This window comes from Bradyrhizobium sp. Bra64 (genome assembly GCF_024519875.1).
Classification (GTDB): Bacteria; Pseudomonadota; Alphaproteobacteria; order Rhizobiales; family Xanthobacteraceae; genus Bradyrhizobium; species Bradyrhizobium japonicum_G.
Genome location: NZ_JALJRD010000002.1, coordinates 57,672 through 171,674, shown reverse-complemented (window position 1 = coordinate 171,674; position 114,003 = coordinate 57,672). Strand labels below are relative to the sequence as shown.

The 114,003-nt window shown below is 64.6% G+C and carries 111 protein-coding genes (2 of these 111 running past the window's edge); 51 read left to right on the top strand and 60 right to left on the bottom strand.

Features of this window, described 5'->3' with window-relative positions:
* A protein-coding gene (locus NR187_RS08475) for an AAA family ATPase (protein WP_256806254.1) crosses the window boundary here: on the bottom strand, positions 1–394 show its start. The gene continues 5,843 nt to the left of window position 1, outside the view; the window shows 394 of its 6,237 coding nt (coding positions 1–394); its start codon is at positions 392–394; the stop codon falls past the left edge of the window.
* 686 nt (positions 395–1,080) lie between these two features.
* Between NR187_RS08475 and NR187_RS08470 the strand changes: the two genes are divergently transcribed.
* The 5 genes from NR187_RS08470 to NR187_RS08450 are packed head-to-tail and all read left to right on the top strand — an operon-like array spanning position 1,081 to position 6,217.
* Positions 1,081–2,031, top strand: a complete 951-nt coding sequence (locus NR187_RS08470; RefSeq protein ID WP_211383139.1) for a PDR/VanB family oxidoreductase — start codon at positions 1,081–1,083, stop codon at positions 2,029–2,031.
* A gap of 17 nt (positions 2,032–2,048) precedes the next feature.
* A complete protein-coding gene (locus tag NR187_RS08465; RefSeq protein ID WP_211383140.1) occupies positions 2,049–3,389 on the top strand; it encodes a Rieske 2Fe-2S domain-containing protein in 1,341 nt (446 codons plus the stop codon).
* On the top strand, positions 3,386–3,862 hold the full coding sequence (locus tag NR187_RS08460) for an aromatic-ring-hydroxylating dioxygenase subunit beta (RefSeq protein WP_211383141.1): 477 nt from the start codon (positions 3,386–3,388) through the stop codon (positions 3,860–3,862). Before NR187_RS08465 ends, NR187_RS08460 begins: the two co-directional genes overlap by 4 nt.
* Before the next feature lie 7 nt (positions 3,863–3,869).
* A complete protein-coding gene (locus NR187_RS08455; RefSeq protein ID WP_211383142.1) occupies positions 3,870–5,486 on the top strand; it encodes an ATP-dependent acyl-CoA ligase in 1,617 nt (538 codons plus the stop codon).
* A gap of 2 nt (positions 5,487–5,488) precedes the next feature.
* Positions 5,489–6,217, top strand: a complete 729-nt coding sequence (locus tag NR187_RS08450; protein ID WP_211383143.1) for an SDR family NAD(P)-dependent oxidoreductase — start codon at positions 5,489–5,491, stop codon at positions 6,215–6,217.
* 11 nt (positions 6,218–6,228) lie between these two features.
* Here the strand turns inward: NR187_RS08450 and NR187_RS08445 are convergent, their stop codons facing one another.
* From NR187_RS08445 to NR187_RS08430, 4 genes are all read right to left on the bottom strand, one after another.
* Positions 6,229–6,711: a MarR family winged helix-turn-helix transcriptional regulator gene (locus tag NR187_RS08445; RefSeq protein WP_211383144.1), complete on the bottom strand. Its 483-nt coding sequence runs from the start codon at positions 6,709–6,711 to the stop codon at positions 6,229–6,231.
* The gene (locus NR187_RS08440; RefSeq protein ID WP_211383145.1) at positions 6,711–7,205 is read right to left on the bottom strand and encodes a MarR family winged helix-turn-helix transcriptional regulator; all 495 of its coding nucleotides are present in this window, start codon (positions 7,203–7,205) and stop codon (positions 6,711–6,713) included. Before NR187_RS08440 ends, NR187_RS08445 begins: the two co-directional genes overlap by 1 nt.
* 154 nt (positions 7,206–7,359) lie before the next feature.
* A complete protein-coding gene (locus NR187_RS08435) occupies positions 7,360–8,925 on the bottom strand; it encodes an indolepyruvate oxidoreductase subunit beta family protein (protein ID WP_211383146.1) in 1,566 nt (521 codons plus the stop codon).
* On the bottom strand, positions 8,922–11,081 hold the full coding sequence (locus NR187_RS08430; protein WP_211383147.1) for an indolepyruvate ferredoxin oxidoreductase subunit alpha: 2,160 nt from the start codon (positions 11,079–11,081) through the stop codon (positions 8,922–8,924). The genes NR187_RS08435 and NR187_RS08430 overlap by 4 nt, the downstream gene beginning before the upstream one ends.
* A 124-nt stretch (positions 11,082–11,205) precedes the next feature.
* On the opposite strand from NR187_RS08430, the gene NR187_RS08425 reads away from it, so the two are divergent.
* The 5 genes from NR187_RS08425 (at position 11,206) to NR187_RS08405 (ending at position 15,518) form a co-directional block, all read left to right on the top strand.
* Positions 11,206–12,234, top strand: a complete 1,029-nt coding sequence (locus NR187_RS08425) for a carbon-nitrogen hydrolase family protein (protein ID WP_256806253.1) — start codon at positions 11,206–11,208, stop codon at positions 12,232–12,234.
* Between the two features lie 84 nt (positions 12,235–12,318).
* Complete coding sequence (locus NR187_RS08420) at positions 12,319–13,425, top strand: cupin domain-containing protein (protein ID WP_211383149.1); 1,107 nt, start codon at positions 12,319–12,321, stop codon at positions 13,423–13,425.
* A gap of 43 nt (positions 13,426–13,468) precedes the next feature.
* Positions 13,469–14,377: a fumarylacetoacetate hydrolase family protein gene (locus NR187_RS08415; RefSeq protein ID WP_256806252.1), complete on the top strand. Its 909-nt coding sequence runs from the start codon at positions 13,469–13,471 to the stop codon at positions 14,375–14,377.
* Positions 14,377–14,814: a thioesterase family protein gene (locus NR187_RS08410; RefSeq protein ID WP_256806251.1), complete on the top strand. Its 438-nt coding sequence runs from the start codon at positions 14,377–14,379 to the stop codon at positions 14,812–14,814. The genes NR187_RS08415 and NR187_RS08410 overlap by 1 nt, the downstream gene beginning before the upstream one ends.
* The gene (locus NR187_RS08405) at positions 14,811–15,518 is read left to right on the top strand and encodes a hypothetical protein (RefSeq protein WP_211383151.1); all 708 of its coding nucleotides are present in this window, start codon (positions 14,811–14,813) and stop codon (positions 15,516–15,518) included. The genes NR187_RS08410 and NR187_RS08405 overlap by 4 nt, the downstream gene beginning before the upstream one ends.
* A gap of 38 nt (positions 15,519–15,556) precedes the next feature.
* Here NR187_RS08405 and NR187_RS08400 read toward each other — a convergent pair whose 3' ends face one another.
* The 10 genes from NR187_RS08400 to NR187_RS08360 form a co-directional block, all read right to left on the bottom strand.
* Complete coding sequence (locus tag NR187_RS08400) at positions 15,557–15,823, bottom strand: hypothetical protein (RefSeq protein WP_211383152.1); 267 nt, start codon at positions 15,821–15,823, stop codon at positions 15,557–15,559.
* Between the two features lie 246 nt (positions 15,824–16,069).
* A complete protein-coding gene (locus NR187_RS08395; RefSeq protein ID WP_211383153.1) occupies positions 16,070–16,246 on the bottom strand; it encodes a hypothetical protein in 177 nt (58 codons plus the stop codon).
* Positions 16,247–16,642: 396 nt separating this feature from the next.
* Positions 16,643–16,744 (bottom strand): DUF3606 domain-containing protein, encoded by a 102-nt coding sequence (locus tag NR187_RS34975; RefSeq protein ID WP_372703053.1) that lies wholly within the window; start codon positions 16,742–16,744, stop codon positions 16,643–16,645.
* Positions 16,710–16,985 carry a hypothetical protein gene (locus NR187_RS08390; protein ID WP_249128957.1) on the bottom strand — a complete coding sequence of 92 codons (276 nt, stop codon included), beginning with the start codon at positions 16,983–16,985 and terminating at the stop codon, positions 16,710–16,712. Before NR187_RS08390 ends, NR187_RS34975 begins: the two co-directional genes overlap by 35 nt.
* A 46-nt stretch (positions 16,986–17,031) precedes the next feature.
* Complete coding sequence (locus NR187_RS08385) at positions 17,032–17,514, bottom strand: cupin domain-containing protein (RefSeq protein ID WP_211383155.1); 483 nt, start codon at positions 17,512–17,514, stop codon at positions 17,032–17,034.
* A 273-nt stretch (positions 17,515–17,787) separates the two neighbouring features.
* On the bottom strand, positions 17,788–18,651 hold the full coding sequence (locus NR187_RS08380; RefSeq protein WP_211383156.1) for an outer membrane protein: 864 nt from the start codon (positions 18,649–18,651) through the stop codon (positions 17,788–17,790).
* Positions 18,652–19,069: 418 nt separating this feature from the next.
* On the bottom strand, positions 19,070–19,783 hold the full coding sequence (locus tag NR187_RS08375) for an ABC transporter ATP-binding protein (protein ID WP_211383157.1): 714 nt from the start codon (positions 19,781–19,783) through the stop codon (positions 19,070–19,072).
* A complete protein-coding gene (locus tag NR187_RS08370) occupies positions 19,780–21,549 on the bottom strand; it encodes an ATP-binding cassette domain-containing protein (protein WP_256806250.1) in 1,770 nt (589 codons plus the stop codon). Before NR187_RS08370 ends, NR187_RS08375 begins: the two co-directional genes overlap by 4 nt.
* Entirely contained in the window at positions 21,546–22,589 is a 1,044-nt protein-coding gene (locus NR187_RS08365; RefSeq protein WP_211383159.1) for a branched-chain amino acid ABC transporter permease, read from the bottom strand. Before NR187_RS08365 ends, NR187_RS08370 begins: the two co-directional genes overlap by 4 nt.
* Before the next feature lie 45 nt (positions 22,590–22,634).
* Entirely contained in the window at positions 22,635–23,783 is a 1,149-nt protein-coding gene (locus tag NR187_RS08360; RefSeq protein WP_256806249.1) for an ABC transporter substrate-binding protein, read from the bottom strand.
* A 519-nt stretch (positions 23,784–24,302) separates the two neighbouring features.
* Here NR187_RS08360 and NR187_RS08355 point away from each other — a divergent pair.
* The 7 genes from NR187_RS08355 to NR187_RS08325 are packed head-to-tail and all read left to right on the top strand — an operon-like array spanning position 24,303 to position 31,675.
* The gene (locus tag NR187_RS08355) at positions 24,303–25,085 is read left to right on the top strand and encodes an aspartate/glutamate racemase family protein (RefSeq protein ID WP_256806248.1); all 783 of its coding nucleotides are present in this window, start codon (positions 24,303–24,305) and stop codon (positions 25,083–25,085) included.
* A 33-nt stretch (positions 25,086–25,118) separates the two neighbouring features.
* The gene (locus NR187_RS08350; protein ID WP_315986383.1) at positions 25,119–25,547 is read left to right on the top strand and encodes an organic hydroperoxide resistance protein; all 429 of its coding nucleotides are present in this window, start codon (positions 25,119–25,121) and stop codon (positions 25,545–25,547) included.
* Positions 25,548–25,559: 12 nt separating this feature from the next.
* The gene (locus NR187_RS08345) at positions 25,560–26,738 is read left to right on the top strand and encodes a thiolase family protein (protein ID WP_256806247.1); all 1,179 of its coding nucleotides are present in this window, start codon (positions 25,560–25,562) and stop codon (positions 26,736–26,738) included.
* Positions 26,735–27,976, top strand: a complete 1,242-nt coding sequence (locus NR187_RS08340; RefSeq protein WP_256806246.1) for an SDR family NAD(P)-dependent oxidoreductase — start codon at positions 26,735–26,737, stop codon at positions 27,974–27,976. The genes NR187_RS08345 and NR187_RS08340 overlap by 4 nt, the downstream gene beginning before the upstream one ends.
* Before the next feature lie 34 nt (positions 27,977–28,010).
* Entirely contained in the window at positions 28,011–28,793 is a 783-nt protein-coding gene (locus tag NR187_RS08335) for a cyclase family protein (RefSeq protein WP_211383164.1), read from the top strand.
* A 57-nt stretch (positions 28,794–28,850) separates the two neighbouring features.
* Positions 28,851–30,008, top strand: a complete 1,158-nt coding sequence (locus NR187_RS08330; protein WP_256806245.1) for an ABC transporter substrate-binding protein — start codon at positions 28,851–28,853, stop codon at positions 30,006–30,008.
* A 35-nt stretch (positions 30,009–30,043) separates the two neighbouring features.
* On the top strand, positions 30,044–31,675 hold the full coding sequence (locus tag NR187_RS08325; protein ID WP_256806244.1) for an ATP-dependent acyl-CoA ligase: 1,632 nt from the start codon (positions 30,044–30,046) through the stop codon (positions 31,673–31,675).
* 114 nt (positions 31,676–31,789) lie between these two features.
* Here the strand turns inward: NR187_RS08325 and NR187_RS08320 are convergent, their stop codons facing one another.
* Complete coding sequence (locus NR187_RS08320; protein WP_211383167.1) at positions 31,790–32,296, bottom strand: MarR family winged helix-turn-helix transcriptional regulator; 507 nt, start codon at positions 32,294–32,296, stop codon at positions 31,790–31,792.
* A 290-nt stretch (positions 32,297–32,586) separates the two neighbouring features.
* On the opposite strand from NR187_RS08320, the gene NR187_RS08315 reads away from it, so the two are divergent.
* The 3 genes from NR187_RS08315 to NR187_RS08305 are packed head-to-tail and all read left to right on the top strand — an operon-like array spanning position 32,587 to position 36,561.
* A complete protein-coding gene (locus NR187_RS08315; RefSeq protein ID WP_211383168.1) occupies positions 32,587–34,908 on the top strand; it encodes a bifunctional salicylyl-CoA 5-hydroxylase/oxidoreductase in 2,322 nt (773 codons plus the stop codon).
* 16 nt (positions 34,909–34,924) lie between these two features.
* Entirely contained in the window at positions 34,925–36,103 is a 1,179-nt protein-coding gene (locus NR187_RS08310) for an acyl-CoA dehydrogenase family protein (RefSeq protein ID WP_211383169.1), read from the top strand.
* 17 nt (positions 36,104–36,120) lie between these two features.
* Positions 36,121–36,561 (top strand): RidA family protein, encoded by a 441-nt coding sequence (locus tag NR187_RS08305; RefSeq protein WP_211383170.1) that lies wholly within the window; start codon positions 36,121–36,123, stop codon positions 36,559–36,561.
* Between the two features lie 433 nt (positions 36,562–36,994).
* Here the strand turns inward: NR187_RS08305 and NR187_RS08300 are convergent, their stop codons facing one another.
* The 21 genes from NR187_RS08300 to NR187_RS08200 form a co-directional block, all read right to left on the bottom strand.
* Positions 36,995–37,621, bottom strand: a complete 627-nt coding sequence (locus NR187_RS08300; protein ID WP_211383171.1) for an NAD(P)H-dependent oxidoreductase — start codon at positions 37,619–37,621, stop codon at positions 36,995–36,997.
* A gap of 3 nt (positions 37,622–37,624) precedes the next feature.
* Positions 37,625–39,199: an isochorismatase family protein gene (locus NR187_RS08295; RefSeq protein ID WP_211383172.1), complete on the bottom strand. Its 1,575-nt coding sequence runs from the start codon at positions 39,197–39,199 to the stop codon at positions 37,625–37,627.
* Positions 39,200–39,274: 75 nt separating this feature from the next.
* Positions 39,275–40,123, bottom strand: coding sequence for an N-acyl homoserine lactonase family protein (locus NR187_RS08290; RefSeq protein ID WP_211383173.1), 849 nt, complete (start codon positions 40,121–40,123; stop codon positions 39,275–39,277).
* A 31-nt stretch (positions 40,124–40,154) separates the two neighbouring features.
* On the bottom strand, positions 40,155–41,039 hold the full coding sequence (locus NR187_RS08285; protein ID WP_211383174.1) for an amidohydrolase family protein: 885 nt from the start codon (positions 41,037–41,039) through the stop codon (positions 40,155–40,157).
* The gene (locus NR187_RS08280; RefSeq protein ID WP_211383175.1) at positions 41,036–42,157 is read right to left on the bottom strand and encodes a VWA domain-containing protein; all 1,122 of its coding nucleotides are present in this window, start codon (positions 42,155–42,157) and stop codon (positions 41,036–41,038) included. Before NR187_RS08280 ends, NR187_RS08285 begins: the two co-directional genes overlap by 4 nt.
* The gene (locus NR187_RS08275; protein WP_211383176.1) at positions 42,154–43,035 is read right to left on the bottom strand and encodes a MoxR family ATPase; all 882 of its coding nucleotides are present in this window, start codon (positions 43,033–43,035) and stop codon (positions 42,154–42,156) included. Before NR187_RS08275 ends, NR187_RS08280 begins: the two co-directional genes overlap by 4 nt.
* A 10-nt stretch (positions 43,036–43,045) precedes the next feature.
* Positions 43,046–44,068, bottom strand: coding sequence for a xanthine dehydrogenase family protein molybdopterin-binding subunit (locus tag NR187_RS08270; RefSeq protein ID WP_211383177.1), 1,023 nt, complete (start codon positions 44,066–44,068; stop codon positions 43,046–43,048).
* On the bottom strand, positions 44,069–45,658 hold the full coding sequence (locus NR187_RS08265; RefSeq protein ID WP_256806243.1) for a xanthine dehydrogenase family protein molybdopterin-binding subunit: 1,590 nt from the start codon (positions 45,656–45,658) through the stop codon (positions 44,069–44,071).
* Positions 45,659–45,671: 13 nt separating this feature from the next.
* Positions 45,672–46,148 (bottom strand): (2Fe-2S)-binding protein, encoded by a 477-nt coding sequence (locus tag NR187_RS08260; RefSeq protein ID WP_256806242.1) that lies wholly within the window; start codon positions 46,146–46,148, stop codon positions 45,672–45,674.
* Positions 46,149–46,154: 6 nt separating this feature from the next.
* Positions 46,155–46,973 (bottom strand): xanthine dehydrogenase family protein subunit M, encoded by an 819-nt coding sequence (locus NR187_RS08255; RefSeq protein WP_211383180.1) that lies wholly within the window; start codon positions 46,971–46,973, stop codon positions 46,155–46,157.
* A gap of 1 nt (position 46,974) precedes the next feature.
* Positions 46,975–47,418: an SRPBCC family protein gene (locus NR187_RS08250; RefSeq protein WP_211383181.1), complete on the bottom strand. Its 444-nt coding sequence runs from the start codon at positions 47,416–47,418 to the stop codon at positions 46,975–46,977.
* Positions 47,419–47,421: 3 nt separating this feature from the next.
* The gene (locus tag NR187_RS08245) at positions 47,422–47,859 is read right to left on the bottom strand and encodes an SRPBCC family protein (protein WP_211383182.1); all 438 of its coding nucleotides are present in this window, start codon (positions 47,857–47,859) and stop codon (positions 47,422–47,424) included.
* Positions 47,860–47,868: 9 nt separating this feature from the next.
* On the bottom strand, positions 47,869–50,775 hold the full coding sequence (locus tag NR187_RS08240) for a flotillin family protein (protein ID WP_211383183.1): 2,907 nt from the start codon (positions 50,773–50,775) through the stop codon (positions 47,869–47,871).
* Positions 50,776–50,801: 26 nt separating this feature from the next.
* Complete coding sequence (locus NR187_RS08235; protein WP_211383184.1) at positions 50,802–51,635, bottom strand: phosphoenolpyruvate hydrolase family protein; 834 nt, start codon at positions 51,633–51,635, stop codon at positions 50,802–50,804.
* 3 nt (positions 51,636–51,638) lie between these two features.
* Positions 51,639–53,855 carry an ABC transporter permease gene (locus NR187_RS08230; RefSeq protein ID WP_256806241.1) on the bottom strand — a complete coding sequence of 739 codons (2,217 nt, stop codon included), beginning with the start codon at positions 53,853–53,855 and terminating at the stop codon, positions 51,639–51,641.
* A complete protein-coding gene (locus tag NR187_RS08225; protein WP_211383186.1) occupies positions 53,848–54,630 on the bottom strand; it encodes an ABC transporter ATP-binding protein in 783 nt (260 codons plus the stop codon). The genes NR187_RS08230 and NR187_RS08225 overlap by 8 nt, the downstream gene beginning before the upstream one ends.
* Entirely contained in the window at positions 54,623–55,711 is a 1,089-nt protein-coding gene (locus NR187_RS08220; protein ID WP_256806240.1) for a branched-chain amino acid ABC transporter permease, read from the bottom strand. Before NR187_RS08220 ends, NR187_RS08225 begins: the two co-directional genes overlap by 8 nt.
* Before the next feature lies 1 nt (position 55,712).
* The gene (locus NR187_RS08215) at positions 55,713–56,723 is read right to left on the bottom strand and encodes a branched-chain amino acid ABC transporter permease (protein ID WP_211383188.1); all 1,011 of its coding nucleotides are present in this window, start codon (positions 56,721–56,723) and stop codon (positions 55,713–55,715) included.
* Positions 56,724–56,924: 201 nt separating this feature from the next.
* Entirely contained in the window at positions 56,925–57,752 is an 828-nt protein-coding gene (locus tag NR187_RS08210; RefSeq protein WP_211383189.1) for an AraC family transcriptional regulator, read from the bottom strand.
* A 129-nt stretch (positions 57,753–57,881) separates the two neighbouring features.
* Positions 57,882–59,132 carry an ABC transporter substrate-binding protein gene (locus NR187_RS08205; RefSeq protein WP_211383190.1) on the bottom strand — a complete coding sequence of 417 codons (1,251 nt, stop codon included), beginning with the start codon at positions 59,130–59,132 and terminating at the stop codon, positions 57,882–57,884.
* A gap of 200 nt (positions 59,133–59,332) precedes the next feature.
* A complete protein-coding gene (locus NR187_RS08200) occupies positions 59,333–60,091 on the bottom strand; it encodes an SDR family NAD(P)-dependent oxidoreductase (protein WP_211383191.1) in 759 nt (252 codons plus the stop codon).
* 168 nt (positions 60,092–60,259) lie between these two features.
* Between NR187_RS08200 and NR187_RS08195 the strand changes: the two genes are divergently transcribed.
* The 8 genes from NR187_RS08195 to NR187_RS08160 all read left to right on the top strand — a co-directional run bounded on the left by NR187_RS08195 (position 60,260) and on the right by NR187_RS08160 (position 68,724).
* Positions 60,260–61,519 carry an extracellular solute-binding protein gene (locus NR187_RS08195; protein ID WP_211383192.1) on the top strand — a complete coding sequence of 420 codons (1,260 nt, stop codon included), beginning with the start codon at positions 60,260–60,262 and terminating at the stop codon, positions 61,517–61,519.
* 2 nt (positions 61,520–61,521) lie between these two features.
* Positions 61,522–62,463 carry a carbohydrate ABC transporter permease gene (locus NR187_RS08190; RefSeq protein WP_211383193.1) on the top strand — a complete coding sequence of 314 codons (942 nt, stop codon included), beginning with the start codon at positions 61,522–61,524 and terminating at the stop codon, positions 62,461–62,463.
* Positions 62,456–63,304, top strand: coding sequence for a carbohydrate ABC transporter permease (locus NR187_RS08185; RefSeq protein WP_211383194.1), 849 nt, complete (start codon positions 62,456–62,458; stop codon positions 63,302–63,304). The genes NR187_RS08190 and NR187_RS08185 overlap by 8 nt, the downstream gene beginning before the upstream one ends.
* Positions 63,305–63,326: 22 nt before the next feature.
* The gene (locus tag NR187_RS08180; protein ID WP_256806239.1) at positions 63,327–64,424 is read left to right on the top strand and encodes a Gfo/Idh/MocA family protein; all 1,098 of its coding nucleotides are present in this window, start codon (positions 63,327–63,329) and stop codon (positions 64,422–64,424) included.
* 10 nt (positions 64,425–64,434) lie between these two features.
* Positions 64,435–65,079 (top strand): ThuA domain-containing protein, encoded by a 645-nt coding sequence (locus tag NR187_RS08175; RefSeq protein ID WP_211383196.1) that lies wholly within the window; start codon positions 64,435–64,437, stop codon positions 65,077–65,079.
* A complete protein-coding gene (locus NR187_RS08170) occupies positions 65,076–66,125 on the top strand; it encodes a LacI family DNA-binding transcriptional regulator (protein ID WP_211383197.1) in 1,050 nt (349 codons plus the stop codon). Before NR187_RS08175 ends, NR187_RS08170 begins: the two co-directional genes overlap by 4 nt.
* A gap of 353 nt (positions 66,126–66,478) precedes the next feature.
* Complete coding sequence (locus NR187_RS08165) at positions 66,479–67,534, top strand: sugar phosphate isomerase/epimerase (protein WP_211383198.1); 1,056 nt, start codon at positions 66,479–66,481, stop codon at positions 67,532–67,534.
* Between the two features lie 14 nt (positions 67,535–67,548).
* Positions 67,549–68,724, top strand: coding sequence for a Gfo/Idh/MocA family protein (locus tag NR187_RS08160; protein WP_211383199.1), 1,176 nt, complete (start codon positions 67,549–67,551; stop codon positions 68,722–68,724).
* 99 nt (positions 68,725–68,823) lie between these two features.
* Here NR187_RS08160 and NR187_RS08155 read toward each other — a convergent pair whose 3' ends face one another.
* The 12 genes from NR187_RS08155 to NR187_RS08100 form a co-directional block, all read right to left on the bottom strand.
* Positions 68,824–69,528, bottom strand: coding sequence for a DUF1275 family protein (locus tag NR187_RS08155; RefSeq protein ID WP_211383200.1), 705 nt, complete (start codon positions 69,526–69,528; stop codon positions 68,824–68,826).
* Positions 69,529–69,538: 10 nt separating this feature from the next.
* Positions 69,539–70,321, bottom strand: coding sequence for a 3-hydroxybutyrate dehydrogenase (locus NR187_RS08150; RefSeq protein ID WP_211383201.1), 783 nt, complete (start codon positions 70,319–70,321; stop codon positions 69,539–69,541).
* Positions 70,322–70,361: 40 nt separating this feature from the next.
* A complete protein-coding gene (locus tag NR187_RS08145) occupies positions 70,362–71,981 on the bottom strand; it encodes an MDR family MFS transporter (RefSeq protein ID WP_256806238.1) in 1,620 nt (539 codons plus the stop codon).
* A gap of 37 nt (positions 71,982–72,018) precedes the next feature.
* On the bottom strand, positions 72,019–73,167 hold the full coding sequence (locus NR187_RS08140) for an HlyD family secretion protein (protein ID WP_211383203.1): 1,149 nt from the start codon (positions 73,165–73,167) through the stop codon (positions 72,019–72,021).
* A 34-nt stretch (positions 73,168–73,201) separates the two neighbouring features.
* Positions 73,202–74,377, bottom strand: coding sequence for a patatin-like phospholipase family protein (locus NR187_RS08135; protein ID WP_211383204.1), 1,176 nt, complete (start codon positions 74,375–74,377; stop codon positions 73,202–73,204).
* 31 nt (positions 74,378–74,408) lie between these two features.
* Positions 74,409–75,209, bottom strand: coding sequence for an acetoacetate decarboxylase (locus NR187_RS08130; protein WP_256806237.1), 801 nt, complete (start codon positions 75,207–75,209; stop codon positions 74,409–74,411).
* 76 nt (positions 75,210–75,285) lie between these two features.
* Positions 75,286–76,491, bottom strand: coding sequence for an NAD(P)/FAD-dependent oxidoreductase (locus NR187_RS08125; RefSeq protein WP_256806236.1), 1,206 nt, complete (start codon positions 76,489–76,491; stop codon positions 75,286–75,288).
* Positions 76,492–77,000: 509 nt separating this feature from the next.
* The gene (locus NR187_RS08120) at positions 77,001–77,951 is read right to left on the bottom strand and encodes an AraC family transcriptional regulator (RefSeq protein ID WP_211383208.1); all 951 of its coding nucleotides are present in this window, start codon (positions 77,949–77,951) and stop codon (positions 77,001–77,003) included.
* 51 nt (positions 77,952–78,002) lie between these two features.
* Positions 78,003–78,950: an AraC family transcriptional regulator gene (locus tag NR187_RS08115; protein ID WP_211383209.1), complete on the bottom strand. Its 948-nt coding sequence runs from the start codon at positions 78,948–78,950 to the stop codon at positions 78,003–78,005.
* Positions 78,951–79,212: 262 nt separating this feature from the next.
* Positions 79,213–81,285, bottom strand: coding sequence for an ATP-binding protein (locus NR187_RS08110; RefSeq protein ID WP_256806235.1), 2,073 nt, complete (start codon positions 81,283–81,285; stop codon positions 79,213–79,215).
* Entirely contained in the window at positions 81,278–81,715 is a 438-nt protein-coding gene (locus NR187_RS08105) for a response regulator transcription factor (RefSeq protein WP_256806234.1), read from the bottom strand. Before NR187_RS08105 ends, NR187_RS08110 begins: the two co-directional genes overlap by 8 nt.
* 39 nt (positions 81,716–81,754) lie before the next feature.
* The gene (locus NR187_RS08100) at positions 81,755–82,417 is read right to left on the bottom strand and encodes a response regulator transcription factor (RefSeq protein WP_256806233.1); all 663 of its coding nucleotides are present in this window, start codon (positions 82,415–82,417) and stop codon (positions 81,755–81,757) included.
* A gap of 443 nt (positions 82,418–82,860) precedes the next feature.
* Between NR187_RS08100 and NR187_RS08095 the strand changes: the two genes are divergently transcribed.
* Both NR187_RS08095 and NR187_RS08085 read left to right on the top strand, forming a co-directional pair.
* Positions 82,861–83,679, top strand: a complete 819-nt coding sequence (locus NR187_RS08095; RefSeq protein ID WP_211383213.1) for a sigma-70 family RNA polymerase sigma factor — start codon at positions 82,861–82,863, stop codon at positions 83,677–83,679.
* A gap of 915 nt (positions 83,680–84,594) precedes the next feature.
* The gene (locus NR187_RS08085; protein WP_306235346.1) at positions 84,595–84,873 is read left to right on the top strand and encodes an AraC family transcriptional regulator; all 279 of its coding nucleotides are present in this window, start codon (positions 84,595–84,597) and stop codon (positions 84,871–84,873) included.
* A 28-nt stretch (positions 84,874–84,901) separates the two neighbouring features.
* Here NR187_RS08085 and NR187_RS08080 read toward each other — a convergent pair whose 3' ends face one another.
* Positions 84,902–85,843 carry a catalase family peroxidase gene (locus NR187_RS08080; RefSeq protein WP_256806232.1) on the bottom strand — a complete coding sequence of 314 codons (942 nt, stop codon included), beginning with the start codon at positions 85,841–85,843 and terminating at the stop codon, positions 84,902–84,904.
* 377 nt (positions 85,844–86,220) lie between these two features.
* A complete protein-coding gene (locus tag NR187_RS08075; RefSeq protein ID WP_256806231.1) occupies positions 86,221–86,346 on the bottom strand; it encodes a hypothetical protein in 126 nt (41 codons plus the stop codon).
* A gap of 94 nt (positions 86,347–86,440) precedes the next feature.
* Between NR187_RS08075 and NR187_RS08070 the strand changes: the two genes are divergently transcribed.
* From NR187_RS08070 to NR187_RS08025, 10 genes are all read left to right on the top strand, one after another.
* Positions 86,441–87,595, top strand: a complete 1,155-nt coding sequence (locus NR187_RS08070; protein ID WP_256806230.1) for a transporter substrate-binding domain-containing protein — start codon at positions 86,441–86,443, stop codon at positions 87,593–87,595.
* A 2-nt stretch (positions 87,596–87,597) separates the two neighbouring features.
* Complete coding sequence (locus tag NR187_RS08065) at positions 87,598–88,263, top strand: ANTAR domain-containing response regulator (protein ID WP_211383217.1); 666 nt, start codon at positions 87,598–87,600, stop codon at positions 88,261–88,263.
* Between the two features lie 10 nt (positions 88,264–88,273).
* Positions 88,274–89,515: an urea ABC transporter substrate-binding protein gene (locus NR187_RS08060; protein WP_256806229.1), complete on the top strand. Its 1,242-nt coding sequence runs from the start codon at positions 88,274–88,276 to the stop codon at positions 89,513–89,515.
* 114 nt (positions 89,516–89,629) lie between these two features.
* The gene (locus NR187_RS08055; protein ID WP_148741855.1) at positions 89,630–90,502 is read left to right on the top strand and encodes a branched-chain amino acid ABC transporter permease; all 873 of its coding nucleotides are present in this window, start codon (positions 89,630–89,632) and stop codon (positions 90,500–90,502) included.
* Positions 90,503–90,517: 15 nt separating this feature from the next.
* Positions 90,518–91,582: a branched-chain amino acid ABC transporter permease gene (locus NR187_RS08050; RefSeq protein ID WP_256806228.1), complete on the top strand. Its 1,065-nt coding sequence runs from the start codon at positions 90,518–90,520 to the stop codon at positions 91,580–91,582.
* The gene (locus NR187_RS08045) at positions 91,582–92,298 is read left to right on the top strand and encodes an ABC transporter ATP-binding protein (protein WP_211383220.1); all 717 of its coding nucleotides are present in this window, start codon (positions 91,582–91,584) and stop codon (positions 92,296–92,298) included. The genes NR187_RS08050 and NR187_RS08045 overlap by 1 nt, the downstream gene beginning before the upstream one ends.
* 1 nt (position 92,299) lies before the next feature.
* The gene (locus NR187_RS08040; protein ID WP_211383546.1) at positions 92,300–93,019 is read left to right on the top strand and encodes an ABC transporter ATP-binding protein; all 720 of its coding nucleotides are present in this window, start codon (positions 92,300–92,302) and stop codon (positions 93,017–93,019) included.
* A gap of 32 nt (positions 93,020–93,051) precedes the next feature.
* Entirely contained in the window at positions 93,052–94,041 is a 990-nt protein-coding gene (locus NR187_RS08035; RefSeq protein ID WP_211383221.1) for an acetamidase/formamidase family protein, read from the top strand.
* Positions 94,042–94,055: 14 nt separating this feature from the next.
* A complete protein-coding gene (locus tag NR187_RS08030; RefSeq protein ID WP_256806227.1) occupies positions 94,056–95,795 on the top strand; it encodes a nitrilase-related carbon-nitrogen hydrolase in 1,740 nt (579 codons plus the stop codon).
* Between the two features lie 21 nt (positions 95,796–95,816).
* A complete protein-coding gene (locus NR187_RS08025) occupies positions 95,817–96,578 on the top strand; it encodes an SDR family NAD(P)-dependent oxidoreductase (RefSeq protein WP_211383223.1) in 762 nt (253 codons plus the stop codon).
* Positions 96,579–96,997: 419 nt separating this feature from the next.
* Here the strand turns inward: NR187_RS08025 and NR187_RS08020 are convergent, their stop codons facing one another.
* The 6 genes from NR187_RS08020 to NR187_RS07995 all read right to left on the bottom strand — a co-directional run bounded on the left by NR187_RS08020 (position 96,998) and on the right by NR187_RS07995 (position 102,636).
* Positions 96,998–97,834 (bottom strand): ABC transporter substrate-binding protein, encoded by an 837-nt coding sequence (locus NR187_RS08020; protein ID WP_211383224.1) that lies wholly within the window; start codon positions 97,832–97,834, stop codon positions 96,998–97,000.
* Between the two features lie 64 nt (positions 97,835–97,898).
* A complete protein-coding gene (locus NR187_RS08015) occupies positions 97,899–98,387 on the bottom strand; it encodes a MaoC family dehydratase (protein ID WP_211383225.1) in 489 nt (162 codons plus the stop codon).
* A 10-nt stretch (positions 98,388–98,397) separates the two neighbouring features.
* A complete protein-coding gene (locus NR187_RS08010; RefSeq protein ID WP_211383226.1) occupies positions 98,398–99,981 on the bottom strand; it encodes an acyl CoA:acetate/3-ketoacid CoA transferase in 1,584 nt (527 codons plus the stop codon).
* 16 nt (positions 99,982–99,997) lie between these two features.
* Positions 99,998–101,140, bottom strand: coding sequence for an acyl-CoA dehydrogenase family protein (locus tag NR187_RS08005; RefSeq protein WP_256806226.1), 1,143 nt, complete (start codon positions 101,138–101,140; stop codon positions 99,998–100,000).
* A 14-nt stretch (positions 101,141–101,154) separates the two neighbouring features.
* Positions 101,155–101,523, bottom strand: coding sequence for a tautomerase family protein (locus NR187_RS08000; protein ID WP_211383228.1), 369 nt, complete (start codon positions 101,521–101,523; stop codon positions 101,155–101,157).
* A gap of 3 nt (positions 101,524–101,526) precedes the next feature.
* Positions 101,527–102,636: a LacI family DNA-binding transcriptional regulator gene (locus NR187_RS07995; RefSeq protein ID WP_211383229.1), complete on the bottom strand. Its 1,110-nt coding sequence runs from the start codon at positions 102,634–102,636 to the stop codon at positions 101,527–101,529.
* A 184-nt stretch (positions 102,637–102,820) separates the two neighbouring features.
* Between NR187_RS07995 and dapA the strand changes: the two genes are divergently transcribed.
* The 11 genes from dapA (at position 102,821) to NR187_RS07940 (ending at position 111,663) form a co-directional block, all read left to right on the top strand.
* Entirely contained in the window at positions 102,821–103,729 is a 909-nt protein-coding gene (gene dapA / locus NR187_RS07990; protein WP_256806560.1) for a 4-hydroxy-tetrahydrodipicolinate synthase, read from the top strand.
* 15 nt (positions 103,730–103,744) lie between these two features.
* Complete coding sequence (locus tag NR187_RS07985; protein WP_211383230.1) at positions 103,745–104,935, top strand: CaiB/BaiF CoA-transferase family protein; 1,191 nt, start codon at positions 103,745–103,747, stop codon at positions 104,933–104,935.
* Positions 104,932–106,095: an acyl-CoA dehydrogenase family protein gene (locus NR187_RS07980; protein ID WP_211383231.1), complete on the top strand. Its 1,164-nt coding sequence runs from the start codon at positions 104,932–104,934 to the stop codon at positions 106,093–106,095. The genes NR187_RS07985 and NR187_RS07980 overlap by 4 nt, the downstream gene beginning before the upstream one ends.
* Positions 106,096–106,104: 9 nt before the next feature.
* Positions 106,105–106,512, top strand: a complete 408-nt coding sequence (locus NR187_RS07975; protein WP_211383232.1) for a MaoC/PaaZ C-terminal domain-containing protein — start codon at positions 106,105–106,107, stop codon at positions 106,510–106,512.
* A gap of 3 nt (positions 106,513–106,515) precedes the next feature.
* Positions 106,516–106,947, top strand: coding sequence for a MaoC/PaaZ C-terminal domain-containing protein (locus tag NR187_RS07970; RefSeq protein ID WP_211383233.1), 432 nt, complete (start codon positions 106,516–106,518; stop codon positions 106,945–106,947).
* Positions 106,944–107,897 (top strand): dihydrodipicolinate synthase family protein, encoded by a 954-nt coding sequence (locus tag NR187_RS07965; protein ID WP_211383234.1) that lies wholly within the window; start codon positions 106,944–106,946, stop codon positions 107,895–107,897. Before NR187_RS07970 ends, NR187_RS07965 begins: the two co-directional genes overlap by 4 nt.
* An 11-nt stretch (positions 107,898–107,908) precedes the next feature.
* Complete coding sequence (locus tag NR187_RS07960) at positions 107,909–108,211, top strand: DUF4286 family protein (RefSeq protein WP_211383235.1); 303 nt, start codon at positions 107,909–107,911, stop codon at positions 108,209–108,211.
* Between the two features lie 123 nt (positions 108,212–108,334).
* The gene (locus NR187_RS07955; RefSeq protein ID WP_211383236.1) at positions 108,335–109,171 is read left to right on the top strand and encodes an ABC transporter substrate-binding protein; all 837 of its coding nucleotides are present in this window, start codon (positions 108,335–108,337) and stop codon (positions 109,169–109,171) included.
* A gap of 16 nt (positions 109,172–109,187) precedes the next feature.
* Complete coding sequence (locus NR187_RS07950) at positions 109,188–109,919, top strand: amino acid ABC transporter permease (RefSeq protein WP_211383237.1); 732 nt, start codon at positions 109,188–109,190, stop codon at positions 109,917–109,919.
* Positions 109,916–110,716 (top strand): amino acid ABC transporter ATP-binding protein, encoded by an 801-nt coding sequence (locus NR187_RS07945; protein ID WP_211383238.1) that lies wholly within the window; start codon positions 109,916–109,918, stop codon positions 110,714–110,716. Before NR187_RS07950 ends, NR187_RS07945 begins: the two co-directional genes overlap by 4 nt.
* Positions 110,717–110,733: 17 nt before the next feature.
* Complete coding sequence (locus NR187_RS07940) at positions 110,734–111,663, top strand: dihydrodipicolinate synthase family protein (RefSeq protein WP_211383239.1); 930 nt, start codon at positions 110,734–110,736, stop codon at positions 111,661–111,663.
* Here the strand turns inward: NR187_RS07940 and NR187_RS07935 are convergent.
* The 3 genes in view from NR187_RS07935 to NR187_RS07925 are tightly spaced (at most 4 nt apart) and all read right to left on the bottom strand, a layout consistent with a single transcriptional unit that may run on beyond the window.
* Complete coding sequence (locus NR187_RS07935; protein WP_211383240.1) at positions 111,660–112,964, bottom strand: LLM class flavin-dependent oxidoreductase; 1,305 nt, start codon at positions 112,962–112,964, stop codon at positions 111,660–111,662. The genes NR187_RS07940 and NR187_RS07935 overlap by 4 nt on opposite strands.
* 4 nt (positions 112,965–112,968) lie before the next feature.
* On the bottom strand, positions 112,969–113,727 hold the full coding sequence (locus NR187_RS07930; RefSeq protein ID WP_211383241.1) for an ABC transporter permease: 759 nt from the start codon (positions 113,725–113,727) through the stop codon (positions 112,969–112,971).
* Positions 113,724–114,003, bottom strand: partial view of an ABC transporter permease gene (locus NR187_RS07925; RefSeq protein ID WP_211383242.1) — the end only. The gene runs 536 nt beyond the window's last position; the window shows 280 of its 816 coding nt (coding positions 537–816); its start codon lies beyond the right edge, outside the window — the gene reads right to left on this strand; it ends in the stop codon at positions 113,724–113,726. Before NR187_RS07925 ends, NR187_RS07930 begins: the two co-directional genes overlap by 4 nt.

The window sequence follows — 114,003 nt, the reverse complement described above, 5'->3', positions numbered from 1 at the left end:
CCAGACCGCGCTGGTGGACCTTGCTCACGGCCGCGGCGATCTGGGTCGCGAGACGCAGGAAGCTCCCCATCTCCATGGGCGTGTGCACCAGCCATGTGAGCGGCTCGCCACCGAGATCTTCAAGAACGAGGATGGTGCGGCCGTGATCCTGCACAAGCTCAAGCGGCTTGGCGGCCCAGGCGCTGTCCAGTTCGTCCTTCAGCGCGAATTCGTGCGCGAGCCGATCAAGACTTTGCGGGGTCGGATGTTCCGCCGCCGGGACGACGGCCAGCACGACCTGCCGCTCGCCGTCGATGCGTTCGCGGGAGGTTCGACACAGCAGAATGCCTTCCTCGTCGCAGAGAACCTGCGGACCGTGGGCCCAGCCAGCGCCCATGAACGATGAAAGGTTCATCTCGGTAGACCATGCCGCCGCCGAGACCAGGTCCGAGCCAGGCCGGCTCGCCCGGTACTTCGGTCATCCCCCTTAGAGCTGCCCTGATGCGGTATGGCGCTCGCCGTTACCGATTCTCTGTTTCCGCGTGCGGGACGCATGAAGGGCAGGACGCACGTGCGACGCTCGATACGATGGGGCGAGCCCCTCTCGCCTTCATTCCGTCGCCTGGTTCGATTGGCTCGGCCGGGCGCCTCGAAAGCGTATCATTTGCCGAGGTCTCGTCAATGTACCGCCTTCGTGCGGCAAGGCGACACACATCCAGTGCGGGCGAGCGGTCCGCGTCTCGTGTTGACTTCATCTCCAATCTATTGAAATCGCGGCGCTATCCATTCACCACGACCGCGATGATGGATTGCAGCGAGAGCGTGAGTCTTTCCGTCGCTTGGACGGCAGCGTGTGCACGACGTGTGCATCTGAAGTTCAAGCAAGTCTGTTGAAGGCGAGCAGGGGCCGCCGTTCTGCAGCGTTCCGACTCCCATCGCCGCCTGTCCAAGGTCGGAGAGCGCCTCGGCGCCGATCTTCCTGCGCCACGACCGGGCGCGTCTCGGGCCGCAATCCGGGTCCCGTCCCCCGCGCGGGCGATTGACAGCGAATTATTACATGTCTAAAAATATGCAAATTCATATAATTCACGAGATGCCTGAATGGACGTGCATCCGCTCAAGCTCAAGGTCAGATCGTATGCCGCGGAGACGCCGTTCATACGGAGCCTTGTGTTTGGCGTGGAGGACGGCGTCGCGCCGCGCTGGCAGGCAGGCGCACATATCCGCGTGGCGCTCCCGAATGGCGGAGACCGGCCGTACTCGCTGATGGCTCTGCCGGGCCTTGCCGAGGGGACGCTCGCGCTCGGCGTGCTGCGCGAGGAGGCCTCGACCGGAGGCTCGCAGTTCATGCACGCGCTGAAGATCGGCGATGTCGTGAAGGCGAGCGCGCCGGCGAACAATTTTCCCCTGCATGAGGGAGCAGCGCCCGCGTTGCTGTTTGCCGGCGGTATCGGCGTCACGCCGATCCTGTCGATGGCGGCGGAGCTCAGGCATCGCGCAAGTCCGTTTCGGCTGCATTACGCGGGCCGCACGCAAGGGCTGCTGTCATTCCTGCCTCATCTCCGGGAGATCTGCGCCGAGGAACTGTCGGTTCACTACGACAGCGACGAATCCCGTCTGGACATTGCGGCGGCGCTCCGCGAGGCGGCGGCAGATTCCCATGTCTACGTCTGCGGTCCGGCGGGATTGATCGATGCGGTGAGGGCCGCCGCGCTTGACGCGGGTCTCCCGGCCGATCGCATCCGCTACGAGCTCTTCAAGGCCGAGCAGCCGTCCTCGTCCGATGTGCCGTTCGAGGTGGAGATCGGATCGACCGGACAGGTCGTCACCGTGGCGGCCGATCAGAGCATCATCCAGGCGCTGGAGGCCGCGGGGCTCGACGTGCTCTACGACTGCCGGCGCGGCGATTGCGGCATCTGCCAGTGCGCCGTGATCTCGGGCACGCCCGATCATCGCGACGTCATTCTCAGCGACGACGAGAAGGCGTCGAACAAGATCATGCAGATCTGCGTATCGCGCGCGAAGTCGGAACGTCTGGTGCTGGATCTATGAGGGAGGCGAAGCTCGCCATGACGAAATACGGAAGCAATGCGCAAGCGATTGCGGCGCTGGTGCGCGAGGCCGAGGTGCACCGTGACGTCTACATCGACCCCGAGATATTCGAGCTCGAGATGGAGCATCTGTTTCCGAACAGCTGGATCTATGTCGGGCATGCGAGCCAGCTGACGAAGCCCGGCGATTTCATCACCGCCAATATCGGCCGGCAGCCGGTGCTGGCGAGCCGCCATACCGACGGCTCCGTCCACGTCTTCTACAACCGCTGCCCGCACAAGGGCGTGAAGATCGCATCGGAGCCTTGCGGCAACACCGGCAAGTTCTTCCGCTGTCCCTATCACGCCTGGTCGTTCAAGACCGACGGTTCGCTGCTCGCGATCCCGCTGAAGAAGGGCTACGAGGGCACGGGCTTCGCCGGCACCCAGGCGAATGGCGGGCTGTCCAAGATCAAGAACGTCGTGGTCTATCGCGACTTCATCTTCGCCCGGCTCTCCGACAGCGGCGTGTCCTTCGAGGACTATTTCGGCGAGAGCCTCTCGACGATCGACAACATGGTCGATCGCTCGCCGGAGGGAAAGCTCGCCGTCGTCGCCACGCCGATCCGCTATATGCACACCTGCAACTGGAAGATGCTGGTCGAGAACCAGACCGACACCTGCCATCCGATGGTCGCGCATGAGAGCTCGGCCGGCACGGCGGTCAAGGTCTGGAAGCGCGAGCAGGGCGATTCCACGGAAACGCCGATGGCGGTGCAGCTCTACGGCCCCTTCATGAGCCCGTACGAGTTCTACGAGCAGAGCGGCATCAGGATCTGGCCGAACGGCCATGGCCACACCGGCGTCGCCAACTCGATCCACTCGAACTACTCCGACGTCGACGGCTATGTCGGCCAGATGGTCGCGGCATACGGCGAGACGCGGGCACACGAGATCCTCGGCGAGGTCAGGCACAACACGGTCTATTTCCCGAACATCATGGTCAAGGGTGCCGTGCAGATCCTGCGCAACTTCATCCCGATTGCGGTCGACAGGACGCTGGTCGAAAGCTGGGTGTATCGTCTCGTCGGCGCGCCGGACAAGCTCTATGAGCGCGCCTTGATGTACAACCGCTTCATCAACGCGCCGACCTCGATCGTCGGACACGACGATCTGGAAATGTACGAGCGGGCCCAGGAGGGCCTCAAGTCGAACGGCAATCAATGGGTCAATCTCCGCCGGCTCTATGAGAGCAGCGAAGAGCAGGACGTCACCGCCGTCATCAACGGAACGTCCGAGCGCCAGATGCGGAACCAGTTTCATGCCTGGGCCAAGTTCATGACCATGGACATGGACAACCGCGTCGAGGCCGCGGAATGATCAGCGAAAAGACGATCACCGACTTCATCTATCGCGAGGCCGATCTGCTCGATACGATGCAGTGGCAGGCCTGGCTCGATCTGTTTCACCCCGAAGGACGCTACTGGATGCCGCTGGAATGGCAGCAGGAGGACCCGGTGCTGCAGCCGTCGCTGATGTACGAGGACCTGTTGCTGCTCAAGGTGCGGGTCGAGCGGCTGTCGGGCGAGCGCACTTTCAGCCAGAAGCCGAAGAGCCGCTGCCACCACCTGCTCCAGGCCCCGCAGATCGTCGCCTGCGATGCTGCGGCCGGCGTGTTCAAGGCGCGGACGTCCTATATCTACACGGAGACGCGCGGCGATATGCTGGAGCGCTATTCGGGATGGGCGTCGCACGACTTCGTCCAGGTCGGCGACGTCCTGAAGATCAAGCTCAAGCGCGTCGATCTCGTCAATTTCGACGCGCCGTTCGGCAACATCCAGCTCTTCATGTGAGGTTGCCTTGACCGCAGCGACCACAGTCTACGCTCGTTTTCACGACACCGCGCTGCGCCGGGGCGAGGCGGGCTTCCTCAACGTGCTGGCGGAGACCGCCGGCATCTACGGCATCACCGCCGGCGAGATATCCTATCGCACCATGCTAGACCGGGTGGAGCGCCGGCGGACGGCGTTCGCGAGCAAGGGCTATGGCGAAGGCCACAGGGTCGGGCTGCTGCTCCAGAACCGGCCGGTGTTCGTCGAGCTGTGGTTTGCGCTCAACGCGCTTGGCGTGTCCGTCGTGCCGATCAATCCGGACCTGCGGATGAGCGAGCTCGAATACATCATCGCGCATTCCGAGATGAACGCGGCATTCGTTCTTGCCGAGCGGCGGGACGAGGTCGAGACCGCGGCCCGCCAGGCCGTTCGGCCAATTCCGGTCGTGACCGACAGCGACGACGTTCCTGCTGCCTTCGGCGGCGCGCAGGCAGCGACCACTGGCGACGGCGCGACCGAATGTGCGCTGCTTTATACGTCCGGGACGACCGGGCAGCCCAAGGGCTGCGTGCTCACCAACGAATACTTCCTGCATTCCGGCAACTGGTATCGCGATGTCGGCGGGCTGATCGACCTCAAGCTGGAGGGCGAGCGCATGATCACGCCGCTGCCGCTGTTTCACATGAACGCCATGGCGGTGTCGCTGATGGCGATGCTGTCGGTCGGCGGCAGCCTGACCATGCTCGATCGCTTCCATCCACGCAGCTGGTGGCAGTCGGTCCTGGACAGCCGCGCCACGTGCCTGCATTATCTCGGCGTCATGCCCTCGATGCTGATGAGCGCGCCGGCATCGGAACAGGACAAGGTCCACACAGTGCGGTTCGGGTTCGGCGCCGGCGTCGACAAGCTCTTGCACGCGCCGTTCGAGCAGCGCTTCGGCTTTCCGCTGATCGAGGCCTGGGCGATGACGGAGACGGGAAGCGGCGGCGTCATCGCCGCCAATGTCGAGCCGCGCAAGATCGGCACCAGCTGTTTCGGCCGCCCCGCCGCCGAGGTCGACATCCGTATCGTCGACGAGACCGGCAACGATACAGCAACGGGAACGCCGGGCGAGCTGCTGGTGCGGCGCGCGGGCGCGGACCCGCGCTACGGGTTCTTCAGGGAATATCTGAAGAACCCGCAGGCGACCGCCGAGGCCTGGGACGGCGGCTGGCTCCATACCGGCGATATCGTGTCGCGCGATGCGGACGGCGACCTTCATTTCGTCGATCGCAAGAAGAACGTGATCCGCCGCTCCGGCGAGAACATCGCCGCGGTCGAGGTCGAATCCGTCCTCAACCGCCATCCGGCGATCCGGCAGGCCGCGGTCGCGGCCACCCCCGATCAGGTGCGCGGCGACGAGGTCGCGGCGGTCATCATTGCCGAGGAGGCCGGCGCCGACCGGCGGCTTGCCGAAGACATCGTGCGCTGGAGCCTGGAGCAGATGGCCTATTACAAGGCGCCGGGCTGGATCTGCTTCGTCGACAGCCTGCCGCTGACCGCAACCGAGAAGATCCAGCGCGGCGGGTTGAAGGATTTTGTCGCTAGGCTGATGCACGATGGCGCCTTCTTCGACCTCCGCGACCTCAAGAAGCGACAGGTTTGATCATGACCCAGATCCGCACCACGCTCATCACCGGCGGCAATTCCGGGATCGGCGAAGCGCTGGCGAAGCAGCTCATCGAAAAAGGACAGCGTGTCGTCTCGGTCGGGCTGCAGACGCCTGCCTGGACCCACGATCTGCTCGCCGCCTATTGCGCCGACCTGACCAGCATCGCGGAGACGCGTGCGATCGCGCAGGAGATCTGCCGGGATCACGCCATCGATTGCCTCGTGCACAATGCCGGCGTCATCCTGCCGAACCTGCTGCCCGACGCGAGGCCGGAAGACATCCTGACGCTGGCGCAACTGCATCTGGGCGCGCCGATGCTGCTGACCCAGGCTGCGCTGGAGGGGATGCGGTCGCGCCGGTTCGGGCGTGTCGTGTTCGTCAGCTCGCGCGCGGCGATGGGGGCGGCGACCCGCTCGGCCTATTCGGCGACCAAGGCCGGCGTGCACGGCATGGCGCGGACCTGGGCGCTGGAGCTGGCCGCGAGCGGCATCACCGTGAACGTCGTCGCACCGGGGCCGATCCTCACCGACAATTTCTGGGGTGTCATTCCCAAAGGCTCGGAGCAGCAGGAGCGGATGGCGCGCAACGTGCCGGTGGGCCGGCTCGGCTCACGCGAGGACGTCGCCCATGCGATCGAATTCTTCCTCGACGAGCGATCCGATTTCGTCACCGGCCAGGTGCTCTATGTCTGCGGCGGCACCAGCCTGGTCGGCCTCGGGCCCTAATTCGCTCCGCGCTAGATCTGGTTCAGGCGGATGTTCTCGACCATCTTCGCCAGCACTCGGGCGCAGACCTCGATGTCGTCGGGCTCGATGCCCGCGATCAGCTTGTCGTAGTTGTTCGCCATGATCGGCCAGATCTTGCGCAGCAGCGCTTCGCCGTCCGGCGTCAATCCCACGACGCGGCGGCGCTGGTCCTCCTCCGCGATCTCGCGCTTGACGAGGCCCGACGACACCATGGACTCGACCATGCGGCTCGCGGTCGATTGCTCGGTGACGGCGAGAACGGCGATCTCGTTGACGGTGAGGGTCTTGTGGATGAACAGGACCGACAGCGTCCGGAATACGACGTTGTTGACGCCGTGCTCGCTCAAATCGCGGTTCTGGTCGAGGTTCCAGCGATTGGCCAGGCGATTGAACAGATAGGGGATGTAGTTTTGCAGCTGGTCCCTGGTCCTCGGCGGACCCGACTTCCATCTGCTCTTGGATTCCTTGGCCATTACTTCTTGCGACTTTGCTTCTTGCTCTCGGTGCGAAGTTTCGAGGAGAGCGACCGCAACACGGACAGCGCGGTGTCGAGCTCCTGGGTCGGGACGTTTTCGAGCCGTTTGCCGAGATGCCGCTTGTGGATGTCGGCGGCCTTCCGAAACAGCGCTTCGCCCTTGGGGGTGAGACGCACGATGAAGGACCGGCGGTCCTCGCTCGACATTTCCCTGCTGATGAGATCGTCGGCCAAAAGGCGCTGGACCAGCCCCGAGACGTTGCCGCCGGACACTTTCAGGTTCTGCGACAATTGCCCCAGCGCCAGTCCGTCGCTGTAGCGATCGAGCTGCGCCAGCACGTCGAACTTCGCCAGCGACAGCCCGAACTCGGCGTTCAGCATCGCATTCAGCGATGCGAACAGCTCGCCATGCAAGGACAGCAATTGCAGCCAAAGCCGGGTTTCGACCTGCCCGGGGACGGGAACAATGTTCTCTTTGAGTGCTGCCGGCATTGCATGACCATCGAGTACAAATTGTCGCGTCGATTGGAGGAATTATCGCGGGTCTTTCGCTCCGATTAGCAACCTGAGAATCGTAGTCAAGATGTTCGATCCTGACGTCCTGAGGGACGAACGGCAATCCAATCCTGCGCCCGCTCCGATGGAATCATGCAAAAGTCTTGATGGTCTGGATCACGCCGTCGAGCTCCTTGCCGGCGCTGTCCTTCAGTGCCGCTTCCCGCAGGCGGCGCGCCCAGTCGGCGGCGTCGTCGCGCCGCTCGACCAGCTTGATCGCGGCCAGGGTCTTGTCGAATTTCGACAGTCCGCGGCTGTGGGTATCCGAATAGCCCTTCACGAGGCGGCGGCATTGCAGGATCTCGACGCCCAGCTGGTAGTTGGTGGCAACCGCTGCGGCCGCGGCCTTGAGCCATTGGTCCCGATGAGCGGTCTCGACGGCGTGACGCAGCGAGCGGCGGCGCAGGCCGCGAAGCCCGCCGACGACATAAAGCGCCAGGAACCAGGGCAGCGAGTAGGTCCGCACCCGGCGTCCCCGGTTGACGCGGCGGTCGAGCCAGCCGAGCAGGCGCGGCCTCGTGCCCAACCAGCGGCCGAGGCCCACCGGCAGCATGCCCATCACCTCCTCCATGCGGGGGTGCATGAATTCCGTGGTCTGGAGCACCTGGCCTTGCGACATCTCGAGCTCGCTCTCGATCCGCGCGCGGCGTCCGGCCCGCGTCTTGAGGTCGGCGACGCGGATGACGTCGTCATAGGTCATGGCGTTGGCGACGTATTTGGCCGCGGCTTCCGTGAAGGCATAGCCCTTGGCGGCGCCGCCTGAATTCCGGTCGGCGGTGTGCAGCGATTTGAGGATGTCGAGATATTCGGCGCCATAGGCGATGTCCTGGAAGTCGACCACCTTCTTCAGGCCGGCGCGGCCCATGGCCAGTGCGGGCTCGGGCAGTTCCTGCGCCAATCTTGCGACAAGCCCGGCGAGTTGCGGATCCGGCGTCGCGAGGGAGGGGATATCCTTGGCCGGCTTCGATGGCGGTGGCGCCGCAATTTCGGAGGCCCCGTTTTTGACCCGGTCAAAGGCGGCTTCAAAAGTCTGAACGCTGGCCTTGGCACCTTTCTCGCCGGCGCGGATGACGTCGAGATAGCTGTTGCGGTCGAACGGCAGCACGGCTGCGGCCGCGAGCGCGCCGAACATCGCCGCCGAGATGACGCTGCCATGCGCGATGGCCAGCGCGTTCAGGTCGAAGATGATCTCGGTCTTGGCGGCAACGTCGATCGCACTCGTCACGGCGCCCTGGTCGGCGATGCCGTTGCCCGGCGCGATCTTCTCGCCGATCGCAAGCGAGCGGTGGTTGGAAGCGATCAGCGTGGTGCGATCCGGGGTCACCAGGCCGCGCAGGATCGACCGGCCGGCCTCCATGAATTCCGCCGCCATCACCACGTCGACGTCGCCGGGCGTCGGCATCAGCGACAGGATCGGCTTGCGGCCGTCCAGCGGCGGCATAGTCTCGATGTAATAGATCGTGGCGCCGGTCCGCTGCGCGACGCCGGGCACCGAGGTCGACTGCGCGACCCAGCCATGGTTCTCGGCGAGCTGGACGATCCAGTCGGTCAGGACACCGCCGCCCTGGCCACCCATGGCCACGATCGCCATCGAGATCGGCCGCTCGGTCGCGTCACCTGCGGCGGGGAGGGCCAGCCGGACCGTCTCGTCTCTCATGCCAGCGCCTCGAGCGCGGGACGCCGGCGATCGCGCCGGCGCTGCAGCCAGCCGATCACGCTCATGGCGATCTTCGATTTGAAAATGTCCCAGCGGGTCGGATTGTGGATGACGTCGGCGCGGTAGAACGAGGGGCAGAGCACCGCGGCTTCGGCGACCTCGCCGCAATTGCCGCAGCCGACGCAGGAATTGTCGATCGCGGCGACCGGATCGTCGCGCAAGGGATCGTCGAGCTGCTTCACGGAGAGCGAGGGGCAGCCGGAGAGGCGGATGCAGGCGTGATCGCCGGTGCAGACGTCCTCGTCGACGCCGAACCGTTCCTTGACGATGCGCAACCCGTCCCTGATCGCCTTGTTGATCTGCGGCTTCACCCGGCGCTGCTTGTTCAGCATGCATTCGGACGAGGCGACGATGACCTTGGGGCCTTCGTCCTTGGTCGTCAGCGCCTCCTTCAGCGTGTCGCGCATCTTGCCGACGTCGTAGGTGCGGTCGACCTGGCGGACCCATTGGCCGCCGATGCCCTTCACGGCCTTGGTGATTGAATTGTTGGTATCGCGTCGCTCGTTGGTCGCGCGCGACGACAGGATGTCCTGACCGCCGGTCGCCGAGGTGTAGTAATTGTCGACGATGAGGAAGACGCCGTCATGCTTGTTGAAGACGGCATTGCCGATGCCGCTGGTCAGCCCGTTGTGCCAGAAGCCGCCGTCGCCCATCACCGCGATCGAGCGCTTGTCGGCCTTGACGTTGAAGGCAGAGGTCGAGGCCGGGCCGAGGCCGAAGCCCATGGTGGTCGCGCCGATATTGAACGGCGGCAGGATCGAGAACAGATGGCAGCCGATGTCGGCCGAGACGTGGTGCTGGCCGAGTTCTTCCTCGACCAGCTTCATGGCGGCGAAGATCGGCCGCTCCGGGCAGCCGGTGCAAAGCCCGGGCGGGCGTGCCGGCACGACCTGCCTGAGCTTCTCGACCGCGGGGTGATTGAGCACGGGCGCCGCATCCGGCGCCGGCGGCCGGTTGCCGAGCAGCCGCGGCTCGGTCTTCTCCAGAAACTCCCTGACGCCGCCGAGCAGGACCTGCGCCGTGTAGTCGCCGCCCATCGGCAGCACGTCCTTGCCGTAGACGCGCGCCTGGATGTCCTTGCGCCGCAGCACCGTGTTGATCGCCTGCTCCAGATATTCCGGCTGGCCTTCCTCGACGATCAGAACGGCTTCCTTGTCGAGGCAGAATTCGGCAACCTCGGTGTCGATCACGGGGTAGGTGACGTTCATGACGTAGAGCGCGACCTGGGTGTTGCCATAGGCATCCGACAGGCCGAGATATTGCAGCGCGCGGATGACGTTGTTGTACATTCCGCCCTGCATGATGATGCCGACCTTGCCCTGCTTCGGTCCCATCCATTCATTGAGCTTGTTGTCCCGGATGAATCCGACGGCCGCGGGCATCCGCGTCTTGATCTTCTCCTGCTCGTGCTCGTAGGCCGCCGGTGGCAGCACGATGCGGTTGACGTCGCGCCTGGGATTGTTGAGCGCGTCCTTGATGGTGTGCGCGGGCTTGACGTTGTCCTTGCAGGCAAAGCTTCCATGCATGTGGCAGGCGCGCACGCGGACCTCGAGCATGACCGGTGTGTTCGAGCATTCCGAGAGCTCAAAACCCTTCTCGATCAGATTGACGATGCATTCGTGATCGGGCCGCGGGTCGAGCAGCCACATCTGCGATTTCATCGCGAAGGCGTGCGTGCGCTCCTGCATGATGGAGGAGCCCTCGCCATAATCCTCGCCGACGATGATCATGGTGCCGCCGGTGACGCCGCCCGAGGCCAGGTTGGCGAGCGCGTCCGAGGCGACGTTGGTGCCGACCGTCGACTTCCACGCAACTGCGCCGCGGAGGGGATACATCACCGAGGCCGACAGCATCGCCGCGGCCGCCGCTTCATTGGCGGAGCTCTGGAACACGACGCCGAGATCGTCGAGCACGTCCTTGGCGTCGGCGAGCACGTCCATCAGATGCGAGATCGGCGAGCCCTGGTAGCCGCCGACATAGGCGACGCCGGATTGCAGCAGCGCCTTGGTGATGGCGAGGATGCCTTCGCCGCGGAACGTGTCGCCGTCGCCGAGCCGGAGATCCTCGACCTCGCGAGCAAAAGACCGTTCAGCCATTGCAGCCTCCAGAAATATGCGATAGCATACGTTTACATGTGAAGTAAGTCAACGCCGCGCCGTGCCGTCACTCTAGCGGATTCATTCGCGGGCGCGATCATGAGCTAGCGACAGGGTAGGGCCAATGCTGAAGCTGCCTCGCTTTAGAGCCGCCGCCGTCCAGGCTTCACCTGTCTATCTCAACCCGAGCGCGACGGCCGACAAGGCGGCTTCACTGGTCCGTGAAGCCGCGGCGAACGGCGCGAGGCTCGTGGCTTTCCCGGAAGTCTTCGTTCCCGGATACCCCTATTGGAACTGGATCACCGATCCGGTCACGGGCAGCGCGTGGTTCGAGAAGCTCGCCAGGGCGTCGGTGCTCGTTCCGGGTCCGGAGGTCGAGATCGTCCGCAAGGCCGCGCGTGATACCGGCTGCTACGTCGTGCTCGGCGTCAACGAGCGCAGCCCGGTCTCGCTGGGCACGATCTACAACACCATGGTCTTCATCGGGCCGGACGGGGCGCTGCTCGGCAAGCACCGCAAGCTGGTGCCGACCTGGGCAGAGAAGCTGACCTGGACCGGCGGTGACGGATCGAGCCTGCGCGTCTATGATACCGAGATCGGACGTCTCGGCGGGCTGGCGTGCGGCGAGAACACCAACACGCTCGCGCGCTTCGCGCTGCTCGGCCAGGGTGAGCTCGTGCATGTCGCCAGCTACATCTCGCTTCCCGTCGCGCCCCCCGACTACGACATGGCGGAGGCGATCAAGTTGCGCGCGATTGCCCACTCGTTCGAAGGAAAGATCTTCACGGTCGTCGCCTGCTCGACGGTGTCGGAGGAGATCATCACCGCGATGGAGACCGTGGTTCCGGACGCGCGCGCACGCCTGCAGCGGAAGTCGAGCGCCTTTTCCGGCATCATCGGACCTGACGGACGCGTGGTCGGCGATCCCCTGATCGACGACGAGGGCATCGTCTACGCCGATATCGACCTCGAGCGCTGCATCCAGCCGAAGCAGATGCACGACATCGTCGGGCACTACAACCGGTTCGACATCTTTGATCTGCGGGTCAACCGTCGTCCGCTGGCGCCGCTCGGTCTGATGGAGGGTGAGCCTGTTGCAGCAGATGCCGGGGAGCCGGCGGGCTTCTCGTCGATCCCGGCTAAATCGGAATGAGAATTCGGGAGGCGTCGAACGACTGGCGCCAACGGACAAGACTTAAAGCGACAGGACTTAAAGCGACACGACTTGGAGGACAGGATGCGCGAGAACATCATCGGCCGGGCCAATGTCGAGGACACCCCCGAGCTCAAGGCCTACTACAAGGATCTCGAAAAGTACGAAGCCGGAGCGCTGTGGACGGTCGCCAACAAGATCGAGCCGTGGGAGCCGCAATCGGCGTCCGTCCCCGTACTCTGGCGCTATGATGATCTGCGCGAGCACGTGCTGCGCTCGGTCGAGCTGGTCTCGCCCGAGAAGGCGGGACGGCGGGTGATCTATCTCAACAATCCCGGCCGCCGCGACGTCTCGGCCGCGGTCGGCTGGCTCTATTCGGGGTTGCAGGTGATGCATCCCGGCGAGGTCGCAACTGCGCACGCGCATTCGGCATCCGCCTTGCGCTTCATCATGGAAGGGGCGGGGGCCTATACCGTCGTCGACGGTCACAAGATGACGCTCGGAGCGCGGGATTTCGTGCTGACGCCGAACGGGACCTGGCACGAGCATGGTGTCGACGGCAACGGCTCGGTCTGCATCTGGCAGGATGGCCTCGACATCCCGCTGGTCAATGCGCTGGAGGCGAACTTCTTCGCGGTTCATCCGAAGGTCCAGCAGGAAGACTCCGGCTACCCCGTGGACGGCACGACCAAGACCTGGGGCAATCCCGGCCTTCGCCCGGCCGGCTCGAAATGGTCGAAGGGCTATTCCCCGATGTTCAAATACGAGTGGGAGCCGACCTACGAGTCCTTGCGGAAGTATGCCGCCGCGACAGATGGATCGCCTTACGACGGCATTCTCATGAACTACGTCAATCCGGTCACAGGCGGGCACGTGATGCAGACCATCGGCGCCAGCATGCAATTGCTGCGACCGGGCGAGCGCACCAAGTCGCACCGGCACACCGGCAGCTTCATCTACCAGGTGGCCAAGGGCCGTGGTTATTCGGTGATCGGCGGCAGGCGCTTCGAATGGCAGGAGCGCGACATCTTCTGCGTTCCCTCCTGGGCCTGGCACGAGCACGGCAATGCGTCGGAGAGCGAGGACGCCTGCCTGTTCTGCTTCAACGATCTGCCCGTCATCGAAGGTCTCGGATTCTATCGGGAAGAGGCCTATGGCGACAATGCCGGCCACCAGCCGGTTGCGGCCTGACGGTCCCACGCAGAATTGAATCGAAACAGTCGGATCAAGCTTCATGCGCCTTGTCACCTATACCTTGGGCTCCAGCGGTGCCCGCCTCGGGGTCCTCGTCGATGGACTGGTCGTGGACGTCGAGCACCTCGGTGCGTCGCATGGCTTTGCATGGCCGAGCGACATGCTGTCGTTGATCGACAACAGCGTGACATTGCTGCCTGCGCTCAGGGATTGCCTGGACAATGCCAATGGACGTTTGCCGGCCGGCTCCGCCGTTCCGGTCGAGGACGTGAAGCTGCAGGCGCCGATCCCGCGCCCGCGCAAGAACATCTTCGGCATCGGGCTGAACTACCGCGCGCATGTCGCCGAATCCGCCAAGAGCCTGGATACTGACAAGGATCTGCCGAAGCAGCCGGTTGTGTTCTCCAAGCCGCCGACCTCCGTGATCGGTCCGGGTGGTGCGATCCAGCACAATGCGAAGATGACGCAGCAGCTCGACTGGGAGGTCGAGCTTGCCGTCATCATCGGCAAGACCGCGACGCGCATCGCGACCGAGAAAGCGATGGAGCACGTGTTCGGCTATTCGGTGATGATCGACATCTCCGCGCGCGACAATCGCCGCGCCGGCCAGTGGATCTTCTCCAAGGGCATGGACACCTATGCGCCGTTCGGCCCGTGCATCGTCACCGCCGACGAGATTCCCGACCCGCATGATCTGCGGCTCTGGCTGACCAAGAACGGCGTCACGAAGCAGGACTCCAATACCAAATACATGATCTTCGACATTCCGGTCCTGATATCGGACATTTCGTCCGGCATGACGCTCGAGCCCGGCGACATCATCGCGACCGGAACGCCGGAGGGCGTCGGTGCCGGCATGAGCCCGCAGGAATGGCTGTGGCCGGGCGACGTGGTCGAGGCCGGGGTCGACGGCGTCGGTGTCATCCGGCATCCCGTTGTCGCGATCTGATGACGAATTTCTCGTTCGACCGCGAGCTGAGGTTCGGAGACTGCGATCCCTCCGGCATCGCGTACTTCCCGTCCTACCTGAACATCCTCAACGGCGTCGTCGAGGACTTCTGGGCAGGAATCGGTTTTCCATGGCCGGAACTGATCACGGTCCGGAAGATCGGGACGCCCACGGTGCACCTGGCTTGCGACTTTTCCAGGCCGTCGATGTTCGGCGATCTCCTGACGTTCAGCTTGCGCATCGCCAGGGTCGGCGGATCGTCTCTCGATCTGGAGCATGTCGTCTCGGGCGCGAATGGCGTGCGCTGGCGCGCCCGCCAGATCCTTGCCGCGACCTCGCTGGTCGATCATCGTGCGATTCCCTGGCCCGATGACATTCGCACCGCACTCATGGCGCATGTGAGCGCGGGCGAGGGCGCTGAGGCAACGCCGGCATGATCTCGCTCTTCATGACATTCTCCGCTTCCGCAGGCGAAAGGCGGATTGAGTCCGACGATGTTGCTGCCGTAGCCGAGCAGGTCGGATCGATCCCTGACGTGACCGAAGGCCTGCTGTTCACGCCGCTCGAACAGTCGGTCGATCATCCCTACAAGGCCGATGGCTCCGGTCCCGTGTTTGCGCTCCAACTGCGGTTTGCCGACCTGTTCGCGTGCGAGGCGGCGATGGACCGCAGCGGCATCCTTGCCCGCCTTTCGACGGGCGCGGGACTATCCGGCCTCACCGGACTGGACGTCACGCACCAGGTCATGCTGACGCGCGCGTTTCCTGTCGATGTCGCCGCGCATCCGGCAGGCACGGCCACGCCGTGCAGCTACCTCGTGCACTATCCCGGCCCGGCCGAGGACATGAATGCCTGGAACCTGCATTATCTGGAGCATCATCCCTCGATCATGCGGATGTTCCCCAACGTCCGCCAGATCGAGATCTACACCCGCATCGATTGGGTCGACCGGCTGCCGTCGCGGCGGGTCGAGCACATGCAGCGCAACAAGCTCGTGTTCGACAGTCCGGCTGCTCTTGCGCACGCGCTCGGCTCCGACGTGATCAGGCGCATGCGTGCGGATTTCGTCCAGTTCCCGGCGTTCTCGGGCGGCAACAAGCATTTTCCGATGCTGACGCGGACGGTGAGGCCTAGGTCTTAGAGAACCGAGAGCGCGAAAAAATATTTGCCGCGAGATGCTTACGACCCCTTCGGGCTCTTATCCATGGCGTGAATGGCCACGGTGTCGCTGCCGTCATGCCCAGGCTTCGCTGCACACTTGGAGGTTTTAGCCGCAGAGACCGTGAAACAACCCGCCGAGCTAACATCCCAATGAGCTGCCGGGCTTAACATCTGGCGCTCTGAAGCGGTTTGCGCTTCCGGGAGATGAGCCTCGGACAGATAAAGGTGAGTCTTCGGCAGCAGAAGAATAATTCCAAGAGCGATGAGCTTCAATCCCAGTCGCATGCTCGCCTCCACTCCTTGATAACCGATAGCAGGAGATGAAGCGTCAGAAAATTCAGGTCAGTAACCTAAGGGGATTTACGCAGGAGGCGGCGATGGGCCATTAGCCGCTGTGAGCAATCGCAGCACAGCGGCCTCCCGAGCCGCCGCCGCTGGCCGCTGGCCGCACTGAACCAGGGTCAAGAACAGGCCGCACGCATCGCTGGCCCGCGAGTTCTGACTCGCGGTATCGGCCTGCACCCGGTGCGCTTACTGCCCGGTCAACTGCTGTAAAATCTGTTGAAACATTTGGGCCGGGTCATTTTGACCAGACGTTACTTCGGCTTTCCTGCACACTCCCTCAACTGCGCCCTTGATGCCGCCGCTCACGCAGTCGAGTTCGCGCTCACCCAGAACTTCGCTCTTCGCATTGATTGCATCAGTCATCACATGTCTCCTTTAATCGTCGCGATCATCCCGACGCCGATGCGACCACATTTGACATCACCGCTCTCGTCGGTATGTGACGGCCGTCACAAAATCTCTGATTTAACCGGGGCGCGTCCATAAGCTTGTGTGAGGCAGCGAATCTTCCCGCTTATGTCGGCCTGGGGGTCACTTGCGGTCATCTTGCGATCCGGCGCTCGTGTCCGATAAGCGTCCTTGTCGGACCCCAGGCCATCATCGTGCTGCGGCCCGGCGCAGCCAGGGTGGTATTGGCCGAAACAGGCTGCTCGCAGATTCAAAGCAGGCCACACCGAGGCGGCACCCATTCAATCGGCCGCGCAGCTTTTTGATAATCTCGCGTAGGCGGACTTGGGAAAGGCCCTTGTTTCTTGCGCTTCAGGTAGACATTACGCCCACTACGGCAATTGCGTCCATCAGCTCGGACATGGTGCACCCGATCTTCTCACACCAGTATCTGACTTCGTCGTTCTCGCGGATATTGATACGGGTGTGGTCGGTACGGCTGCCCTTGCCGCGATCGGTTGTCATGGCCCCTCCAGTCGACGTCTGCAACCAAAGGTGGAACATCATGCTTGTTCCATGCCGTGACCTTGTCGGTCGGGTCTTGATAAAGGCCGTCCTCGCTCCAGGAGAGATGCAAGAGGCGGCGGCGCTCTGCTTCGTCGGCCTGCAGCCAGGCCTGCCCGTAAGCGCGGATAATCGGGTCTACATCGGTCATGCAGTCACCAGACCAGCTGTCACAACAGCGGAAATGAGCACGACCATTATTTCTGCTTTCGGGGATCATCCTCAGCGTTCAGGTAGTCGATACCTGTCGGTCCAATTCCGGTGATCTCGAATACCACCTCTTCGTCCCTAGTTTCCGCAAACTGCCATACCTTAGGCGGCACGTGCGAAAACGTCCCGGGTGGAAAGCTGAGAAGTTTCGACGCATCGACCTTGTCGCCGAGTGCCGAATAATATGTCCCCGAAATGATCACGCGAACGCGTTCATCGGGGTGCGAATGCACGGGCATTTTGGAGTTCGCCGGTACTTTGACCCGAACGGTATAGAGGCCAGGCTTGCCCGGATTACCGTGCAGCACCGTCGATTGCGTCCCCTTGGACATAGAGGGCAGCGGGCTCCACTTCAGGTCGCTCGAGGTCACGCGTTTATATTCGAGTGAACTATCTTCCGCCAGCGCCGCACAGAATCCGCTCGTCGCAAGTACGGCCAACAAACCAACCCCAATTTTGAAAAAGGACATCTCGGCCTCCGTTCAAATGCCCGGCGCCGGTACTCTACCCCAAGTAGTCTTTGTCTGCCATGGGTCAATCGCGCCGGTTCCGCGCTTGGCTGCAAACTTCCGCTCTGCCCCTGTGAGACGGCGGGTATCTGCACCGCGTCAACGGAAGCGATGGGCCAGAAGCGGGAGCGGACATCATCGACAAGGCATGCCGGTGCGGATTGCCCCATGCGCAAGAAAGGCCCGGTTTCTCCGGGGCCTTTCACATCATGAAAACTTGAGTTGTTGCGCTCGTCAGTCGAACTGATAGCTCAGGCGCGCACGCACGGTTTGAACGTCGAAGCCGCGGTAGGTGAATTTGCCGCAATTCTGGCCGGCCACGGTGCACTCATAGAACGGAGCCGGCGCACCTGTCGCGACGGTCGTGTAGCCTCCGGTCGAGGTGGCATCGCCTTCAAAACGATAGAAGAGATATTCCGCACCGAGCACCCAGTTCTTCGCCGGCTTGAATTCAGCGCCGGCGCCCACGACAAAGCCCACGCGCGTCTCGCTTGCGCTGCTGCGCAGAACCTGTCCGGCACCTGGGCAAAGCGTAGCCGGTACACCGGTGCAATTTATGGTGCCGGCGTAGCCGACATCGGCGAAAGCGGCGCCGCCGGTGCCGTAGAGCAGCCACTGACTCGTCGCATAACCTACGCGGCCACGCACACTCGCGAGCCAGTTGACCTGGGTCTGGAGGAATGCGTTGTCCGTGAGGTTGGAGACGCCGCCACATTGCGCGCGCATGCCAAAGAGGTTCGAGCAGATAATTCCCGGCGCGGCGCTGGACTTCAGGTTCGTCCAGTCCCAGTCGCCTTCGATGCCCACCAACCAGTTGCTCGGCATCTGGTAATTGTAGCCCGCGTGACCGCCAACAACAGCGTTCGCGTTGCTGGAGCCGGTGACGGTAATTGGGGTAATGGCGTTTATGGCGCCATCGACATAGGACATCGACGGATCCGACATGAAGGCGCCGCCACCGTTGATGCCGACATAGAAGCCGGTCCAAGACGGTGATGCGGCGACGGCAGCTGGACGCGCCTTGACGGCGAGGTCGGCCGCCGAAGCGCCGACGGTGCCGAGTGCCAGAGCTGCGATCGCAAGAGCAATTGTCTTCATTCAAGCTTCCCCAATCTCAAATCCGATGGTGGCCCTGCTGAGTCTCCGCTGGCCGTGCACAGTGGCAAGGTGGCCGAAACCCATGCAGGCCACATCAACCGGAGGGTTGAGGCGTGCTCCTTGCCGATGCTTGTGCTAATTCCGCCACAACGTCACCCACCCGATAAACGGACAGCAGCCGAGCGAGGGGCTGCCTGTCGGGCCAACCAGCGGACAAGCCGCAGGTTGGTCCGGACCACGCAATGTGTTGGCGATGATGGCATCATGCCACTGTTTTGCCCGACGGATCAAGTCGATTTCGTAAAATCCGCAAGCGTCGGTGATCAAGCCATTGATATCGCTGGCACCGGCTACTGTGCATGGGGTTGTTTTCGAATATTTGTGTTGCGCGGCCCGCCGGGCCTTGTCGCAGCCGGTTCTAGTGTCCGCCGAGATAGGCCGTGATCAGCCTGGGATCGTGGATGAGATCCTTGGCGGGGCCTGACTGAACGACCTCGCCGGTCTCGAGCACATAACCGTAATCGGCCGTCTCGAGCGCGGCGCGGGCGTTCTGCTCGACCAGCAGAATCGACACGCCGAGATCGCGCAGCGAGGCGATGGTACGGAAGATCTCGCGGACGATCAGCGGCGCAAGCCCGAGGCTCGGCTCGTCCAGCATGAGAAGTTTCGGCTTGGCCATCAGCGCGCGGCCGAGCGCGAGCATCTGGCGCTCGCCGCCGGAGAGCGTGCCTGCGGCCTGGCGCTGCCGTTCCTTCAGGCGGGGGAAGCGGTCATAGACCTCCTCCAGCGTCTTCTGCACGCCGGAGCGATCGCGCAGGCTGTAGGAGCCGAGCAGGAGGTTGTCGGCGACCGACATGTCGGAGAACAGCTCGCGCTTCTCCGGAACCAGGCACAGCCTGCGCTCGACGCGGTCTTCGACGGAGATCTTCCCGATGTCGTTGCCCTGAAACACCATGCGGCCTCGCGCCGCGAGCAGCCCGATGGCGGCCATCAGCAGCGTGGTCTTGCCGGCGCCGTTCGGGCCGATGACGGTGACGATCTGCCCTTCCTCGACCGACAGCGACACGTTGCGGACGGCCTCGACATTGTCGTAGCAGACCGTCACGTCCGTCATGGAAAACATCGAGGTCACGCGACGCCTCCAAGGTAAGCCTCTTGAACCCGCTCGTCGCTCCGTATCGCCGCCGGTACGCCCTCGCAGAGCTTGGATCCGAAATCGAGCACCACGATGCGGTCGACCAGCGACATCACGAACTCCATGTCGTGCTCGACGATCAGGATGGTCAAATTGTCGGCGCGCAGCGTGCGCAGCAGTTCCGCAAGCCGCAGCTTCTCCTGGCGGCGAAGGCCTGCCGCCGGCTCGTCGAGCACGAGCAGGGTCGGGTCCGCGGCCAGCGCACGCGCGATCTCGAGGATACGCTGATTGCCGAGCGGCAGATTGCCGGCTAGCTCGAACGGCTTGCCACCGAGCCCGACGCGCTCGAGCTGCATCAGCGCCTCGTGCCGGGTGCTGGCTTCTTCGTGCTGGTTGAGCCGGAAGGCGCCGGCGAGCAGGCCCGTGCGGGTGCGGGCATAGGTTCCGAGCATCACGTTTTCCAGCAGGCTCATGCGCGGCCTGAGCTTGACGTGCTGGAAGGTTCTGGCGATCCCGGCCCTGGCGATGCGCGACTGCGCGTCGCGCGTGATCGGCCGTCCCGCGAAGACGACCTCGCCCTTGTTGACCCGGAGTGCGCCGGTCAGGCAGTTGAACATCGTGCTCTTGCCGGCGCCGTTCGGGCCGATCACGGCAAGGATCTCGCCAGACCGCACCTCGAAGCTGACATTGTTGACGGCGACCAGGCCGCCGAACCGGCGCTCGGCGCCTTCGACCTTCAGAAGCAGCTCGCCCGGCGCCGGTTGCGCGCGGCGGGGCAGGGGCGGCGCCGGTTGCGGACGCTCACGCCGTATCTTCGGCAGATAGCGCGCGACGAACGGCACGATGCCTTGCCGCGCCCATTGCAGGAACAGGATGAACAGCGCCGAGAAGGCCACGATCTCGAGCTGCCCGGACGCGCCCTTGGCGATCAGCGGCAGATAGTCCTGCACGCTGTTCTTGAGCAGCGTGACCACCGCGGCGCCCACCACGCCGCCGAGCAGGCTGCCGGCGCCGCCGACCATCGACATCATCAGATATTCGATGCCCATGCCGGCATCGAACGGGCCCGGGCTGATGAAGCGGCTCATATGCGCGTAGAGCCAGCCCGACAGCGAGGCGAGGGCGGCTGCGATCACGAAGGTCACGAGCTTGATCCGGAAGGCGTTGATGCCGAGGCTCTCGACCAGCGTATTGCCGCCGCGCAGCGCGCGCATGGCGCGGCCGAGCCTGGAGTCCAGCAGGTTGTAACCGAGCAGGAGCACGGCGGCGACGATGCCCCAGATCAGGAAATAGATCTGCGCGCTGGAGACCAGCGCGAACGAGCCGATGCTGATCGGCGGGATCGACGAGATGCCGTTGAACCGGCCGAGCCCCTCGACATTGCCGAACAGGAAGCCGATCGCGAGGCCCCAGGCGACGGTCGAGAGCGACAGGAAATGGCCCTGAAGCCGCAAGGTGACGACGCCGAGGATCGCTGCGACGGCGCAGGTCAGCACGACGCCGAACACCAGGCCGAGCCAGGGCGAATACCCGTTCAGCGCCGAGACCCACGCTGTCGCATAGGCCGCGACGCCGACGAAGGCCGCCTGTCCGAACGACACGATGCCGCCGACGCCGGTGAGCAGCGCCAGCCCGATGGCGACCAGCGAATAGATGCCGATGTAGTTCATCAGCGTGATGCTGAAGGGGCTCAGGACGAAGGGTGCGAGCGCGAGGCACACCACCGCCGCGATCGCGACGAGCTGAACATGGAAGCGCGTCATTCCTCGATCTCCTCCTCGGAATGCAGCGAGGCGAGGGACCGCCAGATCAGGATCGGGATCAGGAGCGAGAACACGATGACGTCCTTCAGCGCACTGCTCTCGAAGGATGCGAAGCTTTCGAGGATGCCGACGCCGACGGCGCCGATCGCAGCACCGGGATAGCTGGTCATGCCGCCCACGATGGCGCCGACGAAGGCCTTGAGGCCGATCAGGAAGCCGGAATCGTAGAACACGGTGTTGACCGGCGCGATCAGGATCCCCGATACGCCGGCCATCAGCGACCCCAAAAGATAGGCGATCGTGCCGGCGCGCGCCGGCCTTATCCCCATCAGCCGCGATCCGGTGCGATTGACTGCGGTGGCGCGCAGCGATTTGCCGACCAGCGTGAAGTCGAAGAAGAGATAGAGCAAGCCGCTGAAGAGAAGGGCCGCGATCACGATCAGCATGGTCTGGCCCGAGACCAGGACGCCGGCGAACTCCGTCGAGAACGATGTCAGCGGCTCGGTTCGGACGCCTTCGGGACCGAAGAACAGGAGGCCGAGGCCGACAAGCGCGTAATGCAGTGCGACGGAGACCGTCAGGAGCAGCAGCACCGATCCGTCCGCAATCGGGCGGAAGACGATCCGATCCAGCAGCGGCGCAATGGGCGTGATCAGCATCAGCGCCAGCACGAGCCTGACCACAAGCGGCGGCTCGATGCGCATCGTCAGCCAGGCGGCGCCGACCACCGCCAAGGGCAGCACGAGATAGAACAGCAGCGCACGCGGCAGCAGCCGCAGCTCGCCGGCGCGCAGGAGCGAGAGGATCTCGATCAGCGTGGCAAGGCAGGCCAGCACCACGACCAGCGAGCCGGTCCCGGGAAACCGCTTCGCATCGAGCGCTGCAAGTGTCAGCGCGGTGAACGCGGCGATGTCGCCAAAGGGAATGAAGATGACCCGCGTCACCGTGAAGATGAGGACGGTCCCGATCGCCACCAGCGCATAGACTGCGCCGGTGGCTATCCCGTCGATCCCAAGGATGGCTGCGATGTCGCTCGTCATTGAGACGCCGTCCCCCGTTATGACTGCCCGCGCGTCGCTTTCCGGCTACGGCGCGTACTTCCAGGCGCCGCCGGTCAGGCGCACGACGACGAGCGAGCGCTCGTCGACGCCGGTCACCGCACCGGGCTTGAAGTTGTAGACCGCATGCACGCCCGGCAGCTCCTTGGTGCTGAGGATGGCGTCCCGCAGCGCCGTGCGGAATTCGGCCGTTCCGGGTTTTGCGGTCTTCAGCGCGCGCTCGGCGGCGTTGGCGAAAATCAGCCAGGCGTCGAAGGAGTAGGCGGAGAAGCCGTCGGTAGTCGGAATGTTGTGGGTCTTCTGGTAGACGCTGCGAAAGTCCAGCGCGATCTTCTTGGCAAAGTGTCCGTCGGGAAGCTGCTCGGCGACGATCACGGGGCCGGCGGAGACCTGAATGCCGTCCGCCGCCTTGCCGCCGACGTTGACGAAGTCCGGGTTGACCAGCGCCACCGTTCCGTAGGTGTTGCCCTTGAAGCCGCGCTCGGAGAGGCTGAGAAGAGGCAGCGCGCCTTGCGTCCCCGAGCCGCCGTCCAGCACGGCGTCGGGACGCGTGGCCATCACCTTGAGGATCTGGGCCGTCACCGACGTGTCGGTGCGCGCATAGCGCTCGTTGCTCTGGATCTTGATCTCGCCGGCGGCCTCGGCCGCCTTGGCACCGTTGTAGACGAGGTCGCCCCAGGCGTCGGAGAAGCCGATGTAACCGATGTTCTTCATGCCGTCGCGCTTCATGCGGTCGGCGATGATCTTGACGAGGAGGGAGGCCGGCTGCGGCACCGACACCACCCACTGCTCCGGCGATTCCGGAAGCTTGCCGATCGGCGAGACCGCGATCATCGGCACCTTGAGCTCGCTCGCGACCGCGGTCATGGCGATGGTCGAGGGCGCCGTCGCGGTGCCGATCAGGAGGTCGACCTTCTCCTCTTCCACCAGCTTGCGCGCGTTGCGGGTGGCCGCCGACGGGTCGGAGCCGTCGTCGAGCTGGATCAGGCGGATGGTCTCGCCGTTGATGGTCTTCTTGTATTCATAGGCGGCGTTGATGCCCCGCCCATAGGGGATGCCGATCGACGAGCCGTTGCCGCTGAGCGACGTCACGAAGCCGATGGTGATGTCGGCTCGCGCCGCGGGTGCCGCCAGGATGCCGGCGGCAAGGGCGAATAAGCTCAAGGTCTTGCGCATTTGCATTCTCCTCCATGGGTGCAGGACATCAATGCCGGGAAGCCGAAGCTCCCGGTTGCGGACGAACCGATCGAAAGGGGACATGCGGCGCCCGAGCGGGCCGCGATGGAAGAGCGTTGGCGCGATCGCGTGGCGCTGCAGGCAATGCTGCTGCCGGCTGTTCAAGCCCGACGAGTGTCCGCACGATCGAGTTTTCCAAAATCGATGCCCTGCAACTCATTGTCCAGGCCGCCGGCAACGCACCGGTCGGAAGAATTATTTAAAGCCTAAAGTATTGTTGGTGGGGCCGTCAACTCGTGTCATGGCCCCGTCAGAAAAAAATGTTGCTGCATACAATTTCTCCAGGCTCTGCCAATTCAGTCGCATCTTTGCTGCCTAATTCAGCCTGCTCGATGCCCCCTGCGGGCGCCCGCGCCGGATGCTGCCGCTCACATTTGACGGGCCAATTAGTTTATGGTTGAAATATATTGGTCGGCCGCCGACGACCGATCCTCCCATGCCCGTTCGAGGAGTAGGACGATGCGCATCTACTGGCAGAGCTTCGTCGATGCGAGCGTGAACGCGCCCTACATGGCGCGGCTGTCCGAGTACCTCAACACGATCGCGGCGCCCGGCACGACCGTCGATGTCGAGGGCATTTCGCCGCCGGACCGCGAGTTCGGCCGGCTCGCCGAATTGCGCTGCGCGGTGCAGGCCATCGACAACGGGATCGCGGCCGAGGAGAGCGGGTACGACGCCTTCGTGATGGGGCACTTCCAGGACCCCGGTCTCTACGAGCTTCGCTCGGCGCTCGACATTCCCGTGATCGGGACCGGCGAGGCAACCTTGCTTGCTGCATCGCAGCTTGGCCGTCGTCTCGGTCTCGTGACGCTCGACCCGGTTTTCGAGGTCTGGCACTACGAGCAGGCCGAGCGGTACGGTCTCGGCGATCGCATCGTTCACGTGACCGGTCTCGGCTGCAAGCCCGAGGATTTCGCCGGCGCATTCGCGGGCGATCAGGCCGCGCAGGCCCGCATGATCAAGGATTTTGTCGCCTGCGCCCTTCCGCTCGTGGAACACGGCGCCGATGTCGTGATCCCTGCCGGTGTGCTGCCCGGTCTTCTGATCGGACGGGAGCACGGCCTGAAGGTCGGGCACGCCCCCGTGGTCAATTGCGCAGCGGTCGCTTTGAAGAATGCCGAGATGTGGGTTCAGCTCAGGCAGCTCAACGGCACCGAGCCCAGCCGCGGGCCGAGCTTCAAGCGCGCCAGCGACCTGGCGCGCAACGATTTCCGCGCCCTGCTTGCCCGCAACAAGGGTTAGGCCGGGCGCGATGACCAGTCTGGAGAGCGAGACATGATGACCCCTGAGAAGATCCTCTATGAGACCGAAGTGACTGCGACGGGAGGCCGGGACGGCAAGGCCGCAAGCGCCGACGGCCTGCTGTCGGTGTCGCTGTGCCTGCCGAAATCGATGGGCGGCCCTGGCGGCGAGGGGACCAATCCGGAGCAGCTGTTTGCGGCGGGCTACGCTGCGTGCTTCCTTGGTGCGGTCAAGCTGGTGGCGCGGACCCGGAAGGTCGTTCCTTCCGCCGAGCCCTCGGTGACCGCGAAGGTCGCGATGGGGCCGGTTCCGGTCGGATATGCGCTTGCGGTCGAATTGAAGGTCAGCCTGCCCGGAATCGAGAAATCGGTTGCGGAGGAGGTGGTTGCCGGTGCGCATGAGCGTTGTCCCTATTCGAACGCGACGCGTGGAAATATCGAAGTCAAGCTGACGGTGATCTGAGGTGGCCGACCGGTGAAGAATTCCCAGCGCACACCGTACGACGGCGTCGTGATGGCAGCTCCCGTCACGATTCCCTATGTGCGCTACTCCGTCGAGAGCGCGCAGTGGTGGATCGGCCGCGCGCTCAGTGCGCTGGTCGCGCAGGCGGGCATCAAGGCCGCCGACATCGACGGTCTCTGCGTCTCCAGCTTCACCATGGGGACCGACAGCGGCATCGGACTGACGCAGCATTTCGGGCTCTGCGTCCGATGGCTCGACACCATCCCGCTCGGCGGCGCCAGCGCGATTGCGGCTTTGCGCAAGGCGGCGCGCGCAGTTCAGGCCCATGACGCCGACATCGTTGCCTGCGTGGCCGGCGATACCAACCACGTCGATTCCTTCCGGCTGACGCTCGAGAACTTTTCACGCTTCAACCAGGACGCCGTCTACCCCTACGGTGCGGGCGGAGCCAATTCGAGCTTCGCGCTGATCGCCCGCAACTATATGCGGACCTATGGCATCACGCGTGAGGATGTCGGCAGGATCGCGATCGCCCAGCGCGCCAACGCGCTGCGCAATCCGAACGCACTGATGAAGGCACCGCTGACGCTGGAGCAGTATCTCGCGGCCCGGCCGATTTCCGACCCGATCCACTTGTTCGACTGCGTGATGCCTTGCGCCGGCGCGGAAGCCTTCCTGGTGATGCGCGAGGAGACCGCGGCGTCGCTGGGCTTGCCGGCGGCCAGGCCGCTGTCCACGATCGAGCGGCACAACGCCTTTGCCGACGACCCGATGCAGGTGCGCGGCGGGTGGGCGATGGATGTCGGCGAGCTCTATGCGATGGCCGGCGTGAAGCCCGACGATCTCGATGTCGTGCAGACCTACGACGACTATCCCGTCATCACCATGATGCAGTTCGAGGACCTCGGCTTCTGCAAGAAGGGCGAGGGGGCAGAATTCGTGCGCGAGCATGATCTCACGATCGAAGGTGACTTTCCGCACAACACGTCGGGCGGGCAGCTCTCGGTCGGACAGGCCGGCGCCGCCGGTGCCTATCTCGGTCTCGTCGAAGGGCTACGGCAAGTCCTGGGAACCGCGGGCCCGACCCAGGTGAAGAATGCGAGCCTCGGTTTGGCCTCGGGGTTCGGTATGATCAATTATGATCGCGGTCTCGCCTCGGGCGCCGTGATCTTTGCAGGGCCTTCGCGATGATCGATCCGATCAACCCACCCGGGCGCAAGAACCCGCTGCTGCGGACGCGGCTTCCCGCGTCGCCGCCGCGGCCGCGCAGCCGCACGTCACACGGGTTCACGCGAGCGGCCGCCGAAGGCCGCTTCGTGCTGCAGCGCTGCGAAGCCTGCGGCGTCTTCGCTTATCCGGCGCGGGAGGCTTGTCCGTCCTGCCTGTCGCCCGACCTCGTCTTCGTCGACGCGCCGCGCCGGGGCACGCTTCTCGCCGAGACGACGGCGCGGGTGCCGAGCGATGTCTATTTTCGCGAACGGGCGCCGTGGCGGATCGGTCTCGTCAAGATGGATTGCGGTCCGACGATCGTGACGCATCTGCACGCCGATTGCGTCGAGGGCGCAGCGGTCCGCATGTCGTTTCAGCTCGACAAGAGCGGTCAGGCTGTGGCCTTTGCCCGACCCGAGGGGGAGACTCCCAATATGGCAGACGACAGGCAATGGCGGGAAATGACGGCCGATCCGAAGTTCAGGCGGGCGCTCGTGACCAACGGTCGTAGCGTGGTCGGACAGGAAGCCGTCGCCGCGTTGAAGGCCGCCGGTGCGAAAACCGTGTTCGTCGGCGTGTCCGAACCTTGGCGGCCGTTTGCCGGCGAAGAGCTGCTGCGCGGGCAGCAGGGTATCGAAGTCGTGCCCCTGGACGCCGCCGATGAGAAATCCGCCGTCGATCTCGCCGCCGACATCGGCGGCAAGGTGGATATCCTGGTGAACACCACCGAATATGTACGGCCAGGCGGCCTGCTCGACCGCAGGGGCACGAGCATCGCCCGGGACGAGGTCGATCAGGCCTATCTCGGCTTCATCAATCTCGCGCAGGCCTTTGGGCCCGCCATGCGGATGCGCGGCGCCGACGGCATCAACAACAGCGTGGCATGGGTGAACGTCCTGTCGGTCTATGCGCTCGCCAACTGGCCCGCCTTCGGCGCTTACTCGGCCTCGCAAGCCGCGTGCCTGTCGCTCTCGCACTGTCTTCGTGCGGAGCTGCGGCCGGGCGGCATCAAGCTGATGAACCTGTTCACGGGGCCGGTTGACACCGAGTGGTTTCAGACCGTGCCGCCGCCGAAGGTGGCCCCGCGCGCGATTGCGCAGGCGATCGTGTCGGGGCTGAGGGGCGGGCTCGAAGAGATCTATGTCGGAGATGTCGCCGAGGAAATCCGGCAGCGTCTCGCGGCCAATCCGAAAGCGCTCGAGCGCGAGCTCGACAGGTGAAACGCGGATTTCAACCAAGCCGGAGGACGTGACGATGCAAAGCAAGAATCTCCTGGAGCTGGCGGGTGCGATTTCTTCCGGCGTGGTGCGCGTCGTCGATCTGACCTTCACGCTCAGTCCGGATTTTCCCGTCATCGTGCTGCCGCCGGAATTCGGCCAGGCGGCGCCAGTCCGCATCCAGGAGATCTCGCGCTATGACGGTCGCGGCCCGGCCTGGTACTGGAACAATGTCACGTTCGGCGAACATACCGGCACGCATTTCGATGCGCCGATTCACTGGTTCACCGGCAAGAACCTGCCCAACAATGCCGTCGACACCATGCCGACCAAGGACATGATCGCGCCGGCCTGCGTGATCGACTGCTCCGCGCAGGCGGCGCAGGATCCCGACTTCGTGCTGACGGTTCCGATCGTCGAAGCCTGGGAAGCGCAGCACGGCCGGATTCCCGAGCGCAACTGGGTGCTGCTGCGGACCGACTGGTCGAAGAAGGGCTGGCGGGACTATTCCAATCTCAGGGACGATGGCGCGCATACGCCGGGTCCGAATCCGGCCGTCATGAAATGGCTGGTCGAGGAGCGCGGCGTCATCGGGTTCGGCACCGAGACCATCGGCACCGATGCGGGGCAGGCCGGGCATTTCGAGCCGCCTTATCCGGCGCATCACTTCCTGCACGGCGCGGGCCGCTACGGCCTGCAATGTCTCTGCAATCTGGATCAGCTTCCCGCCACCGGGGCCGTCATCGTGGCCTCGCCACTGAAGATCCAGAACGGCTCCGGCAGTCCGCTTCGCGTCATCGCGCTGGTCTCGTCAACCTGAAGCGAACACATTGCACTTGCCCATCAGAACAAGAAACCCTCACGAAAGACAGGTGCCATGAACGTGATCAAGAGCCTGCTGGTCACCACTGCTTTGCTCGTTGCCGTCTCGAATAATGCGCAAGCGGAAATTCTGATTGGATTCGTCACCGGACTCAGCGGCCCGGTGTCCTCGATCGGAATTCCGAACGCGAAGGGGATCGCTGCGGGGCAGGCCTACGTCGGAGAGATCGGCGGCGAGAAGCTGCGGGTCATCCAGCTTGACGACGGCTCCGATCCGACCGCCTCGGCGCGCAACGCCCGCAAGCTGGTCGAGCAGGAGAAGGTCGATGTTCTCATCGGCACCTCCGGCGCGCCGCAGACACTGGCGATGGCGACGGCGGCGATCGAGATGAAGATCCCGATGATCGCGGTGTCCCCGATCGCACCGGTGCCGGCCGGAGACGGCGGGCCATGGGTGGTGCAAACGCCGCAGCCGACGCCGCTTCTCGTGCAGGGCATCGTCGACCACATGAAGGCGCGGGGACTCAAGACGGTAGCGTTCATCGGCTTCTCCGATGCGTTCGGCGACCTCATGTACAATTCGCTCGAGCAAAGTGCGAAGACGGCCGACATCAAGGTCATCGCCAATGAACGCTACGCGCGATCCGACTCGTCGGTGACGGCCCAGGTGTTGCGCGCGCTTGCCGCACGTCCCGACGCCATCATGCTGGGCGGCACCGGAACGCCTGGGGCGTTGCCGGTCATCGCCTTGTCCGAGCGCGGATACAAGGGACCGCTGTACGGCAATCACGGGCTCATCAGCGCCGATTTCCTCCGTCTGGCCGGCAAGGCCGCCAACGGCATCATCTGCCCGACCGGGCCGGTGACCGCGGCTGAGCAGCTTCCAGCCGGCAATCCGATCCAGAAGGTGGCCCTGGATTTCCGGACGGCCTTTGAAAAGGCGAACGGCGAGGCGCCGACGGATTCGTTCTCGTCCTATTCGTTCGACGGCTGGCTGGTTTTCGTCGATGCGGCCAAGCGCGCGATGGCAACCGGTGCCAAGCCCGGTTCGCCGGAATTCCGCACCGCGCTGCGTGAGGCGCTGTTCACGACCAAAGAGGTCGTTGGGACGCAAGGCGTTTATACCTACACGCCGGCGGATCGGCACGGCGTCGATGGTCGTTCGCGCATCATGGTCCAGATCGAAGACGGCAAATACAAGCTGCTGCCCTGAGCGAGGCGGATGTGACGGAGAGCAACGTACAGGCAATGGCTGGCCCCGTCGTCGGAGACGGCGGCGTGGCGCCGGCCTGGGCGCGCGCAGTCGAGCTGTTTTCGCCGCAGGACCGGATTCTCTCGACCATCCTCGCGCGGCAGGCTGCGCGCTATGGCGACCGCGTCCTGCTCGTGTCGGGCGAGACGCGCTGGACCTACGCGCAAACCGCGGCGATTGCGGCGGCGTCTGCACAGACGCTTGCCGACGCCGGGATCAGGGCCGGCGACCGGGTCGCGCTGATGTGCTCCAACCGGCCGGAATTTCTTCAGGTCTATCTCGGCTGCGCCTGGCTCGGCGCGATCGCGGTGCCCATCAACACGGCGCTGCGCGGTTTCCAGCTGTCCCACATCTTCCACAATTCGCGTCCCGCGCTCCTCGTCGTCGAAGCCGCGCTTCTCGCGGCGATCGGGACGGTCGACGGAGACGTCGAGCTTCCGTCCCGGACGTGGACCGTCGGGCCCGTCGACGAAACGAGCGAGACGACCTCTTCGGTGCCGTTGCCGGCCCTCGCAGCCGAAGCCCCGGCCGGGGCCGTGCGTCCCGGCGACACCGTCGCCATCCTCTACACGTCAGGCACCACCGGACCGGCCAAGGGCGTATGCTGCCCACAGGCGCAATTGTTCTGGTGGGGCGTCTACTCGGCGCGGGCGCTTGGCATCCGCGATGGCGACGTGCTGTTCACCACGCTGCCGCTGTTTCACACCAACGCGCTGAATGCGTTCTATCAGGCCGTCCTGAACGGCTGCACCTATGTGCTGGAGCCGAAATTTTCGGCGTCGGGCTTCTGGGCGGCGGCGCGTCGACACAATGCGACCGTCGGCTATCTGCTCGGCGCCATGGCATCGATGCTTTTGGCGCAGCCCGTGAGCGCGGACGAGTCAGCGCATCGGCTTCGCGTCGCGCTCGGCGGCGGCGTGCCGCCTCAGATCCACCGGCCGTTCCTCGAGCGGTTCGGCGTGCCGCTGGTCGACGGCTACGGTTCGACGGAGACCAATTTCGTGTTCGCCGGTCCGATTCCTTCGGATCGTCCGGGGACGATGGGATATCTGGCTGACGGCGTCGAGGCCCGCATCGTCGATGCGGATGATTCCGCCCTGCCTGACGGGCAGGCGGGTGAGCTGGTGCTGCGCGCCCTGGAGCCTTTCGCGTTCGCGACCGGCTATTTCGGCATGCCGGAGAAAACGGTCGAGGCGTGGCGAAACCTCTGGTTCCATTCGGGCGACCGCGTCCTTCGGGACGCCGACGGGCATTACCGCTTCATCGATCGCATGAAGGATTCGATCCGCAGGCGCGGCGAGAACGTATCCTCGTGGGAGGTCGAGCAGACCATCCAGTCCCATTCGGCGGTTGCGGCCTGCGCGGTCTATCCTTTGCCGTCGGAATTGGGAGAGGACGAGGTCGCGGTCGCAATCTTGCCGGAGCCCGGCCAATCACTGCAGCCCGTCGACATCATCCGCTACTGCGAAGGGCAGATCGCCTATTTCGCCATTCCCCGCTATGTGCGGATCGTGAGCCAGATGCCGCTGACGGAGAATGGCAAGATCAAGAAGGGCGTGCTGCGCGACGCCGGCCTGACGACGGATACGTGGGACCGCGAAGCGGCCGGCATCCGGGTGCGACGCTAGAGCATGATCCGGAAAAGTGCGAAGCGGTCTTCCGAAAAGATCATGCTCAAACAAGAACCTAAAGCGCGATGACGATTCATCCCAATCTCATCGCGCTTCAGTCCCCGGGGCGGCTCACGATTTTTGCAGCGCGTCCCTGAGGGCCCCCTTGAGGTGGTCGAGCTCGCCGGTCAATCCGTCGAGCCTGCCGGCTGGGAAATCCGCCAGCAGCTCGGCAAGCCACGTGCCATGGCTCTTTGCCATGCGCCGGAAGGCTTTCCGTCCCTCCACGGTCATGCAGACGATCTGCACGCGCCGGTCCAGGCTCGAAGGGGTGCGGGTGATGTAGCCGTCCTCGACCAGGCGCTCCACAATCGGCGTGAGGTTCCCGGCGGAGACCATCAGGCGCTTCGGCAGTTCGCCCAGCACCAATCCGCTCGGCTCGCGGTCGAGCTGGGCCAGAACGTCGAAGCGGGGCATCGTGAAATCGAATTCTTCGCGAAACCGGCGCCGCAGCTCGCCCTCGATCATCGTCGTGCAGGCCAGCAGCCGGAGCCAAAGCCGCGTTTGAGCCCTGTACTCGGCCTCCTGATCGGCCCCGTTCCTGGTCGAAACAGGCGGGGTCTCCTTCGCGAGTGCCAAATCAAATCTCCTGGGGCCTCTGGGCCGATCGAAAGCTGACGGCTTTCGTGAACATCTTGCAAGATAGTTCGTGCCAAAAGTAAATTCAAGGCTGGTCCTGAGCGATGCCGAATCGGCCCTGTTGCACACCGGATTTGCAGTTTGCCAACAGATGGATGCCTCGGCGGACCGGCATCTCCGGGACCAGCAGAGAAGCGCCTTGACAATCCTTGCTCCGACGAAATATTTTATGCTTAAAATAATTTGACGGCCAGCTCGGCTAACGGCGCGGTGCGCGGAAGCGAGGGATCATGCGCATAGTCTGTATCGGCGGCGGCCCGGCCGGACTCTATCTGGGCCTCCTGATGAAGCGCCGGCACCCGGAGCATGTCGTCTCCGTCGTCGAGCGCAACAAGCCCTACGATACGTTCGGCTGGGGCGTGGTGTTCTCGGACGCCATGATGCAGGCCATGCGGATTGCCGATCCCGAGAGCGCCACGGAGATCGAGGACGCCTTCAACCATTGGGACGACATCGAGCTCGTCTTCAAGGGAACACGGCAGCGGACGACCGGTCATGGCTTCATCGGCATCGGGCGCAAGCATCTGCTCAACATCCTGCAACGACGCTGCGAGGCGCTCGGCGTCGAACTCGTCTTCGAGCGTGACGTCGAATCCGATCTCGAATTTCCCGACGCCGACCTGATCGTCGCCTGCGACGGCGTCAATTCCAGGATCCGCGCCCGCTATGCCGAGCAATTCCAGCCCGACATGGTGATCCGGCCGAACCGCTACATCTGGCTCGGCACCAGGAAGGCCTTCGACGCCTTCACGTTCGACTTCCAGAAGACCGAGCACGGCTGGTTCCAGGCGCACATCTACAAGTTTGATGCCGAGACCTCGACCTTCATCGTCGAGACCACGGAAGAAGCCTATGACGCCCACGGCCTCGGCGAGCTCGACCAGCAAGGGTCGATCGACTTCTGCGAGAAGATCTTTGCCGAAACGCTGGATGGAGCAAAGCTCCTGACCAATGCGCGCCATCTGCGCGGCTCGGCCTGGCTCAATTTCAGCCGCCTGATCTGCGGCAAATGGAGCGTGTTCAACGGCCGATCCCATGTCGTGCTGATGGGCGACGCCGCGCACACCGCGCATTTCGCGATCGGCTCGGGCACCAAGCTCGCGCTCGACGACGCGATCGAGCTCGCCAACCAGTTCGACCGCCATGGCCATGGGCGCGACAGCATTGCGACCGTGCTGGAGGCCTACGAGGAGGTCCGCCGCGTCGACGTGGCGCGCATCCAGAACGCTGCGCGCAACGCCATGGAATGGTTCGAGGTGGTGGGCCACCGCTATGCCGACACGCTCGAGCCGCCGCAGTTCTTCTATTCGATGCTGACGCGCTCGCAGCGCATCAGTCACGAAAACCTTCGGCTGCGCGATCGCACCTGGCTGGAGGGTTTTGAGCGCTGGTTCGCCGCGCGCGCGGGGATCGCCGTCAAGGACGGCGAGCGGGTGCCGCCGCCGATGTTGACGCCGCACCGGGTGCGGGGGCTGACGCTTGCGAACCGGATCATGGTCTCGCCGATGGCGATGTATTCGGCGCAGGACGGCCTCATCGACGACTTCCACATCGCCCATCTCGGCGCGCGCGCCATGGGCGGCGCCGGGCTGATCTTTGCCGAGATGACCTGCGTGTCGCCGGATGCGCGGATCACGCCGGGTTGCCTCGGCCTCTGGAACGACGCGCAGCAGGCGCAGTGGCGCCGCCTCGTCGATCTGATTCACGGTCTGGGGCACGCCAAGGTCGGTATCCAGCTCGGTCATGCCGGCCGAAAGGGATCGACCAGACTGGCCTGGGAAGGCATCGACCAGCCGCTCGAATCCGGCAATTGGCCGCTGATCTCCGCGTCCGAGCTGCCATATCTGCCCAACAGCCAGTCGCCGCGGGCGATGGATCGCAACGACATGGACCGCGTGCGCGACGATTTCGTCGCGGCGACCCGTCGCGCCGCCGCTGCAGGTGTCGAGTGGCTCGAGCTGCATTGCGCGCACGGCTATCTGCTGTCGAGCTTCCTTTCGCCGCTGACCAACCGGCGCACCGACGACCATGGCGGCAGCCACGAGAACCGTGCGCGCTTTCCTCTGGAGGTGTTCAAGGCCGTGCGCGCCGAATGGCCGTCGGACCGGCCGATGTCGGTGCGCCTGTCCTGCCATGACTGGACCGAGGGCGGCAACACGCCGGCCGATGCCGCGATCTTCGCCGCGATGTTCAAGGAAGCGGGCGCAGACGTGATCGACTGCTCTTCGGGCCAGGTCTGGAAGGAGGAGCGACCGATCTATGGACGCCTGTTCCAGACGCCGTTCGCCGATCTGATCCGCAACGAAGTCGGTATCGAAACCATCGCGGTCGGCGCGATCTCCGAAGCCGACCACGCCAATTCGATCCTCGCCGCGGGGCGTGCCGATCTCTGTGCGATTGCGCGGCCGCATCTCGCCGATCCGGCCTGGACGCTGCACGAGGCGGCGCGCATCGGCATCACCGCGGTCAATTGGCCGAAGCAATATCAGTCCGCCAAGGGACAGTACGAAGCCAATCTGGCGCGCGCGGCCGCGGCCGCCGCCGCCCAATGAACGGAGGAGGCACCCTATGAGCTCCGTCGCCAAAGTGATCCGGCGCGAGTGGCTGGACTGGCCGTTCTTCGAGGCGCGTCACCGCACCATCGGCGAGGCGCTCGACCGCTTCGTGCAGTCGGGGGTGATCGATACGATCGACCATGATGACGTCGACGGCGCCTGCCGCAAGCTCGTGCGCGCGATGGGCGCGGCGGGACTGCTCGATTGCGCCGTTGCGGCGCCCGATGGGGATGCGGCCACGATCGATTCCCGCTCGATCTGCCTGTCGCGCGAGACGCTCGCCTATGCCGACGGCCTCGCCGATTTCGCCTTCGCCATGCAGGGGCTCGGCTCCGGCGCCATCGCGCTCGGCGGCTCCGCGGAGCTGCGCAAGTCCGTGCTGCCGAAGGTTCGCTCCGGCGAATGGCTCGCAGCGTTCGCGCTGTCGGAGAAGGAGGCGGGGTCCGACGTCGCGGCGATGTCCTGCACCGCGCGGGCCGACGGCAACGACTACGTCATCGATGGCGAGAAGACCTGGATCTCCAACGGCGGGATCGCCGACGTCTACACGCTGTTTGCGCGGACCGGGGAGGCGCCCGGCGCGCGCGGCATCTCGGCCTTCGTCGTATTCCCGGATGATCCCGGATTCGGCATCGCCGAACGCATCGACGTCATCGCGCCGCATCCGCTGGCGACATTGCGCTTCACGAACTGCCGCATTCCCGCAAGCCGGCGTCTCGGTGCGCCGGGCGGTGGCTTCAAGCTCGCGATGCAGACGCTCGACATCTTCCGCGCATCGGTCGCCGCCGCCGCGCTCGGCTTTGCGCGGCGAGCGCTCGACGAGGCGCTGGCACATGCGCGCAGCCGGCACATGTTCGGTGCGACGCTCGGCGATCTCCAGCTGACCCAGGCTGCGCTCGGCGACATGGCGACCGATACCGACGCCGCCGCGCTCCTGACCTGGCGCGCGGCCTGGCGCCGCGACGTCCAGAAGTTGCCCACCACGCGCGAAGCGGCGATGGCAAAGCTGACGGCCACCGAGACCGCGCAGCGCGTCATCGATCGCGCCGTGCAGATGTTCGGCGGCCGCGGCGTGCGCAAGGGCGAGGTGGTCGAAAGCCTCTACCGCGAGATCCGCGCCCTGCGGATCTACGAGGGTGCGACCGAGGTCCAGAAATTGATCGTTGCGCGCGACATCCTCAAGCCGCGCTGAGATTCGGAAAGTTGCTCATGACCATGACGAAACAACCATCTGCCGCGGACGCTGTCACAACCGGCGGGCCGCGAGTGCTCCAGCCCAGCGGCTGGCCACAGCCGAAGGGATACGCGAACGGCATGATGGCCGACGGACGCCTCGTCGTCACCGGTGGGGTCGTCGGCTGGGATGTTGCAGGTCGATTTGCCGACGGGTTCATTGCACAGGTCCGGCAGACCCTCGAGAACATTGTGGCGATCCTGGCTGAGGGCGGCGCGGGACCGGAACATCTCGTGCGTCTGACCTGGTACGTGGTCGACATGGACGAGTACGTTTCCAACCTCAGGGCGCTCGGCAAGGCCTACCGCGAGGTCATCGGCGTTCACTATCCCAGCATGGCACTCGTCCAGGTCGTGCGTCTTGTCGAGGCGTCGGCGCGAGTCGAGATCGAAGCGACTGCCGTCGTCCCGCGTTGACGCGCGGCGGGAACGGAGCGCGGGATCAATCGATCAACTGCTCTGCCCGCGCCATGCGGCATCGTTCGACTTGCGTGACGGACAGATCTCTGCGGGCTGGCCAAGTCCGCCCTTGCAGCTCCATCAGGTGCAGGTCAGGGAGAGCAGGTCTGGATCGAAGCGCAGGAGCAACGACAACGGCGATGATGACATCATGCGCCTGTGTTGCCCGACGTGTCAAAGGCGCCGCGTGCAGTCGCCTTCAGAAAGCCGATGAGCCTTCGAAAAATCGCCTTTGGAACAAGGGCACTCTACTGTGCATGGGGTTGTTTTCGCAGTTTTCAGTCCGATGCCCGGCGTGCAGCCTCGACCAGAATGCCGTCCGGCCGGCGCAGCGCCTCGAGGATGGTGAAATGGTCAGTGCCTGCGACCGGAACGAGTCTGGGCCAATCGATCAAAACCGCGCCGCGATCTCCCCGAGTCGCCGATACGCCGTCTCGCGCGCAGCGCGGATGGGCTCGGTCGGCCCCGTCGTCGGCCCGATCGGCACGAAGCGCACGTCGCTGACGCCGATGAAGCGGAGCGCCTCGCGCAAATAGGGCGTCGCCATGTCGATGCGGCCGCGATTCATGCCGGTGGCAAAATCGCTTCCGGAGGCGAGGATGACGATGGTTGGGCGGTCCTTGAGCAGGGGAAGATAGCCCCGCGCCGGATCGAACCGGAATGTCAGGCCGGGCTGGATGACGATGTCGAACCATTGCTTCAGCCTGTAGGGGATGCCGAAATTCCACATCGGCGTCGAGATCAGCACGCGATCTGCCAGCGAAAAGCGCAACGCGATCCGCTCCGCCTCGGCAAAGCTGTCGCGCTGCGCGTCGTCGAACGCCTGGGCCTTCATGCGCGCATACTTTGCCTCGACGATGGGACCGATGAATTCCGGCAGCCGCTCGCGCCAGAGATCCATTGCGTCGATGTCCCAGTCGGGCCGCGCTCGGCGAAACCCGTCGAGGAAGACGCGCGCGCCCGCGCTCGACTCGGAGTCGGCGCGGGGTGAGCAGGACAGATGCAGGAGCTTCGCCACCACTCATCCCAGCGCTTTGATCACGGCGTCCGCGCGCGTGACGACGGCGACGTTCTGCATGGCAAAGTTGATCGAGGCGTTGTGCCAGTCGGCATTCATGGTCGAGCAGCAGTCTTCCGGCACGATCATGAAATAGCCCTTGTCGGCACCGGTGCGCGCGGTGTGCTCGACCGACATGTTGGTCCAGGCGCCCGTGTTGATGATCATGTCGCGGCCGGTCGCCTTGAGTATCGTCTCGAGCCGCGTGCCTTCCCAGGCGCTCATCCGCATCTTCTCGACCACGAAATCGCCGGGCCTTGGCTCGAGACCCGACACGGGCGCCGCGCCCCAGCTTCCGCGCACCATCGCCTTGCTGTCGACCAGGCCTTCGAACAGCGGCGCGTTCAGCGTCACGCCGGGCGCGCCGGGCTCGACGATGAACCAGACGTGGATGACGGTGACGCCCCGTGCGCGCGCGGTCTCGGCAAGACGGCGGACGTTCTCGACGACGTGCTGCTGCCGCGCATGCTCCGGCGCTCCGGAGTCGGCAAACGCGCCGCCGTCCATGATGACGTCGTTCTGAAGGTCCTGGATGATCATGGCGCAGCGCTGCGGATCGAGACGCATCTCGCCATCAGCCAGGATGGGGGCAGCAGGTGCGGAGCCGGCAGTCGCGGTGCCGCCGGGACGCCTGGCGTTCATATACGGCTCATGGCGCGGGCCGACCTTGGTCGGGATAGCGTAGACGGAGTGCGTCGAGGTCAGATACAGCGTGCGGAAATCCGGGCCGCCCCAGGCAAGGTTGGCGACGAGCTCGGGGAGGCGGACCTTGCCGAGCAATTCGCCGCGCGGCGAATAAACCCAGACGCCGCCGGGCGCGGTGACCCAGACATTGCCGTGCTGGTCGCACTTCATGCCGTCGGGCAGCCCGGGCTCGAGCTCGGAGCGGATGCCGCTGGCAAACACGCGCGCGTTCGACAGCGAGCCGTCGCCGCCGACTTCGAATACGCGGATCAGGGCCTGCACGGTGTCGTTGACATAGAGCAGCTTCTCGTCAGGTGCTAAGCACAATCCGTTCGGCTGGTCGAACAGGGTACGGTCCACCACGAGCTTCGGCTCGCCGCCGGGCACGACGCGATAGACGCCCTGGAAACCGAGTTGTCGCGGTCGTTCGACGCCATAGACCGGCATGCGGCCATACCAGGGGTCCGAGAAATAGATCGCACCGGAGGAGTGCACGCAGACGTCGTTCGGGCTGTTCAGCTCCTGACCCTGGAAATGCGAGGCGAGCACCTCGCGCCGGCCGTCCGGCCGCTCGCGGACCAGCGACGAGGTCGCGTGCTCGCAGACGATCAGGTTCAGCTCGGCGTCGTAGGTCATGCCGTTGCATTTGTTCGACGGGCGCTTGACCTCGGCGACGCCGCGCCGCGCGTCCCAGCGGCGCCGCACGTCGCCAGGCATGTCCGAGAACAGCAGATAGTGATCGACCGGATGCCAGACGGGTCCTTCCGTGAAGTCGAAGCCGGTGCCGACCTGCGCGACCGGCGCGTAGGGGTCGATCAGGGTCTCGAATTCGGAGCGCAGGGTGACGTGCGTCATCGGTCGATCCTTGGAAGCATGATCCGGAAAAATGTGGCGCGATTTTCCGACAAGATCATGCGCAGACAAAAAGCCTCAGGCCGGGAACCAATTGCGTGCTGGCAGCGACTGCACGACCGGGCCGGGGACCTGGTCATGCAACCGTCCCACGACAGTGCCGCCTTCGATTTTGGCCGGACGGTCGTGTACCGGAAGCAGGTATCGCGAATTGCTGAGCAGCTTTTTGATCGAGGCCTTTTCGGCGCGCTTGCTGGTGCCGTGGTTGCCGGTGGTACGCGGCTCCCAGTCGTGGATTTCGTTGAAGGGCGTGACGATCTGGTCGTTGAAATCGTAGATCACATCGCCGCAGATGGTCGCGATTCCGTCGGCGGTCTCGACGATGACGTTCATCGATCCCTCGGTGTGGGCGTTGGCGGCGTCGCAATAAACGCCGGGCATCAGTTCGATCGGGCCTGTGATCTCGAGATCGAGGAAGCGTAGCGCGCTCTTGGTGTGGAGGCGGTCGATCAGGTGCTTGATGTCGGGCGCCGGATATTGCGGGTGCATCAGGCCGGAGACGGAATATTCCAGCTCCTTGCGGTTGAGGACGACGGTCGTGTTCATTGGGAACAGGTCGTCCTTGCCGGCATGGTCGATGTGCAGATGGGTGTGGCAGACGAAGCGCACGTCTCCCATGCGCACGCCGTGGCGTGCCAGCTGGTTCTCGATCATGTGCTCGTGGTACTGCAGACCGCGCATGCCGAGCGTCTCCATGATCTGGTTGGAGCGGTAGCCGGTGTCGACCACGACCGGGTATTTGCCACCGAGAATCAGGAAGCCAAGCGTGAGGACGCGGCGGGTGCGGCCGCAGTCACGGCCGAGCACCAGAAAGCTCGATTCCAGCTCGATGTCGCCATAGTCCAGGATCTTGATCTCCAGCGCCATTCGTTGCCCTCCCTATCCTGTTTATTGTCCGTCAAAGTCGATAGACGCGCGCGGCGGTGCCTCGGAAGATCGCGTCCCGTTGCTCGGCGCTCAGCGACGCGGCCGCTCCGTGAAATGCGTCGACGAGCTCGCGATAGCTGGTCCACAATTTCTCGATCGGAAAATTGGAGCCGAACAGGCAGCGCTCGGCGCCGAAGATCGCGACCGTGTCGGTCACGACGGCGGCGATATGCGCGGGGTCGTTGCGATGGATGAAGGTGCCGAGCCCCGACAGCTTTGAGACCACGTTCGGACAGGCCGCCAGCCGCGCCATGCCGGCGCGCCAGGCTGCGCGGCCGGCGGGCGAGAGGTCCTCGAGCATGCCAGCGTGCTGGAGGATGAAGGTCACCTTGGGACAGGCTTCGGCGAGCTGCGCCGCATCCGGCATCTGTGGCGTGAAGACCTGCAGATCAAAGCTCCAGCCATAGTCTGCGAGGTGCGCAACATTGCCGCGCACCGTAGGGTCGACGCAGAGATTGGGCTTTGCCGCGAAGCGATAGAGCGGGTTCTCGTGCCAGTGCAGCTGCATGCGCGTGCCGCGCACGAGCCGATAGCGCTTGAGGCGGTCGAGCTGCGGGCGGACGTCATCGGCGGCGAAATTGGCGTAGGCGACGATGGCGTGCGGCCAGCCGTGCACGTCGGCGGTCTGCTGCACCCAGGCGGCCTCGTCCTCGAAACGGTCGTTGGCCCAATTGGTCTGGACGTAGACCGAGCGGGTGACGCCGGTGCCTTTGAGATCGTCGAGATATTCCTGGATGGGATAATCGCGCCGGATCGGCTCGTAGGGTCCGAAGATGCGCGGCTGCATGGGACCGCTCAGCCAGGGCAGATCGGCCTGTCGCCAGATGTGGTGATGTCCGTCGACAATATCAGTCACGCAACTCTCCTTCGTCCCAACGCCAGTACGTGCGCGACGATCGACGCGCTCGATCCGCCGTCGACGAGGTCGTCGACATAGCGTTCGATCGCAGCCAGCGCTTCCGTCTGCGGGCGAAAGCCCGGGCCCGTGGCGAGCGGCGTCAGCCAGCTCAGGCGCCAGGCACGGCGCGACAGTTTCGCCACTGCGTCCCGCAACGCATCGGGCTCGCCGCGTTCCAGACCGTCCGAGACGACGACCACGGCCGCCCCGCGCGCATAACCGCCGAAGCGGGGCACCGCGAGGAAGGCTTGCAAGGCGTCGCCGATCCGGGTCCCGCCGTCCCAGTCGCTGACGAGATGGGCCGCCGCATTCAACGCTTGCTCACGACGCTTCAGCCGCAGCGCGCGTGTGACCCGGGTGAGCCGTGTGCCGAAGGTGAAGACCTCGACGTTGGGCGCGGCCTGAACCAGTGCATGCGCGAGCCTGATGTTCTCCTCGGTCCGGCTCTTCATCGAGCCGGACACGTCGATCAGGAGCAGGATCTTTCGGGGGCGCTGCCTGCGCTTCAGGTGGCCGAGCCGCAGGATCTCGCCGTCGCTGCGGACGCTCTCGCGCAAGGTGCGGCGCAGGTCCGCAAATGGACCGCGGCGGGCGCGCATGCGCCGGTGGCCGCGCCGCCGCGGCAGGCGCCTCGGAGCCTCGCGGGCCAAACGGCGGAGCGCGTCGGTGGTTGAGAGCTGGGCGAAGCGACGCTCGACCAGCGCCTCGGTGCGGGTCGCGGTCAGGCCGGAGTCATTGGCGTCGTCGGAAAACAGCGGTTCCTCGTCGCCGCGACCTTCCTCCTGGAGACGGACGGTCTCGTCGTCCTCGCCGTCCTCGGCATGCTCGACGGCCTCGCTGCCGCGGAAGTGCAGATCGAACAGGCGGTCGAAGGTGGCGCGTCGCTCGGGGGGCGGGGCGAGGGTGGCGAGCGCCGCCTGCCTGATATCGCCCAGGTCGCGCGGGCCGAGCAGTTCGATGGCAGCGAGAAACGCAGTGGTCTGCTCCGGCGCCACGGCGAAGCCGTTTGCGCGCAGCAGCGTAACGAAGGAGATGAAGATGCGGGCGGCGCGCGGGAGCTGGTTCTCGGTGCTCATGCGGTCGCCTCCGCCAGCAACGCGTCGAGCCGTGGCGACATGAAGTGCAAATCTTCCTCGTCCTTCAGCGCCACGCCGATCGAGCGTTTGAAGGCGTCGGGCCAGCGCGCGCCGCCGTTGTGCAGCAGCGTCGCCGCCTCGGCCCAGTCGACGGCCTCCGCGATCCCGGGCGCCTTGCTTAGCGGCTCGCGTCGCAGCTTTTCCACCGCGGCGACGACGGCGCGCGCGGTGGCTTCGGCGACGCTGGAGGCCCGCATCATCACGATACGCGCCTCGCGCTCGGCGGTGGGATAGTCGATCCAGTGATAGACGCAGCGCCGCCGCAACGCTTCGTGCAGGTCTCGGGTGCGGTTGGACGTCAGCACCACGACCGGGCGCTCGGTGGCGCGCACCGTGCCGCGTTCGGGAATCGAGATCTGGAAGTCCGACAGGAATTCGAGCAGGAAGGCTTCGAATTCCTGGTCGGCGCGGTCGATCTCGTCGATCAGCAGAACGGTGGAGTCGGGTGCACGAAGCGTGGCCAGCATCGGCCGCTCGATCAAAAAGGTCTCGCCGTAGATGTCGATGCTTTCGTCGCCGGCCTGGCGGATCGCGAGCATCTGACGCGGGTAGTTCCATTCGTAGAGCGCGGCGGAGGCATCGATGCCCTCATAGCATTGCAGCCGGATCAGCCGGCGGCCGAGCACCGCGGCGATAGCCTTTGCGGCTTCCGTCTTGCCGACACCCGGCGCGCCCTCGAGCAACAACGGCTTGCCGAGCGCAAGACCGAGATAGGCGGCGGTCGCAAGACCTTCGTCGGCGAGGTAATAGGCCGCGCGCAGCGCCTTCTCCAGCGCCTCCGGACTGTCGATGCCCACGATGTTGCTGCGGACCGCCATGGACCAGACCTCAGCGCCGCGCCTGCGGCCGCGGGCCGCCCTGGGACTTGATCGCGCGCAGCACTTTCTCCGGAGTGATCGGCAGATCGTCGATGCGTACGCCGACGGCGTTGAAGATCGCGTTGGCAACGGCCGGCAGCACGGGATTGGCGCACATCTCGCCGGGGCCCTTGGCGCCGAACGGCCCATCGGGAGCAGGGCGCTCTAGTACGGCGATGTCGTGCGGACAGATGTCGCCCGGTCCGGGCATCAGATATTCGACGAAGTCGCGGGGGCCGTGAGAGGGATCGGGATAATACGGCTCCGGCGTCTCGTAGAGCGCGTGGCTGACACCCATCCAGGCGCCGCCGACGAGTTGCTGCTCGACCAGCCGCGGGTTGAGCGCGCGGCCAAGCTCATAGGCGGAGTCCATCCGCACCATTTCGACTTCGCCGGTCTCGTCGTCGACCTCGACCTCGGCGACCAGGCAGGCATGCGCATAGCAGGTTGCCGGCGACATCTCGCCGGTCTCCGGATCGACGTCGGACAGAGGCACGAGGAAGATGCCGCGACCCGAGATCGTCTTGCCCTGCTTGAACTGGGCGGCAATGGCGACGTCCTTGGTCGAGATCGAGCGGTGCGGCGCCCCCTTGACGTGGATGTTGCCGCGTCCGTCGGTTTCCAGGTCCGCGGCGTTGACCTCGAGTTCCTCGGCGGCAGCCTCCATCATCACGCCGCGCGCCTCGCGTGCCGCCGCCATCACCGCATTGCCGACGCGGTGCGTGCCGCGCGAGGCGAACGAGCCCATGCAATGCGGCCCGGTGTCGGAGTCCGCCGTGTCGACATAGACGTCTTCGACGGGCACGCCCAGCGTCTCCGCGCAGATCTGGCGCGTCACCGATTTCATGCCCTGACCGAGGTCGATCGAGGACAGTGCCACAGTGAACTTGCCGCTGGGGTTGGAATGCACCAGCGCCTGGCTGGGGTCGCCTCCGAGGTTCATGCCGATGGGATAGTTGATCGACGCGATGCCGCGTCCGCGATGCCGGGTCATCTAGCGCCTCCTTGTGCCGAAGACCGAGGAAAAACGGGTCGCGCCATGCGACGGCGCGGCCGGTCGCGGCGAGGGCGGCGGAGCCGGGGGAGGCGGATCGCGCGGTGGTTCGCGGGTGACGGTAGGTGGGAGCCGGTCGTAGCTCGTACGCTGCTGTGCGGGCGCCGGTGGCCGCGCGTGCGAGTCTGTCGGCGTCGGCGGGATCACGGCGCGGCTGCCGCCGCCGTCCTTGCGCGAGGATGCCCGCCTGAATTCATCGCGGATCGGCCATTTGGCCTTCTCGGCAGCAACCTGGACGCACTCGATCAGCGCGGTGTTCTTGGCCTCGCGCCGGTGCGCCTTCATGTCGCCGTCGCGATAGGCGTTGAGGATGCGGAACTCCATCGGGTCCATGCCGACGAGGTTCGCGAGCTTGTCCATCTGGCACTCGATCGCAAAATCCATCGCGGTGACGCCGAAGCCGCGCATGGCGGTGGCCGGCGTGCGGTTGGTGAAGACGCAGTAGACGTCGCCATAGACGTTCGGGATCGTGTAGGGGCCCGGCAGGTGTGCGGCGCATTTCACGGCGGCGTAGCTGGAGAGCCGCGTATAGGCGCCGCTGTCGAAATAGGCCCGGATCTTTCGCGCGACGACGCGGCCGTCGCGCATCACGCCGTCCTTGACGTAGATGCGCTCGGCGCCGCGCGGCGGACCGTATTGCATCTCCTCCTCGCGCCCGAACACGTAGCGTACCGGCCGCCCGGTCAGCATCGCGCCGAGAATGGCGAGCGGCTCGGTCAGCGTGTCGACCTTGCCGCCGAATCCGCCGCCGACCGTGCCGCCGATGAAGTGGAAGGTGTTGGAGGGGACGTCCAGGATCTTGGCGCAGGTGTCGACCGAGAAGAACAGCGCCTGCGTCGAGGTGTAGACCACATAGCGGCCGTTGGTGTCGGGCGCGGCGATCGCACCGTTGGTTTCGGTCGGCGCGTGCTCGATCGGCGACATCTGGTAGCGCTGCTCCAGCACGTGATCGGCGGTCGCGAGCGCCGCGTCGGCGTCGCCGAAGCGCAGCTTCTGGTGGTCATAGGTCTCGTGATAGGTGAAGGTGTTCCTGGGATAGGTCTCGTTGACCACGGGCGCGCCTGGCTTCAGCGCGTCCTCGACGTCGAACACGGCCGGCAGCGGCTCATAGTCGACCTTGACCTTTGCAATCGCCTCGAATGCTTCGCGTTCGCTGTCGGCAACGATGGCGACGATCGGCTCGCCCTTGTAGCGAACCTTGTCGACCGCGAGCGAGGGCTCGTCGTCCTTGCCGAAATTGATCAGGCTGAGAAGCGTGTTGAGGTTGCGCGGAACGTCGCTGCCGCGGATGATCCGGCGCACGCCGGCCGAACGCTCGGCTTCCGTGGTGTCGATGCGGCGCAGCCGCGCATGGGCCTCGGTCGAGCGCACGACCTTCAAATGCAGCATGCCCTGAAGTTGATGGTCGTTGAAATAGCTCGACGTGCCCGTGACGTGGCCGAGCATGTCCTGACGCTGCGTGCCCTTGCCGATTTCCTTCAGATTATCGTCGCGTTCGTCGGCAAAAATGTCCTTGCGCAGTTCCAGCATGGTGGACGTCCCCTTAAGCACTGGCCCGGCCGCCCGCGGCGGCAAGGATCGCATTGATGATCGGCTCGTAGCCGGTGCAGCGGCAGATGTTGCCGGAGATCGCCTCGACGATTTCGGCGCGGCTCGGAGCGGGGGTGCGGTCGAGCAAGGCCTTCGCGGCCATCAGCATGCCCGGGGTGCAATAGCCGCACTGGGCTGCGAAGTGGTCGGCGAAAGCGCGCTGGAGCGGATGCAGGTTCGGACCCTGCTTCATACCGTCGAGTGTTTCTATGGAACGGCCCGCGACCGTCTCCGCCAGCGTCAGACAGGACAAATGCAGCTCGCCGTCGATCAGCACGCTGCAGGTGCCGCAGCCGCCCTGGCCGCAGCCGAACTTGGGCGTCATGTCGCCGATCAGCTCGCGCAGCGCGACCAGGAGATTGGTGCCGCCATCGACGAAGATCGCGACGTCGCGGCCGTTATGGCGAAATTGCACGGGTATTTTGGGCATGGCGATCTACTCCTGGCCGGACAAGAGGCGACGCAGGTGCACGCCGACGATCTCGCGGCGATACCAGGCGCTGCCGAGCGCATTGTCCGCCGGGGATGTTCCTTCGCCGGCGGCGGAAGCCGCGGCTGCGATCGTGCCGACATCCAGTGAACGCCCTTCCAGGGCACGCTCTGCCGCGCGAGCGCGGATCTGTGTCGGCGCCATCGAGCCGAATGCGATGCGTGCGCCGGCGATGCGGCCGCCCGAGATCGGCAGATGCGCGGCGATCGTGATGACGGAGCCGCCCTTCGGCTTGATCCGGGCGATCTTGCGATAGCGGAACGCCTCGCTGCTCGCCGGCCGGGTGCAGGACACCGACAGGACCAGAGTGCCGGCCTGCCGGTCGCGCGCCTGAAGAAATTCCTCGATCGGAATGTCGCGCGAGCCGAAGCCGCCTTGCACGGCCACGGTGGCCTCGAGTGCCAGCAGTGCCACGGTGAAATCGCCGTAAGGGGTTGGCGCGAACAGGTTGCCGCCGACCGTACCCATGTTCCGCACGGCGGGCCCGCCGATCGAGCGGGCAGGGGCGTGCAGGAAGGCGAGATCGCGCTCGGCGAGGATCCGCGCGAAGGTGACGCCGGCACCCAACAAGACCCGAGGGCCCGATGCATCGATCCGGGTCAGCGCCTGGTCACTGGCGCGGACGACCGTCGAGACCGAGACGTCGCCCTCGTTCAGCGCCCGCATCACCAGGGTGCCGCCACCGAGATAGCGTGCGCCGCGGTCCGAGGACAGCGCTCCGGCCGCTTCACTGGCGCTGGCGAAAGTCTTCACGATCACGGCCATGCTAGGCGGCCTCCTTCAGATGGCGGCGGATCGCCTCGAATCCGGCCTGGTAAATGTCTTCCGCGACCATGTGGGTGATGCGGTCCTTGTCTTCCGGCTTCGTCGTGAAGCGCGACTCCCAGTGCCAGAAGGTGCGGTCGCCGTCGGTCACCGGCAGCAGGCGGACATGAGCGACGTAATTGAACATCGGGATCGGGGTATCGAGCAGGCAATAGCTGAAGGTCTGTTCGAGATCGGACAGCGCCAGCAGTTGTTCGCGCAGCTCAGAGCCGTCCTTGAGCTTGAAGCGCCTGACGCAGCCGATCCTGTCGGGAGACTGCGCCCGTTCGATGGAGGACGTCGCCACCGCCGGGTGCCAGCGGTCATGCCCGTTGAAATCGCGCAGCACCGACCAGGCCGCGTCGGTCGGCGCGTCCAGGATGGTGCTCTTGACGATATGCGGCACCGCTCAGCCTCCAAACACGCGCTTGAGGGCGTCGAAGCCGCCCTGGAACACGCCGCCGCCGATGTTGCTGACGAGCTCGGTCTCCCGCCCGGGCGGGCAATCGAACTCGGCGGTCCATTCCATGAAGGTCTGGTCGCCGTCGGTGACCGGCGTGAGGCGCAAGGTCGCGACGTAGTTCTCGACGCCCATCGGGGATTCGAGGATCGAGTAGGTGCAGAACATGTCGTAGTCGGACAGGCCCAAAAGCTTCTCGCGGATGCGGTCGCCGTTACGCAGGCGAAAATCCCTGACGCAGCCGATCTTGTCCGCAGGCTCGCCCCCCTCGATGCGGCTTTCCGCGATCGCCGGGTGCCAGTTCGGTAAGCCGTTGAAGTCGCGGACCCGCGCCCAGACGCGGTCGTTGCGCGCATTGACGACGGTGGAGACGTAGACGCGGGGCATAGCCTGACCTCAGCTCTTTTTCCGCGGACCGCGCTCGGCCGGCGGTTCGCCGCCGCCCTCGGCTGCAGGCGGGGAGCTGGCCGGCTTGTCGCCGCCACCGCCGCCTTTGCGCGCGGACTCCTTGATGCCCTGCATGTCGCGGGCCTCCCGGATCAGGCCCGGCATCTTCGCGAGGCTGCCGCCCTCGACGCCGATGTCCGCCAGGAGCGAGTCGATCAGCGGCGCCTGCACGCGGTAGCGCAGGGCGGAATCGATTACCTCGTCGGTGGCGCTGCGGCCGCCGTTGCCGCCATGGCCGTTGCCGTTGAGGCCGTCGACCTGGAGGATACGGATGCCTTCGATCTTCTCCATCGGCTTGACGCTCTCGCGGACGATGCCCTCGATGCGGTCGAGCAGCTTGCGGCGGAACAGCGAGTAGCGCGCCTGGTCGGTAAGGACGTTCTCGGCTTCGTTCAGCATGCGCTGCGCTTCGGCCTCGACGGCGGCCCGGACGCGCTCGGCTTCCGCGGCGATGCGCGTTTCCTCGGCCTGCTTCTCGGCGAGCATCACCTCGACGGTCCTACGCCGCTTGGCGATCTCGCTCTCGCGCGCGGTGATGACGCGCTCGGTCGCCTCCGTCGCCCGCATCCGTGCCTCCTCGGCCATCGCCTTGGCTGCGGATTCTTCCAGCGACTTCTGGTGGATGGCGATCGCCTTCTCCATCAGGACCGTCTCGACCTCCTTCTCGCGGTTGACCTCGAGCTTGCGCAGTTCGCGCTCGCGGCCGACGCGGGCTTCGTCGAGGCCGCGATCCGACGCAATGCGCGCGCGCTCGACCTCCTCGCGGGAGGCGATCTCGGCCTCCTGGAGCGATTGCACGCGGGCGACCTCGAGCTGCTCGATGGCGCGGCGGCGCTCGATCCGGGCGGCTTCGAGCGCCTGCTCGCGGGAGACGTCGGTGGTCTCGACCTCCTTGCGGGCGACGATCTCGGCCTGCTTGACCTGGCGATCGGCATCGATGCGCTCGGAACGCTTGGCCGAGAGGGCGATGACGCGCTCCTCGTCGGCGATCTCGATTGCCCGCTTCTGCTCGATGTTGAGCACTTCACGCTTCTTGGACGAGGTGATCCGTTCGGCTTCGAGGGCGAGATCAACGGTGATGCGCTGGCGCTCGATGGCGTCGCGCCGCTTCAGCTCGGCCGCCTCCAGCACGCCGGTGCGCTCGATCTCGAGCGAACGCGTGTCGCGCTCGGCCTGGATACGCTCGGCCGCAACCGCCTTCTCCTGCGCGATGCGGGCCGCCTCGATCGCTTCGCGGGAGGCGATGTCGGCTTCCTCGACGGCACGGTTGCGAGCGATCTCCAGCGAGCGGACGCGCTCTTCCTGGGCAATGCGCGAAGCCTCGGTGGCCTCGCGCGCGGCGATGCCTGCCACCTCCAGCGACTGGTTGCGCTCGATCTCCAGCTGTCGCGTGCTCTGCTCGGCGGCGATGCGCTCCGCGGCAAGCATTCGCTCGCGGGCGATGCGGGCGGCCTCGACGGCGCGCTGCGCCTCGATCTCGGCCTCCTGGATGGTTCGGACCTGCTGGATCTCCAGGGCGCGGGTACGCTCGTCGGAAGAGATGCGCTCGACGTTGACGATCATGGTCTGGGCGATCCGTGCCTTTTCGGTGGCCTCGCGCGCGGCGATCTCGGCCTCGTCGACGGCGCGGGTGCGCTCGATCTCGCGACGGCGCGTCTCCTCCTCATTGGCGATACGCGCATCGGTGACGACGCGGTCCTGCTGGATGCGGGCCTTCTCGATCGCCTCGCGGGCCGCGATCTCGGCTTCCTCGACGGTGCGCATCCGCTCGATCTCGCGCTGGCGGACCTCGCGCTCCGACGCAATCCGCGTCGTGTCGATCGAACGCTGGTTGGCGATCCTGGTCTTCTCGATCTCCTCACGCGCCAGCAGCTCCTTCTCCTCGATGGTACGCGTGCGCTCGATCTCCTTCTGGCGGGTTTCCCGCTCGGAGGCGATGCGGGCTTCGGCGATCGCCTGCTCGTTGGCGATCCGCGAGCGTTCGATGGCTTCGCGCGCCGATATCTGGGCCTGCTCGGCCTCGGTCTCCCGCAGCGCGCGTTCGCGGGCCACTTCCGTGCGCTGCAGCGCACGGCGCATCTCGATGTCGCGTTCCTGCTCCAGCCTCGCGGTCTCGCTCTCGCGCTCGATGTCGAGCGCCTGCCGCTCGGCTTCGAGATTTCGGGTGCGGATCCTGATCATCGAATCCTGCTCGATATCGTTGCGCAGCTTCCGCTTGGCCTCGATGTCCTCCATCAGCCGCGTCAGACCTTCGGCGTCGAAGCGGTTCGACGGGTTGAAGAATTCGAGATCGGTCTGGTCGAGGTCGGTGATCGCGACCGACTCGAGCTCAAGTCCATTCTGGGCGAGCGCCTCCGCCGCATTGGTCTTGACGCGCGCGACATAGTCGCCGCGCCGCTCGTGCATCTCCTCCAGCGTCATTTCCGATGCGACAGAGCGGATCGCGGAAATGAACTTGCCGGCCAGCAGCGCGTGCAACTGCTCCGGCTCCATGGTGCGGCGACCGAGCGTCGCGGCCGCGATCGAGACGGCTTCGCGGGTTGCCTGGACGCGGACGTAGAAGTCGGCCTCGATGTCGACGCGCATGCGGTCGCGGGTGATGACCGCATCCTGCCTGGAACGCACGATGCCCATCGGCAGCACGTTCATGTTGACGGGCGTGTAGTCGTGGATGAAGGGCAGCACGAAGGCACCGCCGTTGATCACCACGCGCTCGCCGAGGAAGCCGGTCCGGACGAACGATACCTCCTTGGAGGAGCGGTGGTAGAGCCAGTTGACGATGTAGACGCCAACCACGATGACGATGATCGCGACGATCAGCCAGAGGATGAGCTCGCCGACCAGGATCCCTGACATGTTTCTCTCCCTCAACCGTTCCGGCGTTATCGCGCGCCGATCGCCTTGAATTTGCGTACCTGGTCCGTCAGAGCCCGCTCGACCGGCAGCCGCTCCATCGAGGAGGCGCCGTAGAAGCCGTGGCAGTAGCGGGTGTTCTTCATGATGAAGTCGGCATCCTCGGGATCCGCGATCGGCCCGCCATGGGCGAGCACCAGAATATCGGGATTGACGCTGAGCGCGGCCGAAGCCCAGGTGTCGATGCGCGCCGGACAGTCCTTCAGCTTTGGTGCGGTCTGCGCGCCGATCGTGCCGCCGGTCGTGAGCCCGAGGTGGCAGACGATGATATCGGCGCCGGCGATCGCCATCGCGGCGGCTTCCTTCTCGCTGAAAACGTAGGGCGTCGTCAGCAGATCTTTCTCGCGCGCCTTGGCGATCATGTCGATCTCAAGCGCGTAGGACATGCCGGTCTCTTCGAGATTGGCGCGGAAGACGCCGTCGATCAGCCCGACGGTCGGAAAATTCTGCACGCCCGCAAAGCCGAGCGTCTTCAACTGGTCAAGGAAGACGTCCATGTCGCGGAACGGGTCGGTGCCATTGACGCCGGCGAGCACCGGTGTCTTGCTGACCACGGGCAGAACTTCGCCGGCCATCTCCAGCACGATGGCGTTGGCGTCGCCATAGGGCATCAGTCCTGCAAGCGAGCCGCGCCCCGCCATGCGGTAGCGGCCGGAATTGTAGATGACGATGAGATCGACGCCGCCGGCCTCTTCGCATTTGGCTGACAGGCCGGTGCCAGCGCCGCCGCCGACGATAGGCTCGCCGCGCTTCGCCATCTCGCGAAACCGCCTCAGGAGTGCTGCGCGTTCAAACCGGGCCATCGGTCACCTCGCTAGTCTCCGGCGCACCCCGGAGCGGCCGAACAGCGTTCGGAAAGCGCTCACGACGGTCGAGGCGAACTCGGGATCGTTGATGTTTTGATTGACGCGGATGAGCTGGCGGTTGCCGGTCTGCCGCACCGTGCGCTCCAGCGCGCGGAAGAGTGCGGCGTCGGCCTCTGGATCCCAGAACGGCTGGCCGCGGGCATCGAGTGCAGAGACGCCGCCCTCGGGCAGGAAGAAGCGCACCGGCCCGTCCATCTGGTTGAGCCGCTCGCCGATCCAGCGGCCCATGCGCTCGTTCTCCTCTGCGGTGGTGCGCATCAGCGTCACCTGCGGATTGTGGACGTGGAACTTTCGCGTGCGGTAATGTTCGGGAATGGTGTCCGGCGCGCCGAAATTGACCATGTCGAGCGCGCCGACCGAGCCGACATAGGGCACGCGGGTGCGGATGATCGCACTGAGGCGATCGTCCGTCGCCGGAAACACGCCGCCCATCAGGAGGTCGCAGATCTCGGTTGTCGTAACATCGACGACGCCTGCGAGTTGGCCGGACTCGACGAGCTTCTCCATCGCGCGGCCGCCGACGCCGGTGGCGTGAAACACGAGGCATTCGAAGTCCCCGCCTAAATCGCCCGCGATCTTCTGGACGGCCGGCGTCGTCACGCCGAACATGGTGATGCCGACGGCAGGCAGTCCGGTGCTGGCCGCCCGCTCCCTGGCCTCGCGCTGATCGAGGCGCGCCCTGACCATGCCCGCGATCGCGTTGGCACCGTTCGACAGCACTGCGCGCGAAATCGAGTTGAGCCCCTGAACGTCGGTGACCGAGTGCATCATGGTGATGTCGGCAGGACCGACATAGGGCCCGACATCGCCGGAGGCGACGGATGAAATGATCAGCTTGGGCACGCCGACGGGCAGGGTACGCATGCCCGGTGCAACCAGTGATGCTGCGCCAGATCCGCCCGCCGAAATCACGCCTGCGATGCTACCCTGGCGCCGCAGCCAGTTGGCGAACGCTTCCGCCATTGCCGTGACCGCGACGCCCCGATCTGGCACGAACACGGCCGATCCGCCGCGGCCGTGGTTGAGCGCGATTTCCTGCGCGGAGACGTCGCAGCTTGCCTGCTTGCCGCTGGTGGAGACGTCGACCAGCCGCGTGCGCAGCCCGGTGGCGGCGATGATGTCGCGGACGAAGCGCAGCTCGGTGCCCTTGGTGTCGAGCGTGCCGACGACCAGGACGACCGGCGGCCCTGACGACGGGGACGTCGTCGGCTCGAGCCTGCGCCGCGCCGTCTCGTCGAAGCGCGCAACCTGCGTCGAAAGCGTGCGTGCGGCCGCTTCGATCCGTGCGATCGGTGCGGGTTGGGACCAGCGTGTCGGCGGCGTCGGGTTGGAGATGTAGATCCGGATCGGGCCGCTCGGTCGGGTGGCCTGCGGCGTCGGATTCGCCTCGGCGCCTGCCGCCGGCACGTCGAGATCTGGCGTAAGCTCGGCATGCAAGCCGACGCCGAGCAGACGCTGCTGCAGCTCGCGGTCGGCGGCCAGCCGCGCCGACTCGATGATGCGATTGATGCGGCCGTTGACCATGATTGCGACGTTGCGCGAGACCGCGGTGGCGACACCGATGTTCTGCTCGATCACGAGCACGGCCATGTCGCCGTCCTCGCCGAGCCGCAGCAGCATCTCCTCGACCTGGGCGACGATGACGGGCGCGAGCCCTTCGGTCGGTTCGTCCATGATCAGGAGTTGCGGATTTGTCAGCAGGGCGCGCGAGATCGCGAGCATCTGCTGCTCGCCGCCGGAGAGCTGACCGCCGCCATGGCTCTTGCGTTCGGCCAGCCGCGGAAATGTGTCGTAGATGCGCTCGACGGTCCAGGCGCCGGATCGCATTCCGCCGGCGAGCCGCAGGTGCTCGTCGACGGTGAGCGAGCGCCAGAGTCGGCGGCCCTGCGGCACATAGCCGACGCCAAGCCGGGCGATATGCGCCGGTGGCCGCCGCGTGATGTCCTCGCCGCGAACGCGGATCGAGCCACCGCTCACGGGCACAAGGCCCATGATGGCCTTGCATAGCGTGGTCTTGCCCATGCCATTTCGGCCGACGACGGAGAACACGCCGGCATCGAGCGAGAGGTCGACGCCCTGCAGCGCGTGCGAGTGGCCGTAATAGACGTCGAGGCCCCGGACCTCGAGGGCTGCGGCGCTGCGGCGAGCCTCATTCATGGCCGCCTCCGAGATAGAGTTCCTGCACCTCGGGATCGGACTGGATCTCCTGCGGCAGGCCTTCCTTGAAGATGCGGCCGTTGTGCATCATCGTGACGCTCTCGACGACGCGCAACGCCACGTCCATGTCGTGCTCGATGATGATGTAGCCGATATGTGCCGGCAGCGAGGTCAGGATCTCGACCAGCTCGGCGCGCTCGGTCGGCGAGAGCCCGGCGGCCGGCTCGTCGAACAGCACGAAGCGTGGCGCGCCGGCGAGGGCCAGCGCGATCTCGAGCTGACGCTGCTGGCCGTGCGCGAGCTCGGCGACGCGCTGGTCCTTGACCGCAGCCAGATGCACGGCGTGCACCAGACTGTCGGCGGCGTGCATCAGTGCGTCGTTCTGGCCGGGACGCAGGAACGAGAACCGTCCGCGCGAGACGCCGCGGCAGGCGAGGTAGACGTTGTCCTGCACGGTGAGGCCGGGAAACAGGGCGGAGATCTGATAGGTGCGCCGCAGCCCGCGCCGGATGCGCTCATAGGGCGGGAAGTGCGTGACGTCCTCCCCGAAGAATCGGATGGTGCCGGACGAGGGCGGGAAATCGCCGGTGATGCAATTGAACAGCGTGGTCTTGCCCGCGCCATTGGAGCCGAGCACGGCCCGGCGCTCACCGGGGCGCACCGTGATGGTGACATCGGTCAACGCCGCAAGCGCGCCGAACAGCCGCGTCACGCCGCGAAGTTCCAGCGCTGCACCGGCACCGACGGCGGAGAGGCGTTGCGCGACGCTATCCATGACCGTGTCCTCCGGCCGGCCGGTTTGCGGTCGGACGCCGGCCCTGGCGCCAGCGCTGCCAGAGGCCGATGACGCCGTCCGACGACCAGAACACGATGGCGAGGAAGCCAAGCCCGATCAGCAGGCGGAAACGGTTGCCGTCGAGCCCGATCTTGACCAGAAAGTCGAGCGCGAAGGTGCGCAGCAGGACGAAGACCAGCGCGCCGATATAGGGACCGATCGGCCGCGTGATGCCGCCGACGACGGCGATGATGAGGACGTCGATGCACGCGCCGACACTGACCGAGCCTGGCGAGATCTGGCGGTAGTTCCAGACCTGGAGCACGCCGGCGAGGCCCGCGATGAAGGATGCCACCGCATAGGCCGCGACGCGGTGCGCATTGACGTTGAAGCCAAGCGCGGCCATGCGGCGCGGATTGTCGCGCACGCCCTGAAGCGCCAGGCCGAACGGGGCCCGCGAGATGTAGTCGACGGCGAAGTAGCACAGCGCGGCGACCGCGAGCACGATATAGTAGAACGGGATATCCGAGCGCCAGTTGACGCCCCAGAAGTGCGGCGTGGCGACGGTGTTGATGCCGGTGTGGCCGTTGAAGATCGCCCAGTTCTGGTTGGTGAAGTAATAGAACGCCGCGCCGATCGCGAGCGTGATCATGATGGTGTAGATGCCCTCGGTGCGCACCGCGAGCGCGCCGCCGAGCGTGCCGAAGATGGTCGCGAGCGCGAGTGCCATCGGGACGGCGAGCCACCACGGCCAGCCCAGGCTGATATTGGCGTTGCCGCTGACGCCGAACACCGCGACCATGTAGGCGGCAAAGCCCGCGATGGTGAGCTGCATCAGGCTGACCATGCCGCCATAGCCGGCCAGGAACATGAGGCTGAGCGCGATGGTGCCGAGGATCAGCGTCGTCGCAAAGATCTCGATCAGGAAGAAGCCGTTGGCGATCAGCGGCATGATCAGGAGGATGACCGCCACGATCCAGGCCGCGGGATTGTTGATGTCGGGCCACCCTCGCACGGCGGGCCGCTGGCCCGTGGAGGCGGGCTTGTGAATCTGGACGCGGGCGTCATGGGTGACGGACATGTCAGCGCCTCGCAAGCAGGCCCTGCGGCCGAAGCGCCAGCACCAGCACCATGATCAGGAAGGTCACGACGATGGCGTAGGTCGGGATGTAGACCGAGCCGAGCTGCTCGGCGAGGCCGATGATCAGCGCGCCGAGCGCGGCGCCGGGAATCGAGCCCATGCCGCCCACGATCACGACCACGAGCGAGGCGAGCAGGAAGCGGATGTCCTCGCCGGGCGAGAGGGACTGGAAAGTGCCGCCGACGACGCCGGCGATGCCGGCAAGCCCTGCGCCGAGCGCGAACACGAGCACGAAGACGATCTGGATGCGTACGCCGGTTGCGGCGAGGATGTCGCGGTCGTCGACGCCGGCGCGGATGATCATCCCGATCCGGGTGCGGTTGAGCGCGAGCCACATCGCGATGCCGATAATGACGGAAGCCAGGAAGATCACGAGCCGCACCAGCGGATAGCGCAGGTACACTGGCTCGCCCGAGGATTTCACCGCGGTGATCAGCGGCAGCTCGATCGGGCCGATCAGCCAGTTCGGGGTCTGAATCTGGTAGAAGTCGCCGCCGCAGGCCCACAGCATCAGATCGGCGAACACGATCGAGAGCCCGATGGTCACCATGGTCTGGCGCAGATCCTGGCCCTCCATGCGGCGGAAGACGAGAACCTGGAGCAGGACGCCAACCAGTGCAGTCATGAAGAAGGCGACGATGAACGAAAGGATCCAGGAGCCGGTCGAGGCGCTGATGGCATAGCCGACATAGCCGCCGAACAGATAGAGCGAGCCGTGCGCGAGGTTGACGTTGCGCATCAGGCCGAAGATCAGCGTAAAGCCGCTGGCCACGAGAAAATACAGACCGCCAAGCGTGATGCCGTTGAAGAGCGCATTGAGGAAGACCCGCTTGCGGCCGATTGTCTCTTCCAGTGCCGGCGGCCACACCGCGAAGATGAGCCAAAGCGCCACGGCGACAGCGATGATGACGATCAGCGCCCAGGCGGGATGGCGCTCGACAAAGCGGGTCATGATTGCCGCTCCGTCTTAACGTCACTCCAACTCTCGCCCCAAAAGCAGGGCGAGGGAGCACGCAGACCGTCACCGGCCGCAAGCCCTGCCATGAACGTGCGCTCCCTATCGAGCGCGATCCTCTTTTCGGGACCGCGTTCCGCACATCCTAATGAGACTGCAAGGGAGGTGCTTGATCGACAGTATCTTTTCGCGCGCCCCTCAGGCTCGCAAAACCTTGGCGGCGCGGCGATAATCGGTCGGGGCCATCCCGACATTGGCGGCGAAAAAGCGCGTGAAACCGCTTTGCGAGGAGAAGCCGAGATCGAAGCCGATATCGGCGATCGGCGCCTCGCTCGCCACCAGCGCCTCCAGCGCCTGCTCCATCATCAGCGTGTTGAGATAGAGGTGCGGAGTGACGCCGGTCTGGGTACGGAACAGGCGGTAGAAATGCGGTCGCGACAGGCCGGATTCGCGGGCGATGGTGTCGAGCTCGATCTCGGCGCCGGGGCTTTCCGACATCATCTTGATGCACTTGCGCACGCGAAAATCGGTGACGGAGCCGTTTGCGCGCGGATCGCGCGCGGCCTCCGCCTGTTGCCAGCTCTCGTCGTAGCAGATGTCGATCAGCCTTCTCAGCTCGCCATCGAGGCTATTGAGCGAGGGTGCGCCGCACACGAGGGCGGCTGCGTGCCTGATATGCTTGTCCAGTGCGATCGACCGCGTGAACTGGGTACGGCCGAAGCGCAGGCGGTCGGTACCCGGTGCATCGGGCGCAAACCACTCCGCATTGACATAGAGCACGAAGAAAACGGCGCCGCCTTCGAGATCGGACGGCAGGAAATTATGCGGCTCCCATGGATTGACCGCGACGACGGAACCTTCGGTGAGCTCGTAACGTCCATCGCTGACATCGATGCATGCGGGACGCCCCCCGACATGGAAGATCAAATGACCTTCACGATGCGCGTGGATGTTGAAAGGGCGGTTCAACTGATAGACCGTCGCCCGGCCGAAGCGGCCGTGGAAGACGGCGAGCGCCCGGCTCATGCCTTCCCTCCCAGAAGCTCTTGTTTTTTTTTATAGCGTTCAACAACCGGGGAGAGAATGCAAGGGCGCAGGAGTCGCGCTCTTTGCAAATCTCTCCCCGGTCAGTCATCGCTCGCGAACGAGACTACGTCAGTACTTCTTACATTCTGGTACTGTACGGCTTGGCAAACCGATCTTGGCGAATACCGCAGGGTCGTAGCCCAGCGTCTGGTTGACGTTGGGAATCACCTTCACGACCTTCGAGAACAGCGCGCCCTTGCCGTCGTCGACGACTTCGGTGACGAAGTTTGTGCCGATCGCCTGTCGGTTGGAGTCGAGCTTGATCTTGCCGTTGGGCGCGTCGAGCTCGATCTTGGCAAGGGCTTCCTTGTACTTGGCCTGGTTGTTGGAGAGATCGCCATTGACCTGACGCAGCGCCAGGATCAGCGCCATGGTCGAGTCGTAATAGTTGGTGGCGAGCAGCGACGGGCTCGGGAAGCGCTTGTTCGGCGGGAAGGCGTCCTGATAGTTCTTGACGAACTTCTGCCAACTTGGATCCTCCCAGGTATCGGCCTGACCGCTCGCGGCCAGCGTGCCGACCAGCGCGTTCTTGGCGTTGCCCTTGGACGAGAGAATGGTCTGGTCGATCATGATCGAGCCACCCATCAGATGCGCCTTGCCGCCGGCCTGCTGGTACTGGTTGAGGAAGTTGACGGCGTCGGCGCCGCCGAGGCCGAGATAGATCGCGTCGACATCGTCGGGCAGCGCCGCGATGACCGAGGCAAAGTCCTTGGTGCCGAGCGGCACCCATTGCCGGTTGGTGACCTGTCCGCCGGCGCCGCAGAACTCGAGCACGAGGCCGAACACCTGGGTGTAGATGAAGGAGTAGTCCTCGCCGACGGTCGCTATCTTGCGATACTTCTTTTCTTCATAGGCGTATTTGCCGAGGCCCACCTGCCATTGTGCGCCGTCCATATTGTAGCGGAAGAAATTCGGGGCGGGGTCGACATAGGTCGTTTCCTGGGCACCCGAAGCGGCGTTGATGAAGGTCAGCTCCGGATGGGTCTTTGCGAAATTCTTGACGGCGATGCCTTCGTCACCAGACAGCGGCGACAACAGGATCTGCACCTTGTCCTGCTCGATCAGTTTTCGCACGGCACGAACCGCGGAATCGGGCGTCGCGTCGGTGGACGCGATGACGAATTCGAGCTCCTTGTCGCCGACCTTCTTGCCGAGCACGTTGAGCGCCGTCTGGAAACCGCGGATACCGTCTTCGCCGAGCACGGTGTAGGTGCCTTCGAGCGTTGCGGTGACGCCGACCTTGATCTTTTCCTGGGCGATCGCTGCGCCCGAAAGAAACAGACTGCTCAGCGCGAGCAGTCCCATACTGCATTTCGACATTGTGCTCCTCCCTGTGTCGTCGCTTTGTTGCCGCGCCGAACCGGGCGCGACGCCCGTGGCTCTCGAACGGCCCGCGGCTTTGGAGGGAAGCTAGCCGAAGTCGAACGCGGCGCCTGCGTGGGCGCCTCGTCCGGTTTGACGGGCAGTCTCATTTTTGAATGTTGCGGCGCAAGTGGTTTTGCGGTGCAACTCGAAGCATCTCACACCCAGCCGCCATCCACGATGTAGTGCTGAGCGGTGCAGGCGGAGGCCTCGTCTGACGCGAGGAAGACGGTGAATTTGGCGACCTCATCGGGTACGAGCTTGCGCTTAAGGCATTGCCGCTGCATCAGCTCGACCTCTCCCTGTGGCGTCATCCATTTCTCGAGCTGGCGCTCGGTCATGATCCAGCCCGGCGCTATCGCGTTCACGCGGATATTGTAGGGACCGTAGTCGCGCGCCAAAGAGCGCGTGAGGCCGATGACGCCGGATTTGCTTGCCGTGTACGCGGCCATGCCGCCTTGTCCGGCGATCCATGACACCGAGCCGAAATTGATGATGGCGCCGGCATTCGCCGCCTTCATGTCCGGCAGCACGGCTTGCGCCGCAAAGAACTGGTGCTTCAGGTTCACCGCGATGCGGTCGTCCCAATACTCCGGCGTCACCCCCTCGGTCTCGTGCCGTTCGTCATGCGCGGCATTGTTGACGAGGATACTGATCGCGCCGTGCGCGTTTCGCGCCTCCGCGACACCCGCGCGCAACGCGGCGATGTCGGTCAGGTCGACGCGCTGGAAATGCGCAGCCAGACCTTGATCCGACAACTCGCGTGCGAGGCGTTGGCCTTCGTCGGTCTTGATGTCGAAGAATACGACGTTGGATTTCTGCTGCGCGAAGCGCCGCACGATCGCAGCGCCAATTCCCGATGCGCCACCGGTGACGAGAACGACCTTGCCGGCGAGGTCGGAATAAACGGCGGCCATGGGCACCTCTTGTGTTGCGTTGTGGGCGGTGCGAGGCGTCGCCCGATTCTGCCGCAGACCTTAGCCATTTCGGTCGTGAGGTTCATAGATCAGAATTTTAGTTGCGTACCTCAAAAATCGAAGGCAGGATTGCAGCCAAAGAAATAAGAGCCTGTTGGGAGGGATGTGATGAGACTGCTCGGGAAGCTGGGACTCGCCGCTGCCGCATGCCTGCTTTGGGCCAACTCTGCCGCAGCCGACACAACCGTGAAATGGCTGCACATCGAGGCCAATCCGGCCCAGGTGAAGATCTGGGAGGAGGTTGCGCGTGCCTATGAGGCGTCGCATCCGGGCGTCAAGGTCGAGATGCAGTTTCTCGAGAACGAGGCCTACAAGGCCAAGCTGCCGACCATCCTGCAATCCAGGGATCGGCCGAACATCATCTACAGCTGGGCCGGTGGCGTTCTGAAGACGCAGATCGAGGCTGGTGTCCTCGACGACATCACCGATTCCGTGAAGGGTTACAGCGACAGTCTCACGCCGGCTGCGCTGGCCGCCTTCACCAGCAATGGCCGCGTTTATGGTCTGCCGACCGCGCTGTCGCAGGTCGGCTTCCTCTGCAACAGGGAACTGATGGCCAAGGCGAAGGTCGATCCTGCGGGGATCAAGAGCTGGGATGACCTGCTTGCCGCCGTCAAGGCGTTGAAGGCCGCCGGCGTTACGCCGATCGTGGTCGGCGGCGCCGACAAATGGCCGTTGCACTTCTATTGGACGCATCTCGCCGTGCGGATCGGCGGCAAGCCGGCCTTCGACGCGGCGCTGCGCGGCGAGAATGGCGGCTTCGCCGGCGAAACCTTCCAGAAATCCGGCGAGCTGTTCAAGCAGCTCGTCGATCTGCAGCCGTTCCAGAACGGTTTCCTGGGCTTCAAGAATCCGCAGGCGGTCGGCTATTTGGGCGACGGCAAGGCGGCAATGACGCTCGCCATCAGCACCGTCTATCACTTGCAGCGCGCGCTTGCCGCCGACAAGGTCGGCTTGAGCGAGGACAAGATCTGCTGGTTCGACTTTCCGGTCGTATCGGGCGGCAAGGGTGCGCCGACGGATACGCTCGGCGGCATCACCGGCTGGCTGATTACCAAGGACTCGCCGAAGGAGGCGGTCGATTTCCTGAAGTATTTCGTCTCGAAGGACGTGCAGACGCGGCTTGCGGCGGGCAATTTCATCATTCCGGTGGTGCAGGGCGCGGATGCGGGCCTCAACAATTCCTTCATGAAGCTGATCGCGGCCAACCTGACGAAGTCGAACTACCACCAGAACTTCTATGACCAGAGCCTCGGCCCCTCGGTCGGTCGCGTCGTCAACGATGTTACTGCCGAAATCGCCGGCGGCAGCATGAGCCCGCAGGACGCCGCCAAGGCGATCGAGGCGGCCTGGAAGCAGGGCAACTGACGGTGGCGCGACGGATCGCGAGCGCGCCGGCGATGAGCGTTGCGCAGACATCGTTCTCGCCGACGGCGGTCCGCGGTCCAGGGTGGGACGGCCGTTTCACGGTGCTGATCCTGTTCCTGCCGCCGGCGCTGCTGTTGTTTACGCTGTTCGTGGTCCTGCCGATCGGCGAGGCCGCCTGGTATTCGGCCTTCAGCTGGAACGGGTTTGGCCGGCCGACCAACTGGATCGGCTTCGACAATTACCGCTTCGTGCTGGAGACACGCGCCTTCTGGCTCGCGCTGCGCAACAACGGGCTGATCATCGCGGTCTCGGTGCTGATCCAGCTGCCGCTGGCGCTCACGCTCGCGCTGATGCTCGCCGAGCGCTTTCGCGGCGCAGTGGCGCTGCGCATGCTGTTCTTCATGCCCTATATCCTGGCCGAGATCGCAACCGGGCTGATCTTCTCATTCGTCTATGACGGCGATTATGGCTTGGTCGCCTCGATCTGGCGCACCTTCGGCGCCGAGCCGCCGCATCTGCTGGCCTCGACCGATACGGCGATGCTGGCGGTGCTGATCGTCGTCGTATGGAAGTATTTCGGCTTCCACATGATGCTGTTCATCGCCGCACTCCAGGGGCTCGACAAGAGCCTGGTCGAGGCCGCCACCATCGACGGCGCGACGCGGTCTCAGACGCTCCGCCACGTCGTCGTTCCACTGCTCTATCCGACGATCCGGCTCTCGGTGTTCTTCGCCATCATCGGCTCGCTGCAGCTTTTCGATCTCGTCATGCCGTTGACGCGCGGGGGACCCGCGGATTCCTCCAACACGATGGTGAGCTTCCTCTACAACAACGGCATCTCCCGCATGCGCGTCGGCTACGGCAGCGCCATCGGCGTCATCCTGTTCGTGATCTGCGTGACCTTTGCCTTCACCTACAAGCGTTGGTTCATGCGCGATGAATGATGCCGAGACCACCCGTACGCCGTTCGATCCCGCCATCCTGTTCAAGGCGCTGTTTCTCGCCGTGATCGCCGTCCTCGTGCTGGTGCCGCTGCTTGCGACCCTGCTCGGCGGTTTCAAGTCGCTCGGTGAGCTGCGCGTCAATCCGTTCGGCCTGCCCAGGCACTGGGAATGGCAGAACTATGCCGACATCCTGTTCTCGGCGCGCTACTGGCAACTGCTCCGCAACTCCCTGGTCATCTCGACGCTTGCGGTGATCCTGACCCTGATCGTGGCCTCGATGGCGGCGTTCACCTTCGCCCACGTCAAGTTCTACGGCAGCTCGATGCTGCTGAGCTACCTGACGCTCGGCCTGCTGTTTCCCGCCGCGACCGCGGTGCTGCCGCTCTTCATCAAGGTGCGAGATCTCGGCTTGCTCGATACCTATTTTGGCGTTGCGCTGCCGCAGGTGGCCTTCAGCCTCGCGATGAGCGTGCTGCTGCTGCGACGTTTCTTCAAGGACATCCCTTATGAACTGCTGGAGGCTGCGCTGGTCGATGGCTGCAGCTATATCAAGTTCTTCCGTTATGTGACGTTGCCCTTATCAAGGCCGATCCTGGCGACCGTCGGCACCATCACCTTCGTCAATAGCTGGAACGCCTATCTGCTGCCGCTGGTGATGCTCAATACCGACGCGCTCTATCCCTGGCCGCTCGGTATCATGGTCTATCAAGGCGAGTATTCGTCCGAGTGGCACCTGATCCTGGCCTTCATCACGCTGACCATCCTGCCGACGGTCATTCTCTTTCTGCTGGCGCAGAAGCACATCGTCGCCGGCCTCACCGCGGGCGCGGTCAAGGGATGAACGGCATCTCACGGAGATCACAATGAGAAAAGTAGGCGTTGGAATCATCGGCTGCGGCAATATCAGCACCGCCTATCTGAAGGCGGCCCAGCGCTTCCCGGTCATGGAAATCAAAGCGCTCGCCGATATGCGCAGCGATGCCGCGGAACGCCAGGGCGCAGCCTTCGGCCTGCCGGGGGTGCGGGTCGATCAGTTGCTAAAGCGTGACGACGTCGAGATCGTCATCAATCTCACGGTGCCGCTCGCCCACACCGACGTCAGTCTCGCGGTGCTCAATGCCGGCAAGCACGTCCACTCCGAGAAGCCGCTCGGCATCAACGTCGCGGAAGCCCGCAAGGTGATGGACCTCGCCGCGCAGAAAGGCCTTCGCGTTGGTTGCGCGCCCGACACTTTCCTCGGTGGCGGACACCAGACCGCGCGCAAGCTGATCGACGACGGTGCGATCGGCACGCCCGTTGCGGGCAACGCCTTCTTCGGCTGTCCCGGTCACGAGCGCTGGCATCCGGCGCCGGGCTTCTACTATTTGCGCGGCGGCGGGCCGATGCTGGACATGGGACCGTATTACGTCACCGATCTCGTGCAGTTGCTCGGCCCGGTCGTGAGCGTGATGGGCTCGACCTCGCGCCCGAAATCCGAGCGTCTGGTCACCAGCCAGCCGATGAACGGCACACTGATTCCCGTCGAGGTATCGACCCATGTGGCGGGCACGCTCGAATTCGAGAGCGGGGCGGTCGTCTCGATCGCCATGAGCTTCGACGTGCCGAAGCACCGGCACGCGCCGATCGAGATCTATGGCGACAAAGGCAGCATGCTGGTGCCGGACCCGAACCGGTTCGGCGGCGAGGTGCAGGTGGCGAGGACCGGCGGTGAATGGGAGACGGCGCCGCTGACGCACGGCCACGTCGACGGCGAGTTTCGCTCGATCGGTGTCGCCGACATGGCTGCCGGGATCCTGAACAACCGGCCGCACCGCGCCAGCGGTGCGTTGGCTTTCCACGTGCTGGAGGTGATGGAGGCGTTCCAGACCTCCGCCGACGAAGGGCGGCGCGTCGAGATCGAGAGCCGCGTCGAGCGGCCGGCGATGCTGCCGGCCGGACGCGAAACCGGACAGATCGACTGAGGACATGAACATGCGCAAGGCAATGATTGTTTGGGGCGGTTGGCCGGGACACGATCCGGACCTGTGTGCCTCGATGATCCGCGGCTGGCTCAAGGCGGAAGGCTTCGAGGTGCGGATCGAAACCACGACCGCGGCGTTCGCCGACCCCGCGATTCACGATCTGTCGCTGATCATCCCGATCTACACCATGTCGAAGATCGAAAAGGCGGAAGCGCTCAATCTCTGCGCGGCGGTGCGCAGCGGTGTCGGTCTCGCCGGCCATCATGGCGGCATGTGCGACGCGTTCCGCGATTCCGTCGATTACCAATTCCTGTGCGGCGGACAGTGGGTTGCGCATCCCGGCAACATCATCGACTACAAGGTCGACTTGACGAAGCCGGATGATCCCATCATGAAGGGTCTGAAGAGTTTCGAGCATCGTTCAGAGCAGTATTACATGCATGTTGACCCCGCCAATGAGGTGCTGGCGACGACGACCTTCACCGGCGAGCACGCGCCCTGGATCGAGGGCGTGGTCATGCCGGTGGTCTGGAAGAAGCTCTACGGGACGGGCAGGGTGTTCTATTCCTCGCTCGGCCACCGCGCCTACGAGCTCGACGTACCGGAGATCCGAACGTTGATGACGCGCGGCATGTTGTGGGCGGCGCGGGAATGACAGCCGGTGCGACGCAGCCGGCGGTTCGCGCCACGCTGGAGGACGTCGCGCGTGCGGCGGGCGTTTCGCTCGCCACCGTCGACCGCGTCGTCAACCGGCGCGAGGGCGTGCGCGCCAAGACCGTCGCGCGTGTCGAGGCCGCGGTGGCAAAACTCGGCTATCGGGGTGATGTCGCGGCCGCGCGGCTCGCGCGCGGACAGACGTTCCGCTTCGCCTTCGTGCTGCCGAGCGGCAGCAACAGCTTCATGACCAATCTGGCCGAGCAGGTCCGGCGCACCGCGGACTGGCTCGCCGGCCATCGTGGCTTTATCGATATTCTCCACGTCGACGTGTTCGATCCGGATGTACTCGCCAGTGCGCTGGAAGACCTGTCGCCGGCCTATCAGGGGGTCGCCGTCATCGCGCTCGACCATCCCAGGGTGCGCGCGGCGATCGACGAACTCGTCGCCCGCGGGGTCGCCGTGGTGACCCTCGTGTCGGACGCGCCGAGCTCGCGCCGGCTCCATTATGTCGGAATCGACAACCCGGCCGCGGGGCGAACTGCGGCAACGCTGATGGGACGCTTCCTCGCGGGCCGCGAGGGAACGGTTGCCGTGATCGCCGGATCGTTGTCGCTGCGCGATCACACCGAGCGGCATTTCGGCTTCCACCAGATCCTGTCCAGCGAGTATCCGAACCTGCTCGCGTTACCGGCCATCGAGGGCCGCGACGACGCCGCGCGCACGAGGGAGCTCACTGCCGCGCTGCTCGCGAGCCATGTCGATCTTCGTGGCATCTACTGCTGCGGCGCCGGCAATCGTGGCATCGCCGATGCGCTTGAGAGCTCGGGACGCGCGCGCGAAGTGGTCTGGATCACTCATGAGCTGACCCGGTATACGCGGCGTTTCCTGGTCCACGGCACGCTCGACGCAATCATCAACCAGGATCCCGGCCACGAGGCGCGGTCTGCGGCGCGAGTCCTGCTCGCGCATTGCTCGGGCGAGCCCATCAGCCCCGACCAGGAGCGCATTCGTATCGACATTTTTCTGCGAGACAATCTGCCGTAATTTCGAACCCGTCGTTGATGCGCGGGTCTTCAGCGGTTTGAGCACCGTGAACGTCGATCGTCGAACGAGCTTACAAGCGTGCGCAGGATCAGCTGGATGCAAAGCTATCAAGTCGGCAAAGGTGTGCGCGTCGAGCGACCGGCTCCGCTGTCCGACCTCGAGGCGATGGCGTTGTGTGCCGGGGAGACGGTCTGAAGCCGGGATTGTGCCCGGCTGCGATTGCCCGATCTCAGCATTGAGGTGAAATGCCCGCCCGGTCTACGGGAACCAGCAAGGGGAGACGAGTTTTTGGTGGTGTATCGAACTCAGCGGGCGCGTGCTGCTGGAGCGTTCAGGGTAGAAGGAAGCATTCGATGAAGATGATCAAAGGACCGGCGATATTCCTCGCTCAGTTCGCTGCCGACGCGGCGCCGTTCAACTCCTTCGATTCGATCTGCGGATGGGCCGCCGCGCTTGGCTACAAGGGGGTCCAGATTCCGAGCTGGGATGTGCGGCTCTTCGACCTGAAGAAGGCTTCGGAATCGCAGGACTACGCCGACGAGGTGAAGGGTATCGCAGCCCGTCACGGCCTTTGTATCACCGAGCTCTCGACCCATCTCCAGGGGCAGCTCGTCGCCGTTCATCCGGCCTATGACACGGCGTTCGACGGCTTCGCTGCACCTGAGGTTCGCGGCAACCCGAAGGCGCGCCAAGAGTGGGCCGTCGACCAGGTCAAGCGCGCGATCCTGGCCTCCAGGCGTCTCGGTCTCACGGCGCACGCAACCTTCTCAGGGGCACTTGCCTGGCCCTACATCTATCCATGGCCGCAGCGTCCGGCCGGCCTCGTCGAGGCCGCCTTCGACGAGCTCGCGAAGCGCTGGCGGCCGATCCTTGACCATGCGGACGAGCAGGGCGTCGATCTCGCCTACGAGATCCACCCTGGCGAGGATTTGCACGACGGTGTCTCCTACGAGATGTTCCTCGAGCGGGTGAATAACCACAAGCGCGCGAACCTGCTCTACGACCCATCGCACTTCGTGCTGCAGCAGCTCGACTACCTCGACTACATCGACATCTACCACGACCGCATCAAGGCTTTTCATGTCAAGGACGCCGAGTTCAACCCGACCGGTCGCCAGGGTGTCTATGGCGGGTTCCAAAGCTGGGTCGACCGTGCCGGCCGCTTCCGCTCGCTGGGCGACGGCCAAGTCGATTTCGGCGCCATCTTCTCGAAATTGACGCAGTACGACTACGGGAGCTGGGCGGTGCTCGAATGGGAATGCGCGCTGAAGCATCCCGAGCAAGGTGCACGCGAGGGCGCGGAGTTCATCGAAAACCATATCATCAGCGTCACCGAAAAGGCGTTCGACGATTTCGCAGGTTCCGGTACGAACCAGCAGGCGAACCGCAAGATGCTGGGCATCTCCTGAGCGAGGGGAAAAATATGGCTATCGAAGCAAGCAATGAAGCTGGCGGTCATCGTCGTATCCGGCTCGGCATGGTCGGTGGCGGCCAGGGAGCCTTTATCGGTGCCGTACACCGTATTGCGGCCCGTATCGACGACCAGTTCGAGCTCGTTGCCGGCGCGCTCGCGTCTGATCCGGTTCGGGCCAAGGCCTCGGCGAAGGAGCTCGGCATTGCCGACCATCGCGCCTATGGCTCCTTCGAAGAGATGGCGAAGCTCGAAGCCGCGCGAGCGGACGGCATCGAGGCCGTCTCGATCGTAACTCCAAATCACACGCACGGCCCGGTCGCCAAGTCCTTCCTTGAAGCCGGCATCCACGTCATCTGCGACAAGCCGCTGACGACGACCGTCGCGGAAGCCGAGGAGCTGGTGGCGCTCGTCGGGAAGAGCGGCAAGGTGTTCGTGGTGACGCACAACTACACGGGCTATCCGATGGTCCGGCAGGCCCGCGCCATGGTCGCGAATGGCGACCTCGGCGAGATTCGGCTGGTCCATGCCGAATATCTCCAGGACTGGCTGACCGAGCGGTTGGAGGCAAGCGGCCACAAGCAGGCGGCATGGCGCACGGACCCCGCCCGGTCCGGCGCCGGTGGATGCATCGGTGACATCGGTACCCACGCCTACAATCTCGCCTGCTTCGTCACCGGGCTGGAGCTCGACGAATTGCTCGCACAACTTTCGACCTTCGTTGAGGGACGGCGCCTCGATGACGATGTCCAGATCCTGCTCAGGTGGAAAGGCGGAGCCAAGGGCATGCTCTGGGCGAGTCAGGTCGCCGTCGGCAATGAGAACGGCCTCACCTTGCGCGTCTACGGCAGCAAAGGTGGCCTCGAATGGGCGCAGGAGAAACCGAACCATCTCTGGTTCACGCCCTACGGCCGGCCGAAGCAGCTCCTGACCCGGGGCGGCACCGGCGCCTTGGGTGAGGCGAGTAGGGTCACCCGCGTCCCCTCCGGCCACCCCGAGGGTTACCTTGAAGGTTTTGCGACTATCTATGCCGAGGCGGCGCGCGCCATCCGCGCGGCAGAGGCCGGCCAAAAGCCGGATCCTGAGGTGATCTTTCCAACCGTTGAGGAGGGCCTGGCAGGGGTGAAGTTCATCGACGCTGCCGTGAAGTCCGCCACACGCAAAGGTGCCTGGGTTCGGATGACCTAACCTCTGACGCGTCGGCCATGAGGCAGTCGGTCGATACCGGCGCTCGCTGCGATGAAAGGGCTCATCTTGGCGTCACGATTGGTACTCCGCCATCTGCCGTTAACGCACCCCAATTGCAACGGCAGCCAGCGCCGTCGGGAGAGACCAGGCCCAATCTCCCGTCAACGAAACCGCGGCCGCGGCAACGACACATCCCAGGAGAAATCCGAGCAAGCGATCCAGCGAGCGGTGCAGCGGCGTTGAATCGTGCGGCAGTAGGGGATGGCGCACCGAGAGCAAGTCCATCGCTGACAAGACGGCATTGGCGAGATTACCGGTCATCACCGCCGTCGAAATCGCGCCAGGCACGGCGAGGCGAAGGAGCGCGTACTGGCAGGCCATGGCGGACACAGCCATCATCGCCGCCCAGCCGGCCCGCACACCAATCGGATCGATGGATGGCTTCGCAATGACGCTGAAGATCAATAGCGCGGCAAGCACAAGGAATTGAACCAGAAGCAACAGCCGCGCCAGGCTCGGCCCGTGCCTCTGGGAAGCGCGGGCGATCAGCCCGACGGTCGCCAGGGCCAGCACGAAGACCGGAATCGCCAACAACTGGGCGCAATGAAACGAACCGCCGTCGACGGCAACGACGGTGGCCAGCACGATATTGCCGGTCACATGGGCCGTGAAGATATGGCCGAGGGTGGAGAAGCCGGTGAAGTCGACCATTCCGGCGATGACGCTGAGCAACGGTGGCAGCCGCGCCTCGAGGCGCGACAGCTCCACTGCGTCGTCAGATGAATCAGCCGACCTTTGCAACATGAGAGAGCCTCTATTGCGCGGTCCAGCCACCGTCGACCGAGATCGCTGTGCCCGTGATCTGATCGGCGGCGGCCGAGCACAGGAAAGCCACGGTGGCCCCAAGCTGTGCCGGAGAGACGAATTCGAGGGATGGCTGCTTCTCGGCCAGCAGGTCCCTGGCGGCTTCCTTTTGGCCGATGCCTCTTTGCGCCGCGATGTCGTCGATCTGCTTGTCCACCAACGGCGTTCGTACCCATCCAGGACAAACCGCATTGCAGGTCACGCCGCTTCCGGCGGTCTCCAGGCCCACCACTTTGGTCAAGCCGACCAGCCCGTGCTTGGCAGCGACGTAGGCCGCCTTGTGTGTCGACGCGACGAGGCCGTGGGCTGAAGCGATGTTGACGATCCGCCCCCAGCGCTGCGTCTTCATCTGCGGCACGGCCGCCGCGATGCCGTGGAACGCCGCCGATAGGTTGATGCCCAGAATCGCGTCCCACTTGGCGGCCGGAAAATCTTCGACCGGCGCGGTGAACTGGATGCCTGCATTGTTCACGAGAATGTCGAGGCGCCCGAACTTGTCGATCGTCGCGGCAATCAGGCCGCGCACGGCGTCCGCCTTCGACATGTCCGCGCCGTCGTAGACGACACGCACCCCAAGCTCGCGCGCAATTCCGCTGCGGATCGTCTCGATTTCGCCGGCATCGCCGAAGCCGTTCAAGACGAGGTCCGCTCCGAGCCCGGCCAACTCTCTGGCGATGCCGAGCCCGATGCCGCTGGTCGATCCGGTCACGATGGCAACCTTGTTCTTCAACATGGGAGTTTCCTTTCCGTTGCGGATGCGCGTTGAACGATGATCAGTGGGCACCGCCGGCCTCGAGCGGGCCGGACTTCTTCAGCAGGAGCGCGGCCAGCAGCGCAATGATCAGGGCTGCACCGAGCACGTAGAAGGTGTCGCTGAAGGCCAGGATGAAGGCTTGCTTCTGCACGACCTTGCCGATCGCCACATAGGCGCGGTGCGTGGAGTCGACGCGATCGATGATGCCGTGGTTCATGAAATACTGCGTAAGCTGCTCGACCCGGGTGCGGGTCGCCTGTTCGAACATCGACACCGATTGCGTCAGCACGTTGGAGTGATATTGCTCGCGCTTGGTGAGCAGCGTCTGCAGCGCGGCAATGCCGATGGCGCCGCCGAGATTCCGTGTCATGTTGAATAGCGCGGATGCAGACCCGGCATTCTCGGACTCGATGCCGGCCGTGGCGACCGCCGAAAGCGGTGCGAAGCAAAGGGCCTGGCCAAAGGCACGGATCACGTTGGGCCAGAACAGTTGATCGGCCGCATAGTCTTTGGTCATGTAGATGTTCATGAAGTTGGAGGCAGAGAACAGCGCAAAGCCGGCGCCGATTACGATACGCGGGTCGACGCGCTTCATGAGCTGCGGCACCATTGGGATCAGCAGGAGCTGCGGCAACCCGGTCCATGCCAGCACCATGCCGATCTGCTCGGAATTGTAGCCCTGGATGCGCGAGAGATAGACCGGCAGGACGTAGACCGAGCCGTAGAGAGCGACTCCAAGCAGGAGATTTGCGAGAACGCCGAAGCCGAAATTGCGGCGAACCAGCAGACGCAGGTTCAGCAATGGTTTGTCGGCGGTGAGTTCGATCGCGACGAACAGCGCCAGTGCGATCGCAGCGATCACGGCGAGACGAACGATGAACGGCGAGCCGAACCAGTCGTCCTTGTTGCCTTCCTCCAGAACGGTCTGCAGCGCGGCGAGCCCGATCGCCATGGTGATGATGCCCGCCCAGTCACCTCCGCGCAGCAGCGAGAGCCTCATGGGCTTCGATTCCAGCGAGACATACAGCATGGCGATCATGGCCGCGCCGGGCACGACGTTGACATAGAAGATGTATTCCCAGCCGAAATTCTCGGTGAGATAGCCGCCGATCGTCGGTCCGATTGCGGGCGCAAACGTCGCCGAGATCGCGAACAGCGCCAGGCCGATCGGCTGCTTCGCCTTCGGCAGCAGCGTAATGATCAGTGTGAACGCCATGGGGATCAGCACGCCACCGGTAAATCCCTGCACGGCGCGCAGCACGATCATCTGCGAGAGGTCTTGCGCGAGTGCGCAGGCTGCCGAGAACAGCAGGAAGAGGAGGGCGTTGGTCAGCAGGTAGATGCGAACCGAGAACACCTGGGCGAGCCAGCCGCTGAGCGGGATCACCACGATCTCGGCGATCAGATACGAGGTCGAGATCCAGCCGCCATCGTCGATGCCCGCGCCGATCCCGCCCTGGATGTCGGCAAGCGAAGCATTGACGATCTGGATGTTGAGGACCGCCATGAAGGCGCCGAGCGTGGAGCCGATCACCGCAAGCCAGGTTTTTGCGGAGACGACGGGAGCGGCTGGGGCCGCGGCGGGCGACCCAGCATCGCCGGTGGGAATGACGTCGACGATGGTTCGATCCGTGGTCATGGCGGTCTCTTCGCGTGCGCGGGAGGAGCGATGTGGTTCAGCTACGGGGCTGGGTGCGGCGCGATGCAACGCGCTTTTCGGCTTCGCGGTCGGCGAGAACGGCGCTCTTGGTGTTGATGGTCGGCAGCGCCGACATGCCGGGGCGCAACAGGCCCTTCAGTCTCTGGCCGTCGAGCACGATCTTCACCGGCACGCGCTGCACGATCTTGGTGAAGTTGCCCGTTGCGTTGTCGGGCGGCAGCAGTGCGAATTCCAGGCCGCTCGCCGGCGACAGGCTCTCGACATGGCCCGTCAGTCTGGTCGAATGGAAGCTGTCGATCCGAAGCTCGACCGGCTGTCCGTCGCGCACATGGGTGAGCTGCGTCTCCTTGAAATTGGCGACCACATAGACCGCATCGAGCGGCACGACCGCCATCAGCTGGGTGCCGGCTTGCACGAACTGGCCGACCCGCAACGAGCGCGCGCCGACCGTGCCTTCGACGGGCGCCGTGATTTGCGTGTAGGACAGGTTCAGCGCCGCCTGCTGCTCCACCGCATGGGCGCGGTCGAGCTGGGCAACCGCCTTGGCACGGTCGGTCGCGAGCACCTCGATCTTCTTGCTGGCGGCGATCAACGCCGACTTCTCTGCGAGCAACTGGGCGGACTTCTCGCGCAGCGCCGCGTCGGTCTGCTGTGCGCGCTGGATGGTGCCGGAACCGGTCTTCATCAAGCCGTCGTAACGGGCCTGTTCCTCGCGTACGAACTTCAGCGCCGCTTCGCTGGCGTCCACCAGTGCGGCTTGCTGCTGGATCACGGACTCCTGCAATTCGATCTGCGCGTTGAGGTTACGCACCGCGGCATTGGCCGCGGCGACATCGGCATGGGCCTGATCGAGCGCCGCCCTGAAATCGCGGTCGTCGATCCGGGCCAGGATCTGACCGGTCTTGACCGGCTCGTTGTCGGAAACAAGGACTTCGGCGATGTAGCCGGAAACCTTCGGCGCGATGATGGTGGAATCGGCTTTGACATAGGCGTCGTCGGTCGTTTCCAGGTAGCGGCCGATCGTGAGGTAGTAGCGGGTGAACTCGGCCGCCCCGGCGACGCCGAGCGCCGCGACAAATATCAGCGCTGCCCGCCTGATCGCCTGCCGGGACGGGCGAAGCCTGGCTTGGGCCTTTCGTTCGGGGACAAAAGAAATGGTTGACATGGCATTCTCCTGAGGCTGCAGACGGCGCTAGAGCTCAATCGCGGCGATGAATATCGTGGGTGACGATGCCGAGCTCTGGTGACGGCGGGTCCAGGCGGCCCGGGTCGGCGAGAGTACGGCGGATGTCGTCGAGCCCGTTCTGCCAATGCCTGCGCATCGCACTCAGCCCAAACTCGTAGTCCCTGGAATGACCCTCGTAGGTCTTGGACTGGTAGATCAGGTGGACGATGTTGTAGGCGCGGTGGCAGGCCATATCGGCAATGGCGCGGATTTCCGGCTTCGCTTTCGCGCTTTCCGGCAGTTCCTGCATGGTCCGTTGCAATGCCTGACGCATCTTCTGCATCCGCAACACCTGGTCGGTGACAGAGCGTGTGCGGCTCGAATACTGGATGTCCTTCTGCCGGCTCGACACTTCCATCAGGTCGTAGGGAACGCGGCCTCTGGCCGACCAGAGATCGATCTGGAACGTCAAGGTGTCGCGCGGCTCGCCGGACAGAACACGGGAGAGTGGCGTGTTCGACACCACGCCGCCATCCCAGTAATGTTCGCCTTCGATTTCGACGGCGGGGAATCCCGGCGGCAGCGCGCCGGACGCCATGAAATGTTTCGGTCCCAGCCGGCGTTCGGCGGTGTCGAAATAGGTCAAATTGCCGGTGCGGACGTTGACCGCGCCGACGCTGACGCGCACGTCGCCCGAGTTCAGCCGGTCGAAGTCGACGAGCCGCTCCAGCGTTTTGAGCAGCGGTGCGGTGTCGTAGAAGCTCGTCGCGGCATCGCCCGAGAACGGCGACCACAGCGGTGAGGGGAAGCGCGGCTTGAAGAAGCCGGGCTGGCCCTGGACCAAGGCTCTCGCGGCCGCCATCGCGTTGCGCAACGAGTTGATGTCGAACGCAAATGGCAAGGCATTGGCTAGCCCTTCGCCGGCGGGCCACTCGATCGAGAAGGCGCAGATGGTTTCCCAGAATTCGCGCAGCCTTTGCACGCGCTCGCCTTCGGGCGAGCCGGCAATGATGGCGGCGTTGAGGGCCCCGATCGAGATTCCGGCCAGCCAGTTCGGCCGGATGCCGGCTTCGTGCAGGCCCTCGTAGACGCCAGCCTGATACGCGCCGAGTGCTCCGCCGCCCTGCAGGACCAGAGCGACCGCGTCATATGGCAGCGGCCTCGATTGCTGCGGCGCAGGACTGGTTTGCTCGCGCGTGACCTTAAGCATTTCGAACCTCCCGGTATTGCGGCTGATCCGATCAGCCGGCGTTTGCCTCGATAAGGATTTCGGATCTGGATCCGCGTCGCTGCGCAGTCGCGCCCGGCGAAAGATAGTCGTGGACCACGGTGCCGAGCCCGAGCGTCAGGTCGGCCACGATGTGCTTGGCCGACAGCACCTCGAGGACCGGCAGTTCGGCGACGGGGGCGAGCGCGTGCGAATAAAGGTCGAGCGCAGCGGGGCCGGTCCATGCGCCCCTCACGGTGATGTCTTCGAGGTGGTAGCGGACCAGCTCGCAGATGCGAGCCGAGCCGTCGACATGCGGGATGATCTTGAGCAGGAAATTGGGCGCGGCGAGCTTGCTCGCCTCGGCTGCGCAATCGAGGGCGCGGTGCTTGTAGCCCATGGTGCCGGTTGCGATGCGTACCGAGCCATAGTTCAGGGTGCCGACCAGCGTATCGATCTCGACTGCAAGCTTCGGCTGTGCCAGCTTCTTGGGAAATCCCCACAGCTCACGCCCGCCTGCGATTGGCGGATGGTCGTTGAGAAACATCTGGTGGGTAAAGCTGCCCGCCTGGCCCTGATAGGACACAGGGATGACTTGACCGCTTTCGGTGTAATCGCCGAATCCGGTCGAGTCCGGCATGCGGATGAACTCGTAGTTCACGACCGGCTCCGTGAGCGCGAGCGGCTCGGGCACGATCCGGCGCAGCGCCTCGGGGTCGGTCCGGTACTGGATGATGAAGTACTCGCGGTTGACGAAGCGATAGGGGCCCGGCGGAAAAGCCGGGTTGGTCATCGGCATCGCAAACGCTGTCGCGCGGACGGTCTCGGGTTTCATTGCGGTGATCTCCACGTTGGTCGATTTTGAGCAGACTGCACTCTTTTGCGAGAAGCGCGGCCCTGGTTTGGTCGGTCTACACCTCGCCGACACGCTCGGGATCGGCTGCGGCCAGCGCGGCTGCACGCTCGGCCGGTGGCGGATAGATCCACACGGTGTTGATCTGTTGCTTGGTCTTCTTGGCCTCGGTCCCGACGAGCTCGAGCGTCCGATCCCAGCCACGCGTGAAGATCGCGCCAGCCTCGCCCAGGTCGAGACAGGTCGCATATGCCTCCTGGTGATACGGCTTCGTGGGGACTCCCAGCAGCTCGGCCGCGGCATTGTTGCCGGCAAAGGCGCCCATCCGCGTGGCGTGCTGGCACGACATCAGCGCGTAATTGCCGATGTTGTCGCTGGCGGCTCTTGCGGCGTCGCCGGTGGCAAAGACGCCGGCGACGTTCAGCACGCGCAAGTCGCGGTCCACCAGCAGCCGCCCAAAATTGTCGCGCTCGGCGGGAATTTGCGCGGTCAGAGGAGCGGCGCGCATGCCCGCCGCCCAGATCACGGTTTCACTTTCGATGTGTTCGCCGGAGGTCAACGTCACCCCGGAGTCGTCGAGCGATGCGACGCTCGCACCGAGCCGGGTCTCGACACCGAGCGTGCGCAGCGCATCCTCGATGACGGGGCGGGGACCCGCACCCATGTCGGGTGCAATCGCACTGTTCCGATCGACGATGACGATGCGCGGCCTGGCATCCTTGCCGAAGATCGCACGAAGCCGGGCGGGCATTTCCGTGGCGGTCTCGATTCCCGTGAAGCCGCCGCCGGCAACGACGACGGTGTCGCGTCCGTTCCTTGCCGGCCGACCGGCCAGACCGTGAAGATGCCGGTCGAGCGCAATTGCATCGTCGAGCTGGTCGACGCTGAAACCGTGCTCGGCAAGGCCGGGGATATTCGGACGAAACAGCCGGCTGCCGGTCGCCACCACCAGCCGATCGTAGGAGAGGTGCTTCTTCGCACCTTTGATACGGGCGATCTCCACCGTGCGAGCCGTAGTGTCGACCGTTTCGGTGCTGCCTTGTACGTAGACGACGTCAATCGCCTTGAGGATATCCTGCAGCGGCGCCGTCAGCGTTTCGGGCTTCGCTTCGTAGAGCCGCGGACGAACCACCAATGTCGGCTCGGGAGCCACCAGCGCGATCTCCAGCTCTTCGGGCGAGACGCCCTGGATATCGCGCAGACGGGCGGCCGAAAGTGCAGCGTACATGCCGGCAAAACCGGCGCCAATGATGACTATTCGCATGTGACTTTCTCCTGTGGTTGCTCTTCGGGGATACGCGCGTTGCCGCCGCCGCTGCCTGGGTGCGGCCTCTCGAACTCGACGACGACGCGAAGACGTGAAACGAACGCGCTGGTTTTAGGGGGAGAAACAGCTCGGCATCGACGATGCCCGCGGCGGCCAGCGGCGGAGGAAAGCCGCTCCGACGGCGATCGGGCCGCTCCAGTCGGCGTAGGGAAGCCGTGTGTCGTCGCTGAGCATGACGGACATCGCCGGAATCGTCCTATGCATGAACTGGGGTGGAATTTCCACGTCCTCGCCCGTTGCAGAGGCGAAGCGTACCGCCAATGACAGTCCGTAGACGATTGTGCCTGCGACTAGTCTGCGTCGCGGCGCGATTGCAGAGAGGCTGACGAAAGTCTTCGAGGTCATCTTCGTCTCCGTCTATGGGGAGCGTGGGGGACCCTGATCGTTTACCGGATCGACGCTGCGTCTGCGCCAGTGCGATTGCGGCACCTGCATCGCGATTGCTGTTACCGTATGCGCCGTCGCCAATCGCTGGGGGTTTCGCCGGTCAGCTTCTTGAATGCGGCGGTGAACGCAGTTTGTGAGGCATAGCCGAGCTTCGCGGCCACCGACACGATCGGCTTATCGGTCTCGCGCAGCATGTTCATCGCCTGCTCCAGCCGCTGCTGGCGCAGCCACGCATGAGGTGAAAGCCCGGTGCTTTCCTTGAAGGCACGACAGAAGTGGAAGCGCGACAGGCCGGCATCCGAAGCGAGCGCCGCGAGCGACACGTCGGTATTGTTGTCCGAGCGCAGACGTTCGATCGAGCGTCGCAGAACATGGGAGGACAGGCCGCCCATGATCGGCTCGAACGTCGTGGGCACGCCAGTGTGATCGGCCAGGATACGTGTGGCCAGGACCTCCGTCAGCTGCTGCCTGAACAGTAGATCCAGGGCCGTATTGCCTTCCAGCACATCCGCTGCACTCGTCAACAACCCCGATACGACAGGGTCGGGATGACCCGTTCGTTCCAGAAGATCGCCGAGGGTGGGCGCGTTGGCTTCGCGAACGACGCGTTCGAGCGCCGTGTGCGGAAGGTAGAGCTGGATGACGTCGACGAACCCGGGAATGTCCCATCTTGCGCTTGAACCGGCCGGAATGATGGTCACGACCCCGGAGCGGGCCGTTCCAATCGCAACCGATCTCCCGGAGCGACGCTCCAGGCGCTGAACGCCTGTGGGGTAAGTCATGATGACGTGGTCGGTCATGGGTTCGACCGCGTCATGGAGAGCCCCATGCTTCCAATGCGCGATGACGCCGCTGGAAGGGTCCGAAGCCATCTGGAGCGGTGCGGTCTTGAGGACGCGCGCCATTTCCACGTCGGCACGGCGCCGCTCGGTGACCGCGGTGTCGCGATGTCGCGCGCCGGGGTCGACGAGCAGAGCCTCCAAAGGATCGTGCAGGATCGGCTGGTTCATCGGGCTGTTCTCGCGTTCGAAGGCACTTCGTTGACTGCAGGGGGACAGTTGCTAACGCACGCGCCGCCGCCAATCGCTCGGCGTTTCCCCGGTCGATCGCTTGAATGCCGCAGCGAAGGCCGTCTGGGAGGCATAGCCAAGCTCCACCGCCACCGCCACGACCGATGCGTCGGTGTTGCGCAGCATATTCATCGCCTGCTCGAGCCGGTGTTGCCGCAACCAGGCAAGAGGTGAAAGCCCAGTGCTCTCCTTGAAAGCGCGGCAGAAGTGGAAGCGCGACAGGCCTGCGTCCGAAGCCAGGGCATCGAGGGAGACATCCGCATCGCTGTCCGAGCGCAAGCGTTCGATGGCGCGGAGCAGGACCTTCGGTGAAAGTCCACCCACGGTCGACTGGAACGCCGTCGGCGAGCCGGTATGTGCGGCCAGGAGGCGTGTGGCCAGGAGGTCGGTCAGCTGATGCCTGAACAGCACATCCAGCGCCCGATTGCCCTCCACCACACCGGCCGCGCTCAGGAGCAAGCGGGATGTAATGGGATCGGGATGCGCAGTTCGCTCCAGAAGGTCGGTCGGGTTGTGGGTCTCGGCTTGGTCGGCAACGCGCCTCAATGTGGCGTGAGGAAGATAAAGCTGGACGACGTCGACAGGTTTCGGAATGTCCCACCGGGAGCTTGAGCCTTCCGGGATGATGATCACGACCCCGGGACGAAACGTTCCTTTGACGACCGAGCTTCCCGACCGCCGCTCCATGCGCTGCACCGCGCCGTTGTAGGCCATGATGACGTGGTGGCTCATCGGCTCGACGACGTCGTGCAATGGTTCATGTTGCCAGTGGGCGATCCCGGCGCCGGAGGCGTCCAACGCCATGTGAAGTGGTGCGGTGTGGAGGACGCGCGTCATCTCCACATCGGCGGAGCGGCGGTCGGTAGCCTGAAAGTCCCTCTCTCGCGTCCTGGGTTCGACCGGCAGAGCGTCCAGGGTATCGACCATCGGCGTGCTCATGAATTGTGCTCGTGTTGGGGAAGTCTTGCGTTCAATTCCCGCCGGCCGATTCGTTGGTCGGTGGACAGAGCGGTTACCTCGACCATGTTCGTAACGATGATGGGAAACAGCGCTCGGTGGTATCGTGCGGCGGGTGTGGTCTCGCTGGTTCGGCGGTTAGAGTCACCTGTACCTTGGGATAGGGCGGCCGGGGCTTGGCGTGATCATTCGCAGTGAAGCCGCAACTCACCGAAGCGCGGGACGCGCCTCGTGCCGACATGTCCTACCCCGGTTCTGGGCTGGGCACCCTCGGTACCGGGACAGTGAAGTGGAAATGCGCGCCGCCATTCGGACGGTTGGCGCCCGCGATGCGGCCGCCATGCGCGGTGATGATCGACTGACAGATGGCAAGGCCGATGCCGAGCCCCGCGTCCTTGGTGCTGAAGAAACTGTCGAAGACATGCGCCAAGCCCGCGGCGGGAATGCCCGGCCCATTGTCGGCAACGGAGAGCACGACCGAGTCGTCGTCATCGAACGACGTCTTAATCTCGATCCGGCGCTTCGGCTGGCCCGACTGCACGATCGCCTGGACGCTGTTGACCAGCAGGTTGATGATGACCTGCTGCAACTGAATCCGGTCGCCAAGGACCTTGGGGAGGTCGGCGCCAAAGGCCGCCGACAGGACGATCGACTTTGAATCGGTGTCGTGGCGGATGAACAACAGCGCTTCTTCGGCCACCTCGTTCAAGTCGATGAGGCGCATCTCCGGTTCGTGCTTCGCCGCCATGCCGCGGATGCGATGTATGATGTCGCTGGCACGCCGCGCATTCGAGACGATTCGGGAGGTGAGCTGTGTGACCTTCTCCGTGTTTTGATCGGCGCGCGCGAGCCATCTCAGGCTGGTCTCGCCATTGGTCACGATGGCCGCAAGCGGCTGGTTGATCTCGTGCGCAATCGACGTCGCGAGCTCGCCGAGCGTTGCGATCCGCCCGGCATGCGAGAAGTCGGCTTGCAGTTTCCGCAGCTGCTTTTCGGCGTTTAATCGCTCGCTGATGTCCTGCATGGTGATGAAGGTGTTGTCGAGCTGCTCGGGCGGCACCGGATAGGTCACCGTGAACAGGACGTCGATGATCGAGCCGTCGAAAGCGCGAATCCTGGTTTCCTCGATCAGGTTCCGGCGGCCTTCGAAATGCGCGACCATGACCCGTTCGGCGAGCCCGGGGGCAGCGGCGAAAATGTACCGGACCGGTTTGATGAGATCGGCGGGGTTGCGGGCGTGGAACAGCGATACGGCGTCGCGATTGACGTCGGTGACGCGAACGACGTCCTTGGCATGTTCGACGAGGTCCGGATTGCGCTCGAGATGGCCGGCGATATCGCGGACGCCGTTTGCCTTCAATTGGTCGAAGGCCTCGCCCGCGCGGCGGGAATCGACCTGCCAGAGCGCGGTCGGCAGATATTGAACGAGCTGACGGTATCTCTCTTCGCTGGCCTGCAATTCCCAGGTCGTCCGGTCATCATTCGTCACGCCGGTGATCGTCACGAAGACGGTGTCGGGCGGCTTTGGCTCCGCCGAGTGCCAGGCCTTTACGACGGGATTGCGCAAGCTTCCGCTCAAGATCATCTTGCGTATCTCGAGACGCGTGCGATCGCTCGTGACACTCTCGATCAGAGTGGCCAGCAACGCGCGGCTCTCGGCCGGCCAGAAGTCGCCGATGGATTTGCCTATCATCTGCTCGTAGCCGGCATGCGCGCCGAACATGCGGACCGCGCGATCGTTGACGGCCAGAATGCGGGTTGCGCTGAGCATCTCGTCGACCCAATCGAGGTGCTGGTCGAGATCGACGGGGATGCCGCCGCGCCGATGTTCGGCGATCGCATCGAGCAAATGGTGCGCGGCCGACGTATCGAGCTCCCAGGACGCGGCGAGAGAAGATTGCAGCTCGGCATCCATGCGCAGGTACGCCGCTTGAGAGAGCGAGCCTGCGTTCCGGCCGAACTCGACAATATCGAGAAGACCGCCCGCTGTGTCCCGGCGGACGATTTGCCTCACCGCAGCCACGATGTCCGCTCCGGTCAGGCCGCGCCGGAGGGCCACTCCCTCCCACCGGCCTTCGCGCAGGAGTGCGCTGAAATGATCGGTACCGCTGTGGGCGAGGGAGCCGATCGTCTGGACGCGCTGCCCCACCATCGCCATGGCAGGCCAGCCGTAGAGAGCTTCGGAGGCAGCATTCCAGTATTTGATGACGCCGTGTACGTCACTGACGATGACGCTTTCGGAGGCAAGATCGGCCAACTCCATGGCATGGGGGAAAGTGTGGTCACTTCCTGCGGCACGTTGGAACAGATTACTCATCTGACGGCGTATCCTGGCGATCATCGCTTTGCGAACGGCCTGCGCGGTCCAGCGTGGACTGCAGATGGTGCAAGAGGACGTCATCGTTGACCGGCTTCGTCAAACAGGCGAGAGCGCCGCCGCTGAGCGCGCGTGCCCGTGTGGCCGGACTTGCATCCGCGGTGATGATGATGACCGGCATTGACGAGCCCAATTCCCGCAATCGTTCCTGGAGTTCGAGGCCGCTCCGGCCTGGCATGCTCACATCGGTAATCAGGCAGTCGAAGTGATGTGGCGCGTACGCGGCCATGAAAGCTTCCGCCCGATCGAATGTCTGGCACGCGAATCCCAGCACGACGAGGAGATCGGAAAGCGCCTCGCGCACAGCTTCGTCGTCATCTACGACCGCGACGGCAGGCAGTCTGGGCGAACGGATCGTTTTCGCTGGCATGGCCCGACGACCATCCGCCCATTGCCGGCCGGGTTGTACCTATCCTTTGGTGTAGGCCGATTGCGTCCCTTGAAGTGCCGCAGGCAGCGATTCCCAGATCCGGATCAATTGGCCGACCGATCCGGCCTGCAGTTTCCGCATCGCGTTGCCGCGATGCAGCTTGACCGTGATCTCGGTGATGCCCAGATCGAATGCAATCTGCTTGTTGAGGCGACCCCTGACCACTTCGCGCAGCACCTCGCGTTCGCGAGGGGTCAGTGTCGCGTAGCGGTCGACGTGTTGCCTGACGTGATGGGCCGCCGCCCGTTGCGCGATGTCTTTCTCGATCGCCGCGGCGACCGCATCGAGCAGCGCCTGACCCCTGACAGGCTTGGTCAGGAAGTCGATGGCTCCCGCCTTCATCGCCTGCACCGTCATTGCGATATCGCCATGACCTGTCAGGAAAACGATCGGCCGCGTGTGGCCGTTCGCGACGAGATGCTGCTGGAGATCGAGACCACTCGCTCCGGGCATGCGAACGTCGAGGATGAGACAGCCAGGCCGCTCCGGAAGATCGGCATGCAGCAGCTCCTGCGTTGATCCAAAGCAGCACGCATCGAGTCCAACCGACAGGAGCAGTTCGCGAAGCGCGAAGCGGACCTCTTCGTCATCATCCACGATCACGACAAGCGGACGGTTTGTGGATTTTTCATCAACGGTCATGGGATAGCGAGGTAGGGGATGTAAGGTACGAGAGCCGGCGATAGTCTCGAGCATGGCGTGGTCCCTTGATCGCTTCCCGCCCCCGGTTTGTCGCCGTGCCTTTCACAGAGGGTCTTGAAGCCTCGGCTCAAGGAACGGCTACACGGGATTTTACGGGTCTTAAGGTTGCGTCGTACCACCGTCTTTCCCGAAACAGGCGTGTTTTGTCAGATTCTGCTCCAAGGCGCCTCTGCGCACCTGGATGTGATGAACGCGCTGCACGGCGCCTCGGAAGGCGACGCCTGACCGGGACCGGGGCTCACGGCTCAAGCCCACTTTGTCAGCCGACCGGCCGAACATCCTAGACCAGGGGACTAGAAAGATGAGCCCCTCGTAGGATAGCCCGAACGGCTTCACGCGACGCATCCTCACCGCTATCGCGTCAAAAACAAGCGGAGGGAGCGATGTCCATCACCGAGGGGCGGCAACCAGGGGAAACTGCAAGGTTACGTCGACCTCGGTCGAGAACCTCCTCATCCGGCCACGCGCCGACCCGCCTGGGCGTGAGCCCGTGCAAGGCCGGCAACGGGCCCAAATCGCTGCAAGGACCCTCCAGCGCGGTGATACATGACGAGCTTGTTTTTGCCGTTTGCCGAACCGGGGAGTCGGAACCGGCTCCGGGACGGGAGTCACGCAATCGGGCAATCGATCTCCGCTTTGTGCAGGAAGATGCCTGCGACGAAATGCTGCTCAAAAACGTTGCGGAGGGCGACAAAGCGGCCATGCACATCATTTTTGCTCGCCACCGCGAAAGAGTGTCCCGATTCATTAGACGCCGGGTTCGCAATCCGGCGATCGTCGACGATCTCGTCAGTCAGGTGTTCCTCGATGTGTGGCGCTCCGCGAATCGCTTCGAAAGTCGCGCGCGCGTTTCTACATGGCTGCTCTCGATCGCCCGGTTCAAGGCCATCAGCTCGTGGCGAGAGCGAACGCATGATGATATCGATCAAGTCGATGCGTGTGGAATCGTCGACGTCCGGGATACGCCGGACGTTGCCCTGGACCGCAAGGATACGGAGGGCATCCTGCGCGCATGCATCGACAAGCTCTCCCCCGTCCATCGGGAAATCATCGACCTGTTCTACTATCGCGAAAATTCGGTCGCCGAGGTCAGCGGAATAATCGGCATTCCGCGGGCGACCGTGAAGAGCAGGATCTTTTACGCGCGCAAGCAGCTTGCGAGAATCCTCGTGGATGCGGGTTTCGATGCCAAGTCCGCCTGAGCATGCGCCGGACAAAGCCCTGCCGGGATTTCACAAACGCACGATGGAACCGGCCCCAGCCCGGTTGTGGCGAGGCCAGAAGGGGCCAAATCTCATTGGAATTGCTTAGAAAATCGTTCGGTCGAAAGCTGATCGAACTCGATCGGCGCAGATGCCGATTCCGTGAGCAAGGCTGGACCGCTGCTTGTCGATCTCCAATAATGAACTCGACTTCATGGGCTCGGTGACCCCGGCGGCTCCAACTCCAGACAAGGCCGACCCATATGGCACAGGCGGGTACCTTCGGACAGAGGGTCAGGCAGCAGTTGCACTTGAGGGATGCGCCGCCCTCGCTGATCACGCGTTCGCGGCGCGGTATCGAACTCGCGGTCACCGAGACGCGGGATGATAGCCCCATGCCGGGCCGTTCCGGCTCCGTGGCCGATGAGGCCTATATCGTCAGCCTGAAGCTTCACAATTACCCGGACTGCGAGCTCTGGGATCACGGCAAGTGCGTGATGAAAGCGGATGTCAGGGCCGGTACGACGTATCTGTACGACCTAAGGAGTGATCCGGGGTTCGTTATCGACAAGCCGTTCCATTCCCTCCAGTTTTATCTTCCGCGTTCAGTGCTCGACGGCGTCGTCAAGGAATCCCGTACACGGCCTGTTGGCGATCTTGCCTGTCAGTTCGGCTTCGGCCATGACGACAAGATCATGCGTCATATCGGAGCAGCGCTGTTGGAAGGGCTCAATCGGCCGACCGAGGCGAACCAGCTCTTCATCGATCACATGATGCTCGCATTCACTGCGCACATTGCCCAGGCCTATGGTGGGCTGCAGAGCGTGACCGGATCGGTTCGCGGCGGTCTTGCCCCATGGCAGTTGAAGCGAGCCTGCGAAAAGCTCGACTTCCGATCTCGGCGGGACAGTTTCGCTGCAGCAGGTTGCAGCCGAGTTCGGTCTCTCGGTCAGTTATTTTTCGCGCGCGTTTCGTATCTCCACCGGCCTGCCGCCGCACCAATGGCTGCTGCGCCAGCGCGTGAAGGCGGCCATGCAGTTGATGAGCGTGCGGGACCTGCCGCTGTCCGAAATTGCGATCGCCGTCGGATTTGCCAACCAAAGCCACTTTACGAAAGTGTTTTCGGCGCAGGTCGGCGTTAGTCCGGCAACATGGCGTCGCGAATCACTGGACATCAAGGAAAGCGAGAAGTGATTCAGAGGATGCCAGACCCGTCCTCTGGTCAACGACGCTTCGCCAGCGAGATGGCATAGGCGGCGCTGCGCGCCGCGAAGATCTCATCGGGCGGATGGGCAACGCCTTCGGCGAGATTTGCCGGATTGAAGACGGAGCCGTCGCACGTTTCGTCTGGCTCGAGGCCAGTGATCACGATCGTCCCCAGCCGAACCTCTTCGCGATTGTCCTCGTCGGGCCATCGGATGGTCACGTCCATGGTGGGATCGCCGGGACGATCGAGCAGCGCCATCACGCTGAAGCGGACGTCGCCGCTGGTGACCCGGCGCTCCAGGTCGTCGTGCAGGAAATTGGCAGACTTCGCCGTGACTTCGCTCTTCGCCGGCGCAACCTCTACGCCGACGGGTGCGACCTTGAACTTGATGAACCTCGTTTCGCCCGACGAATTCGTCACCGGAAATGAGTGCACGCCCCAGTAGGTCGTGCCGGCAAAACTCCGGGGTAGCGGATGCGCGGCGATGTAACTGGCCTGATGCAGCGTTTCGGGATTGGCGGCGGAGAATGCCTTGACCCTCTCCATATCCGGACTGCCGTCTGGTCCGGGAATGCGCGCCTCGAGGAAAGCCAGCATCTGGTCGAGCGTCTTCGCAAAATGCACGGGAGCACTTTGCGCAAGCATGTCGGAGCGGTGGTGAATGTCTCCGAGCCTGAGGCTCAAGCCGCGCAGCACGAGGTTGTCGGTATCCGCGACATTGGGATCGCCGCTGCCGACCGAGAAGCGCGCCAGCACGCGCGATGGTCTCGTGAAGCTCCGGGATCTCGTAATTTCCTCCGCCCGATCCGACGGAACATAGGTGCCGCGCACGCATCTGCCCTTGGCAAAGCTCGCGCGCTCCCTGGGCGGATCACCGGCGACCGCTTTCAGGGCATCGACGATCGCCACGAGCGTGGCGGTCGGAAGTTGGGACCTTGGCAGATCTGGGGATGACACCGCAACGATCTAGCGGACCTGCCGCCTCGTGACTCCAGAGCGATTGCTGCGATTACAGTGCGATTGCTGCTAACGCCGGTGCCGCAATCGCTCGGCGTCGCTGCCGGAGCCTCAGGACACGCAACAGGGCATTGGGTTCCCTTCGTGTAAGGTCGTCCTGCAATTCCTGCAAGGAATGGAAGCTAGTCTAGTCACCGCGCGAGCGCCGAGCTTTCGCGGGATGAGCATGAGTCCAGATCTTCGCTTCCACGCCTCGGCGGACCTGCGTGACTGGCAACAACGACGTGTGCGTCAATGCGTCATCAGGTCAGGGAAGGGCCATGCCGGCCGCCTTGGTAGGCCCTTTCTGCGGACATGAACCACCTTGCACAATTTTGCTACAGGCCGGCACGAATTGCGGCAATCTCCGCTGCAACAACGCGCTTGACATAATATCCGATCTCAACGACCGTATGCTGCAAGCGTAGGGCAAGACGGCCCATCAACGCGGTGAGTTCAACCATTTCCAACGCCACGCTTTTATCGCGTGTTCGGTTGGCGGCGAGGGCGCCCTCGGCTTCACAGCCGGCGGGCGTTTTTTTTGTTTTGGATCGAGTGATGACGCAGAAGCGGTATCGAATTGGCGTGATGTTCTCGACGACGGGCTCCTACAGCGTCGTCGCACGCTCGATCCTCAATGGCGCGTTGCTGGCCTTCCAGGGGGTCAATGCGAGCGGTGGCGACATCGAGCTGGAGCCGGTCGTGGTCAATCCGTCCGGCGACCTCGCGCGCTATCGTTCGCTCAGCCTCGAGCTGCTCGGTTCCGGCATCCGTCAGGTGGTCGGCTGCTACACCTCGTCGAGCCGCAAGGAGGTGATCCCGTGCTTTGAGAAGTTCGACGGGCTGTTGTGGTATCCCTCGCACTACGAGGGTTTCGAGAGCTCCGATAACGTCATCTACACCGGTGCCGCCCCTAACCAGCACGTGTTGCCGCTCGTCGATTATCTGGCCTCCCGGGTCGGCTCGCGCGCCTTCTGCATCGGCTCCAACTACATCTGGGCCTGGGAGAACAACCGCATTTTCCGCGAGGCGCTGATTGCACGCGGCGGCACCGTGCTCGCCGAGCGCTATCTTTCGGTCGGCGATACCGAGGTCGACCAGGTCATTGCCGCGATCATCGACCAGCGCCCGGACTTCGTCTTCAACAATCTGATCGGCACCAGCGCCTATGCCTTCTTCCGCGCATTCCGGGCCGCTTGCCGCGCGCGCGGTATCGATCAGGCCGCCGAAATTCCCGTTGCGAGCTGCACGCTGTCGGAACCGGAATTGCCGGAGATCGGACCCGATGCAGTCGACGGACACCTCTCGTCGAGCGTCTATTTCTCGTCGCTGAATTCACCTGAGAATACCGCCTTCATCGATGCCTACACGAAGTCCTTTCCGGCCGGACCGGTCTCGTCGGCCGATGCGGAGTCGTCCTACATCGCCGTCAAGCTGCTCGCGGCGGCATTGCTGCAGGCCGGCACCGACGACGCGCGCACGGTGCGCGCCGCCGTGGCGGATCAACGGCTGCGTGCGCCGCAAGGCGAGGTCCGCATCGACCGGCAGACCTTTCACGCCTGGCTCACGCCGCGGATCGGCCGTTCGGCCGCCAACGGGCAATTCGAGGTGCTGCTGGAATCCCGCGAGCCGATCGCGCCCGATCCCTATCTCGTCCAGTCGTCGCCGCGCTTTGCCAGCGCGATGCGCACTCCGCTGTTGAAGGTGGTGTAATCATGAGCTCCCGATTGCTGCAGAACTTCAAGGGCGGCCGCGCCATCGTCGTGACACGGCGAGGCGGATGGGAAAGCACGCTCGAAACGACGCTCGCCAAGCTCGGTGTTTCCACTGAATATCCTGAAATCATCGACGGCCGTGCGCAGATCGACGTTGCGAGCCTCCAGGCCGACCGCGACATCCTGTTCGTCGACGGCGATCTCGAAGGCGCTGTCGCCATCGAGGTCAACCCGGCCTCGCGGCTGCCGCCGGTGCCGGTGATCGGCCTCGTCGGCGTCGAGGCGCCAAGTCGTCTGAAGGCGCTCGTCAATATTGGTGCGACCTCGTTCCTGCGCAAGCCGGTGCATGGCGGCGCGGTCTACACATCCCTGTTTATGGGTATCAACCAATTCCTGCTGCGCGCCGAAATGAACGATCGCCTGCAGGACCTCGAAGAGCGCCGCCGCGGCCGCCGCGCGGTGATCCGGGCCGTGATCCTGCTGATGCAGCGGGGTGGCCTCGACGAGGAAGGTGCCTATTCCCAGCTCCGTCGCGAAAGCATGCGCGCGCGGCAGAACATGGAACTCTACTGCGAGGAGTTCCTGAGCAAGCGGGCGAAGCCGCCCGACACGTCCGGCCGCACGACCGGCATCACGCTGCAAGGCGGCAACAAGCAAGCCATCTAGGAGAAGCAAAATGAGCAAGTCTGTATTGCGGGGGCTGCGCGCCGCAGCCCTCACGGGGACGCTTGTCCTCGCGTCAAGCCTGGCGCTCGCGGCGGAAAACCCGATCAAGATGGGCGTGCTGGAGGATCAGTCCGGCGACTTCGCCGCAGCCACGATCGGCAAGGTTCACGCCATCCAGCTTGCAGCCGATGAGATCAACAAGGCCGGCGGCATCATGGGTCGGCCGCTCGAGCTCGTTCCTTACGACACGCAATCCGACAACACCCGCTACCAGGAGTTCATGCGGCGCGTGCTCCAGCGCGACAAGGTCGACGTCGTGTTCGCCGGATTTTCCTCGGCCTCGCGCGAAGCGTATCGGCCGATCGTCGATCAGTTCAACGGCTTCGCCTTCTACAACAACCAGTACGAAGGCGGCGTTTGCGACGGCCACATGATCGTAACCGGCGCCGTGCCGGAGCAGCAGTTCTCCACGCTCATTCCCTACATGATGGAGAAGTACGGCAAGAACGTCTACACGCTCGCCGCCGACTACAATTTCGGCCAGATCTCGGCGGAATGGGTACGCAAGATCGTCAAGGAGAACGGCGGCAAGATGGCCGGCGAGGAGTTCATCCCGCTCGGCGTGTCGCAGTTCTCGCAGAGCATCCAGAACATCCAGAAGGCCAAGCCGGACTTCGTGGTCACGCTGCTGGTCGGCACCGCGCAGGCCTCCTATTACGAACAGGCGGCCTCCGCCAACGTCAACCTGCCGATGGCGTCCTCGGTCAACGTCGGCCAGGGCTACGAGCACAAGCGCTTCAAGCCGCCGAGCCTGAAGGACATGTACGTCACCACCAACTACATCGAGGAGATCGACTCGCCCAAGAGCAAGGAGTTCTACGCCAAGTTCAAGGCCAAGTTCCCGAGCGAGCCCTATGTGAACCAGGAGGCGGAGAACTCCTATCTCGCCGTCTATCTCTACAAGCAGATGGTGGAGCGGGCGAAGTCGACCAAGCGCGAGGACATCCGCAAGGTGATCGCGATGGGGGACGTCTGCATGGGTGCGCCGGAAGGCAAGGTCTGCATCGACCCGAAGAGCCAGCACATGTCGCACACGATCTATCTCGCCAAGGTCGGCGCCGATCACTCGATCTCCTTCCCGAAGACCTGGGAGGACATCAAGCCGTACTGGCTGGGTGAGGCCGGCTGCGATCTCACCAAGAAAGATCCGATGGCGCAGTACACGCCGTCGAATCCGCCGCCGAAACCCTGACCCGGCGGCTGATCGCTCCGGCCCTCCCGGCACGCCCCGGCGTTGCCGGCGGGCCGGGGCGATCACGGACATCTGCGACGGCAATTTTGCGTCTTCCCTCAGACTGGTTGGTTCATGGACATCGCGACCCACGTCTTTTCGGCGCTCTATCAATTTGGTGACGCCTTCGCGTTCCTGGTGCTGTCAGCTTGCGGGCTCGCGGTGATCTTCGGCATGATGGGCGTGATCAATCTCGCCCATGGCGAGTTCATCATGTGCGGGGCCTACGTTACCGCCGCGACCGTGCATGCCGGCCTGCCGTTGCCGCTGGGGATTCTGGCGGGAACGGTCGTGTCCGCGCTGGTCGGCGTGCTGGTCGAGCTCGCGGTCATCCGCCATCTCTATGACCGGCCGCTCGACACCATCGTCGCCACCTGGGGGCTCAGCCTGATCGCCACGCAGGGCACGCTGATCATGGTCGGCTCGACCATGGCGGGCGTCGGTACGCCGTTCGGCAGTTTCCAGGTCGGTGACTACTCCTATTCGATCTACCGCATCGTGCTGTTCTGTGCCGCACTCGGCGTACTCGCCGCGCTCTATGCGTTGTTCAACTGGACGCGCTTCGGCGTGCTGGCTCGGGCGACCATCCAGGTGCCGCACATGGCGGCCGCCCTCGGCGTCGATACGCGCCTGATCTACAGCCTCACCTTCGCCTGCGGCGCAGGGCTGGCGGGCCTTGCCGGCGGGCTCTATGCGCCGACCATGACGCTGGTGCCGACCATGGGCGCAACCTTCATCATGGAGGCCTTCGTCACGGTCGTGATCGGCGGTGCCGACGTCTTCCTCGGCACGGCCCCCGCCGGCGGCCTGCTTGCGATCGTGAAGTCGGGGATGACGTCCTGGCAGGGACAGTTGTTCGGCCAGATCGGCCTTCTGGTTGCCGTCATCATCGTCGTCCGGGTTCTGCCGAAAGGCATCTCCGGCTTCGTGCTGCGCGAACGCACCTGACGGAGTAATGGCGCTGTGACCGGTTTCATTTCCTTGTTTCGCCGTCTTGAAGGGCCGCAGACCGTCGGTCGCGGTCCGGCCTTCTGGAGCCTGTTTGCAATCGTGCTCGCGATCGGGCTTGCCTATCCGCTGTTCAGCGACGGCTATACGGTCGGCAACACCGTCTACTTCTTCGTCTGGGTGTTCATCGCGCTCAGCCTTTGCCTGATTTGGGGTTATGGCGGCTCGCTGTCCTTCGGGCAGACTGCGTTCTTCGGCATTGCGGGCTACGGATACGGCGTTCTGACCCTTAACTTCGGCGCGGCCTATGGCTTTACGCTGGTCGCCTTTGTCGCCGCGATTGCGATTGCAGCGCTGTTCGCTGTCCTGCTCGGCTATTTCATGTTCTTCGGCCGCATCGCCGGCGTCTTCCTCGGCATCGTCACGCTCGCCGTGACATTGATGCTCGAGCGCTTCATGGCGCAGACCGCCGGGCCGGAATGGCATATCGGCAGCGCGCGGCTCAACGGCTTCAACGGCATGAGCGCGATGCCGCCTCTGACCATCCCCTGGCCGGGCCAACCGATCGTGCTGTTCGCCGATGTCGGGCTCTACTATTTCGTGCTCGGCCTTCTTGTCTTGGTCTATCTCGCGTTGCGTATCCTGATGAACTCGTCGTTCGGAAATGTCATCGTCGCGATCCGCGAGAACCCTGAAAGGGCGGAGATGCTGGGCTATGACATCCGCAAATATCAGCTCATCACTTTCGTCATCGGCGCCGCGCTCGCGGGGATATCGGGCGTACTCTATACGGCGTGGGGGCAGTACATCACGCCGTCGAGCATGGGCATGACGGCGGCGGCGCTGCCGCTGATCTGGGTCGCCGTTGGCGGCCGCAGCGATCTGACCTCGACCGTGGTCGGCACGCTGGTGGTGCTTGCCGCATTCCAGGCGCTCACGATCTACGGCAGCCAATATGCGCTCGTGTTCATGGGCGTGCTGCTGGTGCTGACTGTCCTGATCGCCCCGAACGGCTTGGTGCTCGGCGCAATGAACTGGCTCGGACGGCTTGCCGCGCGCCTGACGCGGAGGGCTGGCTGATGTCGCTGCTCGAGCTGCGCAAATTGAACAAGCACTTCGGCGGCCTGCACGTCACCAACGCGGTAGATCTCTCGCTCGAGCCCGGCGAGATTCATTGCCTGATCGGGCCGAACGGCGCCGGCAAGAGCACGCTGTTCCGTCTCATTCTCGGCGAGCACCATCCCGGCAGCGGCGAGATTCTCTTCGCCGGAGAGAACATCACGGCGCTGAAGTCGTTCGCGCGGATTCACCGCGGCCTGTCGGTCAAGTTCCAGGTGCCGGGCGTCTTCAAGGGCCTGTCCGTCCGCCAGAACCTCGAGATTGCACTCCAGAGCCACCATCGCGGCGCCGAGCTCGAAGCCGAGATCGTGAGGCTGCTTGGCTTCCTCGGCCTCGAATCCGAGCAGGCGCAGAGGGCGGGGAATCTCAGCCACGGCCAGAAGCAATGGCTGGAGATCGGCATGGCGATCAGCCTGAAGCCGCGCCTGCTGCTGCTGGACGAGCCGACCGCCGGCATGTCGCCGGAAGAGACCCACATGACCGGCGAGATGGTGCAGCGGCTCAATGCAGACGGCATGACCGTGCTGGCGATCGAGCATGACATGGCGTTCGTTCGCCAGGTTGCCCAGCGTGTCACCGTGCTGCATCTCGGCCAGGTCTTCGCGCAAGGCTCGATCGACGAGATCGTGGCCGACGAGCGCGTGGCGGCGATCTATCTGGGGCAGGCTCATGCTTGATATGCCGCGCAAGGAAGTCATCCTCTCGACGCTGGCCTTACGTGCCGGCTATGGCGGCAAGCCGGTGCTCCAGGGCCTCGAGATCGAGGTGCGGGAAGGCGAGATCGTCGCCGTCATCGGACGCAACGGCGTCGGCAAGTCGACGCTGATGAAGAGCCTGATCGGGCTCGTGCCGTCGATGAGCGGCTCGATCGTCTATCGCGGCGAAGCCGTGGAATCGCTGCCGCCGCACAAGCGGGCGCGCCTCGGCATGGGGTATGTACCGCAGGGGCGCGATGTGTTTCCGCGTCTGACCGTCGGCGAGAATGTCGCGGTGGGTGCCGCCATCAAGGGCGGCGGCATTCCCGAGGCGGGCCGGCGCAAGATCGTCGAGGCTTTCCCGATCCTCGAAGAGCGCTGGAGTCAGCGCGCCGGTACGATGTCCGGAGGACAGCAGCAGCAGCTCGCGATCGGACGCGTCCTGATCGCCGATCCCAATCTGATCCTGCTCGACGAACCCTCCGAGGGCATTCAGCCGAACATCGTCCAGGACATCGCGCGCAACATGGTCGAGCTCAACCGCAGGACCGGCGTGACCATCATCCTGGTCGAGCAGAATCTCGACATGATCCGCGCCATGGCGCAGCGCTGCTACGTCATGGACAAGGGGCGCATCGTCGCAAGTCTCGACCGGTCCGCGCTCGACGACGAGGCGGAGATGCGCCGCCATCTGGCAGTTTGAAAAAAACGACGCCCAACCAAGGAGAAACGGCAATGGCCTGGCAAAACGATTCCATCATGGCACGCAAAGGCGTCGCCAGGGGCGAGCGTGGCAAGCAGTACACCATCACCGAAAGCGAGCAGGGCAAGTACCACTACGTCTACGGCCCCTATGTGAATCCTGTGCTGACCGTCGATCCCGGCGCGGTCGTTTCCGCCGAGACGCATGATGCGTTCGAAGGCGCGATCAAGCACGAGACCGACAGCCCGTCGAATATCCTCAATTTCCCTTTCCTCAATCCGCAGAACGGACCGATCCACGTCAACGGCGCCGAGAAGGGCGACGTGCTCGCGGTCTACATCGAGAGCATCGTGCCGCGTGGGCCGCAGCCGTGCGGCACCACCGTGGTCATGCCGGATTTCGGCGGCCTGGTCTCGACCGGCCAGACCGCGCTGCTCAATCCGGCGCTGCCCGAGCGCGTCAAGAAGCTCGTGATCGACGCCAAGACAGGCACGAAGTGGAACGACAAGATCACGCTGCCCTATGAACCCTTCATCGGTACCATAGGCACCTCGCCGGAGATCGAGGCGATCTCGTCGCTGGTCCCGGACTATTACGGCGGCAACATGGACCTGCCCGACGTCGGCGTAGGCGCCGTCATCTACCTGCCGGTCAACACCAAGGGCGCACTGCTCTATCTCGGCGACTGTCATGCGGCACAAGGCGACGGCGAGCTCTGCGGCGTCGCCATCGAGCATCCGACGGTGACGACGGTGCAGATCGACCTGATCAAGGGGTGGACCATTGCCTGGCCGCGGCTCGAGACCAAGGATTTCATCATGACCATCGGCTCGGCGAGGCCGATGGAGGATGCAGCCCGCATCGCCTATCGCGAGCTCTGCCGCTGGATGGCGGCCGACTACGGCTTCGACGAGATCGACGCCTACATGCTCCTGACCCAGGCTGGACGCGTCCGTGTCGGCAACATGGTGGATCCAAAGTACACGCTCGGCGCCTCCATCAAGAAGTCATTTCTGGTTTGAGGGCCGGTCAGCTCATGTCAGGAACCCATAAGGTCGCCGCCGTCCAGTTCGAGCCGACCATGTTCGAGAAGGAGCGCAACATTGCGCGCCTGCTCGAACTCTGCGAGCAGGCGGCGGCGGCCGGTGCAAGGCTCATCGTCACGCCGGAAATGGGAACGACCGGCTATTGCTGGTTCGACCGCGCCGAGGTCGCGCCGTTCGTCGAGACGATCCCCGGGCCGACCACAAATCGTTTTGCCGCGCTGGCGCGCAAGCACGACTGCTACATCGTGGTCGGCATGCCCGAGGTCGACGAGGACGGCATCTACTTCAACACGGCCGTCCTGATCGGGCCGGACGGCGTTATCGGTCGCCACCGCAAGACGCATCCCTACATTTCCGAGCCGAAATGGGCGGCGGCAGGCGACCTGCACAATCAGGTGTTCGAGACGCCGATCGGGCGGATCGCGCTGCTGATCTGCATGGACATCCATTTCGTGGAGACCGCGCGGCTGATGGCGCTCGGCGGTGCGGACGTCATCTGCCACATCTCGAACTGGCTGGCGGAGCGTACGCCGGCGCCGTACTGGCTCAGCCGGGCATTCGAGAACGGCTGCTACGTCATCGAAAGCAATCGATGGGGACTGGAACGCACGGTGCAGTTCAGCGGCGGCAGCTGCGTGATCACACCGGACGGGCAGGTCGCGGCCGTGCTCGATAAGGGCGATGGGGTGCTGCTGTCGGAGATCGATCTCGACGTCGCACGCGCGCGCCGCGTGCTCGGCGAGACCGTGTTCGCGCAGCGGCGGCCGGAGCTCTATCCGGAGCTGCTCACCGATACCTTCAGCTGGAATCCGCGCGACTTCTTCGGTCTCTACGGCCACGAGCCGTGGCCGGCCGGGAAAACGTCGCGGGTCAGCGTTGCGCAATTTGCACCCGGCGACGATTTCAACCAGAACCTCGAGGAGATCGCGGCACTCGCGCGCAAGGCCCGCGCCGACGGCGCTGAGCTCGTCGTCTTCCCGGAGCTCGCGGTGACAGGGCTCGGCGATCCCGCGAGATCGGCGCAGCCGATACCGGGCCCCGTGACGAATCGCCTTGAGGAACTCGCAGAGGAACTGGGTCTCTATCTCGTCTGCGGCCTGGCCGAACGTGCAGCCGATATCCTCTACAACAGCGCCTGCCTGGTGTCGCCGGATGGGGACGTCTCGGTCTATCGCAAGACGCATCTGGCGGCCGACGAGCGAAGCTGGGCCACCGCCGGCGATGGCTGGACCGTCGTCGACACGCCGATTGGCCGTATCGGACTGTTGATCGGTCACGATGCGTCTTTCCCGGAAGCGGGCCGGGTGCTGGCGCTGCGCGGCTGCGATCTCATCGCATGCCCCGCCGCGATCAAGGGACGCTTCAGTTCGTCGCATACCGGCACGGAGGTGCTACAGCCAAAGCCGGTTCCGACCGGCCCCGATCCGCATCACTGGCATCATTTCCGCGTTCGCGCCGGCGAAAACAACCTGTTCTTCGCCTTCGCCAATATTGTCGATCCTGAACGCGGCTATCCCGGGCTGAGCGGCGTCTTCGGTCCTGACACGTTTTCCTTTCCGCGCCGGGAGGCAATCGCGGCCGGCGGTACGGGCCTTGCAACCGCGCTGGTCGACACCACCAATCTTGACAGCGTCTATCCCACCAACGTGGTGCGGCGAAAGGATCTGGTGTCGATGCGCATGCCGCACAGCTATCGTGGACTGGTCAAGGCGGCTGTGACCAACTACTGAACCAAGAAAAGGAATTTGGCCATGGATCTGGGACTCAAGGGAGCCAAGGTACTCGTCACGGGAAGCACCAAGGGAATCGGCCGCGCGATCGCCGAGACATTCGCCGCCGAAGGCGCTGATGTCGGGGTGTGCTCCCGCAATCTGGCCGAGGTCGAGAGCACGGTCGCCGCACTCAAGACCAGGGGCGTCGCGGCCTATGGCGGCGCCGTCGACGTCGCCGACGCGGCCGTACTGAAGGCCTGGGTCGGGGATATGGCGGCAAAGCTCGGCGGCATCGACGTCGTCGTCGCCAATGTCAGCGCGCTTGCGATCGGGCAGGACGACGAAAGCTGGGAGAAGGAATTCTCGACCGACATGATGGGCACGGTCCGGCTGGTGAATGCGTCCATGCCCTATCTTGAGAAGAGCGCGGCTGGCGCGATCGTCACCATATCGAGCGTCTCAGGGCGCGAGGTCGATTTCGCCGCCGGTCCCTACGGCACCTTCAAGGCAGCGATCATCCACTACACCCAGGGACTCGCCAATCAGCTCGCGGGGAAGAATATCCGCGCCAACTCGGTCTCCCCAGGCAATACCTATTTCGACGGCGGGGTCTGGAACATGATCAAGGACAACAATCCCGAGCTCTACAAGACGGCGCTGGCACTCAACCCAACGGGGCGGATGGGTACGCCACAGGAAATGGCCAACGCCGTAGTGTTTCTCGCCAGCCGCGCGGCCAGCTTCATCACCGGGACGAACCTCGTTGTCGATGGCGCACTCACGCGTGGGGTGCAGTTGTAGGAAAACGCGGCGGCGTTTGCCTCGTGTTGGCCCTCGCTAACAGCCGTTTCCGGCCCTTCGCGTTGGGGCACGCAGCTTCACGCCGTCAGCGAACCACGCGAGGAACGTGGAGTTTGAACGGGCGTGGTCCGCATCGGCGTACTGGATTTCTCCGAGGCCGTGGGGGCGGCGTCCCGAAGGCATAGCCGCATCGGCGTCGGTGAGACGTATCACCAGCCGGCCGATCGTGCTCTAGCCTGAGCCGGACTCTCCAACCAGGCCGAGCGTCTCGCCGCGCCGGATTTCGAAGCCCACATTCTTCGCGGCTGCGACCTCGGCCTCCGAGCTGAACAGTCGTTGCCACGATAGGTCTTCGCAAGTCCATTCGCCGCACAGACGATCGGTTCGTCCTCGTTGCCTATGCGCACGAAGCGCGGGGATCAATTGGTGGGCCCCTCGCCACGGATGGCAAAAGTGGTGGCCTTGAGCTTGGTCATGCCGAATTTATCGAACAGCTTGTCATAGGTGCCGTCGGCGCGGGTCGCCGTCAGCGCGTCCGCGAAAGCCTGCGCGAGCAGCTTGTCACGGAAGGCGAAGGTGATGTCGGTGCCGGCGATGTCGCGGACCCAGATCTTGGCGATGCCCTTCTGCTCGAGCGCGTTGGCGGTTTCGTTGATGTTTAGCGCGGCCTCGAGCTGACCGGCGCGTAACGCCGCAGAAGTCGCGGTGACGGTGGTGAAGGTGCGGAGCTCGATCGGCTTGAGGCCCTTGGCGACCATCTCGGTGTTGAATTCGCGTGCCTTGCGTTCCGTGTAGGTCGCCGATTCCACTCCCACCACGCGTCCGGCCAGATCCTCGAACTTTTCCAGCTTCAGGCTGGAGGATGGATCGGTATAGATGCTGATCGCCTGCTGCGCGTAAGGAACGAGGTAGAACATCTTGGAGCGCTCCTCGGTCCAGAACAGGCCGGTGTTGATGGCATCGAAGCGGCCCGAGCGCAACGCCGGGATCATCGGCGGGAAGTCCATGCGCAGGAACACTGCCTCGACGCAGATGCGCTTGGCGATCTCGCGGGCGAGCTCGACATTGAGGCCCTGCAGCTCGCCCTTGTCGTCGACGAATTGCTGCGGCGGCAGCGTCGGGTTGATCGACATCTGCCATTTCGGCGCCTCGATCAGGCTCGATGCCGGCACCTTTGGCGTGCAGGTCTGGGCGCCAGCCGCCTGGGACAGGCCGATCAGAAGGGTGAGGGCGGAGAAGGTTTTTGGAAATCGCATCAGAACACTCCTGTCAAATCATGGTGGCAGTTGAGCCGTCTCCGGTCCGACGTCTTCCTCGTTGTCATTTGGCGGCCGTCGCGCCGCGATCGGCCTGCCGGGTCAGGATCAGCGAGATGTGGCGGGCCGCGGTCACCACCTCGTCGCGCTGATTGAGAAGGTAGAGCGTCTCGATGACGATCCCGCGCTCGGGATTCCGGGTCGGCCGCTTCTCGACGAAGCGGAAGCGCACGCGCAAGGCGTCGCCGGCGACGATCGGCGCCTTGAACCGCACCTCGTCCCAGCCGAGCGAGGCGACCGAGGTCTCCTCGTAGAGTTTCAGCTCCGACTTCAACCCCTCCATCAGCGACAGGCCGAACAGGCCATGGCCGATCACGGCGGGAAAGCCGCGCGAGCGCGCATAAGCAGAATCGACATGGAGCGGATGGTGATCGCGGGTGACGTCGGCAAAGGTTGCGATATCAGCCTCCGTCACGATGTGCACGGCGGTCTCGAACTCGGCGCCGAGCGAAATGTCCTCATAACGGAGATTGATGGAGGCGCTGGCGTCCATGCGTGTCCCCTCAGGCGACCTTGCGCGGCCGCGCTGGCAGGGCCTTGAAACTCTGTGCGATCCCCATCGGTCCCGAGCGGAAGATGCGCGGGTCCATATCCTTCAGTTGCGGGCTGATGCGCGGACGGAAGCCCATATGCGCAAGGATGTCCTCCTCCAGCCGAACGCCCGGTGCGATCTCGGTCAGGGTCACGCTGCCGTTCTCGAGCTCGAACACGGCGCGCTCGGTCACATAGCTGACGTGCTGGCCGCGTTGTGCAGCGAACGAGGCGCTGAAGCTGATCTGGCCGACGTGCGGGACGAATTTGCGGAAAGCGCCGTCGCGCCGGATCGCGAGGCGGCCGTTCTCGACGCCGACATCGAACTTGCCGCCTGTCATGGTGCCGCTGAAGATCAGCCGCCGTGCGTTCTGGGTAATGTCGATGAAGCCGCCGGAGCCGTCGCGGCGTTCGCCGAAGCGGGTGACGTTGACGTTGCCAACCTCGTCGACCTCGGCGAAGGAGAGGAAGGCGCAGGACAGCCCGCCGCCGTCGTAGAAGTCGAACTGATAGGCCTGGTCGAGAATGACGCGCGGATTGATGGCAGTGCCGAATTCGCGCGCATGGCCGGGCACGCCGCCGACCACGCCGGATTCCACCGTCAGCGTGATCAGGTCGGAAATGCCTTCTTCCGCCGCGACGTTTGGGATCATCGCGGAGATGCCGACGCCGAGATTGACGACGTCGCGCGGGCGCAGCTCGAAGGCGGCCCGGCGGGCGATCACCCGGCGCTCGGTAAGTGGATCGGGCGTGATCATCACCTCCGGCACGCGGCTATCGCCGCAGCGCGCCGGGTCGTAGACGGTGCCGTAGGTCTGCATCTGCTCGGGGTCGAGTACGACGTGGTCGATCAGGAATCCGGGGATCTTGACCATCTGCGGATGGATCGAGCCGCGCTTCACGATCCGCTTCACCTGGCAAATCACGGTGCCGCCGGCATTGTGCACGGCTTGCGCGATCGAGAGATCCTCGCGCGTCGTGCCCTCGTGCTCCATGCTGATATAGCCGTCCTCGTCGGCGGAGGTGCCGCGGATGACGGCGACATCAGGCGGGGCGGGGACGCGGTAGAGCAAATACGACTGGCCGTTCAGCTCGAGCAGATCGACCAGCGGCGCTCTGGTGCGCTTGTTCATGCGGCCGCCGTCCTGACGCGGGTCCATGTAGGTGTCGAGGCCGACATGGGTGAGCACGCCAGGATGTTTCGCTGCCATGGCGCGGCAGAGCTGGCTCATGACGCCTTGCGGAAAATTGTAGGCGTCGATCAACTCGTCGCGGACCAGCCTCATGAACGGCACCTGGAGGCCGAAATTGCCGCCGATCACGCGTGCGATCATGCCTTCATGGGCAAGATGGCACAGTCCCTTCTCGGTCACCGCACCGACGCCGGTGATGTTGATCAGCGTCAGATTGTGCGGACCCTGGCCGTCGAGGAAGCGCTGCTCCAGCGCGCCGAGGATGGATTCGGCGACGCCGGTACCGCCATTGCCGCCGACGATCAGCGTGTCGGTGTCACGGATGAGACCCGCGGCCTCTGCAGCGGTGATGATACTCAGCATGTGCGCTTGCTCCGCATCATGCGGCGTCCTTCTCGATCTGGCGGGCGATGATGAGCCGCTGGATCTGGTTGGTGCCCTCGTAGATCTGGGCAAGGCGCACATCGCGGAAGATGCGCTCGATGCGGTATTCGCGCGAATAGCCGTTACCGCCGTGGATCTGGAGCGCGTTGGAGACGTGCTTCATCGCCATATCGGTCGTGAACAGTTTTGCCTGCGCGGCTTCCTTGGCGATCGGGTCGCCGGCATCATGCAGGCGTGCGGCGTGGTGGATCAGAAGCCGCGCGGCGGCGATGTCGGTCGACATGTCCGCGAGCATGAACTGCACCGCCTGGAAGCCGATGATGGCCTGGCCGAACTGCTTGCGGTCGCGGGCGTACGCCGTGGCGTCCTCGAAGGCGGCCTGGGCCATGCCCAGCGCCATCGAAGCCATCATCAGCCGGCTGAAGTTGAAATTGCTCATCGCCATCTTGAAGGCCTGGTTCTCGGGGCCCATCACGCTGTCGGCCGGCAGCTGCACGTCGGAAAACGTGATCTGGCAGTCGTCGAGGCCGTGCATGCCGAGAAGCTCCTCGTTCCTGCCGCGTGTGATGCCGGGCAGGGCACCGTCGACGAGGAGGCAGGAGATGGCGCGATGGCCTGCGTCCGCGCCGGTGCGCGCGAACACCATGATGCGGTCGGCGACGCCGCCGAGCGTCACCCAGGCCTTGGTGCCGTTCAGCCGCCACCCATTGCCATCACGCACCGCATGGGTGCGGATGCCCGCGACGTCGGAGCCGTGATCCGGCTCGGAGACGGCGGTGGCGGGGATGATGTCGCCGCTCAGGATTTGTGGGATCAGCGCCTTGTGCGCGTCGGTGCCGTGATGGTCGAAGAACAATGCCGCTTCGACGGGAATGGCAAACGCATTGGCGACCGCGCCGGAGCAGCGCGCCAGCTCCTCCATCGCGATGCAGGCCGCGACCGCGTCGAGGCCGGCGCCGCCCGCGCCTTCGCGCAGGCAAATGCCGAACAGGCCGAGATCGGCCATGCCCTTGTATAGCGCGCGGTCGAAGCGGTCCTCGCGGTCGATCGCGGCCGCGCGCGGCAGGATCTCGGCCTCCGCGAAACGGCGGGCGGTCTCGCGCAGCGCTTTCTGGTCTTGGTTATAGAAGCGATCCATGGCGTGCGGTCCCATCAGTCGCTGGCAAGCTTGGAATCGTGCGCGACTTCGCTCTTGTCGCGATCGATGAAGTAGACCGCGACATCGTCGCCCGGCACGCCATAGGCGTTGCACACGCCGCGGGTCAGGGCGATGGCGGCGGCGCGGCGCTCGGCTTCGCTGCGGCGGAATGCGTGCACCTTGAGCAGGATGCGCTGGCCGCCGTCCTGAGCCGCCATCGTGCCGGCATGCGCGTAGTCATCAGGCGAGATCGGGAGGAAGTAGAGCGTGACCGTGTCCGCGCCGACGCCGAACGCCGACATCAGGCCGTCGGTCACGGACCTCGCCAGAGCGGCCTTGCGTTGCGGCGGAACTTGCGGGGCGAGCACTTCGACATAGGGCATCGGTCAGACCTTCGCGGATTTGGCCGCAGACGATTTGGACGGGGACTTGGCGGCTGACGGCTTGGCGATTGACGGCTTGGGCTTGCCGGCCCTGGTGCTGGCGACTTCGATCCGACGACAGGAGTCGCGCTGCACGAGGCGAGCGCCGACGCGGTATTCGCGAACGCCATCATTGCCGGTGCCCTTCGCATCCATGCGCTGCAGCAGCCGGTCGACAGCGAGGTTGGCGAGATCGCGTGCGCCATTGTCGACGATGCTGATCGCGGGGCGGTGCCATTCGAACCACGGCATGTCCTCGTAGCAGAGCAGCGAGAGATCGTCGGGGACCGCGATGTTTCGCTCCGCGATGACGCGCAGCACGCCAAGCGTGGCCTCGTGATTGGCCACGAAGATCGCGCTGGGCGGACGAGGGAGGTCGAGCAGCTTGCGGCAGGACGTCGCGCCGGTCTCGGGCACGAAATGGCCGGCATGAATCAATGTGTCGTCGACGGGGATGCCGGCCTCGCGCAGCGCGCGGACATAGCCGGATAACCGCTCGCGGCCCGACGTGGTGTCTTGGCGGCCGACGATCAGCCCGACGCGCTTGTGCCCGAGCTCGATCAGATGGCGCGTGCCGAGATAGGCGCCTTGCGGGTCGTCGGCGAGCACGGTCTCGAGGTCGGTCGCGTCATCGCGCCGCACCAGGCAGACGATCGGGACATCCTTTGCCAAGGCCTTGAGCTGCGCGCCGTTCTTGCCGGTGGGGACGACGATCAGTCCGTCGATACGGTGATCGACCAGCGCGGTGAGCGTGTCGCTCTCCTGCTGGGCGTCGTCGCCGCCGATGCACAGCAGCATCTGGTAACCCACTGCCTTCAGGCGCGCCTGCATCACTTCGGCCATCACCTGGAACGAGGCGTTGGTGAGATTGTGGACCAGGAGCGCGACGAGCCGCGACTGACCGGTCTTCAATCCGCGCGCGATCGGATTCGGCCGATAGCCGAGCTCGCGCGCGATGCGCGTCAGGCGCTGCTGCGTGCGCTCGCTGGTCAGGCCGGTTCCAGTCAGTGCGCGCGATGCGGTGCTGACTGAAACGCGGGCCGCCTGTGCCACATCTTTGAGCGTGACGCTCATCAAACCTGCCGATAGACTGCAAACGATTGCAGAAACGCTATGGGCTATTCCCGCAAGGATCAAGCCCAAAATATGGATGGTGTTGCTCAATGCAGAGCCAGTTACGCAATCGATTGCATGACGGCTGCGGATATTCCGCAGGGCGCCGTCTTTCTTCCAGTTCACCAGATCGCCCGGCAGTTCCCTGATGAAGAAGTTTCGCGGCACCTACACCGTCATGATCACCCCGTTTACGCCGGCCGGCGAGATCGATGTCGCGGCACTGCGCGCCTTCGTCGATTGGCAGATCGCCGAAGGAATTCATGGGTTGATCCCGCTCGGCTCGACCGGTGAGTTCCTGTCTCTCGACGACGATGAGAAGGCGCTGGTCGCCGAGGTCGTCATTGCTCAGGCTGCAGGCCGCGTGCCCGTTCTGATCGGCACCGGCGCGGAAGATACGCGCGAGGTGGTGCGGCTCAGTCGCCATGCCGAAAAACTGGGCGCGGACGGCGTGATGATCATCCCGCCGTTCTACTCGACCCCGACCGACGACGAGCTCGTCCATCACTACAAGACGGTTGCGGATGCGATCTCGCTACCGATCATGGTCTACAACAACCCGGCAACCGCCAATGTCGACCTGAAGCCACCGCTCGTGGCGCGCATCTCCGAGATCGACAATTGTCTCTACATCAAGGAGTCGACGCTTGAGGTGACGCGCGTGCGCGACATCATCCGGCTCTGCGGCGACCGGATGACGGTGTTCGGCGGCATCCTCGGCTTCGAGTCGTTCGTCGAAGGCGCACAGGGGTGGGTGGCGGTCGCCTCCAACGTGGCGCCCGCCGCAATGGCGCGCATCTTCAGCCTCGTTGCCGATGATGGCGCGATCAAGCAGGCGCGGGAGCTCTATCTGAAATACCTGCCGCTGATCGAATTCGTGGGCGGCCAGGCCTATGTCGCCGGCAGCAAGGCGTTGCTCGGCCATATGGGTCTTGCGGTCGGCAATCCGCGTCCGCCACGGCTGCCGCTGCCGGCTGCGCAGGACGCCGCCGCCCGCGCCCTGGTCAAGACGTTCGATCTGGCGTGGCGCGGCACGCCAATCGCGGCTGCTTAAATTGGGTGTGAACGGATGAACCTGCTCGACGGCGTCAAAGTACTGAGTTTCAATCATTACCTCGCGGGCCCGTTGGCCGCGCAGACGCTTGCCGACCTCGGCGCCGACGTCATCGCGGTCGAGCCGATCGAGGGCGCGTTTCAGCGCAACTGGGCGGTTGCGAACCATTTTGTCGCCGGCGACAGCGTCAATCACCTTGCCACCGGGCGCAACAAGCGCAGCCTGGCCGTCGATCTCAAGCATCCCGATGGCATTGCCGCGGTGAAGAAGCTGGTCGCCACCTCCGATGTGGTGATGGAGAATTTCCGGCCGGGCACCATGGCCAAGCTTGGCCTCGGCTACGACACGTTGAAAGCAATCAACCCTGGCCTAATCTACGCCGTCGCGACCGGGTTCGGATCGGATGGGCCCTACAAGGAGCGCCCGGGCCAGGATCTCCTGCTTCAGGCGATGTCGGGTCTTGCGATGCGAACCGGACGCGCCGACGGCGAGCCGACGGCGGTTGGCGCGGTGATCGTCGACCAGCATGCCGCCTCGCTCTATGCCATGAGCATTCTGGCGGCGCTGTTCGCCAGGACCAGGACCGGGAAGGGGCAGCTCGTCGAGGTCAACCTCTATCAGGCCGCCCTCGATCTCCAGGTCGAACCGCTGACCGCCTGGCTCAACGGCGCGCCGTCGCCGACCTCGCGCGGTCCGGCCGGTATTGCGGCCTGGTTCAGCCCCGGGCCGTACGGCATTCACGCGACCGCCGACGGTCATCTCGCGATCTCCATGGCTTCGCCCAAGGCATTGGCAATAGCGCTTGCCAGCGATGCCTTGCAGCAGTTTGGCGACGCCGACAGCTTTTCGAAGCGCGAGGAGATTACGGGCATCGTCGCGGCGCGGCTGAAGCAGAAGCCGACCGCGGAATGGCTGCCGGTGCTCGAAGCCGCGCGGATCTGGCACGCGCCCGTGCAGGACTATCGCGACCTCGAGACCGATCCCCAGCTCAACCATCTCGGTGTGTTCAAGACCGCCGAAAGTGCAGGGGGCGCGCCAATCCGCATGGTCGCGCATCCCGCGCGCTATGACGGCCGGACGCCGGAGGTGCGGCTGGTGCCGCAGCGGCTAGGTGCGCAGACCCGCGAAGTGCTCGGCGAGATCGGCTACGGCGCTGCCGACATTGACGCGATGATTGCTGGCAAGGCGGTGGGAGCGGCGGGATGATCGACTTTTCAGTCCCTGAGGATACCCGCCTCCTGGTCGATACCGTCCGCCGGTTCGTCGAGACGGAGGTGCAGCCGCTCGAGGACGAGGTGGAGCGGACGGCAACGGTGCCGGCCGATGTGCTGGCGGTCACCAAGGCCAAGGCGCAGAAGCTCGGCCTTTACGCAATGAACATGCCGGCGGATGTCGGCGGTGGCGGGCTGTCCTGTGTCGAGCATTGTCTCGTCGAGGAAGAATTCGGCAAGACCTCCGATGCGTTGATCCGCCGTGTGTTCGGCCAGGTCTATCCGATGCTGATGGCGTGCAAGGGCGACCAGGTGGAACGTTACCTTCTGCCGACGGTCAAGGGCGACAAGATCTGCGCCATGGCGATCACCGAGCCGGGGGCCGGCTCCGACGCGGCATCGATCAACACGACCGCTCATCTCGATGGCGACGAGTGGGTGCTCAATGGCACCAAGCATTTCATCAGTGACGGCGACATCGCCGACTACGTGATCCTGATGGCGCTGACCGACAAGGAGAAGCGTGCGCGGGGCGGCATCACGCTGTTCCTGGTCGACCGCGGCACGTCCGGCTTCAAGGTTGCGCGGACCCAGCCGATGATGGGCCATCGCGGCTACGGCCATGCCGAGTTGACCTTCGAGGACTGCCGTATCCCGAAAGCGGCCGTGCTCGGCGAGGTCGGCGGCGGCTTCAAGCTGATCATGCAGAGCGTACTGCAGATCCGCCTTGCCCATATCGGCGCCCGCGCCGTCGGCATGGCGCAGCGTGCGCTCGAGATGATGCGCAAGCATGCCGGCGAGCGGCGCCAGTTCGGCCAGGCCATCGGGGATTTCCAGATGGTGCAGAAGCTGATCGCCGATTCCGCCACGGAGATATTCGGCGTCAAGATGATGGTGATGAATGCCGCCTGGGACATCGATCAGGGGCGGGATGCGCGCGACAAGGTCTCGATGATCAAGGTTGCGGCCTCCGAGATGCAGGGCCGCGTCGTGGATCGCGCTATCCAGGTGTTCGGCGGCATGGGTTTCAGCAAGGACCTGCCGCTGGAGCGCATGTATCGCGATGCCCGCGTCACCCGCATCTATGACGGCACCTCCGAAATCCACCGCATGCTGGTCGCGCGCAGCACGATCAAGAACGGCTTGCAGCTCTAGGGAAGACCGATGTCTCACGCACCTCTCAAGCCCGGCGCCGCCTTTGCCTTCCGCAAGACCATGACGGTCGCAGAGCAGGCGATGTTCACCGGCATCAGCGGCAATCTCGGTGGTCTCTATGTCGATGCCGTCCGCGCCAAAAAGGCCGGCGCCTCAAACATGGTCGCCTTCGAGCTCGCAGTCGGCGGTCTCGCCACCACCTGCCTCAGCCAGCTCGGCGGACCGACGCGGCGGATCGGCAGCATCGCGCTGACTTTCGCCGCCCCCGTGATCGTCGGCGAGTCCGTCGAGGCCAAGGCCGAAATCGTCTCGGTTGCCGGCGACGACGCGGTCTGCCGGGTCACTTGCACGCTGTCGCCCTCGGGGGTGACCGTGGTGGACGGCACCGCGACGCTGGTTCCGTTCGCGAAGGGCTGAGCCATGTACGAGCCGAAATCCTTCGACGATCTCAAGGTGAACGACAGGGTCAGCCTCAGCAAGACCATCACCGAGGCGGACGGCGCGCTCTACATTGCCGCCACCGGCGATTTCGGACCTGTCCATGTCGACGAGGTCTATGCGGGCGCAACGCGCTTCGGTCGCCGGCTGGCGCCGGGGATCATGGTCGCCGGCCTCTGCACCAGTGTACTCACCAGCGAGCTCGTTGGCACCATCGGCGTCTCTGTCGAGGATCGGTTCTGGTTCACCGGCCCGGTGTTCTACGGCGATACGCTCACATTCGACGTCTGGATCGCCGAGCAGCACGACGAGACCCGCACCATCATCTGGGAGGCAAGCGCCCGCAACGAGGGCGGCCTCGAGGTGCTGAAGGCACGCGCGAGCCTGAAATTCCCGCGCCGGAAACCGTCATGAGCAAGCCGATGAAGAAACCTGACTTGCGCGGCGTCACGGTCGCAACCGTGCTGCCCTTCAAGGACGACAGCTCGATCGACTGGGACGGCTACGCCCGCGTGCTCGACTATTGCGCCTGTCCGGACGGAATCGCGGCGGTGTTCGTCAACGGACATGCCGGCGAGGGCGGGTCGCTCTCGGACGACGAGCGACAGGCGGTGATCGAGCGGACGCGCCGGCATATCGGTGGCAAGCCGCTGCTTTCGGGTATCATCGCTCATTCGACCGCGGAGGCGATCCATCAGGCGCAGCTCGCGGAAGCCGCCGGCGCCGATTGCGCCGTGTTATTCCCGCCGGCACCGCTCGGCGGCGGTGCATCGGCGACCTCGCGCGCGCCGGTGGCTTACGTGCTGGCTATCAGTTCCGCCATCGGCATTCCGGTGTCGATCTTCCAGTATCCGCTGGCGTCCGGACTTGGCTATTCGCCGGAGACGCTGGCGAAGATCGCAGGCCTCGACAGCGTCATCGCTATCAAGGAGGGCAGCGACACCATCTTCGCCTATGACGAGAACCGGCGCGCGGTGAAGCGGGCCGACCCGTCCGTCGCGATCCTGCCGTCGAATTTCAACTGGTTCCTGCCGCAGCTTGCCGTCGGCGGCGACGGCATTCTCTCGGGTCTCGTCAGCCTCGCGCCGGATCTGTTCGTCGCGCTCTGGCAGGCTTCGCTCGCCGACGATCTCAAGGCGATGCGCGCCGTCAACGAGCGGCTCTATCCGATCGTCCGGGCGATCTATGGACCAGCGCCGATCATGGACATGCACACGCGCATGAAGGTCGGGCTGAGGGTGCTCGGCCTGATCCGCAATGCGGATCCGCGGCCGCCGTTGCTGCCGGTCCTGCCTGCGTTGTGCGACGCCATCGCGACGACCGTCGGAGCGGCGCGCGCGGCCGGCGACATCCGTTTGGCGTGACGGAGGCGCTGATGCCGGACGAGGCCTTCATCCACATCGTGCGGGTCGATATCGATCCGGAGCACGAAGCTGCGTTCAACGCCTGGTACGAGCAGAGGCATTTTCCCGATCTGCTCGCCTGTCCCGGCTGGCTGTCGGCAAAGAGATTCGTCTCGATCGGCGACGGACCAAAATACGCGGCCATGTACGAAGTCGCGGGACGATGGGCGTTCGAGACGCCGGAATTCCACAAGGTGAAGGGCTTCGGTCCGTTCGAATCCCTGGTGAAGAACTTCATGCGAATCCAGCTCAAGCCGATGTCGGGACCGGCCTGAGAGGGACGAAGACGATGCTGCCTGTCGTGTCGCAAGATCCGGCCCGCCGCATCCAAGAAACATTGAGGGGGAATCCCGGGCGAGGGACTGCATCGCTCATTGGCGTCTTACCGGAGGTATTATATGCTCTCGACACTGCTTCGCTTGAGTGCCGTTGCCGCACTCGTTCTCGCGCCCGCTGCGGCGCGTGCCGCCTGCACGCCCGCGATCAGCGACGACAATCTGATCGCACCGGGGAAATTGCAGCTCTCCATCAACCCGACCAATCCGCCGCAGCAATTCGTCGACAAGGACGGCCAATTGCAGGGCCTCAACGTGGAACTCGCCGCCGAGCTCGGCAAGCGGTTGTGTCTTCCGGTCGAACTCGTCCGGATGGATTTTCCGGCGATGATTCCGGCGATGGGCGCGGGCCGCATCGACGGCATCGACACCGGCATGTTCTGGACCGAGGAACGCTCGAAGCTGATGTACATGGTGCCGTACGCCATTCAAGCCATCTCGGTCGTGGTTGCGCCTGACAGCGGCATAACAATTGCTAATGAATCCGACCTGACCGGAAAAACATCCGCGGTCGAGGTCAGCACCTACCAGATGAATTGGCTCAAGAAGCTCAGCGATACCAGCGTGGCAAAGGGCGGCGGGGCGATCGAGATGCGCACGTTTCCGACGGCGACCAACGTCGTGAGCGCGCTGCTCGCAGGGCAGGTGGACAATGCGCTGCTCGTGGACAGCGTGGCACGCGATCTCGTCGGCCGCGGCCGCGTCAAGGAAGTGCTGAGCGGGCTCGGCACGGCGCGCACCACGCTCGGCTTCCGCAACAAGATGGTGGTCGATGCCGTCGTCAAGGCGCTGAACGCGATGCGCGCCGACGGCTTCTATCAGGCATTGTTCGACAAGTTCGGCCTGACCAGCATGCCGGCCGATCAGCCGCTTGCGATCGCCGGCCCCGGTCCGGCCTAACCACGGAGACAAGCCGATGAGCCATTTCAGTCCGACGGCCGCCGTCAACTACTTCTTCAACTACTTCCTGATGAAGGGTGTGCTCGTCACCATCGGCCTGACGGTGGCGGCCGTCATCGGCGGATTGATCCTCGGCATGGGCATCGCGTTGATGCGCATGTCGTCCAACCCGGTTCTGTCAGGCTTCTCGCGCTTCTATATCTGGTTCTTCCGCGGCACGCCGCTGTTGATCCAGCTGGTGGTGATCTACAGCGGCTTGCCGCAACTCGGGATCAAGTTCTCCGTGATCACTTGCGCGCTGGTCGGCCTCATTCTCAACGAGGCGGCTTATCTGGCCGAGATCGTCCGCAGCGGCTTCATGGCCGTTTCGGCGGGGCAGCGCGAAGCCGCCTGGGCGCTCAGCCTGTCGCCATGGACGACGTTTCGCCGCGTGACCCTGCCGCAGGCATTCCGGCTGATGATCCCGCCGCTCGGCAACTCCATCAATTCGCTGCTGAAGGCGACCTCGCTCGCCTCGGTGATCTCGGTCGAGGAGCTGATGCGCCGCAGCGACATGCTGATGCAGGAGCATTTCCAGATCCTTGAAGTCTATGCGGCGGCCACGGCCTATTACCTGATCCTCACCTCTGTCTGGGATGCGATTCAGCGCCGGCTGGAGAAGCATTTTGGTCGGTCGAGCGCTGCGAAGTCCAGGCGGGTCGCGGCGAGGGCGCCGGTTGCGCAGGCGAGCGTGGAGGCCCGTGCATGAGCGAGATACCGAGGAATACGGTCAGCGTGAGGGGCGTCGAAGGTGCGCAGCCGCAGCTCCGTGAGGTACAGGCGGTTCGCATGGAGGCCGTCTACAAGCATTATGGCGACTTCACCGCCTTGAATGAGGTCGATCTCAAGGTCGCAAAGGGCGAGAAGATCGTGGTCTGCGGTCCCTCGGGCTCGGGCAAGTCGACGCTCATTCGCTGCATCAACCACATCGAGAAGCATGATGAGGGTCTGATCTACGTCAACGGTGTCGAGCTCGATCGCCAGCGCAAGAACATCGATGCGGTCAGGCGTGACACCGGCATGGTTTTCCAGAGCTTCAACCTGTTTCCGCACATGACGGTGCTGGAGAACTGCATCCTGGCGCCGATGACCGTGAACGGCATGACGGTGGCGGAGGCAAAGGACCTCGCCATGCATTTCCTCACCAAGGTCCGGATTCCGGATCAGGCCGAAAAATTTCCGGGGCAGCTCTCGGGTGGCCAGCAGCAGCGCGTCGCGATCGCACGCGCGCTGTGCATGCGGCCGAAGATCATGCTGTTCGACGAGCCGACCTCCGCGCTCGACCCCGAGATGGTCAAGGAGGTGCTCGAGACCATGAAGAAGCTCGCGGAAGAGGGCATGACCATGCTGTGCGTGACCCACGAGATGGGCTTCGCCCGCGAGGTCGCGGACCGCATCGTGTTCATGAATGAAGGAACAGTCGTCGAGCAGGCCGCGCCGGAGGAATTCTTCAAGCATCCGAAGTCCGAGCGGGCGCGGACGTTCCTCGACCAGATCATTCACTAGCCGGCGCGGCGGCTGTGATGCAGACATTCAGAGATCGCCTGCGCGGCATCCATGCCGCCACGATCGTGCCGATGACGCCCCACTTCGAGATCGATGAGCCAGGACTGGCAGATCATCTGGCCTCGGTCGCGTCCACGCCGGGGATCAATGGGCTGCTTGTCAACGGCCATGCCGGCGAAAACTTCGTGCTGTCGCTGGCCGAGAAGCGGCGCGTGGTGGAGCTGGCGCGTGCACATGTTCCGGGGGGCTGCCTGATCGTCTCCGGTGTCAACCATGAATCGAGCCTGGAGGCTGCGCGCGAGGCGGCCACGCTGGAGCAGGCTGGTGCGGACGGCCTCCTGGTATTCCCTCCGAACAGCTGGGCGCTCGGTCACGCCGATGACTGCGTCATCGAGCATCATCGACGCATCCGCGATGCGACAACCGCACCCTTGATGCTCTATGCCGCACCGGTCGGTGCGGGCGCCATGGCCTACCCGCCGCCGCTGCTGACGCGGCTCATCGCGGATCGTCGCTTCGTCGCGATCAAGGAAGGCAGCTGGGAGGTCGCGACTTACGAGCAGAATCTGAGGCTGATTCACAAGCTGCGTCCCGAGTTCGTCGTGCTCGGCTCCGGCGACGAACATCTGCTGACAAGCTACCTCGTCGGTTCGGCCGGTAGCCAGGTCAGCCTTGCCTGCGTCGTGCCGGATCTCGTGATCAGCCTCTGGAATGCGGCCGAGGCCGGCGATTGGGATCGTGCGCGTGCCGCGCATGACAAGCTTTATCCGCTGGCGGTGGCAATCTATCGCGATGCGCCCGGAGGACGGGCGACAGTCCGGCTCAAGGCCTGCCTGAAGCTGCTCGGACGTCTCTCCTGCGACGCGGTACGGCCGCCGCAGCCGCCGGCGATACCAAGCGAGTTGCAGGCGCTCGAACAGGCCTTGCGGACCGCCGGCGCGCTCTAAGCCTCGAAGAACGGATTGGCCGGGCGCGGAAGGCCGAGATGATCGCGCAACGTCGCGCCCTCATACTCCGCGCGGAACAGCCCGCGCTCCTGCAGGATCGGCACGACCAACTGGACGAAATCCTCGAACCCTTCGTGGAAATAGGGCGGCATGACGTTGAAGCCGTCGGCGGCGTGCTCGTCGAACCAGAGCTGGAGCGTATCGGCGATGCGCTCGGCCGAGCCGCACAGCACCCAATGGCCGCGTGCGGCGGCGGTGAGATTGTAGAGATCGCGCAGCGTCATGTTCTCGCGGCGGCCCTTCGCGAGCATGACGCTGGCGAAGCTGTGATAGCTGTCTGACGGTGCGATGTCCGGGATAGGTCCGTCGAGATCGTAAGTCGACATGTCCCGGCCGAAGCGGTCGGACAGGATGGCAAGCGCATTACTGCCGCTGACAAAGCTCTGGAGCACGTTGAGCTTCTCGAACGCCTCCTTGTCGGTGCGGCCGACGACGGGCATCACGCCCGGCAGCACCGTGACATCGGCGGCCTTGCGGCCGAACGACGGCAGTCGCGTCTTCAACGACGTGTAACCGGTCTTGGCCTCCTCGATGTCCTGCACCACCGAGAACACGATATCGGCGGTGCGCGCGGCCAGCGCCTGGCCGGCCTCGGAGCCGCCGGCCTGGAGGACGACCGGGCGCCCCTGCGGGCTGCGGCCGATGTTCAGCGGGCCCTTGACCTTGAAGAATGCACCGTCATGGTCGATCGGGCGGAGCTTCGCCGGATCTATATAGAGGCCGCTGGCGCGGTCGGCGACGATGGCGTCATCCGCCCAGCCGTCCCACAGTCCCTTGACGACGTCGAGGAATTCGCCGGCCATCTCGTAGCGGCGGGCGTGGTCGGGGTGGGTGGTGCCGAAATTCGCTGCGGTCGCCGGATTGGCCGTCGTCACCGCATTCCAGGCCGCGCGGCCCTTGGAGATGTGATCGAGCGAGGCGAACACGCGCGCCACCGAGAACGGATCGCTGTAGGTGGTGGAGACGGTCGCGCCGAGGCCGATGTGGCTGGTCGAGGTCGCGAGCGCGGCGAGCATCGTCAGCGGCTCCAGCCGCAGGGTGTAGGAGGGATGGGCTGCGGCATCGGCATAGAGATTGTCGCCCATGAAGATCAGGTCGAACTTGCCGCGCTCGGCGGTGCGGCCGATCTGCTGGATCGCCGCAAAATCCTGGAAGCTGTCGACCGCGCCGGGATAGCGCCAGCCGGCGACGTGGCTGCCGGTTCCCAGGATGAACAGGCCGAGATGCATCTGTCGTTTCATGGCGTCATGTCCAGAACAGGATCTTGCGTTCGAGGAAACCGATCAGGCCGAAGAAGGCGAGGCTCGCGGCGGAGGCGACGAAGATCGCCGCCCAGACCTGGACGAAGTCGATCTGGAGCACCGCCTGGTAGATCACCCAGCCGAGCCCGCCATGCGCGCCGAGCATCTCGGTGACGATCGCCACGATCACGCTGCGCACCGTCGAGACGCGCATGCCGGCCAGCAGCAGTGGCAGCGCGGTCGGCAGGCGCAGGCGCCACAGCACCCCGAAGCGGCTTGCCCCGAAGCTGCGCATCAGGTCGATGGCGCGGCGATCGACACGATCGAGCCCGGCCAGCATCGAGAGCAGAATGGTGAAACTCACCGCCATCGCCACCATCACGATCTTCGAGCTGACGCCGATGCCGAACCAGAGCAGGATCAGCGGCGAATAGCCGACCACGGGCACCGAATTGATCGCGGTCGCGAGCGGCAGGATCGCGGTGCGCAGCGCCGGCACCAATGCGATGGCGACGGCGAGGCCGATGCCGATCAGGCAGCCGAGGCCATAGCCCACCAGCGCTTCGAGCAGGGTGTAGCCGGCGGCGTCGGTCAGCGTTGCGCGCTTGGACCAGAGGCCCGCGAGGATGTCGCTGACGGCGGGCAGAACATAGGCCGGCAGATGCAGTCCGCGCGCCGCGCCTTCCCAGCACGCGACCAGGATGAAGGCGCCGAGAATGCCGCGCTGGACGGCGAGCGAGGGTGAAGCAAGCGCGCGGCTCATTGCTCCGCGCTCCAGAACACCAGCCGTCGTTCGACCGCGGCGACGACCGCATAGAAGCCGGTGCCGAGCAGAGCCGCGGCAAGCAGGGCGGCCCAGATCGCGACGACGTTCTCGGTGAACATGGCCTGGAGCAGCAGCACGCCGAGCCCGGTGGTGTCGCCGAACCATTCGCCGACGATGGCGCCGACCAGGCTCAATGATGCAGCGAGCCGCAGCGCCACGAAGATCTGCGGCAGCGCGGTTGGAAGCTGCAAGCGCAACAGGAGCTGGCGGTTG

Bases quoted from the DNA above. Each gene is read 5' to 3' on its own strand.
- NR187_RS08470 (WP_211383139.1), top strand. From the start codon at position 1,081: ATGGACGTGCATCCGCTCAAGCTCAAGGTCAGATCGTATGCCGCGGAG.
- NR187_RS08465 (WP_211383140.1), top strand. From the start codon at position 2,049: ATGACGAAATACGGAAGCAATGCGCAAGCGATTGCGGCGCTGGTGCGC.
- NR187_RS08460 (WP_211383141.1), top strand. From the start codon at position 3,386: ATGATCAGCGAAAAGACGATCACCGACTTCATCTATCGCGAGGCCGAT.
- NR187_RS08450 (WP_211383143.1), top strand. From the start codon at position 5,489: ATGACCCAGATCCGCACCACGCTCATCACCGGCGGCAATTCCGGGATC.
- NR187_RS08445 (WP_211383144.1), bottom strand. From the start codon at position 6,711: ATGGCCAAGGAATCCAAGAGCAGATGGAAGTCGGGTCCGCCGAGGACC.
- NR187_RS08440 (WP_211383145.1), bottom strand. From the start codon at position 7,205: ATGCCGGCAGCACTCAAAGAGAACATTGTTCCCGTCCCCGGGCAGGTC.
- NR187_RS08435 (WP_211383146.1), bottom strand. From the start codon at position 8,925: ATGAGAGACGAGACGGTCCGGCTGGCCCTCCCCGCCGCAGGTGACGCG.
- NR187_RS08430 (WP_211383147.1), bottom strand. From the start codon at position 11,081: ATGGCTGAACGGTCTTTTGCTCGCGAGGTCGAGGATCTCCGGCTCGGC.
- NR187_RS08425 (WP_256806253.1), top strand. From the start codon at position 11,206: ATGCTGAAGCTGCCTCGCTTTAGAGCCGCCGCCGTCCAGGCTTCACCT.
- NR187_RS08420 (WP_211383149.1), top strand. From the start codon at position 12,319: ATGCGCGAGAACATCATCGGCCGGGCCAATGTCGAGGACACCCCCGAG.
- NR187_RS08415 (WP_256806252.1), top strand. From the start codon at position 13,469: ATGCGCCTTGTCACCTATACCTTGGGCTCCAGCGGTGCCCGCCTCGGG.
- NR187_RS08410 (WP_256806251.1), top strand. From the start codon at position 14,377: ATGACGAATTTCTCGTTCGACCGCGAGCTGAGGTTCGGAGACTGCGAT.
- NR187_RS08405 (WP_211383151.1), top strand. From the start codon at position 14,811: ATGATCTCGCTCTTCATGACATTCTCCGCTTCCGCAGGCGAAAGGCGG.
- NR187_RS08400 (WP_211383152.1), bottom strand. From the start codon at position 15,823: ATGCGACTGGGATTGAAGCTCATCGCTCTTGGAATTATTCTTCTGCTG.
- NR187_RS08395 (WP_211383153.1), bottom strand. From the start codon at position 16,246: ATGACTGATGCAATCAATGCGAAGAGCGAAGTTCTGGGTGAGCGCGAA.
- NR187_RS08390 (WP_249128957.1), bottom strand. From the start codon at position 16,985: ATGACCGATGTAGACCCGATTATCCGCGCTTACGGGCAGGCCTGGCTG.
- NR187_RS08385 (WP_211383155.1), bottom strand. From the start codon at position 17,514: ATGTCCTTTTTCAAAATTGGGGTTGGTTTGTTGGCCGTACTTGCGACG.
- NR187_RS08380 (WP_211383156.1), bottom strand. From the start codon at position 18,651: ATGAAGACAATTGCTCTTGCGATCGCAGCTCTGGCACTCGGCACCGTC.
- NR187_RS08370 (WP_256806250.1), bottom strand. From the start codon at position 21,549: ATGACGCGCTTCCATGTTCAGCTCGTCGCGATCGCGGCGGTGGTGTGC.
- NR187_RS08365 (WP_211383159.1), bottom strand. From the start codon at position 22,589: ATGACGAGCGACATCGCAGCCATCCTTGGGATCGACGGGATAGCCACC.
- NR187_RS08360 (WP_256806249.1), bottom strand. From the start codon at position 23,783: ATGCGCAAGACCTTGAGCTTATTCGCCCTTGCCGCCGGCATCCTGGCG.
- NR187_RS08355 (WP_256806248.1), top strand. From the start codon at position 24,303: ATGCGCATCTACTGGCAGAGCTTCGTCGATGCGAGCGTGAACGCGCCC.
- NR187_RS08350 (WP_315986383.1), top strand. From the start codon at position 25,119: ATGATGACCCCTGAGAAGATCCTCTATGAGACCGAAGTGACTGCGACG.
- NR187_RS08340 (WP_256806246.1), top strand. From the start codon at position 26,735: ATGATCGATCCGATCAACCCACCCGGGCGCAAGAACCCGCTGCTGCGG.
- NR187_RS08335 (WP_211383164.1), top strand. From the start codon at position 28,011: ATGCAAAGCAAGAATCTCCTGGAGCTGGCGGGTGCGATTTCTTCCGGC.
- NR187_RS08330 (WP_256806245.1), top strand. From the start codon at position 28,851: ATGAACGTGATCAAGAGCCTGCTGGTCACCACTGCTTTGCTCGTTGCC.
- NR187_RS08325 (WP_256806244.1), top strand. From the start codon at position 30,044: ATGGCTGGCCCCGTCGTCGGAGACGGCGGCGTGGCGCCGGCCTGGGCG.
- NR187_RS08315 (WP_211383168.1), top strand. From the start codon at position 32,587: ATGCGCATAGTCTGTATCGGCGGCGGCCCGGCCGGACTCTATCTGGGC.
- NR187_RS08310 (WP_211383169.1), top strand. From the start codon at position 34,925: ATGAGCTCCGTCGCCAAAGTGATCCGGCGCGAGTGGCTGGACTGGCCG.
- NR187_RS08305 (WP_211383170.1), top strand. From the start codon at position 36,121: ATGACCATGACGAAACAACCATCTGCCGCGGACGCTGTCACAACCGGC.
- NR187_RS08295 (WP_211383172.1), bottom strand. From the start codon at position 39,199: ATGACGCACGTCACCCTGCGCTCCGAATTCGAGACCCTGATCGACCCC.
- NR187_RS08290 (WP_211383173.1), bottom strand. From the start codon at position 40,123: ATGGCGCTGGAGATCAAGATCCTGGACTATGGCGACATCGAGCTGGAA.
- NR187_RS08280 (WP_211383175.1), bottom strand. From the start codon at position 42,157: ATGAGCACCGAGAACCAGCTCCCGCGCGCCGCCCGCATCTTCATCTCC.
- NR187_RS08275 (WP_211383176.1), bottom strand. From the start codon at position 43,035: ATGGCGGTCCGCAGCAACATCGTGGGCATCGACAGTCCGGAGGCGCTG.
- NR187_RS08270 (WP_211383177.1), bottom strand. From the start codon at position 44,068: ATGACCCGGCATCGCGGACGCGGCATCGCGTCGATCAACTATCCCATC.
- NR187_RS08265 (WP_256806243.1), bottom strand. From the start codon at position 45,658: ATGCTGGAACTGCGCAAGGACATTTTTGCCGACGAACGCGACGATAAT.
- NR187_RS08260 (WP_256806242.1), bottom strand. From the start codon at position 46,148: ATGCCCAAAATACCCGTGCAATTTCGCCATAACGGCCGCGACGTCGCG.
- NR187_RS08255 (WP_211383180.1), bottom strand. From the start codon at position 46,973: ATGGCCGTGATCGTGAAGACTTTCGCCAGCGCCAGTGAAGCGGCCGGA.
- NR187_RS08245 (WP_211383182.1), bottom strand. From the start codon at position 47,859: ATGCCCCGCGTCTACGTCTCCACCGTCGTCAATGCGCGCAACGACCGC.
- NR187_RS08240 (WP_211383183.1), bottom strand. From the start codon at position 50,775: ATGTCAGGGATCCTGGTCGGCGAGCTCATCCTCTGGCTGATCGTCGCG.
- NR187_RS08235 (WP_211383184.1), bottom strand. From the start codon at position 51,635: ATGGCCCGGTTTGAACGCGCAGCACTCCTGAGGCGGTTTCGCGAGATG.
- NR187_RS08230 (WP_256806241.1), bottom strand. From the start codon at position 53,855: ATGAATGAGGCTCGCCGCAGCGCCGCAGCCCTCGAGGTCCGGGGCCTC.
- NR187_RS08225 (WP_211383186.1), bottom strand. From the start codon at position 54,630: ATGGATAGCGTCGCGCAACGCCTCTCCGCCGTCGGTGCCGGTGCAGCG.
- NR187_RS08220 (WP_256806240.1), bottom strand. From the start codon at position 55,711: ATGTCCGTCACCCATGACGCCCGCGTCCAGATTCACAAGCCCGCCTCC.
- NR187_RS08215 (WP_211383188.1), bottom strand. From the start codon at position 56,723: ATGACCCGCTTTGTCGAGCGCCATCCCGCCTGGGCGCTGATCGTCATC.
- NR187_RS08210 (WP_211383189.1), bottom strand. From the start codon at position 57,752: ATGAGCCGGGCGCTCGCCGTCTTCCACGGCCGCTTCGGCCGGGCGACG.
- NR187_RS08205 (WP_211383190.1), bottom strand. From the start codon at position 59,132: ATGTCGAAATGCAGTATGGGACTGCTCGCGCTGAGCAGTCTGTTTCTT.
- NR187_RS08200 (WP_211383191.1), bottom strand. From the start codon at position 60,091: ATGGCCGCCGTTTATTCCGACCTCGCCGGCAAGGTCGTTCTCGTCACC.
- NR187_RS08195 (WP_211383192.1), top strand. From the start codon at position 60,260: ATGAGACTGCTCGGGAAGCTGGGACTCGCCGCTGCCGCATGCCTGCTT.
- NR187_RS08185 (WP_211383194.1), top strand. From the start codon at position 62,456: ATGAATGATGCCGAGACCACCCGTACGCCGTTCGATCCCGCCATCCTG.
- NR187_RS08180 (WP_256806239.1), top strand. From the start codon at position 63,327: ATGAGAAAAGTAGGCGTTGGAATCATCGGCTGCGGCAATATCAGCACC.
- NR187_RS08175 (WP_211383196.1), top strand. From the start codon at position 64,435: ATGCGCAAGGCAATGATTGTTTGGGGCGGTTGGCCGGGACACGATCCG.
- NR187_RS08170 (WP_211383197.1), top strand. From the start codon at position 65,076: ATGACAGCCGGTGCGACGCAGCCGGCGGTTCGCGCCACGCTGGAGGAC.
- NR187_RS08165 (WP_211383198.1), top strand. From the start codon at position 66,479: ATGAAGATGATCAAAGGACCGGCGATATTCCTCGCTCAGTTCGCTGCC.
- NR187_RS08160 (WP_211383199.1), top strand. From the start codon at position 67,549: ATGGCTATCGAAGCAAGCAATGAAGCTGGCGGTCATCGTCGTATCCGG.
- NR187_RS08155 (WP_211383200.1), bottom strand. From the start codon at position 69,528: ATGTTGCAAAGGTCGGCTGATTCATCTGACGACGCAGTGGAGCTGTCG.
- NR187_RS08150 (WP_211383201.1), bottom strand. From the start codon at position 70,321: ATGTTGAAGAACAAGGTTGCCATCGTGACCGGATCGACCAGCGGCATC.
- NR187_RS08145 (WP_256806238.1), bottom strand. From the start codon at position 71,981: ATGACCACGGATCGAACCATCGTCGACGTCATTCCCACCGGCGATGCT.
- NR187_RS08140 (WP_211383203.1), bottom strand. From the start codon at position 73,167: ATGTCAACCATTTCTTTTGTCCCCGAACGAAAGGCCCAAGCCAGGCTT.
- NR187_RS08135 (WP_211383204.1), bottom strand. From the start codon at position 74,377: ATGCTTAAGGTCACGCGCGAGCAAACCAGTCCTGCGCCGCAGCAATCG.
- NR187_RS08130 (WP_256806237.1), bottom strand. From the start codon at position 75,209: ATGAAACCCGAGACCGTCCGCGCGACAGCGTTTGCGATGCCGATGACC.
- NR187_RS08125 (WP_256806236.1), bottom strand. From the start codon at position 76,491: ATGCGAATAGTCATCATTGGCGCCGGTTTTGCCGGCATGTACGCTGCA.
- NR187_RS08120 (WP_211383208.1), bottom strand. From the start codon at position 77,951: ATGAACCAGCCGATCCTGCACGATCCTTTGGAGGCTCTGCTCGTCGAC.
- NR187_RS08115 (WP_211383209.1), bottom strand. From the start codon at position 78,950: ATGAGCACGCCGATGGTCGATACCCTGGACGCTCTGCCGGTCGAACCC.
- NR187_RS08110 (WP_256806235.1), bottom strand. From the start codon at position 81,285: ATGAGTAATCTGTTCCAACGTGCCGCAGGAAGTGACCACACTTTCCCC.
- NR187_RS08105 (WP_256806234.1), bottom strand. From the start codon at position 81,715: ATGCCAGCGAAAACGATCCGTTCGCCCAGACTGCCTGCCGTCGCGGTC.
- NR187_RS08100 (WP_256806233.1), bottom strand. From the start codon at position 82,417: ATGACCGTTGATGAAAAATCCACAAACCGTCCGCTTGTCGTGATCGTG.
- NR187_RS08095 (WP_211383213.1), top strand. From the start codon at position 82,861: ATGTCCATCACCGAGGGGCGGCAACCAGGGGAAACTGCAAGGTTACGT.
- NR187_RS08075 (WP_256806231.1), bottom strand. From the start codon at position 86,346: ATGGTTGAACTCACCGCGTTGATGGGCCGTCTTGCCCTACGCTTGCAG.
- NR187_RS08070 (WP_256806230.1), top strand. From the start codon at position 86,441: ATGACGCAGAAGCGGTATCGAATTGGCGTGATGTTCTCGACGACGGGC.
- NR187_RS08065 (WP_211383217.1), top strand. From the start codon at position 87,598: ATGAGCTCCCGATTGCTGCAGAACTTCAAGGGCGGCCGCGCCATCGTC.
- NR187_RS08060 (WP_256806229.1), top strand. From the start codon at position 88,274: ATGAGCAAGTCTGTATTGCGGGGGCTGCGCGCCGCAGCCCTCACGGGG.
- NR187_RS08055 (WP_148741855.1), top strand. From the start codon at position 89,630: ATGGACATCGCGACCCACGTCTTTTCGGCGCTCTATCAATTTGGTGAC.
- NR187_RS08045 (WP_211383220.1), top strand. From the start codon at position 91,582: ATGTCGCTGCTCGAGCTGCGCAAATTGAACAAGCACTTCGGCGGCCTG.
- NR187_RS08040 (WP_211383546.1), top strand. From the start codon at position 92,300: ATGCCGCGCAAGGAAGTCATCCTCTCGACGCTGGCCTTACGTGCCGGC.
- NR187_RS08035 (WP_211383221.1), top strand. From the start codon at position 93,052: ATGGCCTGGCAAAACGATTCCATCATGGCACGCAAAGGCGTCGCCAGG.
- NR187_RS08030 (WP_256806227.1), top strand. From the start codon at position 94,056: ATGTCAGGAACCCATAAGGTCGCCGCCGTCCAGTTCGAGCCGACCATG.
- NR187_RS08025 (WP_211383223.1), top strand. From the start codon at position 95,817: ATGGATCTGGGACTCAAGGGAGCCAAGGTACTCGTCACGGGAAGCACC.
- NR187_RS08020 (WP_211383224.1), bottom strand. From the start codon at position 97,834: ATGCGATTTCCAAAAACCTTCTCCGCCCTCACCCTTCTGATCGGCCTG.
- NR187_RS08015 (WP_211383225.1), bottom strand. From the start codon at position 98,387: ATGGACGCCAGCGCCTCCATCAATCTCCGTTATGAGGACATTTCGCTC.
- NR187_RS08010 (WP_211383226.1), bottom strand. From the start codon at position 99,981: ATGCTGAGTATCATCACCGCTGCAGAGGCCGCGGGTCTCATCCGTGAC.
- NR187_RS08005 (WP_256806226.1), bottom strand. From the start codon at position 101,140: ATGGATCGCTTCTATAACCAAGACCAGAAAGCGCTGCGCGAGACCGCC.
- NR187_RS08000 (WP_211383228.1), bottom strand. From the start codon at position 101,523: ATGCCCTATGTCGAAGTGCTCGCCCCGCAAGTTCCGCCGCAACGCAAG.
- NR187_RS07995 (WP_211383229.1), bottom strand. From the start codon at position 102,636: ATGAGCGTCACGCTCAAAGATGTGGCACAGGCGGCCCGCGTTTCAGTC.
- NR187_RS07985 (WP_211383230.1), top strand. From the start codon at position 103,745: ATGAACCTGCTCGACGGCGTCAAAGTACTGAGTTTCAATCATTACCTC.
- NR187_RS07980 (WP_211383231.1), top strand. From the start codon at position 104,932: ATGATCGACTTTTCAGTCCCTGAGGATACCCGCCTCCTGGTCGATACC.
- NR187_RS07975 (WP_211383232.1), top strand. From the start codon at position 106,105: ATGTCTCACGCACCTCTCAAGCCCGGCGCCGCCTTTGCCTTCCGCAAG.
- NR187_RS07970 (WP_211383233.1), top strand. From the start codon at position 106,516: ATGTACGAGCCGAAATCCTTCGACGATCTCAAGGTGAACGACAGGGTC.
- NR187_RS07965 (WP_211383234.1), top strand. From the start codon at position 106,944: ATGAGCAAGCCGATGAAGAAACCTGACTTGCGCGGCGTCACGGTCGCA.
- NR187_RS07960 (WP_211383235.1), top strand. From the start codon at position 107,909: ATGCCGGACGAGGCCTTCATCCACATCGTGCGGGTCGATATCGATCCG.
- NR187_RS07955 (WP_211383236.1), top strand. From the start codon at position 108,335: ATGCTCTCGACACTGCTTCGCTTGAGTGCCGTTGCCGCACTCGTTCTC.
- NR187_RS07950 (WP_211383237.1), top strand. From the start codon at position 109,188: ATGAGCCATTTCAGTCCGACGGCCGCCGTCAACTACTTCTTCAACTAC.
- NR187_RS07945 (WP_211383238.1), top strand. From the start codon at position 109,916: ATGAGCGAGATACCGAGGAATACGGTCAGCGTGAGGGGCGTCGAAGGT.
- NR187_RS07940 (WP_211383239.1), top strand. From the start codon at position 110,734: ATGCAGACATTCAGAGATCGCCTGCGCGGCATCCATGCCGCCACGATC.
- NR187_RS07935 (WP_211383240.1), bottom strand. From the start codon at position 112,964: ATGAAACGACAGATGCATCTCGGCCTGTTCATCCTGGGAACCGGCAGC.
- NR187_RS07930 (WP_211383241.1), bottom strand. From the start codon at position 113,727: ATGAGCCGCGCGCTTGCTTCACCCTCGCTCGCCGTCCAGCGCGGCATT.